The sequence below is a fragment of the Metapseudomonas phytobenefica genome, assembly GCF_043392685.1.
Lineage (GTDB): Bacteria > Pseudomonadota > Gammaproteobacteria > Pseudomonadales > Pseudomonadaceae > Metapseudomonas.
Genome location: NZ_JBHZGM010000005.1, coordinates 57,222 through 168,749, shown reverse-complemented (window position 1 = coordinate 168,749; position 111,528 = coordinate 57,222). Strand labels below are relative to the sequence as shown.

The window sequence follows — 111,528 nt, the reverse complement described above, 5'->3', positions numbered from 1 at the left end:
ACGAAAACGCAGAAACGGGCAAAGCCGTGACAAAACCTTATATAATTCGTGGTTTTTCGTGATACCGAAACCGAGGTCCTCCGTGAGCACCCTGCCCCCCTGCCCCAAATGCAATTCCGAATACACCTACGAAGACGGCGCGATGCTGGTCTGCCCCGAGTGTGCCCATGAATGGTCCGCTGACGCCGCTGCCGAAGCCACCAGCGAAGACAAGGTGATCAAGGATTCGGTCGGCAACGTCCTGCAGGACGGCGACACCATCACCGTGATCAAGGACCTCAAGGTCAAGGGCTCGTCCCTGGTGGTGAAGGTCGGCACCAAAGTGAAGAACATCCGCCTGGTGGACGGCGACCACGACATCGACTGCAAGATCGACGGCATTGGCGCGATGAAGCTGAAGTCGGAATTCGTGCGCAAGGTGTGAACTGCATGCTCAGCGAAAAAACCGGCCTGCGCCGGTTTTTTATTGGGCGCAGTGGGCCAGCTCGCCGGCGAATGCGCCAACCGGTTCGCGAGCAAGCTCGCTCCTGCAATTGAACATTCCTGCCAGGACTGACATGCGGAGGATTTTTCAGTTGTCCTCCATCGTCCCGCCAAGCTAAACAGTCGTTCAACGAGAAACAGGACGCCAGCACAGGAACGACTGATGAGCCCCCACTTCGCCAAGACCTACTACGAAGCCACGGTCGAGCGGACCGCCTACCCGGCGCGCTCGGGCCGCACCGACGCCCAGGTATGCATCCTCGGTGGCGGGCTGGCCGGACTGTCCACCGCCCTGGGGCTGGCCGAACGTGGCATCACCGACGTGGTGGTGCTGGAGTCCCATGAGGTCGGCCACGGCGCCTCGGGACGTAATGGCGGCTTCGTCTTCGGCGGCTACAGCCTGGGCAACGCCGATCTGCTGGCCACCCTGGGCGCCGAGGAAGCGCGCCGCCTGTATCAGCTCACCCTCGATGCGGTCGAGCTGATCCGGCACCGCAGCCGCCACTACGGCATCGACTGCGATCTGGTGGACAGGGGTGTGATCCTCGCCAACTGGTTCAACGACCCCGCGCGCCTGGAAACCCCGCGCCAGCTGATGAAGCAGGCCTACGGGGTGGACTGGGAATACATCCCGCCCGGCGAACTGAAGGAAATGCTCAGGACCGGGCGCTACTTCGGCGGCCTGCTGGAGCGCAACGCCTTCCACTTCCATCCGCTCAAGTACGTCTGTGGCATCGCCCGCACGCTGGCCGGCCTGGGCGTCCGCCTCCACGAACGCTCTCCGGCCCTGGCCATCGAAAAACGCGCCGGCAAATACCTGGTCAGGACCGAAGGCGGCGAGGTGCACGCCGAGCACGTGGTGTTCTCCGGCGGCGGCTATGCACGCGGCCTCCACCGCCCGGTCGAGCGCGCGGTGCTGCCCATCGCCACCTATGTGGTCGCCACCGAGCCTTTGGGCGCGCGCCTGGCAGAAGCCATCGACTGCGAGTCGGCGGTCTACGACACCCGCTTCGCCTTCGACTATTACCGGCCGCTGCGGGACAGCCGGATTCTCTGGGGCGGCCGCATCTCCATCCTCGACCGCAATCCTGAAGCCATCGCCCGGCTGCTCAAGGCCGACCTCGTCTCGGTCTATCCGCAACTGGAAGATGTGGAAATCCAGTACTCCTGGGGAGGATTGATGAGCTATGGCCGCCACCAGATGGCGCAGATCGGGAAGGACGCCGACGGCATCTGGCACGCGGTCGGTTTCGGTGGCCACGGCATGGCGCCGACCACGGTGGCGGGCGAAGTGCTGGCCGATGCCATCGCCAACGCTGCACCGATTCCCGCCGGCTTCAGCCGATTTGGCCTGACCCGCACCTTCGGCCTCGCCGGCCTGCTGGCCGCACAGATGACCTACACCGCCTTCCAGGCCCGCGATGCGTTCGATACGCGAAGGTTGAACCGGTAGTCGCGCAGGGTTGGGGATGATGGGTAGAGCTTGCGAAACCCATCAAACAAAAAGCCCCGGCATTTGCCGGGGCTTTTTCGTTCAACACATCACTCAGCCGTTGCTGGGAAAGGCGAACTGCGCCGCCTCGTGGCTGGCGCGCTGCGGCCAGCGCTGGGTGATGGCCTTGCGGCGGGTGTAGAAGCGCACGCCGTCCGGGCCGTAGGCGTGCAGGTCGCCGAACAGCGAGCGCTTCCAGCCGCCGAAGCTGTGGTAGGCCACCGGCACCGGCAGCGGCACGTTGACGCCGACCATGCCCACTTCGATCTCGTCGCAGAACAGGCGGGCGGCTTCACCGTCGCGGGTGAAGATGCAGGTGCCGTTGCCATATTCGTGCTCGTTGATCAGCTGCATGGCTTCTTCCAGGCTGCCAACGCGGACGATGCAGAGCACCGGGCCGAAGATTTCCTCGCGGTAGATGCGCATGTCGGCGGTGACGTTGTCGAACAGGGTGCCGCCGACGAAGTAGCCGTCTTCATGGCCGGCGACGCGGTAGCCGCGGCCGTCCACCACCAGCTTGGCGCCAGCGGCCACACCGTCGTCGATGTAGCCGACCACCTTGTCGCGGGCGGCGGCGGTGACCAGCGGGCCCATGTCCAGGCCGGTACAGGTGCCGGCGCCGATCTTCAGGCCCTGGATCTGCGGCACGATCTTCTCCACCAGGGCGTCGGCGATCTGGTCGCCCACGCACACGGCCACGGAGATGGCCATGCAGCGCTCGCCGCAGGAACCGTAGGCGGCGCCCATCAGCGCGCTGACGGCGTTGTCGAGGTCGGCGTCGGGCATCAGCACAGCGTGGTTCTTCGCGCCGCCCAGGGCCTGCACGCGCTTGCCGCGCTTGCTGCCTTCGGCATAGATGTACTCGGCGATCGGGGTCGAGCCGACGAAGCTGATGGCTTTGACTTCGGGCGCTTCAATCAGCGCGTCCACCGCTTCCTTGTCGCCGTTGACCACGTTCAGCACACCCTTGGGCAGGCCGGCCTGGTGGAACAGCTCGGCGATCAGCAGGGTGGAGCTCGGGTCGCGCTCGGACGGCTTGAGGATGAAGGTGTTGCCGCAGGCGATGGCCAGCGGGTACATCCACAGCGGCACCATGGCCGGGAAGTTGAACGGGGTGATGCCGGCGACCACGCCCAGCGGCTGGAAGTCGCTCCAGGCGTCGATGTTCGGGCCGACATTGCGGGTGTACTCACCCTTGAGGATTTCCGGGGCAGCGCAGGCGTACTCGACGTTCTCGATACCGCGCTTGAGCTCGCCAGCGGCGTCTTCCAGGGTCTTGCCATGCTCTTCGGCGATCAGCTTGGCAATCACCGCCTCGTTGGCTTCCAGTAGTTGCTTGAAGCGGAACAGCACCTGGGCGCGCTTGGCCGGCGGGGTGTTGCGCCAGGCCGGGAAAGCGGCCTTGGCGGCGTCGATGGCCTGCTGGATGGTGGCGCGGCTGGCCAGGCCGACCTTGCGGTGGGCTTCGCCGGTGGACGGGTTGAACACGTCCGCGGTGCGACCTTGGTCGTCGATGCGTTCGCCGTTGATCAGGTGCGGGATGAGGCTCATGGGTGGGATCTCTTGTAGGGCTTTTGTCTGGTCACTCCGGGGGAAGAGCGTTGCCCCCTCCCCGGCCCTCTCCCTGAAGGGAGAGGGGAAAATCATTTGATTTCGGTTTCGACGAAGACCACTTCGTGGTCGCTGGCGTTGATCACGTTGTGCTCGACGCCAGCCTTGCGGAAGTAGCTCTGGCCGGCCACCAGGGGGGCGTGCTTGTCGCCCTCCGGGGTTTCCAGCAGCAGGGTGCCGTTGGTCATGGGCACCACCACATAGTCGTAACCGTGGCAGTGCCTGCCGGTTTCGGCACCGGGGGCGAAGCGCCACTCGGTGACGATCACCTCGTCGTTGTCCACCTGTACGGTGGGTACGGCTTGCGGGCGCTGACTCATCAGTTCACGCCCTGCAGGGCCTGGCCGACGGCGTCGAACAGGCGGTCGAGTTCTTCCGGCTTGGCGTTGAAGGTCGGGCCGAACTGCAGGGTGTCGCCACCGAAGCGCACGTAGAAGCCAGCCTTCCACAGGGCCATGCCGGCCTCGAACGGGCGGACGATGGCGTCGCCGTCACGCGGGGCGATCTGCAGTGCACCGGCCAGGCCGCAGTTGCGGATGTCGATGACGTGCTTGGCGCCCTTCAGGCCGTGGATGGCCTTCTCGAAGTGCGGTGCCAGTTCGGCGGATTGCTGCACCAGGTTTTCCTTCTCCAGCAGGTCCAGGGCGGCCAGGCCAGCGGCGCAGGCAACCGGGTGCGCGGAGTAGGTGTAACCGTGGGTGAATTCGACCGCGTACTCGGGCGTCGCCTGGTTCATGAAGGTCTGGTAGATCTCGCGGCTGGCGATCACCGCGCCCATGGGGATTGCACCGTTGGTGACCTGCTTGGCCACGTTCATCAGGTCCGGGGTCACGCCGAAGTACTCGGCGCCGGTCATCTTGCCCATGCGGCCGAAGGCGGTGATCACTTCGTCGAAGATCAGCAGGATGTTGTGCTGGTCGCAGATTTCGCGCAGACGCTGCAGGTAGCCGGCCGGCGGCACGATCACGCCAGCGGAACCGGACATCGGCTCGACGATCACGGCGGCGATGTTGGAGGCGTCGTGCAGTTCGATCAGCTTCAGCAGTTCGTTGGCCAGTTCCACGCCGCCGGTTGCCGCCATGCCCTTGGTGAAGGCCAGGCCCGGTTGCAGGGTGTGCGGCAGGTGGTCGACGTCCATCAGCTGGCCGAACATCTTGCGGTTGCCGCCGATGCCGCCCAGCGCGGTGCCGGCGACGTTCACACCGTGGTAGCCACGGGCGCGGCCGATCAGCTTGGTCTTCTGCGGCTGGCCTTTCAGGCGCCAGTAGGCGCGGGCCATCTTGATGGAGGTGTCGGCGCACTCGGAGCCGGAGCCGGTGAAGAACACGTGGTTCAGTTCACCGGGGGTCAGGCTGGCGATCTTCTCGGCCAGCTGGAAGGACAGCGGATGGCCGTACTGGAAGGCCGGGGAGTAGTCGAGGGTGCCGAGCTGCTTGGCCACGGCTTCCTGGATTTCCTTGCGCGAGTGGCCGGCGCCGCAGGTCCATAGGCCGGAGAGGCTGTCGTACACGCGGCGACCCTGGTCGTCGATCAGCCAGCTGCCTTCGGCGGCCACGATCAGGCGCGGGTCGCGCTGGAAGTTGCGGTTGGCGGAAAAAGGCATCCAGTGGGCATCCAGCTTGAGCTGGCTGGCGAGGGAGAGCTGGGCGTTCTGCGGCATGTTCATGTCTGGCCTCGAAAGTGTCTTGTTCTGGGGAACGACGGGCTGCTTGCTGCCGACATTGCCACGGGCATAAAGTCACGAAAATTCAACTTTTCAAATCTTTAGGTTAGAGGCCGCTAAACCATGAGTACCCGCCGTCCCGAGCCGCTGGCGCAAGTAAGCGATTTCGATATCCGCCTGCTGCGCATCTTCCGCAGCGTGGTGGAATGCGGCGGTTTCTCCGCAGCCGAGAGCGTGCTGGGCATCGGCCGTTCGGCCATCAGCCAGCAGATGAGCGACCTGGAACAACGCCTTGGCCTGCGCCTGTGCCAGCGCGGCCGTGCCGGATTCGCCCTGACCGAGGAAGGCCGCGAGGTGTACCAGTCGTCCATGCAGCTGCTGGCGGCGCTGGAAACCTTCCGCACCGAGGTCAACGGCCTGCACCAGCACCTGCGTGGCGAGTTGAACATCGGCCTCACCGACAACCTGGTGACATTGCCGCACATGCGCATCACCCATGCGCTGTCGCGCCTGAAAGAGCGCGGCCCAGACGTGCAGATCAACATCCGCATGACGCCGCCCAGCGAGGTGGAACAGGGCGTGCTCGATGGCCGCCTGCACGTCGGCGTGGTACCGCAGGCCGCCGCCCTCTCCGGACTGGAATACCAGCCCCTGTACAGCGAACGCTCGCTGCTCTACTGCGCCGTGGGTCATCCGCTGTTCTACGTGGACGATGCGCAACTTCGCGACGAGCGCCTGAACCAGCAGGACGCCATCGCCCCCACCTTCCGCCTGCCGGCGGACATCCAGGCGCACTATCAGGTGCTCAACAGCACGGCCAGCGCCTCGGACCGCGAGGGCATGGCCTTCCTCATCCTCACTGGCCGCTACATCGGCTACCTGCCGGATCACTACGCGAGCTTCTGGGTACATCAAGGGCGGCTGCGGGCGCTGAAACCGGCGACGCGCTTCTACGACCTGTCGCTCTCTTCGGTAACCCGCAAGGGCCGCCGGCCACACCTGGTGCTGGAGAGTTTTCTGGAAGCACTGGCCGCAACCAGTTGAGGAGCCGGGTCCTGGATGGATCACGCTTCATCGATCCACCATCGTCGATTGACCCAACCCGGTTGGTGGATGTGCAAAGCGCCATCCACCCTGGCTGCAGAAAAAGCTGACCGGTACATCGGATTTTCTCGCCTCTCAGCTTGTAACGGCGCAGGCAGTGGGTTATCAGTGCAGTCGCCAAGTCCGACAAGAATCAGGAAGCCCATGACCTCACTGGTGCCCGCCCACAGCCCGAACTCTGCCGCCAAGCCCGCCGGCCGCATTCGTCAGAAAAACGAAGAGCTGATCCTCGCCGCCGCGGAGGAGGAGTTCGCCCGCCACGGTTTCAAGGGCACCAGCATGAATACCATCGCCCTGCGCGCCGGGCTGCCCAAGGCCAACCTGCACTACTACTTCAGCAACAAGCTGGGCCTGTACATCGCCGTACTGAGCAACCACCTGGAACTCTGGGACAGCGCCTTCAACACCCTCACCGCCGAAGACGACCCGGCCGAGGCGCTGGCCCGCTACATCCGCGCCAAGATGGAGTTCTCCCGCCGCCACCCGCTGGCCTCGAAGATCTTCGCCATGGAAATCATCAGTGGCGGCAGTTGCCTGGAAGCCCACTTCGGTCAGGACTACCGCGCCTGGTTCAAGGGACGCGCCGCGGTGTTCGAAGCCTGGATCGCCGCCGGCAAGATGGACCCGGTAGACCCGGTTAACCTGATCTTCCTGCTCTGGAGCAGCACCCAGCACTACGCCGACTTCAACAACCAGATCTGCCGCGTCACCGGCCGCAAACGGCTGACCAGGGACGATTTCGAAGCGGCCACGCAGAACCTCATCCAGATCATCCTCAAGGGCTGCGGCCTGACTCCCCCCGCGACTACCTGATGCCATTCACCCTGTCCGCTCCCGCCGAGTACCGCGAAGAGATCAAGAAGAGCCGCTTCATCGCCCATGCCGCGCAGGTGGCCAGCGTCGAAGAAGCGCAGGCGTTCATCGCACGCCGGTCGGAGCCTGGCGCCTCGCACAACTGCTGGGCCTGGAAGCTGGGCAACCAGTACCGTTTCAGTGACGACGGCGAACCCGGCGGCACCGCCGGCCGCCCGATCCTCGCGGCGATCGAAGGCCAGGACTGCGACCAGGTGGCGGTGCTGGTGATCCGCTATTACGGCGGCATCCAGCTCGGCACCGGCGGCCTCGCCCGCGCCTACGGCGGCAGCGCCGCCAAATGCCTGCAAGGTGGCGAGCGTGTGGAGCTGGTGGCCCGCAGCCGCATCAGCTGCCACCCCGGCTTCGCCGAACTGCCCCTGCTCAAGGCGCGCCTGGGCGAGTTCGAGGCACTGGTGGAAAGTGAAGCCTTCGATGCCGAAGGCGCGGAGCTGGTGCTGGCGCTCCCCGAAGTCCGGATCGCCGGGCTGGAGCAGCTGCTGCGGGACATCAGCCGGGGCCGGCTGCAAATAAAGCGGCTCTGAATACCACCCACATTTTCTGTGGAACCCGCTGTGGATAACTCGTGGGTTCTTGCCTGGAACGCCGCAGCGGCGCGGCTTGGCGAGAATTGTTCACTTTTTGCCCGGTACCCGGCTTATCCCCTGCACCATAGATAAGCATCTGATTTGCGGTGCATTCCTCCACGCCCCCATACAGTGCAGCAAGCGCTTGGCAGGCCAGCCGTTGTCCACGTCCAGCGGGGAAAAGATTGTGGATAGGCTTGGGAATATCCGCCGCAGCCCAGCGCTGGCGAGCCTTGCGCAAGACTGATCAAAAAACCAGCAGAACCAGTCAAATGGCGTGCGCCCGTGCGTGGCGAATGAATCCGCCCGAACAGCAGGTAAACTTTCCGCCATACCGCCCGAAGAAGAGACCCCCACCATGCACGAATGGCTGAATGCCCTGCCCAAGGCCGAGCTGCACCTGCACCTGGAGGGTTCGCTGGAACCCGAATTGCTGTTCGCCCTGGCCGAACGCAACAAGGTGGCGCTGCCATGGGCCGATGTGGAAACCCTGCGCAAGGCGTACGCCTTCAACAACCTGCAGGAATTCCTCGACCTCTACTACGCCGGTGCTGACGTACTGCGCACCGAGCAGGACTTCTACGACCTGACCTGGGCCTACCTGGAGCGCTGCAAGGCGCAGAACGTGATCCACACCGAGCCCTTCTTCGACCCGCAGACCCACACCGATCGCGGCATTCCCTTCGAAGTGGTGCTCTCCGGCATCCGCCAGGCCCTGGAAGATGGCCGCGAGCAACTGGGCATCAGCTCCGGACTGATCCTCAGCTTCCTGCGTCACCTGCCCGAAGAAGAGGCGCAGAAAACCCTCGACCAGGCCCTGCCCTTTCGCGACGCCTTCATCGCCGTCGGCCTGGACAGTTCGGAAAAAGGCCATCCGCCGAGCAAGTTCCAGCGGGTGTTCGACCGCGCCCGTGCCGAGGGCTTCCTCACCGTCGCCCATGCCGGCGAGGAAGGCCCGCCGGAATACATCTGGGAAGCCCTGGACCTGCTCAAGATCGAGCGTATCGATCACGGTGTGCGCGCCATCGAGGACGAACGGCTGATGCAGCGCATCATCGACGAGCAGATTCCACTCACCGTCTGCCCGCTGTCCAACATCAAGCTCTGCGTGTTCGAACACATGCGCCAGCACAACATCCTCGAGATGCTGGAGCGCGGCGTGAAGGTCACGGTGAACTCCGACGATCCGGCGTACTTCGGCGGCTATGTCACGGAGAACTTCGCTGCCCTGCACGAGCACCTGGGCATGACCGAAGACCAGGCCAGACGCCTCGCGCAGAACAGTCTGGATGCGCGGCTGATCAAATAAGGCAGCCGCTGAATTCGGGTGCGCTACGTGTGCCGGCTTCGACACCCTGTCGAACCGCTGGTGCGCATGGCGCCCCTACGGGATCGGGCGTTTCCTACGACGAAGGTGCCGCGCGCGGCGTCAGCAACCGCAGGATGCCGCCCAGCAGCACGCCGTAGAGCGGCACGAAGAGCACCAGGCTGATGGCCAGCTTGACGCCGTAGTCCACGGTGGCGATTTCCACCCAGTTCGCCGCCATGAAGGGGTTGTCGCTGCGCCAGAAGGCCACGGAGAAGAAGGCGAAGGTGTCCAGCAGGTTACCGGCGATGGTCGAGGCCGCCGGGGCGATCCACCACTGGCGCATTTTCCGCAGGCGGTCGAAGACCTGGATATCCAGCACCTGGCCCAGCACGTAGGCGAGGAAACTGGCCAGGGAGATGCGGGCGACGAAGAGGTTGAATTCGCCAAGGGCGGCGAAGCCCCGGAAGGCCGCCTCCTGGAACAGCACCGAGACCACATAGGAGGCCAGCAGCGCCGGGACCATGACCCGCGCGATGACCCGGCGCGCAGCCTGCTTGCCCATCAGGCGAACGGTGAGGTCGGTGGCCAGGAAGATGAAGGGAAAACTGAACGCGCCCCAGGTGGTGTGCCAGCCGAACAGGGTGATCGGCAGCTGCACCAGGTAGTTGCTGGCGATGATGATCAGGATGTGGAAGGCGATCAGGCCGGTCAGCGCCGGGCGCCAGACCGTGGGAGAAGCTGCGGGCATGGTGATGTGCATCCTTTTTGCCGATGGGGTGAGGGAACCCATGTCGCGGCCCCCTGGCCGGCGACGGCGCGCATTCTAACTTGACCCGGGAGTCAAGGAAAGACGGATAGCCCTGTGTGCGAATTCATTCGCGAACAAGTTCGCTCCCACAGATCGGTGCGACCCAGAAAATACCGATGAAAAGGGCCGCGATGCGGCCCTTAATCGTGCATCGCCTTGCGCCGCCCCGTCACCATCGACCAGGGCAGGTTCTCGCGCATGCGCAGGCTTTCCACTACCGAGGCGGCAACATGCAGGCAGGCCAGCCAGAACAGGCTGTCGGCCATGAAGACGTGGATATCCCGGGGCAGGTCCTCGCCCCAGAAGTAGTCGACTTCTTCCATCAGGAAGCCGGTGACGCCCAGGCCGGCCATCAGCAGCAGCATGAGGATCATCACCAGGCCGCCCAAGGGCGAGTGGCCCATGCGGTGCATGTGGCCACCTGTCAGCAGCGCCCTGGCGTGGGCCGCCAGGCGCGCCGGTTGCGGCCAGAAGTCCGCCCAGCGCGCAGGCCCGGGGCCGACGAAGCCCCAGACCAGGCGCACCAGCACCACCGCCACGGCGTAATAGCCAAGCCAGCGGTGCCAGCCGTCACCCGCCTCGTTGAGGAAGTAGTCACCGATGAAGGCGGCCACCAGGGACCAGTGGCCGATCCGCACCACCGGGTCCCAGAGGCGAACGGTCTCGGCGCTCACGGTTTAGTCCTCGATCTCCTGCTTGACCACCTTGCCGTCTACCGGGTTGAAGTAGATCTCGACCTTGCGCTTGTCCTTGTCCCAGCCATAGATCTCGTAGCAGTTGCCTTCGGTGACCTTGAACTTCTTGATGTCGTAACCCTGGGCCTTGAGATCGTCCTGGAACTTGGTCTGGTCTTGCCAGGTTGCCTTGTCGGCGCTGGTGCATTCGGTCTTGGCGAAGGTCAGCGGGCTGACAAGGGCCAGGGAAAGTAGGATGAGCTTACGCATGGTATTGACCTCGATTGATACATTGAAATGCACAAGACATTGCAAGGCGTTCTCATTCAGCGCCATGACAATGGAGCCTAGGTCAGGCCCCGATGACTGTCATTCGAGGGCGCCCAACGGTCTCAGCGATGTTCGACAGCGAATTGACCCCGACCTGCGTGTTTGGCCCGGTAGCAAGCTGTATCAGCCTGTTTCAGAAGCTCTGCAGGCTGCGCGTTAGCGCTGTGGATGCAGGCGATGCCGACGCTGGCACCGACGCGGAATTCCTGCCCTTCCCAGGTCAGCGTCAGGCCCTGGATCTGCTGGATGAGCCGCGCCGCCAGTTGTTCCGCCTGGGGCAGCGGGCAACTGCGCAGGATCAGCGCGAACTCGTCGCCACCCAGCCGCGCAAGCTGGTCGCCGGCGCGCACCTGGGCCTGCATCAGCCTGGCGAGCTGGCGCAGCATCTCATCCCCGGCAGCGTGGCCGGCGCTGTCGTTGACCTGCTTGAAGCGGTCCAGGTCGATGAAACAGAGCACGCTGTTGCCGTCGTTCTGCAGTACGTCGCGGCAGCTTTCGGCCAGGGCGTCCTCGAAGGCCGAGCGGTTGAGCAGGCCGGTCAGGGCGTCATGGGTGGCGGCATAGCGCAGGTGCTTCTGCATGGCCCTGGCTTCGCTGACATCGGTGAGCACCAGCACGCTGCCCAGCAGGGTTCCATCGCCCGCACGCATGGGCGCAGCCTGGCCACGCAACGCGATCAGGCCGCCGGCCGGGTGGTGTAACGATGCCAGGCCCTGGAGGCTGGCGGCGCTGCCCTGTTCCAGGCAGTCGCGCACCGGATTGGGCAGCAGGCGGCCATCTTCGCCCTCCAGCAGCAGCACCTGTTCGATGGGCAGGCCCCGGGCCTCGTCGCTGCACCAGCCACTGAGGCGTTCGGCCACCGGGTTGAGGAAGCTGACCCGGCCATCCAGGTCGGTGGTGATGACTGCGTCACCGATGGCATCGAGGGTCACCTGCAGGCGCTCACGCTCGTCGCGCAGGCGCTCGGCGAGCTGGCGCAGTTCGCTGACGTCCCAGTTGGTGCCGACCATGCGCAAGGGCCGACCCTGGGCATCGCGGATCAGGTGGGCGTGGCCCTTGAACACGCGCTGGCTGCCGTCGCCGCGGCGGATCCGGAACTCGATGTCCAGGCGCCGGCTGCCATCCCGGGCCGCCAGCACTTCGCGCTCGGCACGGGTGGCGTCATCCGGGTGCAGGTGGGCGCGCCAGTCGGCGTAATAGAGTTCGTCCCCCGCCGCACGACCATACAGGCGGTACATGCCCTCATCCCAGAGCAGGCGGTCGCTGACCAGGTCCCATTCCCAGACGCCAACGCCGCTGGCCTCGGTGGCCAGCGAGTAACGCCGAGCCAGTGCCGCTTCACGCTCTTCGGCACGCTTGCGACGATCGATGTCTTCGATCTGGGCGATGAAGTACAGCGGTTCCCCATCGTGGTCGCGCACCAGCGACACCGCCAGCAGGCCCCAGATTTCCCGCCCGCCCTTGTGCCGGTAGCGCTTCTCCAGGCGAAAGCTCTGGCGGCGACCGGCGATGACGTCCTGCACCAGTTCCAGATCACCGGCAAGGTCGTCCGGGAGGGTGACGTCCCGGAAGTTCAGCGCCAGGAGTTCTGTTTCTTCATACCCAAGCATTTCGCAGAGCGCGTGGTTGACCCGTTGCCAGCGGCCATCCAGCCCCACCAGGGCCATGCCGATGGCAGAGTGATCCATGGCATCGCGAAAGCGCGTTTCACTGGCCGCCAGTTCGCGGCGACGCTTGCGCAGTTGCTCCACCGACGAGGCCAGCAGCAGGGCCGGCAGTAACGACAGCAGCAGCGGCAGGTAGACCAGCAGGTCGTGCCAGCCCTTCTCCAGCTCCAGCGTTTCGAGCAGGCCGAGGGCGATGATCAGCCCACCGCTCACCGAGGTCAGCGCCACCAGCAGTGCGGTGCTGGCGAAGGTCAGGCGGACTGCCGCGATCATCAGCGGCAAGGACAGGTAGACGAAGGGGAACGGCAACAGCAACAAGACGAAAGGGGTGCCCAGTAGCACCACGCCGCCATACAGCAGCAGTTCGCGCCGGCGCCGCTCGCCGAGGATTTCCCACAAGCCCCGCTGGCGTATCCACACGGCCAGGGGCAGCACCGAAACGGCGCCGAGCATGGCGCCCTCGACCCAATACATCCAGCCACGCTCGAAGGAGCCCGTGCCCTGCCAGGCGAGGATGCTCGCCCCCAGGCTGGCACTGGCCAGCGGCGGCAGCAGGGCGCCGAAGAAGATGAACTGGAGGAAGGCGCCCGGACTTTCGTTCATCCGTAATGCGGCGCCGCTGACCCGCAGCAGGGCGGCCGCAAGCGTGATCTCCAGCAGGTTCGGCAGGACGAAGCCGACCGCTGCGGCAAGGGAACCGCCAAAGGTCAGGTTGGCCAGCACGTCGGCCAGCATCGCCGCCGCCAGCAAGGGCGGCCAGCGGCGCTGGGGCTGGTCCCAGAGCAGCGCCACGGCGAAGGCGTTGGCGTACCAGAGGGTGGCGATGCTACCGGGCTGGCGCGACAGCCAGACGGCCCCCCCCGGCCAGCAGCAGGTAGCCGGAGAACACCAGCAGCAGGGTTGGCAGGAAGCTTCCAGGCTCGCGCAAGCGAGGCATCAGTCGAGTCTCCAACGACTGGGGCCGGGCGCGGGCCCGGCTGGGATCAGACAGGTCGAGATCGGGTCAGCCACGGGAACCTCAATGCGGCCACGGCTTGTCCAGACGATAGCGGAACCTGGGTTACGCGCAATTCGACGTTCAGACGCCAATCTTGCCGCGCCCGGCACTCAACTCCAGGGCGCGCCGACGAGCAGCCTGGCACAGCGCGCCTGGACGAACTCGCGGAGCAGGCGCACCGGCTTGCTGAGCTGGGCGCGGTGGGCGCAGATCAGGTTCAGTGGCGTGGCTTGGCCGAGGTACTGCGGCAGCACCAGCTCCAGGCGTCCGGCGCGGACGTCATCGGCCACATCCAGCCAGGACTTGTAGATGATTCCCTGCCCCGAAAGCGCCCAGCGCCGCACCACATCGGCATCGTCGCAGACGCGGTTGCCGGTCACCGTCACCACCTGCTCGCGCCGGCCATCGCTGACGGTCCAGCGGTCGTGGACACGACCTCCCAGCTGATAAAGCAGGCAGTTGTGGCCGCTGAGCTCTTCGAGGCGGTGCGGACGACCGTGGCGCTCCAGATAAGCCGGCGCGGCACAGAGCACGCGGCGGTTGCCGGGCACCAGGGGCAGCGCCACCAGACTGGAGTCTTCCGGTTCGCCGTAGCGGATGGCGATGTCCACCGCCTGGCGGAACAGGTCGGCGACGCTGTCGCTGAGGTGCAGACGAATGCCCAGGCGCGGATGCTCGCGCTGGAAATCGTCGAGCCAGGGCAACAGCACATTGCGGCCGAAATCCGACGGGGCGGAAAGCTGCAGCATGCCGGCGATGTCCTCGCGGCCACCGGCCAGTTGCCGCTGCCCCTCGGTGAGGCTCTCCAGGGCGCTTCGCGCATGGGCCAGGAACTGCTCGCCTTCCGGGGTCAGGCGCAGGCTGCGGGTGGAGCGCACGAACAGGCGGGTGTCGAGCTGCTGCTCCAGGCGCTTGAGCGCGGCGCTGGCCACGGCGGGCGAGACGTCGCGCTTGCGGGCAGCGGCCGAGAGGCTGCCGTGGTCGGCGGTGCTGACAAACAGGGCGAGATCGTCGAGGCGCAGCATTTTCAAATCTCCATTGAAAGGCCTTCGCTTTCTAGCCGATTTTTCCTGTCTGCGAAATAACCGGACAGGGGCCCATCCCGCCCGGATGCGCAAGACCCGGACAGCCTCGAACAGCAGCGCTGGCTGGAAAAAGCATTTCCCGGTACGACGGCCCCTGACCGGCGAGCAGATGCGCGGGCGAACGGTCTGGTACGCGAGTGCGAAGAGATTAGAATTTTCCTGGTTTTGCCAGCGGTCGGCCGCACCGCATCGACTCTTCTCCACCGGGGTTCAGGATGCATCCCACCCTCGCCCGGCCCGCCATTCTCGCGGGCCTCTACCTGTCATGCGCAGGCGCCTGGCTGCTGGCCTGGGGAACCGGGCCGCTCGGCACCTTCGGACTCATCCTGCTCAGCGCCGTGCTGATCTTCTTCCTCGAACGCCGCCACCGCATGGGGCGCGAGCGCTTGCGCCAGGGGCTGCGGCGTACCAGCCTGCAACTGGAGCAGGCCCAGCGCGACGCCACCCTCGGCAACTGGGAATACGACCGCGGTTTCTCCTGGAGCCCCGGCGCCCAGCGCATCCTCGGCAGCGGAGGCGAAGACAGCGTCGACGGCCTGCTCAATTGCATTCACCCCGCCGACCGCAACGCCGTGCAGCGCGCGCTGGAATCGCTGATTCTTCATGGCGCCGCATTGACGGTAAACGCCCGCCTGAACCGGCCCAGCGACCAACCACCGGTCTGGCTGGCCCTACGCGGTGAAGCCCAGCCCGACGGCCGCGCCTTCGGCACGGTGCAGGACATCAGCGCCCAGAAACGCGACGAAGAAGCCTTGCGCGCCAGCGAACTGCGCTTTCGCCAGCTGTTCGAGCAGACCCCGCGCATCGCCGTGCAGGGCTACGACCGCCAGCGTCGGGTGATCTACTGGAACCGCGCCAGCGAGCAGCTCTACGGCTACTCGGTGGATCAGGCCATGGGCCGCCGCCTGGAAGAACTGATCGTCCCGCCAGCCATGCGCGACCAGGTGATTGCCGACATCAACAACTGGCTGATCGGCGGCACGGCGATCCCCGCCAGCGAGCTGACCCTGCAACGCCGTGACGGCAGCCCGGTGACGGTGTTCTCCAGCCACCTGCTGCTGCGCAACCTGCACAACCAGCTGGAGCTGTACTGCGTGGACATCGACTTCAGCGCCCTGAAGTCCGCGCGGGACGCGCTTCGCCAGAGCGAAAGCCGATACCAGGCGTTGCTGGACAGCCTCGGCCGGCGCGCGGCCGAAGGCCAATCAGGCAGCGGGGAACCGGGCTAGACGCCAGGCGAGTCAGCCCAGGGGCGCCGGGCCGCTGCGGTCGAGGCGCCTTGTCACCAGCGAGCAGGCCACTGCCGCGCAGCCGCACAGGCTGATGACCAGGGCCAGGGGCATGGCGCTGCCATCGTGCAGCCCCCCCACCAGCGCGGCGGCCCCCGCCGCCACGGCAAACTGCAGACAGCCCATCAACGCGGAGGCGCTGCCAGCGTTCTGGCCCTGGCCGGCCATGGCGCAGGCCGAGGCATTGGGCAGGATGCAACCCAGGCTGGCGATGCAGCCGAACAAAGGCAGCAGCAGCGGCCACAGTGCCTCGGTATGCAGGCTGGACACCGCCAGCAATGCCAGCGCGCACGCCAGGTAGAACCCGACCACCCGCCGCATCCAGAAGGCCGGCCCACGATGGCGCAGCAGGAAGGCGTTCACCTGCGCGACGAGGATGAAGCCCGCCGCGTTGGAGCCGAACAGCCAGCCGTAATGTTCCGGCGGCACGCCATAGAGCTGGATGAAGACGAAGGGCGAGCCGGCGATGTAGGCGAACATTCCGGCGATGGCGAAGCCGCCGGTCATGCCATAGGCGAGGAAATGCCGGTCGCCGAACAACCGCCGGTACTGCCCGAGGGCACCATTCAAGGGCGCACGCGGCATGTCGTTGGACAGGGTTTCCGGCAGCCAGGCGGCAAGGCCCAGCAGCACCAGCACGCTGAACAGGGTCAGCCCCCAGAAGATCGATTGCCAGCCGAACAGTTCCAGCAGCAGGCCACCGCCCAGCGGTGCCAGGATCGGCGCCAGCCCCATCACCAGCATCAGTTGCGAGAACGCCTTGGCCGACGCGATCGGGTCGCAGAGGTCGCGCACCACCGCCCGCGACACCACCATCCCGGCGCAACCGCCCAGCGCCTGGACGAAGCGTGCACCGATCAGCCATTCAAGGCTGGGCGCCAGGGCACAGGCCACCGACGCCAGGGTGAAGATGGTCACGCCCAACAGCAGCGGCGGGCGGCGGCCGAAACGGTCCGCCAGCGGGCCATAGATCAGCTGACCGAACGCCAGGCCGATGAAGTAGGACGCAAGGGTCAGCTGCACATGCTCCACATCGGTGACGAACGCCTTCGCCAGGGCGGGGAAGCTGGGCAGGTAGAAGTCGATGGCCATCGGGCCGAAAGCGCTGAGGGCGCCAAGGAGCAGGAGAATGCGGAAGGTCATGGTGATATCGGGCGCCATCCATTGCGGATCAGGCGCCAGATACTAACAGGGGATTTCACTGTTCTGTGGATACAGGTTGGGGCGGGCGGCGCTCCGCGAGCTTGCGAAACCCAACGCAGCGGACTTGCCCGGCTGTGTTGGGCCTCGTTCCTCGGACCAACCTACGGGGCCTTCGCGAATGAATTCGCCCCCACAATTAATTATCTTCAGGCCCCTAGCCCTCGTGGACCTCCTCGGCCTTGGGAGTCTTGGGCGCCTTCCCGCTCTCCAGCCAGTCCGAAGCCTTTTCCACCAGCATGAAGAACATGGGAATGAGGAAGGTCGCCAGCACGGTGGCGGCGAGCATTCCGCCGATCACCCCGGTGCCGATGGAATGGCGGCTGGCCGAGCCCGCGCCGGAGCTGATGGCCAGCGGCACGCAACCGAGGATGAAGGCCAGGGAGGTCATCACGATCGGGCGGAAACGCAGCTTGGCCGCCTCCAGCGCCGCCTGCACCGGTCCCATGCCCTGTTCGCGGCAGAGTACGGCGAACTCGACGATGAGGATGGCGTTCTTCGCCCCGAGGCCGATCAGGGTCACCAGGCCGACCTGGAAGTACACGTCGTTCTGGATGCCCCGCAGCCACACCGCGAGGATGGCGCCGAACACCGCGAAGGGCACCGCGGTGACCACCGCCAGCGGCAGGGTCCAGCGTTCGTACTGGGCGGCAAGGATGAGGAACACCATGATCAGGCCGAAGACGAATGCGGTGCTGCCGGAGCCGTGTGACGCGAGTTCCTGGTAGGCGGAACCGATCCAGCCGAGGCTGTAGTCCTCGCCCAGCACCTCGTTGGCCACCTCCTGCATCGCCTCCAGTGCCTGCCCCGAACTGTAGCCCGGCGCCGGCCCGCCCAGCACCTTGGCCGCCGGGTAGACGTTGAAGCGCGCGTAGGAATCCGGGCCGAGGATGCGTTCCACCCGCACCAGCGAGGACAGCGGCACCAGGTCGTCGGAGGCCGAGCGCACGTAGACCTGGCTGAGGTCATCCGGCTTGCGGCGGAACTCCGGCTCGGACTGCAGGCTCACCTGCCAGGTGCGCCCGTAGAGGGTGAAGTCGTTGACGTAGTAGCTGCCGAAGGTGGATTGCATGGCGGTGAATACATCGTTGATCGCCACCCCCAGGGCACGCGCCTTGGTGCGGTCGAGGTCGATGTAGTACTGCGGCACGTTGGCGTTGAAGGTGGTGTTCACCCCCGCCAGCTCGGGCCGCTTGGCGGCCGCGGCGACGAACTTCTGCACCACGGCTTCCAGCTGCTGCACGGTGCCGCCGCTGCGATCCTGGATATAGGACTCGAAGCCGCCGGTGGTGCTCATGCCGGTGATCGGCGGCGGGTTGAACGACATCACGATGCCGTCCTTCTGCCCGGCGCCCATCTGCATGAAGGTGCGCGTCAGGTTGCGCGCATCAAGTTCCGCCGTGGTGCGCTCGCTCCAGTCCTTCAGCGGCACGAAGGACACCCCGGCGTTGCTGCGGGTACCGAAGGTGAGGATGTCGAAACCGGCGAAGGTGACCACGTCCTGCACCGCCGGGTGCTTCATCAGTTCCTCGGTGACCGCGCTGGTGAGTTCTTCGGTGCGGGTCAGCGACGCCGCTGGCGGCAGGAAGTAGGCGTTGAGCACATAGCCCTGGTCCTCGTCCGGCACCAGCGCGCCGGGCACCCGCCCGAAGAGGATGACCAGCAGTGCGATCATCCCGCCGAACAGCGCCAGGCCAATCAGCGAACGCTTGAGGAAGAACTGCACCCCGGCGCCATAGCCATTGGTCATGCGCTCGAAGAAGCTGTTGAACCAGCGGAACGGCGCCGCCGGCTCTCCATGGGTGGGCTTGAGCATCAGGGCGCAGAGGGCCGGCGACAGGGTCAGCGCGACGATGCCGGAAATCACCACCGATACCGCAATGGTGATCGCGAACTGCTGGTACATCTGCCCCGCCAGGCCGCCGAGGAAGCCCACCGGGATGAACACCGCACAGAGCACCAGCACGATGGCGATGATCGGCCCGGTCACCTCCTCCATGGCCTCGATGGCCGCTTCGCGCGGGCCGATCTTCTTGGTCGACATCACCCGTTCGACGTTCTCGATCACCACGATGGCGTCGTCCACCACGATGCCGATGGCCAGCACCATGCCGAACAGCGTCAGCAGGTTGATGGAGAATCCGAGCATGTACATGCCGGCGAAGGTGCCCACCAGGGACACGGGGATCGCCAGCACCGGGATCAGGGTGGCGCGCCAGTTCTGCAGGAAGATGAACACTACCAGCACCACCAGCAGCAGGGCTTCGAAAAAGGTCTTGATCACTTCCTCGATGGAGACCTGGACGAATTTGGTGGTGTCGTAGGGGATCTTGTAGGCGATGCCCTCGGGGAAGCGCTTGGCCAGCTGCTCCATGGTTGACTTCACCGCATCGGCAGTGTCCAGCGCGTTGGCACCCGGTTGCAGGTAGATGCCGAAGGCGGCGTTCTGCTGGCCGTTGAGGGAGGTCATCAGAGAGTAGTCCTGGGCCCCCAGTTCCACCCGCGCCACATCCTTGAGCAGCAGGCTGGCGCCGGTGGCGTCGGAACGCAGGATGACGCTCTCGAACTCCTTGGGATCGGTGAAACGGCCCTGGGTGGTCACCGTGTAGGTGAAGTCCTGGGGCTGGTTCAAAGGTTGCTGGCCGAAGCTGCCAGCGGCGAACTGGGAGTTCTGCTCGCGGATGGCGTTGACCACGTCGGTCGGGGTGAGGTCGTACTGCGCCAGCTTGTCCGGGCGCAGCCAGATGCGCATGGAGTAATCCTTGGAGCCGAACTGGCTGGCATCGCCGACGCCGGGAATCCGCTTCAGCTCGTCGATCACGTTGATCAGCGCGTAGTTGCTGATGAAGATCGGATCGCGGGAATTGTCCGGCGAATAGAGGGTGACCACCTGGAGGATGTCGGAGGATTTCTTCTCCACCTTCACGCCCTGCCGGCGCACCTCTTCGGGCAGCTTGGCGAGCGCGGCCTGGACCTTGTTGTTGACGTCGATGGTGGCCTGGTCGGGGTCGCGGCCCACCTCGAAGTACACCGTCAGGCTCATGGCGCCGCTGCTGTCGGAGTTGGACAGCTGGTAGATCATGCCCTCCACGCCGTTGATTTCCTGCTCCAGGGGCGCGGCCACGGTTTCCGCGATCACCTGCGAACTGGCGCCGGGGTAGACGGCGCTGACCGACACCTGGGGCGGAAGGATTTCAGGGTACTGGGCGATCGGCAGTGCGCGCATGGCGGCCAGGCCGGCGAGTACGATGACGATGGAGATCACCGCAGCGAAGACGGGTCTGTCGATGAAGAAGCGCGAGATCACGGCGGGCGCTCCTCAAGATTGCTTGGCTGCTTGTTCGGCGTCGGCCTTGCTGGCCTCCACCGCCTTCACCGGCGAGTCGGGGCGTACCTTGGGCAGGCCTTCGACGATCACGCGGTCGCCGGCGGAAACGCCGGACTCGATCACCCAGCGGCCGTCGCGGGTGTCGCCAGTCTTGACCTGGCGCACCCGCGCCATGCCGTCCTTGTCGACCACATAGACGAAGGTGCCGCGTGGCCCCTGGGCCAGGGCGCGTTCGGGCACGGTGATGGCCTGCGGACGGGTGAAGCCCTTCACCAGGACCCGCACGAACATGCCGGGCAGCAGTTTCTGCTCAGGATTGGGCACCACGGCGCGGGCACTGACGGTGCCGGTACCGGTGTTGACGAAGCTGTCGGTGAAGTCCACGCGGCCGGAAAGCGGGTAGGTGGAACCGTCGCCGAACTTGAGGTCAGCGCTCAGCATGCCATCCGGGGGCAGTTCGATCGTGCCTTGCTTCACGCCGTCCCGCAGGCGCTCGGCCTCGGTATCCGGGTAGGCGAAGTTGACGTAGATGGGATCGAGCTGGGTGAGCTGGGTCAGCAGGCTGCCGTTGGGGTCGCCGGCCACGATGAGGCTGCCTTCGGAGCGGGTTTCCTTGCTGGTCATCCCGGAAATGGGCGCTTCCACCGTGGTGTAGTCGAGGTCGATCTGCCGCGCCTTCACCTCGGCCTGGGCGGCTTCGACGTTGGCCTTGCTCTGCTCGAAGTTGGAAATCGCGTTGTCCAGTTCGCTTTCGCTGGCGTAGCCCTTCTTCTGCAGTTCACGGGTACGTTTCAGGTCGCGTTCGGTCTGGCGGTAGCGCGCCTGCTCCTGAGCCAGGGCACCCTTGGCCCGCGCCAGGGCCGCTTCGTAGGTGCGCGGGTCGATGCGGAACAGGATCTCGCCCTGCTTCACCCGGCTGCCTTCGGTGTAGGTGCGCTGCTGGAGAATGCCGCTCACCTGGGCCCGCACTTCCACCTCGCGATATCCCGCAGTGCGCCCGGCGTACTCCAGGACCAGCGGCAACGGCGCGGCACTGGCGGTTTCCACTATCACTTCCGGGGCGGGCGGTGCACCGCCTGGGGCATCGGCGGCCCCCGCTGAGCCAGCAAAACTGGCGCTTGCGACGATTAGTGCAAGGCTGAAGGGAAGGCTGCGAACAAACGGCATAAGCTGTCTCCATACGGTGCCGAACTGGCAAAAGATCGGGCGCGGAGCGCTACATCCACGTTTGTATGCAAGTGATTGTTTACCGCCCAAAATCGGTAAACTCCGCCCCCCAAACAAGAAGCCTAGACAGTATTGGCCCAACTGCTATGCGCAGAACCAAAGAAGAAGCAGAGAAAACCCGCGGGGCGATCCTGATCGCAGCCGAACACCTGTTCCTGGAAAAAGGCGTGGCGCACACCTCCCTCGAGCAGATTGCCCGTGCCGCCGGCGTGACCCGGGGCGCCGTCTACTGGCACTTCCAGAACAAGGCGCATCTGTTCCACGAAATGCTGTCCCAGGTGCGCCTGCCCCAGGAGCAGATGATCGACCGCCTGTGCGACTGCAACGGGCAGGACCCGATGCTGTCGCTACGCGACCTGTACCTGGAGGCCATCGTCAATCTGGCGCGGGACGAGCAGCGCCAGCGGATCTTCAACATCCTGCTGCACCGCTGTGAATTCACCGAGGAATTGCGTGAGGCCGAAGAGCGCCATTACGCCTTCGTCGACCAGTTCATCCAGCTCTGCGAAGCCCTGTTCGCGCGCCCCCTCTGCCGCGAACGCCTGCGCCCGGGCATCACGCCGTTGCAGGCATCGCGGGCGCTGCACGCCCTGATGGTCGGCCTGTTCAGTGACTGGACCCGCGACCCGACGCTGTTCGACCCGCTGACGGATGCCGCCCCCATGGTGAACGCGCTGTTCCGCGGGCTGGTGAAGGATTGGGACTGATCCGGCAGCCCCGACACTCATCCGTGGGAACGAATTCACTCGCGATTGAAATCTCCCACAGGGAGCGGACGTCAGGCCGTCTCGGCCTGATAACCCTCTTCGCGAATCGCCTCCAGCACCTGCTCTTGCGCCAGCCGGCTGGCGACCCGGACTTCACCCGCCGCCAGGTCCACCTGCACTTCGGCAGCCTGGTCGCGGGCCTGCACGGCCTGGGTGATGGCGCGGACGCAATGGCCGCAGGACATGCCTTGAACCTTGAATACCTGCATGGTCGTTCTCCTTGGGAGTGGAAACTGGGGTCAGTCTCATCCTTCCCACCGTGGCAAGGTCAAGAGGCCTTTTTGCCGCCTGCATCCGCACCGACGGGTTCATGCCGCAGAACTAGAATGGTGCTGTCCACCCGCAAGAGATTCCCGCCATGTACGGCTTGCGCCCTGCCCTTCTGGCCCTTCTGGCCGTGCCCTTGCTGGCCCAGGCCCAGCCGCCCGTCGACTACGGTGTGCTGGTCATCTCCCGCGAGCGCATCGAACTGGCCACCGCCTGCGACGTCGGCCTCTACCTGGAAGACCAGTTGGCCGCGCGCCTGGTGCAGGGGCAGATCGTGTCCTTCAACCTGCCGCCGGGACCGGTATCGATCCGCCTCAGCCTGCTCGGACCGGGGAGCTGCAAACCGGGCATCGAACAATTGCGCCAGCAGACCATCACCCTGGGGGCCGGCGAGGTGCGCAAGTACCGTCTCGCGCAGGGCACGGAAGGCCTGTACCTGGTGCCGACCACAGCGGTGCAATGAGCGCTTGACCTTACCCGTGTGTCAAGGTTGATCCTAGTCCGCAGATTAGGAGGATCAGTCCATGACCCAGTCGATTTCCATCGATCTGCCCATCAGCGGAATGACCTGTGCCAGCTGTGCTGGACGGGTCGAACGCGCCCTGGCCAAGGTGCCGGGCGTGCAGACCGCCAGCGTCAACCTGGCCACTGAACAGGCCCGCGTCGAGGCTCCGGGCGACAGCCTGCCGGCCCTGGTGGCGGCCGTCGAGGCGGCGGGCTACCAGGTTCCCGCCCAGCGCCTGGAACTGGCCATCGGCGGCATGACCTGCGCCAGTTGCGCCGGCCGCGTGGAACGCGCGCTGCGCAAGGTGCCTGGCGTGGCGCAGGTGAGCGTGAACCTGGCCAGCGAACGCGCCCATCTGGAGCTGTTCGGCCAGGTGGACAGCGCCGCCCTGATCCGCGCCGTGGAAGGCGCCGGCTACAGCGCCAGCCGGGTGGACGAAACCCGGCCTTCCGTCGACGATGCCGAGGCCCGCCTGAGCCGTGAGCGCTGGGCGGTACTGCTCGCCCTCGCCCTGGCCCTGCCGCTGGTGGTGCCCATGCTGCTGGAATGGTTCGGCGGCCACTGGATGCTGCCGGCCTGGGTCCAGTTCGTCCTGGCGACGCCGGTGCAGTTCATCCTCGGTGCGCGCTTCTATCGCGCCGCCTGGAAGGCGGTGAAGGCCGGCACCGGCAACATGGACCTGCTGGTGGCCATCGGCACCAGCGCCGGCTACGGCCTGAGCCTCTACCAGTGGTGGGCGACGCCACCCGGCCAGATGCCGCACCTGTATTTCGAAGCCTCGGCGGTGGTGATCGCCCTGGTGCTGTTGGGCAAATACCTGGAAAGCCGCGCCAAGCGCCAGACCAGTGCCGCCATCCGCGCCCTGGAGGCCCTGCGACCGGAACGTGCCACCCGCCTGCGTGAAGGCCGCGAGGAAGAAGTCGCCATCGCCGCCCTGCAACTTGGCGACCTGCTGGTGGTCAAGCCCGGCGAGCGCTTCCCGGCCGACGGCGAAGTCAGCGAGGGCCAGAGCCACGCCGATGAAGCCCTGATCAGCGGTGAAAGCCTGCCGGTGCCGAAGCAGCCCGGCGACCGCGTCACCGCCGGCGCGATCAACGGCGAAGGCCGGCTGCTGGTGCGCACCACGGCCCTGGGCGGCGAAACCGTGCTGGCGCGGATCATCCGCCTGGTGGAAGACGCCCAGGCCGCCAAGGCGCCGATCCAGAAACTGGTGGACAAGGTCAGCCAGGTGTTCGTCCCGGCGGTCCTGCTCATCGCCTTCGCCACCCTGGTGGGCTGGCTGCTGGCCGGCGCCGGCATCGAGACCGCGTTGATCAACGCCGTGGCCGTGCTGGTGATCGCCTGCCCCTGCGCCCTGGGCCTGGCCACGCCCACCGCGATCATGGCCGGCACCGGCGTCGCCGCGCGTCACGGCATCCTGATCAAGGACGCCGAAGCCCTGGAAGTCGCCCACGCGGTGCAAGCGGTGGCCTTCGACAAGACCGGCACCCTCACCTCCGGCAGCCCGCGCATCGCCCACCTGATGGCGCGCAATGGCGACGAAGGCGAGCTGCTGCAACTGGCCGGCGCCCTGCAGCGCGGCAGCGAGCACCCGCTGGCCAGGGCGGTGCTGGACGCCTGCGCCGAACGCAACCTCGAAGCCCCCACGGTAGACGCCAGCCAGGCCCTGGCCGGACGCGGCATCCAGGGGCGGGTGAACGGCCGCCTGCTTGCCCTCGGCAACCGTCGCCTGCTGGACGAGCAGCATCTCCCGCCCGGCGACCTGGCCGATCCCGCCAAGGCCTGGGAAGCCGAAGGGCGCACCCTCTCCTGGCTGCTGGAACTGGAACCGGAACGCCGCGTGCTGGGCCTGTTCGCTTTCGGCGATACCCTGAAGGACGGTGCGGCTGACGCCGTGGCAGCCCTGCGCCAGCGCGCCATCCGCAGCCACCTGATCACCGGCGACAACCGCGGCAGCGCGCGGGTAGTGGCAGAGGCGCTGGGCATCGAGTCGGTGCATGCCGAGGTGCTGCCGGCGGACAAGGCCGCCACCGTGGCTGAACTCAAGGCCAATGGCGCCGTGGTCGCCATGGTCGGCGACGGCATCAACGACGCCCCTGCCCTGGCCGCGGCCGACGTCGGCATCGCCATGGGTGGCGGCACGGACGTGGCCATGCACGCGGCCGGCATCACCCTGATGCGCGGCGATCCGCGCCTGGTGCCGGCGGCCCTGGATATCTCCCGGCGCACCTATGCGAAGATCCGCCAGAACCTGTTCTGGGCCTTCATCTACAACCTGATCGGCATTCCCCTGGCCGCCGCCGGCCTGCTCAGCCCCGTGGTGGCGGGCGCGGCCATGGCGCTGTCCAGCGTCAGCGTGGTGAGCAACGCCCTGCTGCTGAAAACCTGGAAGCCGAATGATTGAGTGGCAGCGTGTTTTGTAGGGTGGGCTTCAGCCCACCGAGAAGTCCTTCGTGGGCTGAAGCCCACCCTGCGAGATGATTCGAGGAAACGCCAATGAACATCGGCCAAGCCGCCAAGAAAAGCGGGCTGACCGCGAAGATGATCCGCTACTACGAAGGCATTGGCCTGCTGCCGGAAGCGGGACGCAGCGACAGCGGCTACCGCCAGTACAGCAGCCAGGACCTGCACACCCTGGCCTTCATCAAGCGCTCGCGGGACCTGGGCTTTTCACTGGAGGAAGTGGGCCGGCTGCTGCAGCTCTGGCAGGACCGCCAGCGCGCCAGTGCCGACGTGAAGGCCCTGGCCCGCGACCATATCGAGGCGCTGAACCGCAAGATCGCCGAACTGGCCGGCCTGCGCGACACCCTGCAGGAGCTGGTGGATCACTGCCAGGGCGACCACCGCCCGGACTGCCCGATCCTCAAGGACTTGGCGTCAGGCGGTTGCTGCCACTGAGCACGCGATCGATTGCCGACTTGGGCAACACGGTGATCGCCAGCCCCACGAACACCAGCGCGCAAGCCGCCCAGCCAGCGGCGCTGAGCTGTTCGCCCAGCAACAACCAGCCGGCCAGCAGGCCGGACACGGGCACCGCCAGGGCAAAGGGCGTCACCAGGCTGGCCGGGTAGCGTTGCAGCAGGAAACTCCACAGGCCGAAGCCCACGGTGGTGGCGAGGAAAGCGATGTACACCAGCGCGCCGATGCCCCCCCAGCTCGGATGACTCAGGGCAGTGGCGATGGCCTCAGGGCCTTCGAAGAAGTAGGAAAGCGCCAGCAGGGGAAGCGGCGGGATCAGGCTGACCCAGCAAATCAGCCGCAGCATGTCCGTCGCACCGCTGCGCTTGGTGGCGATGTTCGCGAAGGCCCAGGCCAGCGCCGCGGCAATCACCAGCATGAACGCCAGCAGGCTGTCCCCCAGCGGCCGGCCCAGGCCGATCAACACCAATCCGCAGGCAGCCAGAAGCAGCCCCAGCAGACCACGCCGGCTGGGGCGCTCGCCCAGGAACACGGCGGCGATCAGAACGGTGAAGAACACCTGGCTCTGCAGTACCAGCGACGACAGCCCGGCCGGCATGCCGATGTGCATGCCCACGAAAAGCAGGCCGAACTTCACCACGCCCAGCAGTACGCCGATCTGCACGATGCGCCAGAACGGCGCCGGCATCGGCCCGCGCAGGAACAGCAGGGGCAGCGCCGCAAGGGCGAAGCGCAGGGCGCAGAACAGCAGCGGCGGAAAATCCTCCAGTCCGACCTTGATCACCACGAAGTTGACGCCCCAGATCAGGGTGACCAGCAAGGCCAGGAGAATGTGCGGCAGAGACATGGCGAGTGCTCCGGGAACAGAGCAACACGCTAGCAGCCGGGCGCCAAAATGTATGGATACAGATGCCGCGGAAAATTATGGCGGGCTGTATGGGGCCTTGTGGGGGCGAATTCATTCGCGAATGGCGCGGCACGACGCCCAACGAAAAAGGGCCGCAAGCGCGGCCCTTCTTTCACCCCGAAACCATCAGGCCTGCGACTGCAGGTAGTTCTCCAGGCCGACGCGATCGATCAGGCCAAGCTGCTGTTCCAGCCAGTAGGCGTGATCTTCTTCGGTGTCCTTGAGCTGGGCGACGAGGATGTCGCGGCTCATGTAGTCCTTGTGCTTCTCGCAGAGAGTGATGCCCTTGCTCAGCGCAGCGCGTACTTCGTATTCCAGCTTGAGGTCGGCGCGCAGCATGTCCGGTACGGTGTTGCCGGGATGGATAGGCCGCGGGCGCATGTCCGGGGTGGCTTCGAGGAAGAGGATGCGCTGCAGCAAGGCATCGGCGTGCTGGGTTTCTTCTTCCATCTCGTGGTTGATGCGCTCGAACAGTTTGTTGAAACCCCAGTCCTGATACATCCGCGAATGCAGGAAGTACTGGTCACGGGCAGCCAGTTCGCCGCGCAACAGATCCTTCAGGTACTCCACCACTTCGGCTTGGCCTTGCATCTGTCCATCTCCTGAAAAAACCAATGAGCAAGGATCGTGCGGTGTCCCGGACAGGTCAAGTGCGACTCAGGCGCGCATCCACGGCGGCGTGGGCTCTTCTCGCCCTGCCGGCTCGTCCTGCCCGGCCAGCAGCGCCTGGCGACGGGCTTCTTCGGCCAGGGCGGCCTTGATCTCGCGCATCACCGCATCCAGATCAGCGGCGTCCTCGGGTTCGGCGAACTGGCCGGTGAGCCGGGTCTCCGGGGTCAGACTGCCTTCCTCGTAGCGGGCCCACATCTCCTTGGCGTAGCGGGTGTATTTCAACTCGGGCGCGAACTGCCCGAAGTAGGCGGCCATGTTGCCGACATCACGTTCCAGCATGCGGAAGGCGTGGTTGTTGCCGGCGGCGTCCACCGCCTGGGGCAGGTCGATGATCACCGGGCCGCAGGGATCGAGCAGCACGTTGAACTCGGACAGGTCGCCATGCACGAGGCCGGCGCAGAGCATCTTGACGATCTCGCCGATCATGAAGGCATGGAATTGGCGGGCGTCCTCGGGGGTCAGGTCGACATCGTTCAGGCGCGGGGCGGCATCGCCCTCGCCGTCGCTGACCAGTTCCATCAGCAGCACGCCATCGAGAAAGTCATAAGGCTTGGGCACCCGGACGCCGGCATTGGCCAGGCGGAACAGCGCCGACACCTCAGCGTTCTGCCAGGACTCCTCGCGCTCGCGGCGGCCGTACTTCGAGCCCTTGGCCATGGCGCGGGCGTCACGGCTGTTGCGCACCTTGCGGCCCTCCTGGTACTCGGCGGCCTGGCGGAAGCCGCGCTTGTTGGCCTCCTTGTAGACCTTGGCGCAACGCAGCTCGCTGCCGCAGCGCACGACATACACGGAGGCTTCCTTGCCGCTCATCAGCGGACGCAGGACTTCATCGATCAGGCCATCTTCCAGCAGTGGCTCGAGGCGCTTCGGGGTCTTCATGCAGGTGCAGCAGGTGCCTTCACGGAAGAGGAGGGAATGGGCCGACGTTATACGGCATGCGCGCAGCGGCGGCTATCCACGCAGTGAAAGGCTGCGACGAAGTGCCTCGATCGCATAGCGCACCATGGGCGGCTGCCTGTAGGGGCGATCCCTCGGCTGCATCTATCGGAACAACTCACCGGGCGTCACCCCGAACAGGCCCTTGAATGCGGCGATGAAGGCCGAGGGTGATTCGTAGCCGCTGGCCAGGGCCACTTCGGTGACGCTGACACCGCCCTCCAGGGGCTGCAGGGCGGCCAGCAGGCGCAGGCGTTGCCGCCACTGGCGAAAGCTCAGCCCCGTCTCGCGCTGGAAGGCGCGGGTCAGGGTCTTTTCCGAAGTGTTCAGGCGCGCCGCCCATTCCCCCAGGCTGAGACCAAGGTCAGGCTGCGCCACCAGTTCGCTGCACAACCGCAGCAGGCGGGGCTCGGCCGGCATCGGCAGGGAGAAGCCCGCCTCCGGCAAGGCGCGGAGCTGGTCCAGCAGCACGGCGGCCAGCCGCGCCTCGGCGCAGTCGCCCTCGGGATACTCCACCGGCAGCTCACAGAAGGCCTTGATCAGCTCGCGCGCCAGCGGCGTCACCTCCAGCACCCGGCAATGTTCCGGGGCCCAGGCGCTGGCATCGCGGCGCACATAGAGACTGCGCATCTCGGCGTTCACCGAAGTCGCCACCTCATGCTCCATCCCGGCCGGCACCCACACCGCCCAGTGCGGCGGCGCGTAGTAACTGCCCTCGGCGGTGTGCACGCCGAGCACGCCACTGATGGCGTAGGAAAGCTGCACCCAGTCGTGGCTGTGACGGGCCGTCCAGGAACCGGCGCGCAGGCTTTCCGCACGGGCATAGAGGGGTCGGGGCAATTGCTCGAGCCGGGGAATCTGGCGTTGCAGGTCGACTTGTCCGTTTTGCGACATAGGTTGATCTCATGTCGTTAGACGGTCGGATTCTGCGCCCGCTAGTCTCCGCCCACAAGTTCGCTCGATGCCGGAGGCCCCATGTCAGCACTCAAACCCCTGAAACGCCTGTTCACCGACTGGTTCCTCGGCGGCATGCTGCTGGCAGTGACCCTGGCCTGGCTGTTCCCCGACGTCGGCAAGCACGGCGGCAGCCTGCATGCCGGCAGCCTGATCAACGCCGGGGTGTTCCTGGTGTTCTTCCTCCACGGCATCAACCTGTCCACCGAGCAGATCAGGAAGGGCCTGGGTAACTGGCGCCTGCACGTCATGGTGCAGGTCTTCACCTTCGCCATCTTCCCGCTGTTCTGGCTGGTGGCGAACAAGCTGCTGGGCGGCCAGGTGCCGCCCGCGCTGATGCTGGGGTTCTTCTATCTCTGCGCCCTGCCCTCGACCATTTCCTCGTCCGTGGCCCTGACCGGCAGCGCCGGCGGCAACGTGCCGGCGGCCATCCTCAACGCCAGCCTGTCGAGCCTGCTGGGGGTGTTCCTGACGCCCTGGCTGATCAGCCTGGTGGCCGATGCCAACGGCGGCATCGACCTCGGCCAGACCCTGCTCGACCTCAGCCTGCTGCTGCTCCTGCCGCTGGTACTCGGCCAGGTGCTGCGCCCGCTGTGGGGCAGGTTCTTCGCCCGCTACAAGCGCTACACCGGGATCTTCGACAAGCTGGTGATCCTGCTGCTGGTGTTCGCCTCCTTCAGCGACTCGGTGGCCGGCGGCCTCTGGCAGCAGCAAGGACCGGAAACCCTGATCGTCGCCTTCGTCGGCTGCGCCCTGCTGCTGGCCCTGATGCTCTGGCTGACCACCCGCTCCGCCCGGAGCCTGGGCTTCAACCATGAAGACGAAGTCGCCGCGGTGTTCTGCGCCACCAAGAAGTCCCTGGCCGCCGGCGCGCCGATGGCCGCGATCATCTTCGGCGCCAGCCCGGCGCTGGGCCTGATCCTGCTGCCGATCATGCTTTACCACCAGATGCAGCTGATCGTCTGCGCGGTGATGGCCGAGCGTTATTCCCTGCGCGGCCGGGCCCTGGCGGCCAGCGCCGCCTGATCCCAGCCCTCGCCCCCACAGGGCGGGGGTGGCCCCACTTCCGGGGGTATTCCCCACTCGCAGCCTTGCCCGCCACCAGCGCCCGCGCGCCGGCCTCGCTGCAGAGCGCCCCTGCGTTTCTGGCACGGCGGTTGCTCCGTAGCCGGTGCAACGGCGCCGTACCCAGTTGCAGGCCAGGACGCCGGTATGCGTCCGAATGCACTCGTGCAATAGGGAGGTTCATTCCAATGGCTGACTCCAGACTGCTGTACGCCCCCAGGCTGCTGCCCGAAGCCGCCCTCAAGGGACGAGGGCCGCCCCCGACCGAGCGCAACGAGTCCCCCTGGATCGAGTACGTGGTCGGGCAATGGGTGGTGCTCAAGCGCCGCCGTGCTGCGCCGGCGGAACGGCGCAGCCTGCACGCCATGCGCAGGCATATCGACACCCTGCTGGAACAGGGCTGGAGCATCACCGGCCGGGACCCGGTGCGCCTGGAGCGCCAGCATCAGGTCAAGATCGTTTGGGAGGGTGTGCTGATCGATTGTTGAAATACGAGGCGCGCGCTCGGTTAGCCAGCGGAATGGCGGTGTCTGCCAACCATTCCTTACATGAACGGGCTACGAATTGCTGCGAACCACCGGAGCTTTCGCGCACGAAAAAAAGGGCGGCCCCGACATTGCGGGCCGCCCTAAATCACGGAGTTGCTTACATCAAGTGTCTGCGATGACTTGCAGCCACGGGTATTGGATTACTTTTCGAGGATCGCGGTCACACCTTGCCCACCGGCGGCGCAAATCGAGATGAGCCCGCGCCCCTCGCCCGCCACCGACAGCAACTTGGCGAGGTTGGCGACGATGCGCCCGCCCGTGGCGGCGAAGGGGTGGCCGGCGGCCAGGGAGCTGCCCTTGACGTTCAGCTTTTCGCGGTCGATGGCGCCCAGCGGCTGGTCCAGGCCAAGGCGGGTCTTGCAGTACTCGGCGTCCTCCCAGGCCTTGAGGGTGCAAAGCACCTGGGCGGCGAAAGCTTCGTGAACTTCATAGAAATCGAAATCCTGCAGCGTCAGGCCATTGCGCGCGAGCAGGCGCGGCACCGCATAGGCCGGCGCCATCAGCAATCCCTCCTTGCCGCCGACAAAATCCACCGCCGCCGCTTCGCCATCCCGGAAGTAGGCGAGGATCGGCAACCCGCGCGCCTGGGCCCATTCCTCGCTGGCCAGCAGCACCACCGAGGCGCCATCGGTGAGGGGCGTGGAGTTGGCCGCCGTCAGGGTGCCCTGAGGGCCGCGCTCGAACACCGGCTTCAGGCTCGCCAGCTTCTCCGGGTCGATGTCCGGACGCAGGTTCTGGTCGCGATTCAGGCCCCGGAAGGGGGTCATCAGGTCGTTCTGCCAGCCTTCGGCATAGGCTGCCGCCAGCTTCCGGTGGCTGGCCACGGCGAGCTGGTCCTGCTCATCGCGGGGGATGGCCCAGGTCTGCGCCATCAGCTCGCAGTGCTCGCCCATGGACAGCCCCGTGCGCGGCTCGCCGTTGCGCGGAATGTGCGGCGCCAGATGGCGCGGACGCACCTTCAGCAGGGCCTTGATCTTGTCGCCGGTGGTCTTGCCGCGATTGGCCTCCAGCAGGATCTTGCGCAGTTCCTCATGCACGCCGATGGGCGCATCGGAGGTGGTGTCCACGCCGCCGGCGATGCCGCACTCGATCTGCCCCAGGGCGATCTTGTTGGCCACCAGGATCGCCGCCTCCAGGCCGGTACCGCAGGCCTGCTGGATATCGTAGGCCGGGGTTTCCGGCGCCAGGCGCGAGCCCAGCACGCATTCGCGCGCCAGGTTGAAGTCGCGGGAATGCTTGAGCACCGCACCCGCCGCGAACTCGCCCACGCGCACGCCGTGAAGATTGAAGCGTTCCACCAGGCCCTCGAGGGCGCTGGTCAGCATGTCCTGGTTGCTGGCCGTGGCGTAGACGGTATTGGAGCGGGCGAAGGGGATGCGGTTGCCGCCGACGATGGCGACCCGGCGAAGCTGGGCCATGATGACTCCTTCCAATGAGGGTTTGCAGGTTGCAGTGTCGGCTACAAGACTAGACGCCAGGATTGGCCGACTTGCCGGCCGGCAGGTCAGCGCGGTCAGTGGCGCACAACCTGCCTCTGCGTAGAGTGGGCCCACTTTCGATTGACCAGCAGGAGCGCCATGCCATGAACGACCGTTACCTCGCCTTCGCCAACTCCAACGCCGGCCGGCGCCTGGTTGGCGCCCTCGGCCTGCCGGCGCCGGTGCGCCTGGAGCGCTGGATGGCGGGCCGCGCAAGGCCGGTGGATGGCGCCCTGCTGATCGGCGGTTCCGGCAGCCTGGGTGAGGCCGCCAGCGCCGTGCTGAACCGGCTCACCGACCAGAACTTCGCGGACGCGGAAGACCGCTTCGGCCTGCCACGCTGGACCGCCGAGCAGGGCCCCAGGCTCAAGGCGCTGCTCTTCGATGCCAGCGGCCTGACCCGTTTCGAGCAACTGATCGAGCTGCGCGACTTCTTCCAGCCGGCCCTGAAACACCTGGGCACCTGCCCCAAAGTGGTGGTGCTGGCCCGCGCCCCGGAAGCCATCGAGGACCTGGTAGCCGCCAGCGTGCAGCGATCCCTGGAAGGCTTCACCCGTTCGCTGGCCAAGGAAATCCGCCGCGGCGGCAGCGTCCAGCTTATCTACGTCGGCCAGGGTGCCGAGGACCAGCTGGAAGGCGCACTGCGCTTCTTCCTCTCGCCGAAGAGCGCCTACGTGTCCGCCCAGGTGCTGCGCCTGACGGCCTGTGCCGAAAAGGTGCAGGACTGGACCCGCCCGCTGGCCGGCAAGCGCGCGCTGGTCACCGGCGCCTCCCGGGGCATCGGCGCCGCCATCGCGGAAACCCTGGCCCGCGACGGCGCCGAGGTGATCCTGCTGGACGTGCCCCAGGCAAAAGACGCCCTCGACGGCCTGGCCGCGCGCCTGGGCGGCCGTGGCGTGGCCCTGGACATCACCGCCGAGGACGCCGCCAGCCAACTGGTGGACGCGCTGCCGGAGGGCGTGGACATCCTGGTGCACAACGCCGGCATCACCCGCGACAAGACCCTCGCCAAGATGAGCGACGAGTTCTGGAACTCGGTGATCAACGTCAACCTGCACGCCCCGCAGGTGCTCACCCAGGCCCTGCTGGACGCCGGCAAGCTGCACGACAACGGCCGCGTGGTGCTGATCGCCTCCATCAGCGGCATTGCCGGCAACCTGGGCCAGACCAACTATGCGCTGAGCAAGGCGGGCCTCATCGGTCTTGCGCAAAACTGGGCGCCGCTGCTGGCCAGGCGAGGCATCAGCATCAATGCGGTGGCGCCGGGCTTCATCGAAACCCAGATGACCGCCGCCATCCCCCTCACCCTCCGCGAAGCCGGCCGGCGCATGAACTCCATGAACCAGGGTGGCCTGCCCCAGGACGTGGCCGAAGCCGTCGCCTGGTTCGCCCAACCCGGCTCCGGCGCCCTCACCGGGCAGGTGATGCGGGTGTGCGGCCAGAGCCTGTTGGGGGCTTGAGGCTGGCCATCACGCAATCGGTAGGCCTTGAATTTGTGGGGGCGAATTCATTCGCGAAGGGGCAACGCAGTTGCCCCAATGGGTTTCAGCCCTTGCCCTTCCTGCGGAATTCCACCGGGGTATCCCCCACCCAGCGCTTGAACGCTCGGTAGAAGGTGCTCGGTTCGGAGAATCCGGTGCGCTCGACAATCACTTCGATGCGCTCGTCGGTGTTCAGCAGCAGGTCCTTGGCCAGCCGGCAGCGGTAGTCGGTCACCAGGTCGTTGAAGCGCACGCCGGCCATGGCCAGGCGTTCGCGCAGGCGGCGGGACGGCATGTTCAGGCGCGCGGCCACCTGTTCCAGAGTGACGCCGCCATTGGCCAGCAGTTCGCCGATCAGCTCGCGCACCTGGCGCACCAACTCCAGGCGCTCCACCTCGGCCAGTTGGCGACGGGCCAGGGACTCGTGCATGCGCGGCTGGTCCGGCGCGGCGGAGGGCGAAGGCCGGTCCTGATCTGCAGCATCGAAGCTCAGCGCCACGTCATCGGTCAGATCACGCATCATTTTCAGAGAATTCTTATTATCTGCGAGGCGCGGCCATCTTATGCGGCTTCTTCCTCGCTGCTCAAGGCTGCGATTGGCGGCCCCGGGAGGACCGGCCAGTGTGCGGCGGACGATGCTGGCTATGCTCAATGCCATTCGCCCCAAGGAGATTCCTCATGGCCACCGACTGGCTCGATCTGTCCGCACCGCCCGCCCTCCCCGGCCTGTTCGCCCGCGCCGCCGTACGCCGTGGCACACGCGGTATGACCCTGCCCGAGCAGGGCGTGCGCTGCCAGGTGAGCGTCGACGCCGGACACCTGGCGCGCTACCGCTCCCTCTGCGGTTTCAGCGACAAGGGCCTGCTGCCGGCGACCTACCCGCACATCCTCGCCTTCCCGCTGCAGATGCGCCTGCTCACCGACCCGCGCTTCCCCTTCCCGCTGCTGGGTTTCGTGCACCTGGAAAACCGCATCCGCGTCGTGCGGGCCCTGGGCGGCCTCGGGCCGTTCACCGTCAGTGTGGAAGCGAGCGGCCTGCAGCCCCACGAAAAGGGCGTCAGCTTCAGCCTGATCACCCGCCTGGAAGACCAGCTCGGCCTGGTCTGGGAAGGCGACAGCCGCGTCCTCTTCCGCGGCCTGCGCCTGCCCGGCCAGCCCGAGCCGCGCGCAGCGGTAGAGAGCCTGCCCCTGGAGCACCTGGACCAGTGGTACGCCGACGCCAACATCGGCCGGCGCTACGCGCGGGTGGCCGGCGACTACAACCCCATCCACCTGGCGGCCGCCAGTGCCAGGCTGTTCGGCTTCCGCCGCGCCATCGCCCACGGCCTGTGGAACAAGGCGCGCAGCCTGGCGGCGCTGGAAATCCACCTGCCCGCAGCCGGCTACGAAGTGGAGGTGCGCTTCCAGAAGCCCGTGCTGCTGCCCGCCGAACTCACCCTGCTGGCCAGCGCGCCGGGGCCCTCCGGCCAGTTTGCCCTGCGCGGCCGGCAGGACACCCCGCACATGAGCGGAAGCTGGCGCCCCCTCGGCTGACCCTTGCGTGGCGGTGCAAGCGGCGGGACCATTGGCGGCTCAAGGAGAGCCCCATGAACCTCGACGAAATCACCGCCCGCCTGCACGCCATCCGCGATCACAATGACTGGCGGCAATTCCACAGCCCGAAGAACCTGGCCATGGCCGCCAGCGTGGAAATGGCCGAGCTGGTGGAAATCTTCCAGTGGCTGACCGAAGACCAGTCGCGCCAGCTGCCCCCGGAAAAACTCGCCCACGCCGGCCAGGAAGTGGGCGACATCGTCCTCTACCTCCTGCTGCTGTGTGCCGAACTCGGCCTGGACATGGACGCCGTAGTGCGCGCCAAGCTCGCCGACAGCGAAAGGCGCTTCACATGAGCGACCGGCATTTCGATGAACTGGCGACACGTTTCGCCGAGAAGATCTACGGCGGCGCCAAGGGCGCCATCCGCCTCGCCGTGCTCCAGGCTGACCTGTCGGAAGTCCTCCCCGACCGCCCGTTGCGAGTGCTCGACGTTGGCGCCGGCCTCGGCCACATGGCCCTCTGGCTGGCCGAACGCGGCCACCAGGTGACCCTCGCCGAACCCGCCGAGCCCATGCTCGAAGGCGCCCGCCAGCGCTTTGCCGAGGCTGGCCGCAGCGCCACCTTCATCCAGGCCCCCTGGCAGGAGCTGCTCGGCCGGCTCACCGAGCCCTATGACCTGGTGCTGTGCCACGCCGTGCTGGAATGGCTGGCCGACCCGCACGCCATTCTGCCGGTGCTGCACCAGCTCACCGCCCGGGACGGTTTGCTGTCGCTGGCCTTCTACAACAAGGACGCGCTGATCTACCGCAACCTGCTCAAGGGCCACTTCCGCAAGCTGCGCAAGCACAAGTTCGCCGGCGAAGGGCAGAGCCTGACCCCGCAGCAGCCGCTGGACCCGCGCGACCTGGCGAAACAACTCGACGGCCACTGGCAGGTCGAAAGACAGAGCGGCGTGCGGGTGTTCCACGACTACATGCCCCAGGAGTTCCAGGCCAAGGCCGAACTGGTGGACCTGCTGGAAATGGAGCTCGCCTACCGTCGCCATCCCAGCTACCAGGGACTGGGCCGCTACCTGCACTGGATCTGCCGCCCCCTCTGAGTGGAGGCCCCATGAAACGTCCTGCACTGCCCATACTGCTCACCCTCGCGCTGCTGCTCGGCGCCTGCCAGAGCCCCAACCCGTACAAGGCCGAGTCCCGCCCGCTGCCGCCCGCCCCGCCGGGCGCGGCCAGCACCTTCGACCACAGCGCCTACCCCGCGGCGCCGCGCGACTTTGGCCGCTATCGCAGCTGGACCTGGCTCGACGGCCAGCTGCCCGCCGGCAACAACTGGACAACGCCCGAACAGATGGCCGAGATGATCAATGCCGGCCTCGACCAGCACGGCCTGCGCCAGGCCCACGACCCCGGCCAGGCCGACCTCAAGGTCATCGCCAGCCTGCGCTACGAACGGCGCCTGCGGCAGTACGACGACTACGCCGGCGCCTACTACGGCAGCGGCCCCTGGCACGACCAGTACGGCGCCTGGGCCAGCGTGCCGGTGGTGCGCACCTACGAGGAACAGGTAGCGGTGGTCTACCTGGAGTTTTTCGATGCCCGCGACAACCAGCCGGTGTGGAGCGGCAGCGGCGAGGTGCCCGCTGGCGGCAGCCGTGCGGAGACCATCAACGCATTGCGCCAGGCCGTGAAGGATGCGCTCGACGGCTACCCGCCGAACTGACCCGGCCCGCAATTTCCCCTTGCCGGCCGCCCTGCCTTGCGATTCGATAAAGCTTCCGGCAGAGGAGATTCCGCCATGATCCGCCGCACCTTCCTCCTATCCACCGCCCTGCTCCTGGCGGCCTGCCAGAGCTACAACGTGAACCGCGACTTCGACAGCACCCGTGACTTCAGCGCCTATCGCAGCTGGAGCTGGAAGGAACCGGCCCTGCAATACAGCCCCGATGATCCGCGGATCAAGAGCGACCTCACCGAACAGCGCATCCGAGATGCCGTCGGCCAGCAGCTCGAGCAGCGCGGCCTGCGTCCGGCCACCGATGGCAAGGCCGACCTCAAGGTCCAGTCCTGGCTGATCGTCGATGACCGCCAGCAGCAGACCAGCTACAACTACGGTGGCTACTGGGGCGGCTATTGGGGAGGTTACTGGGGCGGCCCGGCCTATACCGAAACCCGCACCTACAACTACAAGGTCGCCACCATCCAGGTGGACCTGTACGACAGCAAGGACGGCAAGCTGGTCTGGCGCGGCAGTGCCGAACAGATCATGAAAAGCGCGCCACCGAGCCCCGCCGAACGCGAAGCCGCCATCCGCGAAACGGTCGCCAGGGTGATCGAACAATATCCGCCGTATTGAGAACCGCATGACCGCAGCCAATCCCCATCTGCAATACCGCACCGCCATTGCCGAAGACCTGCACGAAGTGGTCCGCTTCCCCCAAGATGCGGACGAACTCTTCTTCGCCTACCCCAAGGCCAGCTGGCCCCTGACCGTCGGCCAGCTGGCCGCTGCCATGGCCGAACGCCGGGGCAGCACCGTCGCCCTGCTGGACGGCAAGGTCGCCGGCTTCGCCAACTTCTACCAGTGGCAGCACGGCGAGTTCTGCGCCCTCGGCAACATGATGGTGGCCTTCTGGGCCCGTGGGCACGGCGTGGCCCAGTTCCTGATCGAAGCCATGGAACGGCAGGCCCGCGAGCAGTACAAGGCCCGGCTGATGAAGGTGTCCTGCTTCAACGCCAACGCCGCTGGCCTGCTGCTCTACACTCGCCTCGGCTACCAGCCGCGCGCCATCGTCGAGCGCCTCTCCCCGGAGGGCCGCCGCATCGCCCTGATCCAGCTGGACAAGCCCCTCACGGACTGAGCCCCACGAGCATCCGCCGCGCCACGGCGACCAACCTGCCCTGAACCGGTCGGCGCTTCCCGACGCCCTGGCCCGCTCCCTCACTAAACTTATCCACAAGGCACCGGCCCACGCCGATGCCGGGTGGGGAGCGGGAGGCTCCTCCTTGTGTGCCGGCACCGCTGGCCTACCAGGAGCGACAGGCCAGTGCCTGGCAGGAGGTGTCCCATGACCATGATCACCCAGTTGCAGAACTGCCTTTCGCAGCACAAGACCCGCTTCGACCTGCTCAGCCACAGAGCCGCCATGACCACCCGCGAAGCCGCCCGCCGCGCCGGCGTTCCGCCCCAGCAGATGGCCAAGCCGGTGATCCTCGACGACTTCCAGGGCCACTGGATGATGGCCGTCGTCCCGGCCTCGCGCCATGTCGACCTGGAAAAGGTCCACAAACTCACCCACCGCCACTGGCGCCTGGTGCGCGAGCGTGACTTCGGCAAACGCTTCGCCGATTGCGAGGTGGGCGCCATCCCCGCCGTCGGCAACCTCTTCGGCCTTGAAACCCTGATCGACCAGTCGCTCACCGAACAGCCGGACATCTACTTCGAATCCGGCCGCCACGACGAACTGGTGCACATGAGCGGCAAGCAGTACATGGCCCTGATGCCAGAGGCGAAACGCGGGAAGCTGTGCGAATAGCCGCATTGCCCGCAGGCACCGGCCTGCCAGGCGGATTCAGGGTGGGCCGGTGCCTTTGCAGGAGCGAGCTCTGCTCGCGACCCCCAGAGGTATCGCCATGCTCGCGGCACGCCGCTCTACCGAATATCCCCACAGAAGATGTCGTAGTTGCCATCCGCCGGGGTCGTACGCAGCACCAGGGAATAGTCCCCCGCGCGGAGCGTCGAGAGGGGAACCGGCGCGGACTTCGACAGCCGCCAGACATCACCCCGGAATTGCTGCTCAGTCGTGAGGGTCCGGTTCAGCTCATAGGCCGGCGCGGTGCCCCTGCGCGCACAGGTTCCCGGGTAGATGAAGGTGTAAAGGCGGACGGGCCTCGACACATAGGGAGGCACGCCGCCTACTACCAGCGAGATAGTGGTTTCATCGCCGCGCGGCGCCAGGGTCGCCTGGGCGATATGCCCGGCGTTCTGCTGCGTCGCCTTCAGCCTCACGCCGAGCACCTCGTCACGGGCGCTGCCGGACGGGCTCGCGCAGCCAACGAAACAGATGGAAATCAGGATCAGAGCCAGAAGCCTTGCTGCGTTCATCGCTGGCCTCCAAGGGGGGAAGCGCCTGTGCAATGGTCAACTTCTGAATATACGCGCGGGATTGGCGACGGCAGCAGCTCCCTACCCAGCGGTCGAGAGGCCGTCCGTGCAGGCCTTCAGACTGGTGCACTCACCCTGTGGGGGCGATTTCAATCGCCAAGCAGACCGCAGGTCTGCCCTTGGGAATCCTGGCCGGGTCCAGCTGCCCTCTCCCCGCAAGCGGGAGAGGGCGCTGTCCGTACGGGCGTTCAGCCCGTGCACTCACCCTGCAGGGGCGAATTCAATCAAGCCAGGAACTCAGGGCTTGTACTGGCTCTGCGCAACGCACCACTTGCTGGCCGGGTCTTTCGACTGGTTGCACGAATTGCGGAACACCACCTGGGCGTGCTTCTGGCAATTGCGGAACTGCGTCGTGCCCTTCTCATTCTTGCTGCACACGGTATCCAGCGCGATGGCGCCGTTTCGCTCCTGCCAGTTCAGGTAGTAGTTCTCACTGTTTGGCTTCTTGGCGGCGGGGGTGGCGGCAAACGAAACGCTTGCCATGAGTACCAGCGCACTACCCAGTGCGAATCGGATGGTCATATCAACTCCTAATAGTCCCGTGCGTATGTGCACCTTCCTGGAGGCGCCTTCTTTTGCAGTGATGCTCTTGCTGTGCCCCGGAGAGCGGATCGACTCCCGAGTGAACTGCTGCGAATAGTGCTGAGCGCCCATGACCGCCGCAAGAGCCCGTCATCCACTTGGTATGACCGTCCGTCGTACAGCCTGCGCGGCAATACGTGCTCCCGCCGGCCGTCCCGGCGAGCGCCGGACGGGCGTTATCCAGCGGGGAAGGGAAAGTGGCGGAAGGCAGTGAGAGTCGAACTCACCCAGGAACGGCTGCCGTCCCCCACCGGGTTTGAAGCCCGGCCACGCCACCGGGCGTGCTTGCCTTCCATGTTGATCTATAAGGCTTTTTCCGTGCCTTCCAGCTGTGCAAGCGGGGAGGTGTCGAAGAACTGTCGAAAATCCTTGGTCGGACCATACAACAAAACATTCTGGAAGTGGCCCGGCACCAAGCTAGCCTAGCGCAGAGTACCCAGGCTCAGGGGAGCAGCTTGCGCGACATTTCAGCGATGATGATCTTTTCGATGCAACGCAACGCCCTCATCTCCCCGGGGAATGCGTGCCTGACCTCGGGTTGCAACCTGGCAAGCTCTTCGTTTTCACGTTGCACCTGGTCAATGAGTTCCTCAGCACCTTTCCGCACTGCCGTCGCCAGCTGGATGACCTGTGATCTCGCCGTGCCCGGTTTAATCGCGAGTATTCCGGCAGCCTCGACAAGCAGATCCAGGCTCATGCGTTCCAAACGATCTTCACCCGCTATTGGCCAGGCCATGGTCACTGCCCCCGGCCAATAGTCCTTGTCGAAAGCCCTTGTGGTCCAGACGGCGGTGCTCAGCAGGTCATAGAAGGGTGCCAACTCCAGCCCCCGGGGGCTCATGAGGAAGCTGAGGTTCTTCAAGTGTGCATCGGTATTACCGACCAAGACGTTGAACGTCAGCCATTGGAAGAGCTGCAGCCTGGCTCTGGCCGGAATGCGGCACATCGCGCTTAACTCTCGCATGCGCTCGACGTTGCCCGCGTGGTACTTGGTCGTCCTATCCAGATTGAGGACCTGGCAGGCGTCCAGGCAGTGAAGCCTTGTCCACCCCGAAGGGGTAAGAGTCCTATCGAACCGCTCGACCAGGTAGACCGGCATCGGGATGTATTTTCGGGTCACGGCTGGAACTGGGAGGCCCACCTTCTTGGCGAGTGTCATTACGAACCACTCGTTGATCACCGAGTGGGCAAAGTCTCCGCTCGGATGATCCGGCTTGATGATGTGCGTCGACGGTTCGTTGCCGCCTGGTTCCAGGAACTGCCCATCCTCAACGCGGAGTGCGACTTTGTGTTGCGCCCCGGCCAGCGACATCCGCTTGAAGGACTGCTCGGCCAATGGAATTTGAGGCATTTTCCGAATGCGCTCGGCCATCGCATCAAACGAGAGCGCCCGCAGCTCACCTGGCTCGGGCACTTGGTCGGGAGGCAGCAAGGTGATAGACCCGGCCGACTCGGCACCAAAGTGCTGCAGCATCCCGAATGCATCTTCAACGCCGACTCCGGCACTTGCGGCAATGAGCTGGCGTTGCCCCTCTTCCGGTAGCAGGTTGTCGAAGAACCACTGAACGGGGCGGTCGCTTGCACCGTCAACGTAGGGTTCCGCCCTCAACGGCAAACTCGGGCTGATGGCGTGGGCATCAGGCTTGTCCAACCAGGCCTGGGTGTAAGTGAAGGTCCATAAGCCGTTGCGCTCGGCCAGCACTCCGACCTGGTCGAAGTTGATCCAGACGTACAGTTGGCGATCCATCAGCGAGCCTTGTCGTTCAGGGACGTTTCAATGGCGTGCAGCAGGCGCTCCAGCTCATCGGACTCGGGATTGATCTTGCCGGAATGAGCCGCTGCAGATTTGTTGAATGCGCGAAGTACCTGGGCACTCGCCGCCCCTGCAATCTCATCGGGAACCTCCACCGACACTTTCATCCCCAGCTCCTGCATGACCTGGAAAAGCAGGCCCCACTGCACGGTTTCGCCGCCGCGCTCGACCTTGCCGAGGAAGTTTTCGCTCACGCCAATAACGCCAGCGGCCACGTCCTGGCGCATATCCATGGCCTTTCGGCAGGCCCGGATGAGGTGGCCCAGGACTTTGGGAGAATCGATTGGCACATTCACTGAAAAATCCACACGCTAATAAGGAAAAAGCGAGCAACGTTGAGCCAGGCTGAAAAATCCACATGATCGCGAGGATTACATCGATCAGAAGTCTTGACCATTAATAATCCTCACGAACGAGAGGATTATAGCCACAGAATAGGCCTGGCTTGAAAAATCCTCACGATTGAGAGGACTCCTACTCGGTGCGGGGAAGAGCGCCGAAGAACTGTCGAAAATCCCTGGTGGGACCGAACTCCAGAACATCCTGGAAGTGGCCTGGCGCTAGGTGCGCATAGCGCATGGTCATGCTCAGTGAAGCGTGACCCAGGATCTTCTGCAGTGACAGGATATTGCCCCCGTTAGCCATGAAGTGCGATGCGAAGGTGTGTCGCAGCACATGGCCCTCAACCATGACGAGCGCCTCCGTCACATCGGCAATGGTGCAAGTCGCTGTATTCCCCGTAGGAGCTGGTGTGCCAGCGAATGACCCCGTTTCGCCAGCAAGCTGGCTCCTACAGGGCTCGCGGACCGTTGGCCGCTCTCTGGCAATCGCTAACCCTTGGCGCAGCGCTGCCCGGCAAGCTGCTCGATCACGTAGCGGCCCCACTGCTCAGCCATCGCCTCGGCGATGCCCGGGTAAGTGCGGCAGAGGTTCTTCCAGGGTTCAGGGCCGGGCGCCATGTAGCGCGAGAGCGGATCGCGCTCATGAACGATACGGGTGGGTTGCAGCTTCGGCAGGTTCTCCAGCCAGAAGTGAATCCGGCTGCGCTCGCCGTGGCCGAACATCCACGGAAAGACAGTCTGGTCCGGCTTGCGGATCTGCGTGGAGATCACCGAAGTTGGCCCTTTCAGGGCCTTGAAGCGAATCGGCGCAGCCAGCAGGCTGCGAACGAAATCCAGCGCCCTGCCCTGCCTGCCGTCCGCGATCTTGGCGGGGAAGTGACGGGCACCGGAAACGGCAAGGTCGATGTACGGCGGGTGGGCGATCAGCAGGTCCCAGCCCAAATCCAGCAATTCGCAGACATCCCCCTGCACGTGTTCGCCTTCGGTTTCCGAGGGCAGCAGGTCGCAGCTCACCGCATGGAAGCCAACGCGGGTCAGGGCATCGCGCACGCGGCCGGAGAACTCGCAGGCCACCAGGGCCCTGGGTTGACGCTCAGACATGGCTCAGGGCTCCCGGTCGAACGGCTCGCCGCAGCCATATGCAACGCGCCAGCACCTCGGCGCGCGGCGCCCAGGCCTGGACTTCCCGCAGCATGAGGCCGACGGGCAGACGCGCCGCCCAATGCCCCTGGATATCCATACGCGGCGCCTGCGCGCGCAGCACAAGAACCGGGACAGAACGCGCGTCGCCTGTCCGCGACGGCACCAGCAGACAGAGCAGGCGCAAGGTTCGGCGGGGGCGAAGCGCCGGTAACAGTCGAATGCGTTGATGGTTCATGCCCTGCGCTCCTTCTCCAGCAATTGCTGGGTCAGAAGCGCCACGTTCACCATCACGTACTTCCCCACCTTGTGCGACGGGATATAGCCGTTGCGAATCCAGCCCCACACCACGTCGTGTTCATCGCTCATCCGTATCCAGTCGGCGAACTCGCGCCAGGGCATCACCGGCGGCGGGCTGAGCAGGTCCTTGAGCGAGAGGGTCGTTCCTTCCACATCCTTGGCCTTTGTTGCACTATGTTGGTCTTTACAGGACTATATTCTGGACTATGTCCATGAATATGTCCGAATAGCGCCACCTGGACTATGTCCAGACAATAGTCCACCAATGACAATATTCGATCAGCATGAGCATCACAGATAGAGCACTCCTATTAATTGAGCGCACCAATCTCAACACGCTGACACGCGCCGGAGAGACGAATTACGACCGCTGGACGAGCATTCGAAGAGGTAAAGCCAGGGTGGGCGCTGAGGAAATAGAAATTCTCGGCAAGGTATTCCCTGCATACCGCTGGTGGCTGAGCACCGGAGAAGTTATGCCAGAGATTGGACAAACCAGCCCCGAATACGACGAAGCCAAGCAAGCGGAATAGTGCAGTAACCGCGCGCCGGGAACGCCTGGGCAAGTAAGCAGGGAGCGCGAAATGAAAGCGGACTGGGATGACGCACCGAACCGCCAGAAGCTGCCAATCGCAGCAGAAGGCTGATCTGGCTGGACTGGTGCCGAACTGGGGCAGATCTACCGCCTGGAATCCGAGAGTTGACTTACCGTGCCAGGGGTAATACCCCTTAATAAGATATCGTTTTGTGAGATCTTATCTAATATAAGATGCTATTAGCTGCATCCTAAATAACCTGCCAAGGTTGTTTAGCGTGCAATTGGTAGTATCTTATCCTTTGTAGGATCTCGCTTGGCGCCACCTTATGAAAGGCTTTTTCCCTGTTCAAAGTACCTCTCTGCTTTACCGTATAGGCCTACTGGTGAAGGAGGCGCGTCTGCGCATGGGGATACGGCAGGCTGACCTTGCAGAGCTGGCTGGAATTTCTCTCCGAACTGTTCGTCACATCGAGGGGGGGAAGGCTGAAGGTGTTTCGTTGCGCGATTTCATGCTCGCGCTGTTTACCGTTGGGATCTCTGACCGGGTTTTCCAAGCGCTGATCGATGACCCTGCGCTTGATCTCAACTCTTTGGAAACCAACACGACCAGGCGCGTAAGGCTGCCGCGCAGCAACGCGGAGGACTTCTAATGTCGCGCGCTTACATCTACATGGAGTGTCCGGAAACGGGTGAGACTGTGACGTTGGGCAGGCTGACCCTTGCTGGTAGCACGGGAACCTTCGTCTATGCGCCGGAGATCGTGGATGCCAAGCGTTGGGTGCCTGATCCGATTCGATATCCGCTCTCCGCTCGCCCCTTTCAGGTACATAAGAATGGGGGCGTTCCCGGGTTCATTGATGATGCGATGCCAGATGGCTGGGGAGAACGACTGCTGCGCCGCATCCGAAAGGGAGAGCTCACTCCGATCCAGCTTCTGCTGTTATCTCCTAACGAAGATCGCGCCGGAAATATCATGGCTGGCGAAGATCGCACACCGAGGCCGGGTATAGGCGAAAGGCCTGTGAAAATGCTTGAAGCCAAAGGGCTCGATCACTTCATGGATGTTTGCGCTGCGATCTATGACAGCCAGCTGAGCGTTGAGCAACTGGAGGCATTAAGAATACGGGATCAGCGCTCAGCTGTTGGTGGCGCCAGGCCCAAGCGCACGTACCGCTTTGATCACAAGCTGATTCTTGCTAAGCCACACGACAAATTTGATCACTACGACCTGCCGAAATTTGAGTATGCCTGCATGACTTTTGCGGCTACCAAGGGGATGAATGTCGCCCGGACTGCACTCCATCACAGTGAAAAAGGCAACACGCTGCTAGTGGAGCGATTTGACCGAAAATGGTCAGAGAATGATGCAAGGTTTCGGCGCATCCCGATGATGAGTGGCATGACTCTTCTCGATGCCGAATGGCAAGCGCAGCGCAACAACGGGTGGATCTACGCGGCGCTCGCCGATGAGTTGTACCGCAGAGGCGCACCGGGTTCTGATAGGCAGGAGCTCTACAGGCGAATGGCCTACAACGCTCTCGTAGGGAACAGTGACGATCATCCTCGCAACCACGCAGTGATCTGGCAGGAAGGGACGTGGCGCCTCTCGCCTATGTATGACGTTCTTCCCGTACTGGGAGAGGGGCCTGCACAGAGGCTGGCGATGGATGTTGGTATCAACGGTACCCTTCTAAGTCGAGCTAACCTGCTTAGCCAGCATAAGCATTTCGCACTAACGGAAGATGAGGCCGCCGGCATATTGGACGAGGTCGCTTCCTGGGAGTCGGAGCTGATGGAACACTATGCAAAGCATTTCGCCGGGGCTGAGCTGGATGCGGCGGTGGATGCAACAAGCAGCGAGAGACTGCTGGCTTAGGGCAGGCGCGAAGGCCCCTCCTGCAATCTTGGTGCTTGCTTTATCGTCGAGCATCGCATTCTTCACAGCTCTGAATAGCCCCAGTTTTGGTCGACACATTTGCACGTCAACTTCTGGCCGGGCATCGCTGGATGCATTCATCCAGACCTATCGAATAAGTGTCGAAAGCCCTTTTTCAGCAATGCCCTCCATAACTCGGGTTCAAGGCTTCGCCACCTGCGCCAGCGCCGAGTCTTCCCTGATCTTGCGCTGGTCGCCGATGCGGCGGGTGAAGCCGATGCGGTCGAAGTATTCCAGTAGCTGGATGCTGCGTTTGCGGCCGATGCCGATGCGGTCGCGCCAGGCGGCGGCCTTGATGGTGCCTTGCTGGTCCTGCAGTTGCCGGGCGTGTTGTACCAGTTGCCGGATGGCCTCGTCCGGGTAGAACAGGTCCTTGACCACCTGGTGCAGCAGGCCGAGGCGGGCGAGTTTGCGTTGCAGCAGGCGCATGGCACCTTCTTCCACGTTGAGTTCGCGGGCAAGGTCGCGGACCCAGGGCGGGTCGAAGTGGCCGGCTTGCAGAAGTGGCCAGACGCGTTGGCGCAGGGCTTCGTCGGCGTCGTTCAGTTGTACGCGGTGATCGGGCAGGTGCAGCCAGGGCCCGCTGGTTTGCACGGCGCCGCTGGCGAGGTGCTGTTCCAGCAGGGCGATGAAGACGGGGCGTTCCAGTTCGGGTAGCGCGTAGCGGCGCAGGCGGTCGCGGTCGGGGCCGAGTTCGTCGGGGAGTTCGGCGTGGAAGCGGGCGAGGCCGGCGAGCAGTTGTTGCCCCAGGGCCTGCCAGCGGGATTGGGCGAACAGGCGCGGGCCCAGCCGCGTGGTGATTTCCACGGCATCGGCGGGCAATGCCCAGCCATTACGCGGGCGATTGAACTGGCGCTCCAGCCGTTGCGGGTCGAGGCCGTTGTCGGCAGTACCAAGCAGGGCTGGCATCGCGCTTTCCAGGCCGTCGCCGCGCAATGCCTGCAACTGGGCGAGGCGTTCCGCTGTGCGGCGGTTACGCGCCGGGGCGAAGGGGTCGAGTACGCAGCCGCCGCCGAGGGTGCGCTGGGCGGACTGGTCGCGCAGCACCAGGCGGTCGCCATGGACCGCATGGGCGGGGGCATTCAGCAGCAGTTGGGCGAGGCCGCTGCGGCCGGGTGCCAGGCTGTTCGCTTCCAGCAGGGCCACGCGGCCGGTGACGTCCTGGGCGCCGAGGTGGACGTGCACCGGGGTCCAGTGGGCCAGGTCGTGGATTTCGCCGGGGAGCAGGCGCAGTTCGATATCCACGCGGGTGGTGGGCGCCAGCAGCGGCTGGGCCAGCAGCCAGTCGCCGCGGTGGATATGTTCCAGGGCCAGGCGTTCGCCGGTGATGTTCAGCGCCACGCGCTGGCCGGCTTCGGCATCCTCTACTTGCAGGTTGCGCGCGTGCAGGCCGCGTACGCGCACGGCGCGGCCGGAGGGGCTGAGCACCAGTTCGTCCCCGACGCTCACCCGCCCGGCAAACGCGGTGCCGGTGACCACCACGCCCGCGCCGGAAACGCTGAAGGCGCGGTCGATGGGCAGGCGGAAGTAGCCGTCGCCGCCGCGCCCGGCGGTGCGTGCGGCCTCAGTCAGCAGTGCCTGGCGCAGCGCGTCGATGCCCCGGCCGCTGAGGCTGTCCACCGGGAAGAGTTCGGCACCGGCCAGCGGCCCCGGCGCCAGTAGCGCGGTGACTTCGGCTCGCACCTGGATGAGGCGGCCGCCATCCACGCGGTCGAGCTTGGTCAGGGCCACCAGGGCGCGGCGGATGCCCAGCAGTTCGGCAATGGCGAGGTGTTCGCGGGTTTGCGGCATCACGCCGTCGTCGGCGGCGACCACCAGCAGCAACAGGTCGATGCCGCAGGCGCCGGCCAGCATGTTGTGGACGAAGCGTTCATGGCCGGGCACGTCGATGAACGCGGTGGGCCGGCCATCGCCCAGGTCGGCGTGGAGATAGCCGAGGTCGATGGTGATGCCGCGTTCGCGCTCGGCCGGGCGGCGGTCGCCCTCCTGCCCGGTCAGAGCCTTGAGGAGCGCCGTCTTGCCGTGGTCGATATGCCCCGCCGTGCCGACTATCACTCAAGCGCCCCCGAGAGCTGCGGCAGCTGGGCGAGGAAGGCCGGCTCGTCGTCGAGCTGGCGCAGGTCGAGCCAGAGGGCGTCGTCATCGAGGCGGCCGATCACCGGAATGGGCAGGCTGCGCAGATTTTCTTCCAGCTGGCGCAGGGCGCGACCACGCAGGCGCCTGGGTTGTTGCGGGCGCAGGCAGAGCGCCGCACTGGGCAGGCGCGCCACCGGCTGGGCACCGCTGCCGATCATGCCGAGGGCCGCTTCTGCCCTCACCTGCCAGGACGCGCCGAGCTGCGCCGCCAGCACTGGTGCCAGGCGCTCGACCTGGGCGCGGATGTCCGCCTGTGGACGGCTGAGCAGGCTCAGTGTGGTCAGGCGTTCGGCGAGGCGCTCCGGATCGCGGTAGAGACCGAGCACCGCTTCGAGGGCGGTGAGGGTCAGCTTGTCGACCCGCAGGGCGCGCTTGAGCGGGTTCTTCTTGATCCGCCCGATCAGTTCCTTGCTGCCGACGATCAGCCCGGCCTGGGGGCCGCCCAGCAGCTTGTCGCCGCTGAAGGTGACGATGTCGGCGCCGTCGCGCAGGGCTTCCTGCACGGTGGGTTCCCTGGGCAGGCCCCAGCGCGTGAGGTCCACCAGGGTGCCGCTGCCGAGGTCTTCCAGCAGCGGCAGTCCGTGGGCGTGGGCGATGGCCGCCAGCTCTGCCGTGGGCACGCTGGCGGTGAAGCCCTGCACGCTGTAGTTGCTGGTGTGCACGCGCATGAGCAGGCCGCAACGCGGGCCGATGGCGGCTTCGTAGTCCCGGGCGTGGGTGCGGTTGGTGGTGCCGACTTCGACGAGTTTCACGCCAGCGCGGGCCATGATGTCGGGGATGCGGAAGGCACCGCCGATTTCGATCAGTTCGCCGCGGGAAATCGCCCCTTCCTTGCGTGCGCCAAGGCTGTTCAGCGCCAGTAGCACGGCGGCGGCATTGTTGTTGACCACGGTGACCGCCTCGGCGCCGGTCAACTCGCGAATCAGGCCGGTGATGAGATCGTCGCGGTCGCCGCGCTTGCCGCTGGCGAGGTCGAATTCCAGGTTCAGCGGGTAACGCGCGGCCTGGGTGATGGCTTCGATGGCCTCATCCGGCAACAGTGCCCGACCGAGGTTGGTGTGCAGCACGGTGCCGGTAAGGTTGAACACCCGCCGTACCCGGCTGGAATGGGCCACGGCGAGGCGTTCCCCGGCGCGGCCGGCCAGCACGGCATCGGTGAGTTCAATGGCGGCGAGACGGCCCAGGCGGGCGGGCTCGCGCAGCTCGTCGAGCAGATCGCGCAGGGTCTTGAGCAGGGCCTCGCGGCCATAACGCTGTTGCAGGGGTGCGCAGGCCGGGCTGCGCAGCAGACGATCGACAGAGGGCAAACGGGCGGCCGACATGGGCATTCCTTAGCACGGGGCGCTCAAATCCTTGTGAAGTCTAGGTGTTTATTCGCCACCTGGTGCCAGGAGAAGGTTCGGCGCGCGACGCAGGTAGCCTTCTTCGCTCATGCGCAGATCAAGATCGAGGCTGGCCAGGTCATCGGCCTGGGCTTCGGCCTCGGCGTCGAACTCCAGGTAGCACTGCTTGAGGTAGCCCTGGCAGCTTGGGCAGGCCTCGGCGCGGATGGGCGCCTCTTCTCCCTTGACGCCTTCGCGGTCGAGAGAAAGATAGGCCAGGTGCTTGCTCTCCTGGCAGTGGCTGCATTTGAGGCGCACGTAATGCCATTCGCAGGAGCACAGGGAGCAGACGAGGTAGCGCAGGCCGTTGTGCTTGCCGCGATGACGGATCATGCCTATGACCGGCGGAGAACCGCAGGCTGGGCAAAGAACCTTGGCCTCGTTCTCGACTATGGCGCCTTCGGGCAGCTCCAGCAGCCAGTGACTGAAGGCCACTTGCAGGGCGGCGCCTATGAAGGGGGCGATGGCGGGCGGCAGCAGGTCGAACTGGCCGCTCAACAGGCCGACGCCCCAGGCCTTGCGCTGGGCCGCATCGGCTGCCTTGAGCTGGCTCAGGGCTGCAGCCACGGCGGCGTTGGCCGGAACCTCGATGCGCGCCAGCAGGACATCGAGAGCGGCGAGCCAGACATCGGCGCGCACCAGGGCTTCGAAGGCAATGGGCGGCATGCCGTGTTCGCGACTGCGGGCCAGGGACTCGGGGGCCGGGCCAGGCAACGGCGGCGGGTTGTCCAGGACCTGTTGCTGGGCATCGCAGAGTGCGGCCACCAACTCCAGGTAGCCGGCCAGCGGATGGTTGTTGGCGAGTTGCCGCAGGCGCCCGGCACGGACGCGGAACAAGCCGCGTTCGGGGAGGTTGAGGAACGGGGGAATGTTGGCTGCGGCCTCGATCTGGCCGGGTTCGAGTATCTGGCCTGACACGCAGAACTCCTTCAGTGGGTTGGCTGTGGGGGCAATTCATTCGCTAAAGGCAGCGTAGTTGCCTCCTGTCGGGTCGTCAGGCAGTCCTGCGGACTGCTTGGCGAATGAATTCGCCCCCACAGGAAAAGCTCAGCGCTTGCCCTCCCCTTTGCCGACTTCCTTGTACCAGGCGCCGTGGTGTTTGCGGGCCCAGGCCTTGCTGACCCAGCCGTGGAGCATGGCGCTGACCGAGCCCTTGACCCAGATGCCGGCGTAGATGTGGACGATGATGCTGAGGATCAGCACCCAGGCGGCGAAGGCATGGAGCAGCGCGGCGAGGCGGATGAGCTCGATGCCGAACAGGTGGCTGAAGTACTGCCGCCAGATCACGACGCCGGTGGCCAGCAGCACCAGCATGCAGAGCAGCAGCACCCAGAAGAGCATCTTCTGCCCGGCGTTGTAGCGGCCCACTTCCGGCAGCCGGTCTTCGCGGTTGTTCACCACGTCCTTCCACTGCTTCAGCCACTGACTGTCGGACTTTTCCCAGCGGTTGTGGCCGGCGAAGCGCATGGCCAGCACCACGAAGAAGAGGAACATGGCCACGCCGAGGAAGGGGTGCAGGATACGTGTCCATGGCCCGCCGCCGAAGAAGTGGGTCAGCCAGAACAGGGACGGGTGAAACAGCGCCAGGCCGGACAGCCCGGCAAGGAAGAAGAGAATGGCCACCGCCCAGTGATTGCTGCGCTCGGCGGGGGTGTAGCGTTGGATGTCTTTGTTCATGTCGGGCTCCAGACGGGGCGGCACTGCCCTCCCCCGGCCCTCTCCCGGAGGGAGAGGGCGTTTGTCTCAACTCGGCGATTTCGGATCGGCCTTCTGCACCGCCGCACTGCCACGGTGCGCCTCGTCTTCTTCCACCTTGTTCGGGCCGACCCGCACGTAGTGGAAAAATCCGAACAGCGCCACCACGCCCATCGCCAGCAGGCCCAGCGGCTTGGTCACGCCTTTCCACAGGCTGACCATGGGGCTGATGGCCGGGTCGTCCGGCAGGCCGGCGTAGAGCGAGGGTTTGTCGGCGTGGTGCAGCACGTACATGACGTGGGTGCCTCCGACGCCCGGCGGGTCATACAGGCCGGCGTTCTCGAAGCCACGGGACTTCAGGTCGACGATGCGTTCGGCGGCATGCTCCTGCATGTCCTCCTTGGTGCCGAAGACGATGGCGCCGGTCGGGCAGGTCTTCACGCAGGCCGGCTCCAGCCCCACGGACACGCGGTCGGAACACAGGGTGCACTTGTAAGCCTTGTGGTCCTTCTGCGAGATGCGCGGGATGTCGAAGGGGCAGCCGGTGATGCAGTAGCCGCAGCCGATGCACTTGTCCTGGTTGAAGTCGACGATGCCGTTGGCGTACTTCACGATGGCGCCGGGGCTCGGGCAGGCCGCGAGGCAGCCCGGCTCGTCGCAGTGCATGCAGCCGTCCTTGCGAATCAGCCATTCCAGCTTGCCGGCCTCGTCCTCGTGCTCGGTAAAACGCATCAGGGTCCAGGTCGTGGCCGAGAGGTCCGCCGGGTTGTCGTAGGTGCCGTGGTTCTGGCCCACCTCGTCACGCAGGTCGTTCCACTCCGAGCACGCCACCTGGCAGGCCTTGCAGCCGATGCACTTGGAGACGTCGATGAGTTTGGCGACTTCGTCCATCTCGCGAACGGACGGCATGGGCGTCGTGGTGGCGGAGCGGGCGATGATGTCTTGTGATGCCATGGCTCAGCTCCTCATGCCTTTTCCACTTTGACCAGGAACGACTTGAACTCCGGTGTCTGCGTATTGCCGTCGCCGACGAAGGGAGTGAGCGTGTTGGTGATGTAGCCGTTGCGCGCCAGGCCGGAGAATCCCCAGTGCAGCGGGATGCCGACCTGGTGCACGGTCCTGCCGTCCACGGTCAGCGGCTTGAGGCGCTTGGTCACCACCGCCACCGCCTTGATGAAGCCGCGGTTGGACGACACCTTGACCCGGTCGCCGGCGGCGATGCCCAGTTCCTTGGCCAGGGCTTCGCTGATCTCGACGAACTGCTCGGGCTGGGTGATAGCGTTCAGCCGGCAGTGCTTGGTCCAGAAGTGGAAGTGCTCGGTGAGGCGGTAGGTGGTCGCCGCGATGGGGAAGTCCGCCGCCTTGCCGAAGGCGTCCCAGTCGGCCTTGAACACCCGCGCCGCCGGGTTGCTGGTGACCTTGGCGTTTTCCGGGTGCAGGAGGTTGCGCCCGATGGGGGTTTCGAAGGGTTCGTAGTGCTCGGGGAAGGGGCCTTCGGCCATCTTGTCGAGGGCGAAGAACCGCGCCACGCCCTCGGGGTTCATGATGAACGGGCTCATGCCTGTTTCCGGCGCGGCGTCGACCTTGAAGTCGGGCACGTCGGTGCCGGTCCAGTTCTTGCCGTTCCACCACACCAGGCGCTTCTTCTCCGGGTTCCACGGCTTGCCGGACGGGTCTGCCGAGGCACGGTTGTAGAGGATGCGCCGGTTGGCCGGCCAGGACCACGCCCAGCCGAGGGTCTGGCCCATGCCGTAGGGGTCGGCGTTGTCGCGGCGGGCCATCTGGTTGCCGGCGGCGGTCCAGCTGCCGCAGAAGATCCAGCAGCCGCTGGCGGTGCTGCCGTCATCCCGCAGCATGGCAAAGCCCGGCAGCTGTTCGCCGGCCTTAAGCAGCACCGCGCCGCTGGCCGGGTCGCTGAGGTCGGCCAGGGCCTTGCCGTTGAACTCGCGGGCCAGCTCGTCGGGGCCGGGTTCGTCCGGGCGCTGATAGTTCCAGTCCAGCCCGAGGATCGGGTCGGGGAAGGCCCCGCCGTCCTTCGCGTAGGCCGTGCGCAGACGATGGTACAGCCCGCCCATGATGGCGATATCGGTGCGGGCCTGGCCGGGCGGTTCGGCGCCCTTCCAGTGCCATTGCAGCACCCGTCCGCTGTTGACCAGCGAGCCGTCCTCTTCGGCGAAGCAGGTGGTGGGCAGGCGGAACACCGTAGTCTGGATGCTGGCGGTGTCGACGTCGTTGAACTCGCCGGCGTTGCGCCAGAACTCGGAGGTCTCGGTGGCCAGCGGGTCCATGATCACCAGGTACTTCAGCTTCGCCAGGCTCTCGGTGACCTTGGCCTTGTTGGGGAAGGAGCCGATGGGGTTGAAGCCCTGGCAGAAGTAGCCGTTCACCTTGCCCTGGTGCATCAGGTCGAAGACCTTCAGCACGTCGTAGCCGGGAATGTCGAGCTTGGGCAGCCAGTCGTAGCACCAGTTGTTCTCGACGGTAGCCGACTTGCCGAACCAGGACTTCATCAGGCTGACGTGGAACTTGCCGTAGTTCTGCCAGTAGGACATCTGCCCCGGCCGCATCGGCTTGCTCGCCCGCTTGTCGATGTAGGCCGCGTAGTCCTGCTCGGCATCCCCCGGCAGGGTCAGGTAGCCCGGCAGCAGGTTGGAAAGCAGGCCGAGGTCGGTCAGGCCCTGGATGTTGGAGTGGCCGCGCAGGGCGTTCATGCCGCCGCCGGGCATGCCGATGTTGCCCAGCAGCAGCTGCGCCATGGCGCCGGTGCGGATCATCTGCGAGCCCACCGAGTGCTGGGTCCAGCCCAGGGCGTACATGACGGTCATGGTCTTGCGCGGGTCCGAGGTCTCGGCGATGAGCCCCCAGACCTGCTCCAGCAGTTCCTTCGGCGTACCGCAGATGCTGCTGACCATGTCCGGCGTGTAGCGGCTGTAGTGCTGCTTCATCAGTTGGAACACGCAGCGCGGGTCCTGCAGGGTCATGTCGACGCGAACGTAGCCATCCTCGCCCTTGGCGTAGCTCCAGGAGGACTTGTCCGGATAGGCGCGCCTGGCCTCGTCGTAGCCGCTGAACAGGCCGTCCTCGAAGGTGAAGCCTTCGTCCACGATGAAGGGCGCGTCGGTGTAGTTGCGCACGTACTCGTGCTGGATCTTGTCGTGGCTGATCAGGTAGTTGATCAGGCCGCCAAGGAAGGCGATATCGGTCCCGGTGCGGATCGGCGCGTAGTAGTCGGCCACGGCGGCCGAACGGGTGAAGCGCGGATCGACCACGATCAGCCGGGCGTTGTTGTGCGCCTTGGCTTCGGTGACCCACTTGAATCCGCAGGGGTGGGCTTCGGCGGCGTTGCCGCCCATGATCAGCACCAGATCGGCATTCTTGATGTCGGTCCAGTGGTTCGTCATGGCTCCACGGCCAAACGTCGGGGCAAGACCTGCCACCGTCGGGCCATGTCAGACACGCGCCTGGTTATCGAACCCCAGCATGCCAAGGGAACGCACCACCTTGTGGGTGATGTAGCCGGCCTCGTTGCTCGATGCGGACGCCGCGAGAAAGCCCGTGGTCAGCCAGCGGTTCACTGTCTGGCCCTTGTCGTTCTTCTCGACGAAGTTGGCGTCGCGGTCAGCCTTCATCAGCTTGGCGATGCGGTCGAGGGCTTCATCCCACTCGATGCGCTTCCACTCACTGGAGCCCGGCTCGCGCACCTCGGGGTACTTCAGGCGGTTGGGGCTGTGGATGAAGTCGAGCAGGCCGGCGCCCTTCGGGCACAGGGTGCCGCGGTTCACCGGGTGATCGGCGTCGCCTTCGATGTGGATGATGTTCTGTGCGACGTTCTTCGCGGCGTCGCCCTGGCTGTACATGATCAGGCCACAGCCGACGGAGCAGTAGGGGCAGGTATTGCGCGTCTCGATGGTGCGCGCCAGTTTGAAGTGGCGTACCTGGTCGGCAAAGGCTTCCGGGGGCGCTACCCCCAGAGCCGCCAGACTGGATCCTCCAAGGCCCACGGCACAGACCTTGAAGAACTGTCGACGGTTCATGTCCATCGTGGTTCTCCCTCATCAGGCAGGCGATGCCCGGCAAATCGCCGGATCTATCCAATCCAAGGGTAGTCAGGTTCGGGGTTAATGCCAGAGGCCTCGTTCGACCTTCCCGCAGCGTCCGCGGCGCCTGGAGCAGAAGAAACGCGCTCGGGCATACTATGCGCCCTTCAATTTCCGGAGTTCGCCATGCCCAAGGCCTGGTGGCTGCTCGCCCTGCCCTTCGTCGCCGGCGCCTTCCTGCCCCTGCAGGCGGGCATCAACGGCCAACTGGCCAAACAGGTTTCCAGCGTCATGAGCGCTGCCCTGGTGTCTTTCCTGGTGGGCACCCTCGCCCTGCTCGCGGTGGTGCTGATTCAGCGCGAACTGCCGACCTTCGAGGCGCTCAAGGGGGTGAGCTGGTGGCAATGGAGCGGCGGCCTGCTGGGAGCGGTGTTCATCGCCACCGCCGCCTTCGTCAGTCCGCGCATTGGCGCGCTGCTGTTCATGACCCTGGTGCTGGCCGGGCAACTGAGCATGGCGCTGATGCTGGACCACTTCGGCTGGGCGGGTTACCGCGAGGCGCCCATCAGCATCGGCAAACTGGCTGGCCTGGCGCTGATCATCGGCGGCGTCTGGCTCATTCGCCGGGGCTGAGCTTGCTGGCGCGCCCCCCCTGTAGGGTGCGCCGCGCGCACCGATGCCTCGCAGTAGAGATGACTCGGTAAGCGGTGCGCATGGCGCACCCCGTAAATCGCGGGCAGCCCGATGGGCTGCCCTTCTCCTGCTTACAACCTGAACCTGCCCATCTGCTGCGCCAGGTCGCCGGCCAGGCGGCTCAGGGTCTGGCATTCCTCACGGCAGCCGCGCACTTCGCTGGCGGTGGCGTGGGCCAGGTCGGCGATGCCCTGGACGTTGCGGTTGATTTCCTCGGTCACCGACGACTGTTCTTCGGTCGCCGCGGCCACCTGGTGGTTCATGTCGCTGATGCGTTCCACCTGATCGGTGATGGCGCCAAGGGAGGTGCCGGTGCGCTGGCTGGCCTCGACGCCCGTGCCGGTGGCGGCCTGACCGGCGTGCATGGACTGCACCGCGGCTTCGGCGCCGTGCTTGAGGCGCTGGATCATCTGCTGGATCTCGTCGGTGGACGACTGGGTGCGGCTGGCCAGGGTGCGCACCTCATCGGCGACCACGGCGAAGCCCCGGCCCATTTCGCCGGCGCGGGCGGCTTCGATGGCTGCGTTCAGCGCCAGCAGGTTAGTCTGTTCGGAGATGCCGCGGATCACCGCCAGCACCTGGTCGATGGACGCCACCTGGCTGGCCAGTTCGCTCACCGCCGAGGCGGCGATGCCGATCTCGTTGGACATCTTCTCGATATGCCCCACCGACTCGCCCACCACCTGGCGCGCTTGCAGGGATTCGTCGCGGGCATTCTGCGAGGCATGGGCGGCAGCGCCGGCGTTGCGAGCGATTTCCTGCACCGTAAGGCCCATCTCGTGCACGGCGGTGGCGACCATGTCGGTCATTTCCTGCTGCTGGCCGGCGCGGGCCGCGGTGTTGTCCACCACCTGGGCCACCTGGCCGACCACCTTGTGCAGGCGCTGGCTGGTGTCCAGCACTTCGCCGATCAGGCTGCGCTGGCTTTCCAGGAAGCGGTTGAAACCACGGGCGAGGTCGCCCAGCTCGTCCGCGCGGCCTTCGTCCAGGCGGCGGGTGAGGTCGCCGCCACCGCCGCCGATTTCCACCAGTGCCGCAGTGACCTGGCGGATCGGCCGCACCAGCCCGCGAGCCAGTAGCACCACCAGCAGCAGGCACAGGGCGAGCACGCCGAAACCGGCGAAGCTGCTGGTGACCATGGCCTTGCGCGCCTCGGCGTAGATTTCCGCTTCCGGCACTTCGCTCACCAGCTGCCAGCCGAGGCTTTCCAGCGGACGGGCCAGGGCGAGGTAATCCTCGCCATCGCGGCTGAAGTGGATGGCCTTGCCGCCGGAAGCCAGCAGCAGGGCGGCGGATTCGGCGCCGAAGACGTCGTCCAGGCGCGCGCTGCCGTTCAGGGAGGCGTCGGGGTGGACCTTGATGTTGCCCTTGCTGTCCATCAGGAACACCCGGCCGCGCTCGCCGAAGCGGAAGTCGCGGATCATCTCGGACATGGATTGCAGGCTGTAGCCCAGGCCGGAGACTCCAAGGGTCTTGCCGTTGCGGCTGATGCGCTGGTTGATGAACAGGGTGGGCAGGCGGGTGCCCTTGTCGATGTCGATTTCCAGCACCCGGTTGCGGTCGCTGTCCACCAGCCGATAGAACCACTGGTTCTCCGGCTGGCTGCGGGAAATGGTCCGCGCCAGGCCCTCGCCCGTGTGGTAGTGGCCGCTGTCCAGCACGGCGATGGAGGTGGTCGTGGCGTTCTGCTGGGCGCGCACGCCTTCGAGGTAGCGGGCGAATGCCTCGGCGCGGGCGGGGTCCTCGCCTTCGGCGAGCCAGTCCTGCACCAGGGCGTTCTCGGCGATGCTGGCGTTGGCGGTGATGGGTGCGGCCAGGGTGCGCTCCAGGGCGTTGCCGATGGCCTCTACGCGAGCAGGCAGGGCTTCATCCAGCAGGAAGCGTTCGGTCAGGCGATTCATCAGCACCGAGTAGATGCCGATGACGATAAGGATGCCGGCGAGCAGGGCCGCGCCCATGCTGAAGATAAGCTGCCACTGAATGCTGCGTTGCCAGAGGCGCATGGCGGTGTCTCCTTGGAGTTCTTGTTGGAGGCAGGACGAAGGGGGCGAAGGATTGTATACAAGTCAATCGACAATTTTCCTGCTCATTGCCAACAACAGCTATCGGCGGCCCATGGCAAAAACTTGAACGCGCGGTCAGTCCGTGACGGTGAACTCCAGACGAGCGGTCTGCCCGGTTTCGTCCAGCACGCTCAGCTGGTGCCGGCCGCTGCGCCGGAATTCCTGATTGAAGCCCTCCTCCGGCGACGTGGCGGTGAGCGGTGCACCATCGAGGAACCACCAGCGCCGACCGCTGCCGCCGAGGGCAGAGAGCTTGAGGCGCAGGGGTTCGGCGCTGCCGGACGGGCGGCGCAGCTGGTCGCCTTCGCGCACACCGACGATGGACAGCGGCGCCGCCGCCGGCGGCAGGTGCGGCGGGCAGACCGGGTCCACCTGTGGCAGACGCGCGGCACGCCGCTCGCGACGCGGCAGCCAGGGTTCCAGGGGCGCCGGCCAGAGCACCAGCTCGCGTGCCTGGGCGCCGTTGCAGCCGGCGGCCACCTGGCGGCCTTCGGCATTCACCCACAGCGGCTGGCGCAAGCCGAGCCCGAGGGGCTGGTCGGCGGCCAGCAGGGTGGGCGGCGTGGTGCCTTCGAGGGTCCAGGCGAAACGCTGGCGGCGGCAGTTGGGGTCGCCCTTGGCCATGGGCTGGCCAAGAGGCCAGCAGATCGCAGCCACGCCGACTTCCGGCGGTTGCGGGTCCGGCGGCTGGGCGATGCCGCGCTGGGCGTCGCGGTTCACCAGCAGGTCGTGCACCTGCAACAGCAGGGGAGCGGCCGAGGCCAGGCCGAACTGACCGGGTACCGGCGTGCCGTCGGGCCGGCCGATCCAGATGCCGATCAGATGACGCGGCCCGACGCCGATGGCCCAGGCATCGCGGAAGCCGTAGCTGGTACCGGTCTTCCAGGCCAGCACCGGGCGCTGGCTCAGGTGGGCGCGCGGGTCGCGGTCCGGGCGCGCCTGGCCGGCCAGGATGCGCCGGATGATCCAGGCGGCGCCGGGCGACAGCAGGCGGCGTTCCCGCAACGCATCCTCGGGCTGCAGGCGCAGACGGGCGACGCGGCCCTGCCGGGCGAAGGCGCTGTAGCCGCTGACCAGTTCCTCCAGCTTGCTGCCGGCGCCACCGAGGATCAGTGCCAGGTTCGGTTCGCTGGCCGCCGGCAGCACCAGCGGCACACCGACATTGCGCAGCTCGCCGGCGAAACGCTTCGGCCCGTAGGCTTCCAGCAACTGCACCGCCGGCAGGTTGAGGGACATGCCCAGCGCCTCGCTGGCGGACACCGGGCCGATGAAGCCGGCGGCGAAGTTGCCGGGGCGATAGTCACCGTAGCGGCGGGGCACGTCCTGCAAAAGGGATTCGGAGTGGATCAGCCCGGCATCCAGGGCCATGCCGTAGAGAAACGGTTTGAGGGTGGAGCCGGGCGAACGCAGCGAGCCGATCATGTCCACATGGCCGAAGCGGCGTTCGTCGGCGATGTCGACCGAGCCCAGGTAAGCGCGCACGGCCATGTTCTGGTGCTCCACCACCAGGATGGCCGCCGAGGTGCGCTCCGGCAGGCGTGCGCGCCAGCCCAGCAGCAGGTCTTCCAGGCGGCGCTGCAGGGCCGCGTCGAGGGTGGTGCGGATCAGCGGCGGGCTGTTGCGAACGTTAAGCCGCCGCGCCAGCAGCGGCGCCAGGCTGGGTTCCTGACGCGGCGCCAGGAGCACCGGCTCTTCCATGGCCTCCTTCACCGCGCCTTCGGGCCAGACGCCGAACTGCGCCAGACGCCGCAGCACCTTGTCCCGCGCGGCCTGGGCACGTTCGGGGTGGCGGTCAGGGCGTAGCCGGCTGGGCGCTTGGGGCAATACGGCCAACAGCGCGGCCTCGGCACGGGTCAGTTGCGCGGGAGGCTTGCCGAGGTAGGCCCAGCTGGCGGCGGCCACGCCCTGCAGGGTGCCGCCAAAGGGTGCGCGATTGAGGTAGAGACCGAGGATCTCGTCCTTGGACAGGTGCCACTCCAGTTGCGCGGTGCGCCAGAGCTGGCGCAACTTGCCGGAGAAGGTGCGCGGGTGCGGATCGAGCAGCCGCGCCACCTGCATCGACAGGGTGCTGCCCCCGGAGAGCACGCGCCCCCCCGTGAGGTTGAGCCAGGCCGCTCGGGCCAGGGCCAGGGGATTCACCCCAGGGTGCTGGTAGAACCAGCGGTCCTCGTAGGTCAGCAGCGCCTCAAGGTAAAAGGGCGACACCTCGTCCTGACTGACCGGATAGCGCCACACGCCGTCGGCATCGGCGAAACGCCACAGCGGCGTGCCGTCCTCGGCCAGCACCACCCGCGCCAGGTCGTCGCCCGGCAGGGGCAAGGGGAACAGGCGATCGGCGCCCCAGAGCAGCGCCAGCAGCAGTAGCGGGATGGCAAGCCAGGGGCGGAGGTGTTTCATAGCAAAACGGACGGCTGCCAAGGATGGGCTCCGGGTTGGCGGGTTCTGGAATGTTCAATCTCATGGCGCCCCCTTGCTTGAGCTGGCACTCCGGCACGAACTCTCGCATTCAGAGGCCTACCGCTTCCAAGCTCGGACGCCAAAACACAGACGCCAAAATAAAGTCATTAATTTCAATAACTTATGCCGATCGTCGGCTTATTCATACCTTAGGTTCCGCAACCTTGCCCGGCACCTTTACTAACCGGCGACGGGCTCGTACATAGAATCAAACTGACATCACCACGGTCACTTTCCGCGGGTCAGCCAAGCGCAAATCAACCCTAGATCTGAATCAGGCAACCCAGCACACGGGCAGTGCATCTTTGCGCCCATCACCAGAGAGAAATGACATGAAGAAAGCAATTTCGAGCATTTCGCAGTTCCCGGTAGCACTGCTGGCCGCTCTGCTGGCGACCTCCAGTCATGCCTTTGAACCCTCCATCCAGATAGTTGAGCCCAATGGCACCCAGTATGTGGCCGGCTTCCCTGCCCTGGTGAACGTGGGCCTCAGCATTTCACTGGTCAACGGGCAAGAAAAATGCCTGACCAACGCGATCAAGTCCCTGAGTGTGGATGCACAGCATGCGGATGACTCCGAACCGACCACTATCCATACCACGCAGGAAAACCCCATCAGCAATGATCCGGTGCTATGCCCCGCGCCCTACAACTTCCAGTGGAGCGTACCCAAGCCCGGCAGCTACAACCTGGTCGTCACAGCAACCCATGGCAATGACGATGGGAGTACCAGCACCGTGGTCGAATTCCTGATGTTGGCCGTGGAGTTCCCAGCGCCACCGGCGGTCGCCAACGCTTACATCAACGGCACTCCGGACTATAAAAGCGCCAGTGGCAAGAAGCGCGGTTGCGTGATTTCGAAGATCGCCGAGAACCATGCCAAGGATTCCAAGTACGGTCCCAAGGGTGGCCCGTACAACGAGCCGGCCATTACCGCTGACGTGAACGAGTACTACGCCAACGGGACCTGCCCGGCCAAGTAACACCGGGCAAAACTTCAATCCCTCGCAGAAGCAGCGTGCATATCCCGCTGCTCCTGCGCCGTTATTTCCCTCTCACCACCAGGTGCTCCGGCGCGTCGCCCAGTGCCTGCCAGTTCGGCCGGTACATGGATTCCACGGTGGGCGGCGGCACGCGGTATTTGCCGGGGGTGACGGCGCGGGCCAGGTAGAGCAGGTGCGTGGTGCCGTACTCGCTGACATCCAGGGCCGCCACGTAGCGGTCGTCGCGGAATTCCTGGTGCTTGATGGCGGCGTTCTGCATGGACTTCTGCCACTCCTTCACCACGCTGCTGGCGTCGTCCAGGCTGGCGGCGCTCTGGGCGAGGTTCTGGTTTTCCAGTTCCAGGCCGGCCGGCAGCAGGTCCACCACCAGGGCGTCGGGCACACGCTCCTTCGCTTCGACGGCCAGGTGCACCAGCACCAGTTCGCCGCTTTCCAGACTGTCGAGGTCGAGGCGCTGGCCATTCACGCCGAGGAACTCGCGGTAGATGGCGAGGTTCTCGCCGCCAGCGCGCGGGGCCGTCAGTGGATAACCGGAGAAGGTCAGCTGCTGGTAGAGCGGCTCGCTGCCGGCGGAGGTGACGCTCAGCGGCTCGCTCAAGAGGGCGCCGTCGAGTTTCAGGCCGGGTTGCTGGTTGTTCAGTTCGCGCGTCTGGCCGCCCGCGTTGAGTTGCGCGCTCCAGTTCGGTTCGGGCTTGCCCATCAGGCCACGGCCCGCCAGGTACAGAGCGTTGCGCTCCTGGGTGGAGAGCCAGCGCTCGCCGGCCACCAGATCGGAGAGATCGAACAGGCGCTGCTCGCGGGTGCCGGCCGCCAGGTCGTTCTCTTCCAGCAGGGCGAGGATCCGCGCCTGGTCGCGCAGCGGGCTGCCGTAGTCGGCCAGCCAGTCGTGGCTGGCGCGCTGGATGCGCAGGCCCAGTTCCAGAGCCTGCTCCGCACGTGGTGCATCGCCCATCAGTTTGAAGGCCACCGCCAGCTGCACCAGCGGCAGGCCCGAGCGGGCATCGGCACGGCGTTCCCACAGGCTGCGCAGCGCGCCCAGCGGCGCCTGCTGGCTACGGGCCAGGACGTAGCCGGCGTAGGCCTGCACGGCGAAGCGGGTGTGGTCGGCGTTCTGGCTGTAGCTGACTTCGATCAGGCTGCGCTCCTGCAGGTAACGCAGCAGGCGCTCGCTGGCCTTCTTCAGGGCCTCCGGCGGCACGGCGAAGCCCTGGTCGCGGGCGCGCAGGAGGAAGTCGGTGACATAGGCGGTCAACCAGTATTCCTCTTCGCTGTCGGCGCTCCACAGGCCGAAGCTGCCGTTGTAGCGCTGCATGCCCAGCAGGCGTTCGATGCCGAGGTCGATGGATTTGCGCCGTGCGTCGTCCGGCTCGCCTTCCAGGCCCAGGCGCTTGAGCGACGCGGCGTCGGCATAGAGGGATGGGTAGAGGCCGCTGGTGGTCTGCTCGGCGCAGCCATAGGGGTAAGCCTTGAGGGCGCGGATCTGTTCGCCGAGGTTCAACGGCGGACGGCTGGACAGCTGCAGCAGGGCCTCGCGGCCATCCGCCTCGAAGGCGTCCAGGGTGCCGGCCGGCAGGCTCCAGGTATCGCCCTTGAGCACCGCGCGGAACTGCCTGAGCTGGGCCGGATAGGCCGGACGCACACCCAGGGTCCATTCGCGGCTGAACGGCGGCAGGTTCTCGCCCGGCAGTTCCAGGCCGTTGACCGTCACCTTGATGCGGCCCTGGCCATAGCCGCCCACCGCGCGCACCGGAATGCGCAGGGTGGTGCGCTGGCCATCCTTGAGCTGGATGGGCGCAGCCTGGCCAGCGGCGCCCTGGGCGAGGTCCAGTTGGCCGCTGCTTTCCAGTTGCACGTCCAGGCGCTGGGACTTGCCGGACAGATTGGTCAGGTCCAGCGCCAGGGTGGTCTGGTCGCCACCGGCGAGGAAGCGCGGCGCGGCCAGTTCCGCCACCAGGGGCGCGGCCACTACGGTCTTCGCCTCGGCCATGCCGTAGCGTTCGTCGGTCCAGGCCTGGGCCATCAGGCGCAGCTCACCATTGAAGTCGGGGATGTCGAGGCTGACCTCGCCCTGCCCCTGCTCGTCCAGGGCCACCGGCGCGCTCTGCAGGGCGACGATGGTGACGCTGGTCTGCGGACGCTTGCCGCCACCGGCCAGCGCGGCGTCGCCACCGAAGGACATGGTCGCGAGGCGACCCTGGCCGGCTTCGATCAGCTGTCCATAGACGTCGAGCTGGTCGGCGCCGTAGCCCTTGCGGCCGAACAGGCTGGCGAAGGGGTCGGGCGTGGCGTAGCGGGTGATATTGAGGATGCCCACGTCCACCGCGGCCACCAGCACGTTCACCGACTTCGGCACGCTGCCATCGGCATTCTTCGCCTGCACCAGGACCTTCAGTGGCTGCCTGGGGCGCATCTTTTCCGGTGCACTGAGGGAAACCGCCAGCTTGCGCGGTGCACGATCGAGCGGCAGGTGCAGCAGGCCCACGGCGCGCTTGGGCGTGACGCTGGCCTTGCGCTCGCCGGGGCGGATCACCAGGGCGCTGACGTAAAGGTCATGGCGCGCCCATTCTCTGGCCACCGGGATATCGAAGCGCTTGCCTTCGGCCGGCACCTCGATGGGTTGCCACCAGAGCGGGCCGTCGGCGGACTCCACCAGCAGGTAGCCGCTGCCAGCGCTGGGCGGGGTGACGGTGACTTTCGCGGTATCGCCGGCGGCATAGCCCGGCTTGTCCAGCGCCAGCTTGACCTGGTCGGGGCGTACCGCGCCGCCTTCGGCGTTGTCCTGCCAGCGGTAGCCAGCCCAGAAGCGCAGGCTGCTGGTGATGCCGGTCTGCGGGTCTTCCACTTCCACGCGGTAGGGGCCCCACTCCACCGGGAAGCTCACCTTGGCGGTGCCGCCGGCGGCCACCTGCACCTGCTCTTCAGAGAGGTTCAGATACTTCTCGTTGTAGTGGTAGGTCCAGCCGTCGCTCTCGGAGAAGTTCCAGTAGTAGTCGCGGCGCTCGCGCACCAGGCGCACCTTGAGGCCGTCGGCGGCCAGTTTGTTGCCGTCGGGGTCGGCCACCAGCAGTTCGAACTCGGCGATGCCGTCGGCATCGGTTTCTTCACCCTCGAACAGCGCGCGCACACCCGGCAGGCGCTCGGCCGGCCAGACCGGCTGCACCAGGCGGCGGGTGATCGGACGGCCGCCGGACTCCTGCAGGCTGGCCTGGAGGATCAGTTGCACGGGCGACTTGGCTTCGGCCCAGCGGGTTTCGATGTTCAGCTCGGCCTTGCCGTCGGCATCCAGCTGGGTCTCGTCCAGTTCGATGTCCTGTTTCAACTCGTCCTCGGTCACCGAGCCGAACTGGTAGCCGGGCAGCGCCTTCACCGCTTCGCGCAGCGGGCGCACGTAGAGCTGGCCGGTCAGGCGGTTGCCGGAGGCCGGCGCGCCGTAGAGGTAACGGCCGCTGACCTGGAAGCGCGCGTTGTCGCCTGGGGCATAGGGCTGATCGCTGCCCTTGAGCTCCAGGGCCATGCGTTCGGGCAGGAAATCTTCCACGAGGAATTCGTAAAGCTGCGGCTTGCCGTCGCCCAGGTCGAAGAGCAGTTGCCAGCGGCCGGTGGGCGCCTCGGCGGCGAGCGGCAGCTGGTACTGGTAGAAACCGCCCTCCCCGGCTTCCCAGACGAAGCGGCGGCTGACCTGTTCGTCTGGGCGGCGCACTTCCACGGTCACCGGCTGGCCGGCCACCGCGCGGCCGTCGGCGTCGCGCAGCAGGGCGTTGAGCAGCACGGTCTCGCCGGGACGGTAGAGGTCACGCGGGCCGAAGACGAAGAACTGCAGGGCATGGCTGGCAGGACCGGCGATGTCGAACTCGGCCAGATCCAGGGCCGGCGCGGACAGGCGCAGCAGGCTGGTCTGCCCGCCCTTGCGAGCGAGCAGCACCTCGGCCTTGGGCGCCAGCGGCAGTTCGGCGTGGCCCTTGCCGTCGGTCTTGCCTTCGGCCAGCACGCGGCCTTCGCCATCCAGCAGTTCCAGGGCGATATCGGCCTGCGCGGCGCCGCCTTCCAGGGCCTGGGTGAAGACGTCCAGGCGATTGCTGTAGCGGTGGGCGGAAAGACCGATGTCGCTCAGGGTGAAGAGGGTCGCCGGGTTGGAATAGGTGTAGCTGCCGGCCTCTTTCATCACGGCGAGGTAGACGCCCGGCTGTTTCATCGGTTCGAGGTTGGCGATGGGCAGCAGCAGGGTCTCGCGGGTATTGCGCGCGGGCTTGAGGTCGAAGCGGCCGGTGTAGACCAGGTCGGCCATTTTCAGCAGCTCGCGGGACTCCCAGACGTCCAGGGTGCCGCGCCTACCCCAGCGGGCAAGGAAGCCCGGCAGGGATTCGGCCTTCACGCGGAAGAAGTCCACATCCACCCTGTCCACGTTCAGCGCGATCACCGGCAGGCCTTCGGCCAGCCGCGTGGGCAGCAGCGAGCCACGGCTGGCGAAGCCGACGGTGGGCTGGAGGTCGCGGGTTTCCAGGCGGGTGACATGCTCGTCGGCCAGCCGCGCGTCATTCACCGCACGCAGGCCGGGGTCGATGGTCAGCACCAGCTTGCGCTTGGGCTCCAGATGGCGCAGGCGCAGCTCCATCAGGTTGTCGGAGAGCTCCCAGGCGCCGTCCACCTTGCCGTCGCGGCTGTCCACCAGGTGCAGCCGCTCGGCGAACGCCTGATCCGGGTCCAGGGGGACGGAGAAGGTCACCGACAGGGCGCTGGCGCCGTCGAGCTGCACTTCGGATACGTCGATCACCTGCATCTCGCGACCGGCGTAGCGCTTGGCCAGGGTGGCGGTGTCGACAGCCGGGCCGGCGGCCTGCTCGGCGACGCTGGCGGGCGACTTGCTCGCCGGCTGATCGGGGGTGGAAGAATCACAGGCGCTGAGCAGGCTCAGCACCAGGGCCAGAAGTAGTCCTTTCTTCGGCATGGCGGGCTCTCGATTGGGAGTGCGTACAAGCCGCGAACTATAGACCAGCCGTGCCCTGCGGTGGCACCCGGATGACGGCAGAAGCAGCGATACAGCTCACGAAACATCGCGCCGCTATACTGCGCGGCCCGACTGGAGCCCTGCATGAGCCTGTTCCTCGATGCCTGGCGGCATGCCCCGACCCACCGCAAGGTCTGGGCGCTGGCCGCGCCGATGATCCTCTCCAACATTTCCGTGCCCCTGGTAGCCCTGGTGGACAGCACGGTGGTGGGCCATCTGCCCCACGCTCACCAGCTGGGCGCGGTGGCGGTGGGCAGCACGCTGTACATGCTGCTGCTCGGCGTGCTGGGCTTCCTGCGCATGGGCACCACCGGCTTCGCCGCCCAGGCCGCTGGCCGCGCCGATGGCGGCGCCCTGCGCCAGGTGCTGCTGCAAGGACTGGGACTGGCACTGGGCCTGGCGCTGTTGCTGGGGCTGCTGGCGGTTCCCTTCAGCGGCCTGGCACTGAGGCTGATGAACCCCTCCGCGGAGCTGGACGCGCTGACCCGCGAGTTCTTCCAGTTGCGCCTGCTCGGTCTGCCGGCGGCCCTGGCCAACTACGCCCTGGTCGGCTGGTTCCTCGGCACGCAGAACGCGCGGGCGCCGCTGGCCATCCTGCTGGGCACCAACCTGACGAACATCGCCCTGGCGCTGTGGTTCGTCCTCGGCCTGGACTGGGGCGTGGCCGGCGCGGCGCGGGCGGCGGTGATCGCCGAATGGAGCGGCGCGTTGATCGGCCTGGCGCTCACCCGTGGAGCGCTGCGCCGTTATCCGGGCCACATCGACTGGCCAGCGCTGCAACGGTGGCGCAGCTGGCGGCCGCTGCTGATGGTGAACCGCGACATCTTCCTCCGTTCCCTGGCGCTGCAACTGGTGTTCTTCCTGCTGACCGTGCAGGGCACCCGACTGGGCGACGCCACCGTGGCGGCCAACGCCCTGCTGCTCAACGGGCTGCTGGTGACCGCCTACGCCCTGGATGGCCTGGCCCATGCCGTGGAAGCGCTGTGCGGGCACGCCATCGGCGCCCGTGACCGCCTGACGCTGCGCCGCTCGCTGCTGGTGGCCGGAGGCTGGTCGCTGCTGGCGAGCCTGGGTTTCGCGCTGTTCTTCGCCGTTGGTGGCGGACTGTTCATCGACCTGCAGAGCGATATCGCGGCCGTTCGCGCGGTGGCCCACAGCTACCTGCCCTACCTCGCGCTGCTGCCGCTGATCGCGGTGTGGAGCTACCTGCTGGACGGCCTGTTCATCGGCGCCACCCGGGCCCGCGAAATGCGCGACGCCATGCTGCTCGCCGTCGTCCTTAGCCTGCCGCTGGGTTGGGGTCTACAGTTTCTCGGCAATCACGGGCTCTGGCTGGCCTTCCTCGCCTTCATGGCAATACGCGGGGTCAGCCTCGGTGCACTGGCCTGGCGCCTGCACCGCCGCGACGCCTGGTTCGCCGCACCATAACGACAACGAAAACCTGCTGACCTGAAGGAGTTTCCATGGGACAAGCCGTCGCCGCCTATCTGCATTTCCTCTCGATCTTCGTGCTCTTCGCTCTGCTGACCCTGGAGCATCGCCTGTTCAAGCTGCCGCTGGACCTGGACCGCGCGCGCAGCCTGGTGCGCATCGACATCGCCTACGGCCTGGCCGCCGGCGTGGTGCTGCTCACCGGTCTGGCGCGGGTGTTCTGGTACGGCAAGGGGCTGGATTACTACCTGGGCAACTCGATGTTCCACGCCAAGATGGGGCTGTTCGTGTTGATCGCCCTGCTCTCCGGCTTCCCCACTTTCGTCTTCCTCAACTGGCGCAATGCGCTGAAGGCCGGCCAGGTGCCGCAGATCAGCCCCGGCAAGGCCAGGGCGGTGATCATGGTGATCCGCCTGGAACTGCTGTTGGCGCTGCTGATGCCGCTGTTCGCGGTGCTGATGGCGCGGGGCTACGGGGTGATCGCCAACTGAAGCCAGGGCGGGCACCGCAACAACGCTCAATCGCCGGTGCGCGCAGCGCACCCTACAGAACGACGTCCGGGAAGGGCTCGGGGGCGAACACCGGGTTGAAGGACAGGCGCTCCCGGGCCTGCCGGAGTGCGGCGTTCACGGCCTCTTCGCCATCGGCCAGCCCCTGCAGGTGGAGGTATTCCACATGGTGCAGGCCGATGATCCCGAGCACATGGCGCAGGTAGGGAGAGAGGAAATCCATCTGCTTGGCCTTGGCGCCCAGGTAATGGCCACCCGAACTCAGGACCACGAAGGTCGGCCGATCTTCCAGCAGGCCGACGCGCTGGCCGTTGTGGATTTCGAAGGTGCGGCGGATGCGCACCACGTAGTCCAGCCAGAGTTTCAGCGCCGCCGGCACCATGTAGTTGTGCATGGGCGTGGAAATGATCAGGTAGTGGCTGCGCTCCAGCTCGCCGATCAGCTGTTCGGACAGGGCGAAGTGTTCGTCCGCGCGATCCGCATGCCCCACCACCGCGCCAGCATATTCGGCACAGATCGGCGGCAAGGGTTCGCGCACGAGATTGCGCACTATCACTTCGGCCTTGGGATGGATGCGCCGGGCCATTTCCCGAGCCAGCTGACCACCGGGCGAGGCCAGATCGTTGGGGCTGCATTCGAGCAACAGGACGCGCGGCATGGTGAGACTCCAGGGGAATGTGAAGGCTGGCGGAAATGAAAGCGCCGAACGGGGGATTTTGCCAGGGGTTTTGTCGGCCCCGGCCGCAGAGGTCGCAGGGTAGCGCCACGCCCGCAAGGGCCAATTGCCCAGCCCTGCACCAGCCTGCGAGGCGTTCTCGCCCATGAAAAAGCCCGGCACTTGGCCGGGCCCCATGCACCGCGCGGTCAGGACGACAGGTAGGACGAGCGGGTCAGCCCCAGGCGCAGGGCGTCGATGAACTGGGTGCGCTCGCGTGCGCTCAGCTTGGCGCTGGCCACCTTGTCACGGTAGTGCGCCATCAGCTCCTCGGGGGACAGGTGCACGTAGCGCAGCATGTCTTCGATGGTGTCGTGGGTTTCGATGCCCGCGTGGTACACGCTGCCGTCGTCATGCTGGTAGACGTTCACCGAGTCGGTGTCGCCGAACAGGTTGTGCATGTCGCCGAGGATTTCCTGGTAGGCGCCCACCAGGAAAACGCCCAGCAGGTAGTCCTCGCCTTCACGCACTTCGTGCACCGGCATGCTGGTTTCGATGCTCTGCTCGTCGACGTACTGGTTGATCTTGCCGTCGGAGTCGCAGGTCAGGTCCTGCAGCACGGCGCGGCGCAGGGGTTCTTCGTTCAGGCGGTGCAGCGGGATGATCGGCAGGACCTGGCCGATGGCCCAGGTGTCCGGCAGGCTCTGGAATACGGAGAAGTTGCAGATGTACTTCTCCGCCAGCTTGTCGTTCAGCTCGTCGAACACCTGGCGGTGGGAGCGCTGGCGTACCTTCAGCTGGTTGTGCAGACGGCGGCAGATGGCGAAGTAGGTCTGCTCGGCCAGGGCCTTCTGGGCCAGGCTCAGCTTGCCTTCGGCGTACTGGGCAGCGGCGTCGCTCATGTAGTGGGTCGCGCGCCAGTAGGTCTCGGTGACCATCTCGGTGTCGGTCGGGCCCAGCAGCTCGGCCAGCCAGCGGACGATCTCCGGCTGTTCTTCCAGGTTGGCGAACTTCGGCACCTCGTCGTTGTGACGCTCGACGTCGGTCACCTGCATCACCAGCACGGCGTGGTGCGCGGTCATGGCACGACCGCTCTCGGAGAAGATGTGCGGGTGCGGCAGGCCCTGGGCGTCGCAGAACTCCTTGAGCATGCCCACCACCACACCGGCGTAGTCGTCCATGTCGTAGTTGATGGAGCTGGCGTTGCGCGAGTGGGTGCCGTCGTAGTCGACGCCCAAGCCGCCGCCGACGTCAATGTGGTCCACCGGCAGGCCGAGGTTGCGCAGTTCGGCGTAATAGCGGATGGCTTCCTTGAAGCCGTGCTGGTAGTCGGACAGGTTGGCGATCTGCGAGCCCATGTGGAAGTGCAGCAGACGCACACCCTGGTCCAGGCCGGCCTTGCGGAAGCGCTCGACCACCGAGAGGATCTGCGCGGCGGACAGGCCGAACTTGGATTTCTCGCCACCGGTATCGGCCCACTTGGACGAGGCCAGGGACGACAGGCGCACGCGCAGGCCCACCTGGGGCGCGACCTTGAGCTCGGCGGCGACGTCGATGACGTACTCCACCTCGGCTTCCTTCTCGATGACGATGAAGACGTTGTGGCCGAGCTTCTGGCCCATCAGCGCCAGGCGGATGAACTCGCGGTCCTTGTAGCCGTTGCAGACGATGGTGCCGCCCTTCGGCGCCAGGGCCAGCACGGCCAGCAACTCGGGCTTGGAGCCGGCTTCCAGGCCGATGGAGACGTTCTGGGTGGCGATGATGTTCTCCACCACCGCTTCCTGCTGGTTGACCTTGATCGGGTACAGGGCGGTGTAGCGGCTCTGGTATTCCAGGCGTTCGATGCTGGCATCGAAGGCTCCGGTCAGCTGGCGCACGCGGTCCTGCAGGATGTCGGGGAAACGCACCAGCAGCGGCAGGGACAGGCCGGCGCCGCGCAGGTCGTCGATGAGGTCGAAGAAATCCACCGGCGCGCTGCCGGCACCACGCGGACGCACTTCGACGCGGCCCGCCTCATTGATTGCGAAATAGCCGGCCCCCCAATGGCGAATGCCATAGACACTGCGGCTGTCGGCCACGGTCCAGCTGGTGCCATCGTCCTTGCGAGTGCGTCGTGCAGACATCGGTTTCCCCCTATGGGATAGAAAAGGGCCATGCCCGCCGGATCGTGCCGGGCGGGCGCGGACAGATTGATTCAGTCGTGTGACGTTGGGTGTTGACCGTGGCAATGACGGTCAGTTTAGAAAGCCGTGGCTCAGCCGCCGGATTTCTTGGCCTTGAAGCCGCGCTTGGCGAGCTCTTCAAGCAGCAGGTCCACGTGGTCGCCCTGGATCTCGATCACGCCGTCCTTCAAGGCTCCACCGGTTCCGCAACGACGCTTGAGCGCGCTGGCCAGTTCCTTGAGCTCGTCACCGGCCAGCGGCACGCCGGCGATGGTGGTGACGGTCTTGCCGCCACGGCCCTTGGATTCACGACGCACGCGGGCAATGCCATCGCCAGCAGGCACGCTGGCTTGCTTGCAGATGCAGGCATCGATGGGCTGGCGGCAATCCGGGCAGTGCCGGCCGCTGTCGGTGGAGTACACCAGGCCGCCGAGGGCAGCAAAGGACGAAGCTTTCTTGACCACCGGTTTTCCTCGTAGGGGTCAGGATAGCGACTGGTCGGCGGGGGCCGACCGCGAAGCCCCACTCTGGCAGGGGCAGCGCTGCCTGGCCGGGAGGCCAGGGTTGAAAGGCGGCGCAATTTATCAGCTATTGCGCCGAATGCTAAGTACGAAAATGCGCCATTGATCGACAGATTGGCGACCTCGTGCAGCATCCCGCACGAAAGGGTCCGGGATATTGCACAAACCCGCGCCGGGTGCGGGTTTGGAGGGGAAAAAGGCGTATTTCATTGTGGGGGCGATTTCAATCGCTGAGGGTTGCGCAGCGACCCCAATGGCCGGTGAGGGCAACCCTGCGGGCTGCTTAGCGAATGAATTCGCCCCCACATCGCTCCCACAACCTAATGCGTGGCGAGGTAGAGCTTCAGCGCCTTGAGGGAATCGGGGCAGCAGGGTTCGACGGCCAGCGCCTCGTCCAGGCTCATGAAGCGCGCTTCCATCACTTCTTCCGGCTGCAGTTTCAGCGGCGCGTCGGACACGGCGGAGAACACCGAGCCCCAGAGACGGTTGCCCGGCTCGTCGAAATAGAAGCGGCCATGTTCGCGCAGGGGCACCCCGCCGATACCGAGTTCCTCTTCCAGTTCGCGGGCAGCGGATTCAGCGTAGCCCTCGCCTTCCTGCACCATGCCGCCCGCGGCCACGTCCCAGTAGCCCGGGTACAGCGCCTTGCTCAGGGTGCGGCGATGCACGCAGAGCTGGCCGGCGGAATTGAACAGCAGGATGAAGCTGCCCCGGGAGATCAGCCCGCGCTCGCGCAGTTCGGCGCGGGGCAGGCCGCCGAGGGGGCGGTCCTGCTCATCGACCCAGGCCACCCGCTCGGCATCCGAGGCGGCGCGATGGGCCGCCTCGCGTTCGTCGATGGCCATCAGCCCTGCTCCATCAGCTGGCGCAGGTCAATCACGGCGGCGTTGGCGCGGGAGATGTAGTTGGCCATCACCAGCGAGTGGTTGGCCAGCACGCCGTAGCCGCTGCCGTTGAGGACCATCGGGCTCCACAGCGGCTCCTGGGCGGCCTCCAGTTCACGGATGATCTGGCGCACGCTGATGGCGGCGTTCTTCTTCGCCAGCACATCGGCGAAGTCGACTTCGATGGCGCGCAGGATGTGGGACAGCGCCCAGGCCTGGCCACGGGCTTCATAGAAGACGTTGTCGATCTGCAGCCAGGGGGTCTCGACGACCTCTTCGCTCACTTCCGGCACCTTGCCCGAGGCGGCGGCGGTTTCCGGGCTGATATCGGTATTCAGGCGCACGCGGCCAACGCTGGCGGACAGGCGCTGGGACAGCGAGCCCAGGCGGGTGGCAACGTCGCCCAGCCAGTTGTTCAGGTTGTCGGCGCGGCCATAGAACTGGGCATTGGGCTGGTTCGGGTTGGCCAGGCGGGCCAGGTAGCGGTCCAGCGAACGGATGCCTTCGCGGTACTCGGACTCGGAGGCCGGCAGCGCCCAGCTCTTGTTGTCGAAGTTGAAGCGCGGTTCGGCCTTGGCCAGGTCCGGGTCTTCGGTGGATTGCGACTGGGAGCGGGCGAAATCCTTGCGCAGGGCGCGGGACAGGTCACGCACCTGGACCAGCACGCCGTATTCCCAGCTCGGCATGTTGTCCAGCCAGAGGCCGGGCGGGGCCAGGTCGTTGGAAACGTAGCCGCCGCTCTTGTCCAGCAGGGTCTGGGCGACGGTCTTCAGGGTTTCCACGGTGGTATAGCCATTGACCATCTGGCGGCCGGCACGGTCGGCGGCGGCCTGGGCGTTCTGCTCTACCGGGAAGAGGTCGGGCTCGCGGCTCCAGTACCAGCCCACCACCACGCAGGCGATCAGGTAGATCACCAGCAGGCTGCCAAGGGCGCGACTCATCCACATGCCACCGAGGTAGCTGCGCACATCGTCAACCGAATCATCGACGCGCTCACGCGCATCGCCCATACGCTTCTTCCAGTCCAGCATGGCAGTGTCCTTCGAATTTCGATCAGCAAGGGAAGGTTCGACCACGGTCCTTCGCAGTGGTTGTGGCCGAGTCCAGCACTATAAGGGATGAGCGGGCGCAGCGCAGTGGCCGAGAGGCGCCCCCTCAACCGGCACGGGCAGGCTTTCGCCCCGGATGTCGCCTTGCTGGCGGTATTTTTCTGACGAATCGCACGACTTCAGGACAGATTGCACTGGCGTACCTTTTCCCGGCTGATAGCATGGCGCCATCATTTTGACCGTCCTCCAGGCGACTCCCCGGCCATGACCGAGCACGAAGACCCCAGCCGCGACCGACTCAAGCATCACTTCGCCCAGCGGGTGATCAACCAGGCGCGGCACGTGCTGGAAATCTGGCAGCGTCTGCAACGCAGGGAGTGGGGCCCGGCCTGCATGACCGAACTGGCCGAGGCCAGCCTGTGCCTGCAGCGTTACGCAGAGCGTTTCGAGCAGCCCGAGCACTCCCGCCTGGCGGAGGGGATCAGCAATTGCCTGCGCGGCGTCGAGGACAATCGCGGCCGGCTGTCCAGCGACCTGATCACCGAACTCAGTCTGCTGATGCAGCGACTGGCGCGCACCGGCCTGCGCCACGGCGACCAGTTCGAGCAGACCTTCCTGCCGCCCCTGCGCAAGCCGGTGTACCTGGCGATGCAGCGCAATGAACGCGCCGAGCGCCTGACCCGGCAACTGGAGTTCTTCGGCCTCAACGCCCAGTACTGCGAGAGCGCCAATGCCTTCCGCGCGGCTTTGGCCGAGCGGCATCCGGCGGCCATCGTGCTGGAAGTGGATTTTTCCGGACCGGGCCAGGGCCTGGAGCTGGCCCGCGAAGCCCAGCAAGGGCTGGAGCAGAAGCTGCCGATCATCTTCTTCAGCCATGAAGAGGCCAGCGCCCCGACCCGCCTGGCCGCCGTGCGCGCTGGCGGCCAGGAATTCTTCACCGGTACCCTGGATGCCTCCAGCCTGCTGGAGAAGCTGGAAACCCTCGCCCGCACCGCCCACTACGACCCGTTCAAGGTGCTGATCGTCGACGACTCCCGCGCCCAGGCCAGTCATACCGAGCAGGTCCTCAACTCCGCCGGCATCGTCACTCGCATCATCACCGAACCGGTGCAGACCCTGCTGGCCCTGGCCGATTTCCAACCAGACCTGATCATCCTCGACATGTACATGCCCGACTGCCTGGGTACCGAACTGGCCAAGGTGATCCGCCAGCACGAGCGCTATGTCAGCGTGCCGATCATTTATCTCTCGGCCGAGGACGACCTGAACAAGCAGCTCGATGCAATGAGCGAAGGCGGCGACGACTTCCTCACCAAGCCGATCAAGCCGCGCCACCTGATCGCCACGGTGCGCACCCGCGCCAAGCGTGCGCGTAGCCTCAAGGCACGCATGGTGCGCGACAGCCTCACCGGCCTGTTCAACCACACCCACACCCTGCAGCTGCTGGAAGACGCCGGGGCCCGCGCACGCCGGGAAGGCAAGCCACTGTGCTTCGCGATGCTCGACATCGACCACTTCAAGAAGGTCAACGACACCTACGGCCACCCCATGGGCGACCGGGTGATCAAGAGCCTGGCGCTGTTCCTCAAGCAGCGGCTGCGCAAGACCGACCACATCGGTCGTTACGGCGGCGAGGAATTCGCCGTGGTCCTGCCTGATACCGACCTGGACGCCGCGCATCGGGTCCTGGAGGAAATCCGCCGCCGTTTCGCCGAGATCCGCTACCCCGCGCAGCCCAGCGACCTGAGCTGTACCTTCAGTTGCGGCATCGCCCAGCTGCGGGACGATCAGGACATCAACCAGCTGTCCAGGCAGGCGGACGAAGCGCTCTACCGCGCCAAGCACGGCGGCCGCAACCGGGTCGAGCAACACCTGGACTGAGCGCCGCCAGCCAGGGTAAGCGCCTGCTGCAACCGGGCGGTGAACTGCATATGCCGGTACAGACCTGCCGCGTGTGACCGTTTGTCGCGCCTCGCTCGCGAAACAAACGGCCCGAGGCTTTCGCGAGCAGGCTCGCCCCTGCGCTCGGACGCCCGACCTTTCACGCCGACGACAAAACCGCTTACAGCCCGGAGCCTGCAGGAAGGCGCCGAGGTCCGTTATGATGCAGGCATTTTCTGTTCAAGAGACCTCCATGCGCCGCCTGCTGAGCCTGATCCTGTTGCTGGTGGCCCTGCCCGTCACCGCAGGGCTGCTGGATAACCGCCCGAACCCGACCCTGGGCGCTGCCCTCAATAACAGCGCCGATTTCCTGCCCGTGCGCGAGGCCTTCCGCCTCAGCCTGGTAGAAAGCACGCCCAGCCTGGTGAAACTGCGTTTCACCAACGCCGAGGGCTATTACCTCTACCGCCATCGCTTCCAGTTCCGCGCCGAACCCGCCGACAGCGGCCTGGGCCAGCCGGTGCTGCCCGCCGGCAAGCCCAAGACCGACGAATACTTCGGCGATGTCGAGGTGTATTACGGCGTAACCGACGTCGACCTGCCGCTGGACCCGGCGCGCAAGGCGCCCACCGAGCTGCGGGTGACCTACCAGGGTTGCGCCGACAAGGGCCTGTGCTATCCACCGGAAACCGAAGTGATCAAGCTCGCCGCCGGCGCCTCGGACAGCGGTGGCGACGATATCGGCAGCGGCGCCACCGGCAAGGCCTGGAGCTGGCATGAACTGGCGCTGTTCTTCCTCGCCGGCCTGGGCCTGACCTTCACCCCCTGCGTGCTGCCCATGCTGCCGATCCTTTCCGGCGTGGTGCTGCGCGGCCAGGCGGGCGGCGGCCGGGGGCTGGTACTGTCGCTGGCCTACGTGCTGCCGATGGCCGCCTGCTTCGCGCTATTGGGTGCGCTGATGGGCGTGTTCGGCGCCGAGCTCAATCTCCAGGCGCGGCTGCAATCCCCCTGGGTGCTGGTGCCCTTCGCCGGCTTCTTCACCCTCTTCGCACTGGCCATGTTCGGTCTCTACGAACTGCGCCTGCCGCGCTTCATCAGCGGACCGCTGGACACTCTTGCCAGCAGCACCCGGGGCGGCTCGATCTGGAGCGCGGCCCTGCTCGGCGTGGTCTCCAGCCTGCTGGTATCCCCCTGCGTTTCCGCACCGCTGGCCGGCGCCCTGCTCTATATAAGCGCCAGCGGCGATGCCCTGGGCGGCGGCCTGAAGCTCTTCGCCCTGGGCCTGGGCATGGGCGCCCCCCTGGTGCTCTTCGCCACTGGCGGTGGTGCACTGCTGCCCAGGGCCGGCCAGTGGATGGTCGCTGTGCGCAACGCCTTCGGCGTGCTGCTGCTGGCGGTGGCCGTATGGATGCTCGAACGTGTCCTGCCCGGCCCCTTGGCCCTTGGCCTCTGGGGCCTGCTTGCCGGCGGCGTGGCGCTGTTCCTCGGCGCCCTGGAATTCACCCCCAAGGCCCCGCGCGAACGCCTCGCGCAATTGGGCGGCCTGGTCCTGCTGGTGTACGCGGTGGCCGCCTGGGCCGGTGCCCTGCAGGGTGAATCGGACCCGTTGCGCCCGCTGGGCCGCACGCACCTGGTTGGTGCACCGTCCGCTGCCCCGGTCAGCGGGGAATGGCAAACCATCAAGACGCCGGCGGAACTCAGCGGCGCCCTGACCGCCGCCAGGAGCTCTGGCCAACCCCTGCTGCTGGACTGGTATGCCGACTGGTGCATTAGTTGCAAGGTCATCGAGCGTGAAGTCCTAATCGCCCCGGAGGTGACCTCGCAGCTCGACGGCTACCGCCTGATCCGTTTCGACATGACCGAGAGCAACGCGGATCAACGCGCCCTACTCGATCGCTACAAGCTGTTCGGACCACCGGCCATCCTGTTCTTCGACGGCAAGGGTGACGAATTGACCGAACTGCGTGTCGTAGGTGAAGTCGATGCCAAGGCCTTCGCCGCTCGTCTGCAACAGGCGAACGCATCGCGCTGAGCATGTAACGTCATATATTTGCCGTAAACACCGGGCATCTTGTCGGCTACTGCCGATAACTGGACAGCCTTTCCGGCTATCCGGCATAGTGCCGCCTGGCCTCCAACAAGGAACAATCAGCATGGCCACCCTGCTCGTCCTGCATGGCCCCAACCTCAACCTGCTGGGCACCCGCGAACCCGACAAATACGGGGCTACCACCCTGGCCGAGATCAACCAGGACCTGGAGCGCCGCGCCCGCGAGGCCGGTCATCACCTGATGCACCTGCAGAGCAATGCCGAGTACGAACTGATCGACCGGATTCATGCGGCCCGTGGTGAAGGAGTGGACTTCATCATCATCAATCCTGCTGCTTTCACGCACACAAGTGTCGCCTTACGTGACGCGATGCTCGCAGTGAGCATCCCATTCATCGAAGTGCACCTGTCCAACGTGCACAAACGAGAACCTTTCCGCCATCACTCCTACTTTTCCGACGTTGCCGTGGGAGTGATCTGCGGTCTGGGTGCCACCGGCTACCGCCTGGCCCTGGACGCGGCCCTGGAACACCTTGAACGCCCCTGACCTCACCCTTGGGAGTTGATGATTAATGGATATCCGTAAAGTCAAGAAACTGATCGAACTGCTGGAAGAGTCCGGTATCGACGAACTGGAGATCCGCGAGGGCGAAGAGTCCGTGCGCATCAGCCGTCACAGCAACAAGGCCTTCGCCGCCGCCCCGGTCTACGCCGCCGCCCCCGCGCCGGCTGCCGCCCCGGTCGCTGCCGCCCCGGCCGCCGCTGAAGCCGCTGCCCCCACAGCGCCGAAGCTGAACGGCAATGTCGTGCGTTCGCCGATGGTCGGCACCTTCTACCGCTCGCCGTCCCCGACCGCCCCGTCCTTCGTGGAAGTCGGCCAGAGCGTGAAGAAAGGCGACATCCTCTGCATCGTCGAAGCCATGAAGATGATGAACCACATCGAGGCCGAGACCAGCGGCGTGATCGAATCCATCCTGGTGGAAAACGGTCAGCCGGTTGAGTACGACCAGCCGCTGTTCACCATCGTTTGAACCGCGGAGAGCCTGCGATGTTGGAAAAAGTCCTGATCGCCAACCGTGGCGAGATCGCCCTGCGCATCCTGCGCGCCTGCAAGGAGCTGGGCATCAAGACGGTGGCGGTGCACTCCACGGCCGACCGTGAGCTGATGCACCTGTCCCTGGCCGACGAGACCGTCTGCATCGGCCCGGCTTCGGCCGCCCAGTCCTACCTGAGCATCCCGGCGATCATCAGCGCCGCCGAACTGACCGGCGCTACCGCGATCCACCCGGGCTACGGCTTCCTCGCCGAGAACGCCGACTTCGCCGAACAGGTGGAGAAATCCGGCTTCGCCTTCATCGGTCCGAAAGCCGACACCATTCGCCTGATGGGCGACAAGGTTTCCGCCAAGGACGCCATGAAGCGTGCCGGCGTACCGACCGTGCCGGGCTCCGACGGCCCGCTGCCGGAAGACGAGGAAACTGCCCTGGCCATCGCCCGTGAAGTGGGCTATCCGGTGATCATCAAGGCCGCCGGTGGCGGTGGTGGTCGCGGCATGCGCGTAGTCTTCGAGGAAGAAGAACTGATCAAGGCGGCCAAGCTGACCCGCACCGAAGCCGGTGCAGCGTTCGGCAACTCCATGGTCTACCTGGAGAAGTTCCTCACCAACCCGCGTCACGTCGAAGTCCAGGTTCTGTCCGACGGCCAGGGTAACGCCATCCACCTGGGCGACCGCGACTGCTCCCTGCAGCGCCGTCACCAGAAGGTGCTGGAAGAAGCCCCCGCTCCGGACATCGACGAGAAGGCCCGCGCCGAAGTGCTGGACCGCTGCGTCCAGGCCTGCATCGAGATCGGCTACCGTGGCGCCGGCACCTTCGAGTTCCTTTACGAGAACGGCCGCTTCTACTTCATCGAGATGAACACTCGCGTGCAGGTGGAGCACCCGGTTACCGAAATGGTCACCGGCATCGACATCGTCAAGGAGATGCTCAGCATTGCCGCCGGCAACAAGCTGTCGATCAGGCAGGAAGACGTGGTCATCCGCGGCCATGCGCTGGAATGCCGGATCAACGCCGAAGACCCGGACAACTTCATGCCCTGCCCCGGCAAGGTGAACTACTTCCACGCTCCGGGTGGCAACGGCGTTCGCGTCGATTCGCACCTGTACAGCGGCTACGCGGTTCCGCCGAACTACGACTCGCTGATCGGCAAGCTGATCACCTACGGCAAGGACCGTGACGAAGCCATGGCGCGCATGCGCAATGCGCTGGACGAGATCGTCGTCGACGGGATCAAGACCAACATCCCGCTGCACCGCGACCTCACTCGCGACAAGGGTTTCTGCAAGGGTGGGATCAACATCCACTACCTGGAAAAGAAACTCGGCATGGACAAGCACTGACGCTGCAAGCTGCAAGCTGCAAGCAGTATCATGCGAAGCCCAAGGGGGAGCGGCAGTGCCGCTCCCTCGTTTTTTTCCTGCAGCTTGAAGCTTGCCGCTTGAAGCTGCTCCCGAAGGGAGCTTCCCCATGCCCTGGTTACAAGTTCGTCTCGCCATCACCCCGGAACAGGCGGCTACCTACGAAGACGCCCTGCTGGAAGTCGGTGCCGTCTCGGTAACCTTCATGGACGCCGAAGATCAGCCGATCTTCGAGCCGGACCTGGGCACCACGCCGCTGTGGTCCCACACTCACCTGCTCGCCCTGTTCGAAGCCGATACCGACGAAGCCGCCCTGGTGGCGCACCTGGAACTGCTGACCGGCGGCGCGCTGCCGGAACACCAGATCGAACGCATCGAGGACCAGGACTGGGAACGCAGCTGGATGGACAACTTCCAGCCCATGCGCTTCGGCCGCCGCCTGTGGATCGTGCCGAGCTGGCACGAGGCCCCCGAGCCGGACGCGGTGAACCTGTTGCTGGACCCGGGCCTGGCCTTTGGCACCGGCACCCACCCGACCACCGCCCTCTGCCTGGAATGGCTGGACGGCCAGGAACTGGACGGCTGCGAGGTGCTGGATTTCGGCTGCGGTTCGGGCATCCTCGCCATCGCCGCGCTACTCCTGGGCGCGCGCCAGGCGGTCGGCACCGATATCGACCCGCAGGCGCTGGAGGCCTCCCGCGACAACGCCACGCGCAATGGCATCGACCCGGCGCGCTTCCCGGTCTACCTCCCCGCCGACCTGCCTGCCAAACCCGCCGAAGTGGTGGTGGCGAACATCCTTGCCGGCCCGCTGGTTTCGCTGGCCCCGCAGATCACCAGCCTGGTGGCTCCCGGCGGAAGGCTGGCGCTGTCCGGCATCCTTGCCGAGCAGGCCGAGGAAGTGCGCGCCGCCTACGCCGACGCCTTCGATCTCGACCCCACCGCGGAGAAGGACGGCTGGGTCCGCATCAGTGGCGTGCGCCGCTGAAAGCCAGCAGATCGAGTAAAATAGCCTTTCGTTTCGACCGGATCGCCGCATGACCGACAGCTTCGTCACCCAGTGCCCGCATTGCCAGACCAGTTTCCGCGTCAGCCGCGCCCAGTTGGCGGTGGCCCACGGTGCCGTGCGCTGCGGTGCCTGCCTGCATGTGTTCAATGCGGCGCAACAGCTGTTGGCAAGCAAGGGCCAGGCGGCCGTTCCGGTATCTCCTCCCCCCAAGGCGCCCGCCGCCGCCGCCGCACCAGCCCCCAGGCCGGTGGCGCCGCAGGCAGCGGTAGCGCCCGAAGTCCCGGTCCCCAGTGTCGCCACCGTGCTCAAGCCGCCGGTTGCACCACAGGCCGCACCACCGGCCCAGCCGGCCGGCGAGCCCCTGTGGATCCACGACGACCTGGATCTGGACAGCCTCGACCTGGACGAAGAACTGGCCAAGCTTGAGCAGGAAGAGCAGCGCCTGTCCCGCGACCTGCTTGGCCCGGGCGCACCGGCGCGCAAAGAGGCACAAGCGGAGCCACAGCATGATGAAGGCTGGGCCGAGGCCCTGCTGGACGCCGAGGAACCCGCGCCGTCCATGACCGCCGATGCTGATGCGGAGCCGGAACCCGACTTCGAACTGCGCGCCGAGCCCATTGCCGAGCCGGTCAGCCGCACCCCGGCCGAACCGCCCAGGCCCACCCCGGCGCCACGCACCGAACCGCACCTGTCCATGGACCTGGTGGAAGACGAACCGGGCCCGGACTTCAGTCTGGGTTCCGCCCGCGACGACGAGCCCGATGACCTGCACGACGACTTCGACGACGAGCAGGACGAACCACAGCTCGCCGAGCAGGCAGGCCCGCAGCATCAGCGCAGCGAGCCCGGCCTGCGCGACGACGGCCTGCTCGCGCTCAGCGACGAGCCGCTGCAACTGGACTGGCAGGAACGCAAGCGCCCCTGGGGCCGCTGGATCGGCTGGACGCTGCTGAACCTGGTCGCCGCCCTAGCCCTGGCCGGCCAGTACATCTGGTACCACTTCGACGAACTGGCCCGGCAGGACCAGTACCGCCCCTGGTTCCAGCAGATCTGCCCGGAAATCGGCTGCCAGCTGCCCTCGAAGGTGGACGTCAACCTGATCAAGAGCAGCAACCTCGTGGTGCGCAGCCACCCCGAGTTCTCCGGCGCCCTGGTGGTCGATGCCATCCTCTACAACCGCGCGGCCTTCTCCCAGCCGTTCCCGCTGCTGGAACTGCGCTTCGCCGACATCAAGGGCCAGCTGCTGGCCAGTCGCCGCTTCAAGCCGGGCGAATACCTCTCCGGCGAGCTGGCCGGGCAGACGGAAATGCCGCCGCAAACCCCCATTCACATCAGCCTGGACATCCTCGACCCGGGCACCAAGGCCGTGAACTACAGCCTCAGCTTCCACTCCCCGGAATGAGCCGAAAGCGCCGGATTACGGCGCTTCCAGCCCACTACTAACTCCCGGTGATAAGCATGGGGCTGTTCAGAATTTGTTCAAAACAGCCTTTATCCAGTCATCGAGAGCGGGTATCATGCCCACCCTTTTTCGAACTCCCTCAGGGTCCGCGCAGGACGTCGGCGAGCACTGGCCAAGCCAGGCGCAGCCCGCTTCCGTACGGACCCTGGCAGTCAACAGAGCACAGGCCCCAAACAGGGAAGACCCATGTCGGCGGTTAGCATTGGCCCTTACGCCTTGCCCAATCAGGTGATCCTCGCCCCCATGGCGGGTGTGACCGACCGGCCGTTCCGCCAGCTTTGCCGCCGCCTCGGCGCCGGCCTGGTGGTATCGGAGATGGTCACCAGCGACGTGCGCCTGTGGAACAGCCGCAAGTCGCGGCTGCGCCTGCTCCACGAGGGGGATCCGGAGCCCCGTTCCGTCCAGATAGCCGGCGGCGATCCGGCAATGCTGGCGGAAGCGGCCAGGGCCAATGTCGAGCTCGGTGCACAGATCATCGACATCAACATGGGCTGCCCGGCGAAGAAGGTCTGTAACAAGGCCGCCGGCTCGGCGCTGATGAAGGACGAGGCCCTGGTGGCCGACATCCTCGACGCCGTGGTCAAGGCCGTCGACGTGCCCGTCACCCTGAAGATCCGTACCGGTTGGGACCGATCGAACAGGAACGGCATCACGGTGGCGAAGATCGCCGAACAGGCCGGTATCCAGGCCCTGGCCGTGCATGGCCGGACCCGCGCCGACCTGTACACCGGCGAAGCCGAGTACGACACCATCGCAGCGATCAAGCAGGCGGTGTCCATTCCGGTCTTCGCCAACGGCGATATCGACTCGCCACAGAAAGCCAGGCAGGTCCTCGACGCCACCGGCGCCGATGCCCTGCTGATCGGTCGAGCGGCCCAGGGGCGCCCCTGGATCTTCCGCGAGATCGCGCATCACCTGGCGACCGGTGAACTTCTGCCGGCGCCGGATCTGATCGAGGTGGAACGGATACTGCTGGAGCATCTGGCCGCATTGCACGCCTTCTATGGCGACGAGATGGGCGTTCGCATCGCCCGCAAGCATGTCGGCTGGTATCTGGCAACCCTGCCCGGCGCCAGGGAGTTTCGCGCCAAGTTCAATCGTTTGGAGTCCACGGACGCGCAGTGCGCCAACGTTCGGGAGTTCTTCGCCGAGCGTCACAACGAAGGGGAAAAGGCCGCATGACGACGATGACCGAGAATTTTTTTGATGGGGCAACACCCGTGATCGACAACGCCAACCTGAAACAGCACCTGACGGCACCGACCGCGGAGGGCCAGACCCTGCGTGGCAGTGTCGAGAAGGCACTGCACAACTATTTCGCCCATCTTGAGGGCGCCGCCGTCACGGACGTGTACAACCTGGTGCTTTCCGAAGTGGAAGCGCCGCTGCTGGAAACCGTGATGAACTACGTCAAGGGCAACCAGACCAAGGCTTCGGAAATGCTCGGCCTCAACCGGGGCACGCTGCGCAAGAAGCTCAAGCAATACGACCTGCTCTGAAGGGCGGAAGCTGGAAGCCGGAAGCCTGAAGCGGGACGAACCCCGACGTTCAAGCTTCCGGCTTCCAGTTTCAGGCCCGTCCGCCAAATCCTCTCCCACTCGAATGGTTCCGAAATGACCGACCAGACCACCCGCCTTCCCGTTCGCCGTGCCCTGATCAGCGTCTCCGACAAGACCGGCATCGTCGATTTCGCCCGTGAGCTGGCTGCCCTTGGCGTGGAGATCCTCTCCACCGGCGGCACCTACAAGCTGCTCAAGGACAACGGCGTCGCCGCCGTGGAAGTTGCCGACTACACCGGCTTCCCGGAAATGATGGACGGCCGCGTAAAGACCCTGCACCCGAAGATCCACGGTGGCATCCTCGGTCGCCGCGACCTCGACGGCGCGGTGATGGAACAGCACGGCATCAAGCCGATCGACCTGGTCGCGGTCAACCTCTATCCCTTCGAGGCCACCGTCGCCAAACCTGACTGCGACCTGCCCACCGCCATCGAAAACATCGATATCGGCGGCCCGACCATGGTTCGCAGCGCGGCGAAGAACCACAAGGACGTCGCCATCGTGGTCAACGCCAGCGACTACGCCGGCGTCCTCGAAAGCCTGAAGGCCGGCGGCCTGACCTACGCCCAGCGTTTCGACCTGGCCCTCAAGGCGTTCGAGCACACCTCCGCCTACGACGGCATGATCGCCAACTACCTGGGCACCATCGACCAGACCCGCGACACCCTGTCCACCGAAGGCCGTGGCGCCTTCCCGCGCACCTTCAACAGCCAGTTCATCAAAGCCCAGGAGATGCGCTACGGCGAGAACCCGCACCAGAGCGCCGCGTTCTACGTGGAAGCGAAGAAGGGCGAGGCCAGCGTCTCCACCGCCATTCAGCTGCAAGGCAAGGAACTCTCCTTCAACAACGTGGCCGACACCGACGCCGCGCTGGAATGCGTGAAGAGCTTCGTCAAGCCGGCCTGCGTCATCGTCAAGCACGCCAACCCCTGCGGCGTGGCCGTGGTGCCGGAGAACGAAGGCGGCATCCGCAAGGCCTACGACCTGGCCTATGCCACCGACACAGAATCCGCGTTCGGCGGCATCATCGCCTTCAACCGCGAGCTGGACGGTGAAACCGCCAAGGCCATCGTCGATCGCCAGTTCGTCGAAGTGATCATCGCCCCGAAAATCTCCGCTGCCGCCCGTGAAGTGGTCGCCGCCAAGGCCAACGTTCGCCTGCTGGAATGCGGTGAGTGGCCGGCCGAGCGCGCTGCTGGCTGGGACTTCAAGCGCGTCAACGGCGGCCTGCTGGTACAGAGCCGCGACATCGGCATGATCAAGGCAGAAGATCTGAAGATCGTCACCCAGCGCGCCCCGAGCGAGCAGGAAATCCACGACCTGATCTTCGCCTGGAAAGTGGCCAAGTTCGTCAAGTCCAACGCCATCGTCTACGCCAAGAACCGCCAGACCGTCGGTGTTGGCGCCGGCCAGATGAGCCGCGTGAACTCCGCCCGCATCGCCGCCATCAAGGCCGAGCATGCCGGCCTCGAGGTGAAGGGCGCGGTCATGGCTTCCGACGCCTTCTTCCCCTTCCGTGACGGCATCGACAACGCGGCCAAGGCCGGCATCACCGCCGTGATCCAGCCGGGCGGTTCCATGCGTGACAACGAAGTCATCGCCGCCGCCGACGAGGCTGGAATCGCAATGGTGTTCACCGGTATGCGCCACTTCAGGCATTAACAGCAGGGCTGCAGGCTGCAAGCTGCAGGCTGCAGGCAACAGCGTTTCTGCTCTTGCCTGTAGCCTGTAGCCTGAGGCCTGAGGCTCTCTCCGCAGGAGAGATTTATGAACGTACTCATCATCGGCAGCGGCGGTCGCGAACACGCCCTGGCCTGGAAAGTGGCCCAGGACCCACGCGTCGAGAAGGTCTTCGTCGCTCCGGGCAACGCCGGCACCGCGCTCGAGGCCAAGTGCGAGAACGTCGCCATCGACGTGCTGGCCCTGGAGCAACTGGCCGACTTCGCCGAGAAGAACGTCCAGCTCACCATCGTCGGCCCGGAAGCGCCGCTGGTGAAAGGCGTGGTCGACCTGTTCCGCACCCGTGGCCTGGCCATCTTCGGCCCCACCGCCGGCGCCGCCCAGCTGGAAGGCTCCAAGGCCTTCACCAAGGACTTCCTGGCCCGCCACAAGATTCCCACCGCCGCCTACCAGAACTTCACCGAGGTGGAGCCGGCCCTGGCCTACCTGAAAGAGAAAGGCGCGCCCATTGTCATCAAGGCCGACGGCCTGGCCGCGGGCAAGGGCGTGATCGTCGCCATGACTCTCGAGGAAGCCGAAGCCGCCGTGCGCGACATGCTCGCCGGCAACGCCTTCGGTGACGCCGGTTCCCGCGTGGTAATCGAAGAGTTCCTCGACGGCGAGGAAGCCAGCTTCATCGTCATGGTCGACGGCCAGAACGTGCTGCCCATGGCCACCAGCCAGGACCACAAGCGCGTCGGCGACGGCGATACCGGCCCGAACACCGGCGGCATGGGTGCCTACTCCCCCGCTCCGGTAGTGACCCCGGACGTGCACAAGCGCGTGATGGAAGAAGTCATCTACCCGACCGTGCGCGGCATGGCCGAGGAAGGTAACGTCTACACCGGCTTCCTCTACGCCGGCCTGATGATCGACAAGAGCGGCGCGCCCAAGGTCATCGAGTTCAACTGCCGCTTCGGCGACCCGGAAACCCAGCCGATCATGGTGCGCCTGGAAAGCTCCCTGGTCCTCTTGGTCGAGGCCGCCCTGGCCAGGGCCCTGGACAAGGTCGAAGCCACCTGGGACCCGCGCCCCACCGTAGGCGTGGTGCTGGCCGCCGACGGCTACCCGGGCGACTACGCCAAGGGTGACGTGATCGAGGGCCTGGACGACGCCGCGGCCCTGGACGGCAAGGTGTTCCACGCCGGCACCGCGCAGAAGGACGGCCAGATCGTCACTGCCGGCGGTCGCGTGCTCTGCGCCACCGCCATCGGCGCCAGCGTGTCCGACGCGCAGCAGCAGGCCTATCGCCTGGCGGAGAAGATCCGCTGGAACGGCTGCTTCTACCGCAAGGACATCGGCTACCGGGCCATTGCCCGGGAACGCGGCGAAGGGTAAGAAGTCAGAGTACTCACCAGGGCGGCCAGATGGCCGCCTTGGTCATGTTCCGCCCGAGAAGGCCTTGTCTATAATCCGGCCACTCACCCACGAAGGGACTTCGACCGTGCTCCGGCTCAGGACTGCCACAGGATTGATCGCCAGCCTGATACTGGCCCTGATTCATCTGCTGCCCGCCCAGGCGGCCGAAGAGCGGCAATGGAGCATGCTGCTCGATCCCGGCGCCAACCTTCAGCTGCAGGAGATCCGCACCCAGCAGGCCCTCTCCCAGTTCACCCCGATCGAACTCGACCAGCTCTACACCCCCGGCGGCGGCAGCGCCCTGTGGCTGCACTACCAGCTTCCGCCCGTCCAGAACGAGCAATTGCTGCGGGTCTTCGCCCCCTACCTGGCCTACCTCGACCTTTACGTCCTCAAGGGCGACGAACTGGTGGCCCATACCCGCACCGGCAGCCGCCTGCCCTTCAGCGAACGCCCGCTGCCCAGCCGTGATTTCCTCCTGCCCCTGCCCGTCCGGCAGGAGCCCTTGGACCTTTACCTGCGCATGGCCTCGGAACACGCCCTGCGCCCCACCGTGACGCTGCAAGCCGCCGCCCTGATGGCCGCCGACGACACCCGTCCGCTGCTCTTCGGCCTGCTGCTGGGCGGCCTCGCCATGCTGGTCTTCTACAACCTGATGCGCTACGCGTACTCACGCGCTGGCGTCAGCCTCTGGCTCGCTGCCGCACAGGGCAGCCTGATCGTCACCGGCGTCAGCCTGCTGGGCATCAGCTCGCCCTGGCTGGGCGACTGGCAGAGCGCACAGCCGCAGATCGCCAACCTGGCCATGCTGACCGCCATGGTCTGCACCCTCGCCTTCACCCTCAGCTTCTTCCACAAGGTCTGCCCGAGCACGCCGCTCACCGGCCTGCTGCTGGGCGAGATCGTGCTGATCGCGCTGACCGCCATCCTCCTGCTGATCATCACCGAGCTGCAGTTCAACCAGCTGGTCTACGTGCTGGCCGCCATCGCCAGCCTCAGCATGTTCGCCCTCGCCATCGACCACTGGCGCCATGGCTATCGCCCGGCGCGGCTGTTCAGCCTGGCCCTGGGGGTGTTCTGCGTCGCCATCCTCGGCGCCCTGCCGGCGCTGTTCGGCTACTGGCAGATGCAGTCCGACTGGCTTGCCTACGCCCTGCTGGCGATTTCCACCATCAGCGGCGTGTTCCTCAGCATGGCCCTGAGCGAACGCCAGCAGCGCCTCCAGCACGAAGCCTTCAGCGCCAGCCGCGCCTTGGCCGCCAGCTCCGCCGAACTCAAGGCCAAGGGTGAATTCCTCGCCAAGATCAGCCACGAGATCCGCACCCCGATGAACGGCGTGCTGGGCATGACCGAGCTGCTCCTGGGCACCCCGCTGTCGGCCAAGCAGCGCGACTACGTGCAGACCATCCACAGCTCCGGCAACGAACTGCTCACCCTGATCAACGAGATCCTCGACATCTCCAAGCTGGAGTCCGGCCAGATCGAGCTGGACGACGTGCAGTTCGACCTCAACGCCCTGGTCGACGATTGCCTCGACATCTTCCGCGCCAAGGCCGAGCAGCAACGGGTCGAGCTCATCAGCTTCATGCAGCCCCAGGTGCCCCGCGTCGTCAGCGGCGACCCCACGCGCCTGCGGCAGGTTCTCCTCAGCCTGCTGGACAACGCCTTCAAGCAGACCGACGAAGGCGAAATCCTCCTGGTGGTGGCCCTGGACAACAGCACCCCGCAACCGCGCCTGCGCTTTGCCGTACAGGACAGCGGCCGGCCCCTGGACGCCAGCGAGCGCGCGGCACTGCTCAACGCCGAACTGCAGAGCAGCGATTTCCTCGCCTCCTCCAAGCTCGGTGGCCGCCTGGGCCTGGTCATCGCCCGCCAGCTCGTGCGCCTGATGAGCGGCGAATTCGGCATCCAGAGCGGTTCCGGCCAGGGCAGCACGCTCTGGCTGACCCTGCCGCTGGACGCCCAGCACCTGATTCGCCCCACCGCCGACCTCGACAGCCCGCTGGAAGGCGCGCGCCTGCTGGTGGTCGACGACAACGACACCTGCCGCAAGGTACTGGTGCAGCAGTGCAGCGCCTGGGGCCTGCAGGTCAGCGCCGTGCCCTCCGGCAAGGAGGCCCTGGCCCTGCTGCGCACCAAGGCGCACCTCAAGGAGTATTTCGACGTGGTCCTGCTGGACCAGGACATGCCCGGCATGACCGGCATGCAGCTGGCGGCCAAGATCAAGGAAGACCCCAGCCTCAGCCACGACATCCTGATCATCATGCTCACCGGCATCAGCAACGCGCCGAGCAAGATCATTGCGCGCAACGCAGGTATCAAGCGCATCCTCGCCAAGCCGGTGGCCGGCTATACACTGAAGGCCACGCTGGCCGACGAACTCAACCAGCGCAAGGAGGGGGGCGCCATCTCCCTGCCGGGCTCGCAGGTCAGCCAGCCGCTGCATGTACCCAGTGACTTCCGCATCCTGGTGGCCGAGGACAACAGCATTTCCACGAAGGTGATTCGCGGCATGCTGAGCAAGCTCAACCTCGAGCCGGATACCGCCAGCAACGGCGAGGAAGCCCTGAGCGCCATGAAGAACCAGCACTACGACCTGGTGCTGATGGACTGCGAGATGCCGGTGCTGGACGGTTTCACCGCCACCGAGATGCTGCGCCACTGGGAAAACCTGGAACAGCGCCCGCGCACCCCGGTGGTCGCCCTGACCGCCCACATCCTCAGCGAACACAAGGAACGCGCCCGCCTCGCCGGCATGGACGGGCACATGGCCAAACCGGTGGAACTCTCGCAACTGCGCGAGCTGATCGAGTACTGGGTGGCCGAAAAGGAAATGCGCGACCGCCACGCGATGCACAGCTGACGACGCCCCAGCCTTGCTGGTGGGCTGAAGCCCACCCTTGCACTGAACAGGAGTAATACCTGTGGGGGCGATTTCAATCGCTATGCGGACCGCAGGTTCGCCCTTCAGATCCCGCTATGGGCGGCTTCGCCGCCCATAGCGAATAGATTCACCCCCACAACGGACTGCTGGCCGGACCCGCTACCCCCACCTCACCGCAAAGATCGGCGGCAAATGCCCCGCCGCCAGCACCCAACTGTCCCCCTGGTCCCCGGACACCCACAGGTGCCCGGTGGTGGAGCCCATCGCCAGGCACTGCCCGCTGCCGTCCACGTCCAGCCCGTGGCGATACACCAGGTCATAACAGAGCTGCTGCGGCAGCCCCTGTTCCAGGACCTCGAAATGCCTGCCGCCATCACGGGTGCGGGTGACCCGCAGGCGCTGGTCGACGGGCACCCGGCATTCATCCTTCACCGCCGGCACGAACCAGGCGCAGTCCGGGTCGGACGGGTGCACCGCCACCGCGAAGCCGAAGGTGGACGGCCCGGCCTGCTCGATCTCCCGCCAGTTCAGCCCGCGATCGGAACTGACGAAGATGCCGCTGTGATGCTGCACCCAGAGCCGCTCCGGGTCCGCCGGGCAGGCCACCATGCGGTGCGGGTCCTGGATGTCCGGGTCCTCGGCGCGCTCCGGCGGCATGTAGGCGGCGCGCATGCCACGGGTGCGGTGGTTCCAGCTGGCGCCTTCGTCCTCGCTGTGCCAGATGCCGCCGCAGGACACCGCCAGGGTCAGGTGCCGGCTGTTGCGCGGGTCGACGCAGATGGAGTGGATACCCGGCTGGTCGTAGCCGCCACCGAACCAGTTGGCCCGCTCCGGGCGCTGCCAGAGGCTGTCCACCAGTTCCCAGGAACTGCCCCGGTCACGGGACTTGAACAGGCCACCAGGAATGGTGCCGGCCCAGAGCACGCCGGGCTGGTCGGCGCCTCCCGCCTCCAGGCACCAGATCATCTCCACCGAGGGCCCATCTTCGCCCTCCGCTGCCGGGGGAAAAGCCGGAGCGGCCACTTCCGTCCAGTTCTGCCCGGCGTCCGCCGAGCGCCACAGCTTGGGGCCGAAATGGCCCAGGTGCAGGGCGGCATAGAGGTGGCCATCGCGGGGGTCGGCCAGCAGCATGCTCACGGGTTCGCCCAGGAAGTCCTGGCGCGCCAGGCGCCAGCCGTCGCCTTCGGGCTCGAAACACAGCAGCCCCTTGCGGGTTGCCACGTGGATGCATCGGCTCATGCTGATTCTCCTTGTACCGGCTCAACCGCCGGACAACGCCTGGACCACGAAGATGTCGCTGGCCGGCCCCACCGGGTCGCTGAGGCGGCGACGGTCGCTGACTTGCTGGGCGTCGACGAAGATCGCCACATGGCGGCGCAGGCGGCCCTGGTCATCCAGCAGGTAGCTGCGCAGGCGCGGATTGGCGACGAAGGCGGCTTCCAGCGCCTCGGCCACGGTAAGCGCCGTGACATCCAGTTCGGGGACATCGAGGTGACGTTGCAGGTTGGGAGTGAAGCTCAAGTGCGCCATCAACGGCTCCCTGCGCGACGAAACGACCCGGTGCAGTCAGGTTAGTAGACTGCCCTCGTGCGGTTATAGTTGTGCGCCCAATGGCAGGGCAGCCTCTACACTGATGAGCGGCCCTGCAGTCACGAACGGATGCCCCTCGATGCTCGAAAGTCTTTCCAGCCTGTATCTGAAGATGCTGGTGCTCTATAGCCCCTTCTTCGTGCTCTCCTGCTTCATTTCCCTCACCCGCGGCCACACGGTGAGGGAACGCAAGAAACTCGCCTGGAAAGTCGCCCTCGGCACCCTGGTGGCCAGCGCCCTGCTCTACCTGTTCGGCCAGGCCATCTTCAATGTCTTCGGCATCACCATCGATGCCTTCCGCATCGGCGCCGGCACCGTTCTGTTCATCTCCGCCCTCGGCATGGCCCAGGGCAACTCGGCGGTGCAGGCGGACAACGTGCAGCAGGACGTCACCATCGTGCCGCTGACCATCCCGCTGACCGTCGGCCCCGGCACCATCGGCGCCATGCTGGTGATGGGCGCCGGGCACGTGCACTGGGAGGACAAGCTCACCGCGCTGTTCGCCATTGCCATCGCCGCCGCCACCGTGGGCGCCATCCTCTACCTCTCCGACCGCATCGAACGCATCCTCGGCGACCAGGGCCTGCAGATCGTCAGCCGCCTGATGGGCCTGTTCGTCTGCGCCCTCGCCGCGCAGATCATCTTCACCGGGGTGAAGAACTACCTGGTGCCCTAGCAGGGTGGGACGGGCAGCGTTCCGCCAGAAGCGTGATCCCCACTGCATCGAACCCTCGCACGGCCTGAGCTGCGCTCGCTACGACCTTGAACGACGTCCTGGAGACCGGAAACATGAACATTCGTGATGCGGCAGAAGCCGACCTTCCCGGCATCCTCGCCATCTACAACGACGCCGTGGAGAACACCACGGCGATCTGGAACGAAACCCTGGTGGACCTGGCCAACCGCCGTGCCTGGCTGGCCGAGCGCAACGCCGCCGGCTTTCCGGTGCTGGTGGCGGTGAACGATGCCGGCCAGGTGCTCGGCTACGCGAGCTACGGCACCTGGCGCACCATCGAGGGCTTCCGCCATACCGTTGAACATTCGGTATACGTGAGTGGCGACCAGCGCGGCCAGGGCCTCGGTCCGGCACTGATGCAGGCGCTGATCGAGCGCGCCCGCCAGGCCGGCCTGCACGTGATGGTCGCCGCCATCGAGCGCGAGAACACCGCCTCCATCCGCCTCCACGAGCGTCTCGGCTTCGTCACCACCGGGCAGATGCCCCAGGTGGGCCGCAAGTTCGGTCGCTGGCTGGACCTGACCTTCATGCAGCTGATTCTGGAGTGACGCGGTGCTGCCGATAGCGCAGCGGTATTGCCTGTTCTGAGACCGGGTGATTCGCCTGACGGAAACTCCGGCTTGAGTCACAACGACAAAAAGACCGGAATTTGGCCCAAATTTCTGGAGCCGAATTCATGCAAAGCGTACTTGCCAATGTTGCTGTCAGCGTTTCCGAGCTGAAGAAAAATCCCTCGGCCGTGGTGTCCGGCGCCAAAGGTGCGCCTGTAGCCGTTCTCAACCACAACAAGGTCATGGCCTACATGGTCCCGGCTGAAACCTTCGAAGCACTGATGGAATACCTGGACGATCAGGCGCTGGCCGAAATCGTCCGCAGCCGTGCCCACGAAAAGGGAGTGAAAGTCAGCCTCGATGACCTATGAACTGGAGTTCCTGCCTTCGGCGCTGAAGGAATGGCGCAAGCTCGGCGATACCATCGGGCAGCAATTCAAAAAGAAGCTGAAAGAGCGGTTGCAACGGCCGCGGATCCAGGCGATGCACTTCACGGGATGCCCGACTGCTTCAAGATCAAACTCCGCACCGCCGGTTGCCGACTGGTGTACCGGGTCGAAGACCAACGCATTACCGTGGTGGTGATCGGAGTCGGCAAGCGCGAGGGTGGTGCAGTCTACGACAAGGCCCAAAGTCGTTTGTAACCCTGCAAGGCGCTTGCCTCAACGCAACTGACTATCCTTGCTCCCCCGCCGGTTGTACCCGGCAAAGGCGGCGCTTTCCTTGTCATGTTCGGTCTGGCAGGCGACGCACAGGCGCACGCCGGGGATGGCCTTGCGGCGGGCTTCGGGGATGGGGGCGTCGCACTCTTCGCAGTGCGTCAGGCTTTCGCCTTTTGGCAGCTGGCTGCGTGCGCGCTGAATGGCGTCTTCGATGGTGCTGTCGATCTGTTCCTGGACGGCGCCGTCGCCGGCCCAACCACTGGCCATGCTGACCTCCCACATGCCTTTAGGGTGCTGCCCGAGTTATGGGGTCAGCCGGTGGACTTTTGCAAGTGTGGGGGTCGGCTGGCGACAAGTGGAGGTCGCGCCCTGATGGGCGAGCGCCCTATTCCTTCACGTTCATGAATTCCTCGGCCCAGACGATGTAGTCCTCGGGCAAGGTGTACTTGTGAGTCAGTTCGGTGGCGCTGAGCTCGGTGCCGGTGGCGACCTGGCGCTGCTCGCGCAGGCAGTCGTAGGTGGCCTTGATGGCGGCGAAGTAGGCAGCGTGGCCGTTGACCACGATACGCACGCCGAGACGGGCGAGGCGTTCGTTGTCGCGCAGCTTGGGGTTGCCGTAGGTGACCAGCATCAGCGGCACGTTCAGGTGCTCGGCGATCGCCTCCAGGTGCTCGAAGTCGGCCACGCCGACCATGCAGATGCCGTCGGCGCCGGCGGCCTCGTAGGCCTTGGTACGCAGGATGACTTCGTCGACGCTGAGCACGCCGGCGTTGGTCCGGGCGATGATGGCGAGCTCCGGATCGACGCGCGCTTCCAGGGCCGCGCGGATCTTGCCGACGCCTTCTTCCACCGGGATCAGGTCGGTGGACTTGCGGCCGAACTGCGCCGGCAACAGGGTGTCCTCGATAGTCAACGCGGCGATGCCGGCGCGCTCCAGTTCGACCACGGTGCGCATGACGTTGAGGGCATTGCCGTAGCCGTGGTCGGCGTCGGCAATTACCGGCAGGCGCGAAACGCGGCCAATGCGGGTGGCCTGCTCGACGAATTCGCTCAAGGTAATCAGGGCGAAGTCGGGCGCGGCCAGCACTTGCAGGGAAGCGACCGAACCGCCGAGGATGCCGACTTCGAAACCGAGGTCAGCGGCGATTCGGGCGGACATGGGGTCGAACACCGAAGCGGTGTGGAAGCAGGAATCCGAGTTCAGCAGCGCACGAAAGGCCGTGCGCAACTCATGATGGGAAGCTCTACGCATAAAGGCACCAAAGATCAGAGGGGGTCAGGATCAAGCCGGCTCCGTAACTCTGGAGTCGACGCCCCCGTTTTTCCATTGTCAGACTGCGCCCATTCTAACGGATCAGCCTTTCAATCCGCTTACCGGCTTGTCCGCCCATGCCGGGCTCGCCACACTGGCGCCCCCTTCCTCCGAGACACCCGCGTGCTGGCACTCACCGCCTATCTGGGCCTGTTCCTCTCCGCCTTCGGCGCCGCCACCCTGCTGCCCCTGCAATCGGAAGCGGTGCTGGTCGGGCTGCTGCTGGCCAAGGCCCATCCGGTATGGGCGCTGGTGGCCGTGGCGACTTTCGGCAATGTGCTGGGCTCACTGCTGAACTGGCTGCTGGGACGCTACGTAGAGCATTTCCGCGAACGCCGCTGGTTCCCGGTGAAACCCGCGCAGATGCAGCGGGCGCAGGTCTTCTACCACCGCTACGGACGCTGGTCGCTGCTGCTGGCCTGGATGCCGGTGATCGGCGATCCGCTGACCCTGGTGGCCGGGGTAATGCGCGAGTCCTTCTGGGTGTTCCTGGCCCTGGTGACCCTGGCCAAGGCGGGACGTTACCTGGCGCTGGCGGCGCTGACCCTGGGCTGGGGCGGGCTTGCGTAGGCCTCGCTTTTTTCCGCTAGGTAGGTCAGCGCAGCGAAGCCCAACACTTCGCCTCACCAAGCCCACTCGTCGGGCCTCGCACAGCTCGGACCGACCTGCGGGAAGGTCGCGTATTGTGTTTCGGGATACTGCCCGAGCGGCGGCGGGCTCGATGAGCGCCTACGCTTTCCGGGTCGCAGACTGGAGGCCATCTCATGAGAAAGTTCGCCCTGCTCATTGCCTTCTTCGTCCTGGTGCTCGGTACCACCGCTGCCGTCGCCCACCACGGCTGGAGTTCCTACGATGCGGACAAGACCCTGACCATCGAAACGCCGGTCAAGACGCTCTCCTACCGCAATCCCCACGCCCACATCACCATCGACTACGAGGGCCGCGAGTGGCACGTGGTGCTGGCACCGATCAGCCGCATGGAGTCCCGCGGGCTGCCGGAGAAAGACCTGGTGCCGGGCACGACGGTGACGGTGGTCGGCTACCCGAGCAAGGATGGCTCGGCGGAAATGCGCGCCGAACGCCTGATCGTCGATGGGCGCACGGTGGAGCTGCGCTGAGGCGATGGAGTTCATCCTGCCCTGGACCGAACGCCTGGAGACTTCGCCCTTCGGCGCGCTGATGCGCGAATCCTCGCTGTTCTACCCGACGGCCAACCTGCTGCACCTGTTCGGGCTGGTGATGCTGCTGGGCTCCATGCTGTTGCTCGACCTGCGTCTGCTCGGACTGGCACGCGAGGTGCCGCTGCCGGAGGCTTCGCGCCGCCTGACGCCCATCGGCATCGCCGGGCTACTGCTCCTGCTGGCCACCGGATTCTGCCTGTTCGCCGCCGACGCCGGCCCCCTTACGGGCAACTGGCTGCTGCAGCTCAAGCTGGCTCTGGTCGGGGTCGGAATCGCCAACGCACTGCTGTTCCGCACCTGCTGGGCAAGGCGGCTGGCCGACTGGGACCGGCGGCCGCCCCTTGCGGGACGGCTGCAGGTGGCGTTGTCGATCCTGATCTGGTGCGGGGTGATGTCGGCCGGTCGCTTGCTGGCCTACGTCTGAAGCCCGACCCGCAAGGCAGCAGGGGTGATCCGTTCTTCTTCAGGCATGGGCCCATGAAAGCCCTGCGCACGACGAACTGTGCCGGACAACCTCATCACGCTCGCGTAAACTGCGCGGCCGTTTTTTTCCGGAACACCCGCGACATGAGCAACGTCCTCCCCGCCCAGGCCCTGGGCATCGACTTCGGAACCTCCAACTCCACCGTCGGCTGGTGGCGCCCGGACGTGGAGCCGCTGATCGCCCTGGAGGACGACAAGTTCACCCTGCCTTCGGTGGTCTTCTTCAACACCGAGGAACGCCGCCCGGCCTATGGCCGCCAGGCGCTGCACGAGTACCTGGACGGCTACGAAGGCCGCCTGATGCGCTCGCTCAAGAGCCTGCTGGGCTCGCCGCTGCTCAAGAGCGAAACCACAGTGCTGGGCAGCGCCCTGCCCTTCAAGGACCTGCTCGGCCTGTTCATCGGCCAGCTCAAGCAGCGCGCCGAAGCCGCCGCCGGCCGCGAGTTCGAGCAGGTGGTGCTGGGCCGCCCGGTGTACTTCGTGGACGACGACACGGAAGCCGACCAGGAAGCCCAGAACACCCTGGTGGCCGTGGCGCAGAAGCTCGGTTTCAAGGACGTGTCCTTCCAGTTCGAACCCATCGCCGCGGCCTTCGACTACGAGCGCGGCATCCAGCGCGAGGAGCTGGTGCTGATCGTCGACATCGGTGGCGGTACCTCGGACTTCTCCCTGGTGCGCCTGTCGCCCGGGCGCCGTGAAGTGGCCGAGCGCCAGGACGACATCCTCGCCACCGGCGGCGTGCACATCGGCGGTACCGACTTCGACAAGCAGCTAAGCCTGCAGGGCGTGATGCCGCTGTTCGGCTACGGCAGCCGGATGAAGAGCGACGCGCTGATGCCCACCAGCTTCCACCTGAACCTGGCCACCTGGCACACCATCAACGCCGTGTACGCCCAGAAGTCGCAACTGGCGCTGAAGAACATGCGCTACGACATCGTCGACACCACCGGCATCGACCGCCTGTTCAGCCTGATCGAGCAACGCGCCGGCCACTGGCTGGCCATGCAGGTGGAAGACAGCAAGATCGAACTGACCCAGGCGCAGAGCCGCCGCATCGACCTGGCGCGCGTCGAGCCGGGGCTGGACGTGGAGCTGACCCGCGCATTGTTCGAGAACGCCATCGACGACCTGCTGGTGCGTATCCGCGCCAGTGTCGATGCGCTGCTGACCCAGGCCGGCGTGCGCGCCGACCAGGTCGACACCCTGTTCTTCACCGGCGGCTCCAGCGGCATCCCGGCGTTGCGCCAGAGCGTCGCGGCCATGTTGCCCAACGCCCGCCAGGTGGAAGGCAACCTGTTCGGCAGCATCGGCAGCGGCCTGGCCATCGAGGCGAAGAAGCGCTACGGCTGACCGTTCATCGGCAAACCTGCGCTCCCCCGCTGGTCGGCGCCGACCAGCGGTCTAGGCTCAATCCCATCGCGGGGCCCTCCCGCGCCACTTAGGGACGATCTGCCATGAGCAAGCATCCGCTGATCCTGGGTTGCGCCCTGGCCGCCGTGGCCGGATGCGCCAGCAAGATGGAAAACCCCACCGACTACTACACCTACCGCAACCAGCCGCTGGTCAAGCAGGTGGATGAGGGCATGACGGAAACCCAGGTGCGCAACATCGGCGGGCCGCCTTCATCGTCGGTTCGCCGCAAGGTCCACGCGGGTATCTGCAACAACTACATCCTCAACCAGGACGGCCACCAGCAGGCCTACCACGTCAGTTTCGACGGCAGTGGCCGGGTGGAGGAAAAGGGCTTCATGACTTGCGAGCAGCGCGAGCAGGTCGAACGCGAGAAGGCGCAGAAGAAGGTCGAGCACGGCGGCGGTTACTGACCGGGATTCCCCATAGGAGCGACCTCACTCGCGAGCAGAGCTCGCTCCTACAAAATAGTGCGGCCACCACGCATTCAACCCGGAAGCCGCGCCAGTAGCGGTTTCCAGCCCCGCCAACCGGCAGATCGCCAGCTACTGGCGCAATGCCGTCCATCGCCTGCTCCGTTTCGCGAGGATCTCGGGCGAACTCTCCCCACCCTCCGGTGTTCCAAGCGCAGTGTTTCAACTGCGTTAACCCACGAGGACCCATGATGTACAAGCAAGCGCTTGTCATGGCTTGTGCCCTGGCATCGATGGCGGGCTGCGCCAGCAAGTTAGAAAACCCGACGGACTACATCACCTTCCGTAACCAGCCTCTGGTGGCGAATGTCGAGCCCGGGATGAGCCGGCAGCAGGTGCTGATCATCGGCGGCCGCCCCTCCTCCGTCGTCCAGCGCAGCGTGCACCCGGGTTCCTGCAACAACTACATCCTCAACGAAGAAGGCCACCAGCAGCCTTACCACATCAGCTTCGACAGCACGGGCCGGGTTCGCCACAAGGGTTTCATGACCTGCGGCCAGCGCGAGCAGGTGGAGCGCGACCAGCTCTAAGTCGAAAACCTTAACGACGCATCAGCCAATCTGCTAAGGCTTGCGCATCTGCTGCAGCAACGGCGCGCAGGCATTGCCCTCCTCACCGCCGGCTGCCGGCGCCACCAGAGCCAGCAAGGCCGCCGCCGGTGCCACCGCTACCCCCAGCGCCAGCATCCCCGCCCCACGTACCACCAGCGGCACCGTCTGCACCCCGGCCTGGGGATGCTTGAAGGTTCCGCGCACATAGAGCGGTGAACGCAGGGAAAACAGCCGCACCCCCTTGGACTCCGGCGTGACACTGAGGTCCAGCCGTTCGTTGCGGAAGTTGGCATAGCCGTCGATCTGCACCAGCGCATTCTCGGTATCGAAGACGAACAGCCGCGGCGTCATCAGTCCGTCCTTCAGGCCCAGGTCCGCCGCCGCGCAGTTGATCTTCACTTCCTCGTCGCCGAACAGCCTGCCCACCACGTAGTTGCCGACGTTGAGTCCGGCGATCTCCATCAGGTTGCGGCTGATGGTGCCGTCATTGACCAGCATCTGCAGGTTGCCGTTGGCGGTCGCCAGCAGGGCCGCCACGGAATTGCCGGTGCCGGACAGGTCCGCCGTACCGTTCAGCTCGCCCAGGCTGTTGCGCATGGCCTGGACCTTGGGAAACAGCTCCTTGAGCTTGAAGTGGCGCGCCTTGAGCTGGGCCCTGCCGGTCAGCGGCGCGCGGCGCCCATCCAGGCGGATGACCGCGTCCAGGTCGCCGCCGGCCACGCCGAAGCGCAGGGGTTCCAGGCTGAGCCGCCCATCGTCGAGCAAGACATGGGTGGTGAGATCGGTGACCGGCAGTTTCTCGCTGTGCTGGATGCGCTTGCCGGTGAATCGGACGTCGGCGTCCATCGCCCGCCAGCGCTCGGTGCGGAAGGCTTCCACCGGCAGCACCTTGTCCGCCGGTTGCCGGGTGGCGACGCCACGGGCCTGCTGGCCGGCCCGGGAGTCGGCGCCGATAAGCGGCGCCAAGTCGGCAAAATGCAGCTGCTCGGAGGTCAGGGTGCCGGAAAGCTTCGGCCGGGGCTGGCTGGCGACATAGGTGAGGTCGCCATGGATATCGCTGCCGCCGATGCGGCCGTTGAAGCCCTGGTAGTGGAACGTCGCCCCATCGGGCTCGTTCAGGCTGGCCAGCAGCCGGCCATCGGTGGAATAGGCCGGGGTCTCCGGCAGGGTGACGCCGGTAAGGGGGTAGAGCTGCGCCAGGCTCTTGCCGGACAGCTGCAAGCGCAGGTCCAGGGCGCCCAGCTCACGCGGGTCGGTCAGGGTGCCGAGCAGCGCAATGTGGGTGCCGCCGGCCCTGATCTCGGCCTGCAGCGGAAACGGCAGGTCGGCATTCTGCAGCGCCAGCAGGCCGCCCACCTTGCCCTTGCCGACCAGCGGCTGCCCCTTGTAGCTGCCCTTGGCCTGCCAGCCGAAGGCGTAATCCTGGGCGGTGCGCGCCTTGGGCATGGCGCCCTTGGCCGGCAGCAGTTCGCTGAACGGGATCGGCTTGCCGAGGGGGTCGATGAGCAGGTCCAGGCGGGTGCCGGTCTGGGCGTCATCCACCTGCACCTGGCCCTTGTCGAAACCCAGGGTGCCGATGTCCAGGGTCCAGCCGGAGGGTTGTTGCGCCTCGTCTTCCGGCTTGGCCGGAAGCTCGAAGGTCCAATTGTTGCGGCCGTCGGCCAGACGGCGGACGCTGACCCGCGGGCCGCCCAGATCGATGCGCGGAATGCTCAGCCGCTGCCAGAGCAGAGGCAGCGGGGCGATGCGGAATTCCACCCGCTCGAGACTGACGAAATCGCCGCCTTTGGCCCATTCCGGGTTGCCCAGGCGCAAATTCTCAGCAGCGAAGTGCGGCCAGGGCACCAGCGCGCGCCAGCCACCCTCGCCTTCCTCCCGTTGCCAGATGACGCGAAGGTCGCCCTCGATGGCGAATTCACGTCCCAGTTCGGCGGACGCCCGCTCGTTGAGCACAGGCTTGATGCGGTTCCAGTCGAAGGTAGCGACCAGCACCAGCAGGGCCACCAACAGCAGCGCCAGTGCCAGGACCGTCCTGGCCAGGATGCGAAGACCTCGTGTCATGCATTTCTCCCCTTTATCCACGACAACCCCTGGGAGGCTGCGTGCAGTCCATGCCTTATCGACCCGTGAACACGCCGGGATGCTCCACCCAATGACTTGAAATGCATGGCCGGAGCCCCGCCAAACCGCCATGAAAATACCGCAAGTTCTTGATTATAAAGACTTCCCAACACCATCAATGGCGTTGATGTTCGCTATCGGCAGTGATCACTTTTTAATCACCCCCCCATCCGTAACATGGGCCCCGTAGCCAGTTTCCAGCCCCCATCGAGGAGCCCACGATCATGAAAACCCAAGCCTTCGCCGCCCTGTTCATCGCCGCCCTGAGCACCAGCGTCTTCGCCCTGCCGTCCGATAACCAACCGGTACTGGGCGAGTCGAAGCAAGGCGCCACCCTCCAGGTCATCGATCCGATTGCTGCCGAAGGTAGTTTCATGATCCTGGACCGCGTCGCCGAAGGCGGTGCCGACCGCACCGGCGCCAACCGTATCGCCGAAGGTGGCGCTGACCGCACCGGGGCCAACCGTATCGCCGAAGGTGGCGCTGACCGCACCGGCGCCAACCGTATCGCCGAAGGTGGCGCTGACCGCACCGGGGCCAACCGCATCGTCTGATTGCGGACCGCAAAACCTCAATGCCCGGCAGATGCCGGGCATTGTGCTTTCTGCAGGGGGGAATTCATTGGCTATGTCCGGGTTGGCGCCGGCGGTGCTGAAGGGGGCGCCCCTGCACCAGACCACTTGGACTCCGCGCCAACCGACACTTCCCTCTCCCCCCAGCCCCTCTCCCAGAGGGAGAGGGGGGACTTGCGGACCTACAAGGGCGCGGTCTTTCGCGAAATCACGCCAGGCGGTACTTCCAGATGCGCTTGATCACACTGCCGAACTGCACCGACAGCCGCCCGCTGTTGTAGACCTGCCCGTAGCGCGCAGCGATCTCCCTCACTACCTTGGCCATCTCGGCATAGCGCCGCGCCGGCAGGTCGGGGAACAGGTGGTGTTCGATCTGGTGGCTGAGGTTGCCGGTGAGGATGTGGAACAGCGGCCCGCCTTCCAGGTTGCTGGAGCCCCGCAGCTGACGCAGGTACCAGTGGCCGCGGCTCTCCCCCTCCAGCACCTCGGGCGGGAATACCGCCGCACGCTCGGTGAAGTGGCCGCAGAAGATCACGGTGAAGGTCCAGAGGTTGCGGATCAGGTTGGCCAGCAGGTTGCCCGCCAGCACCGCCATCACGCTGCTGCCCACCAGCAGCGCCAACACCGGGAAGGCCAGGTAGTCCTTGGCCCACTGGCGCAGCAGCTTGGCATTGAACTGGCGCAGGCGCGGGCGCAGCTCATCGCGGCTCATGCGGCCCTTGAAGTACTGGTCCAGGCGCAGGTACTGCACCGCCACCGCATACTGGAACAGCGCCGCCTGCAACGTCACCCACAGGGGTTGCCAGCGGTAGAAGGGCTTCCAGCGTTGTTCGGGGAATAGCCGCACCACGCCGTAGCCGACGTCGTCATCCTTGCCCAGAACGTTGGTGTAGCTGTGGTGGATGTGGTTATGGGTATGCCGCCAGAAGTCGGAGGGGCCGGCGATATCCCACTCGTAGCGGGTGCCGCGCAGCTCGGGGTCGTTCATCCAGTCGTACTGGCCGTGCATGACGTTGTGGCCCAGCTCCATGTTTTCGAGGATCTTGCCCAGTCCGAGCAGGGCCACGCCCAGCAGCCAGGTGGGCGGGAACCAGCCGAGCAGCAATAGCGCACGGCCGCTCCAGCAACAGAGCCGCACGGCGGTACGGATACGGCGGATGTAGCGGGCGTCTGCCTCGCCCAGGTCATCCAGGGTGCGCTGGCGCAGGGCGTCCAGCTCGGCGCCGAAAGCATCGAGTTCGGCAGGGGTGAGTTCGCGGTCGAATCGCATCGCAGGTCCTAGAGTTCCAGTTCCACATCGCCCACCGGCGCACTGACGCAGAGGCGGATCGGCAATCCCGGCCCGTGGGTCATGGCGCCGGTGCGCAGGTCGCGCACGCTGCCGGCCAGCAACTGGCAGGTGCAGCCGGTGCAGATGCCCTGGCGGCAGCCGTGGGGCGGTCGCAGGCCGTGGGCTTCAGCCTGTTCCAGCAGGTTGGCGGCGCTGTTGCCAGGTAGTTCTCGATGGGAGCGAGCAAAGCGCAGGCGTACCGCCTCCCCTGCTTCGGCGGTCGCGGCCGGTGCCGTGAACGCCTCCCATTGCAGGCGTCCGTCACGCGGCTCGGCCTGCCACCAGTCACGCACGCGGGCAACGAAGCCGTGGGGGCCGCAGGCCAGCAGGCTGTGCGCCGGCAGCCCGGCCAGGTGAGCCGCCTGGAAGCGCCCGGTCAGCTCACCGGCCGCCGGCGCCTCGCCGCTGATGGCCCAGCGCACCTGCAGGTTGGGATGCCGCGCCATCAGCGCCTGCAGTTCCTCGCTGAAGGCACGCTGGGCGCGGTGGCGCACGTAGTGCAACAGGGTCACCGGCGCGTCGAAGCCACGGGCCAGGGCCTGGCGCAGCAGGCCGAGCAAGGGCGTGATGCCGCTACCGGCGGCCAGCAGCAGCACCGAGGATGCCTCCTCTGGCCAGTCCAGATCGCCCTGGGCCGGCTCCAGCTCCAGCACGGAGCCGACTGCCACCCGGTCCAGCAGCCAGTTGGACAGCCGCCCTTGCGGCTGGCGCTTGACCGCCAGTTCGAGACGCCCGTCCTCCTGCACGCCCAGCAGGCTGTAGCTGCGGCCCTGGCGCACGCCATCCAGCTCCAGGTAGAGGCGTACGTGCTGGCCGGGGCGCCAGCCACGGGCATTGGCATTGGTGCGCAGACCGAGGGCGAGCATGTCCTCGGCCACCCAGCGGCGGGATTCGACGCGGGCGAACACGCGATTGAGCCGCAGGACGGGATGGACGAGGCGCAGCAGGCAGTCCAGGTCGGCTTCCTGCAGCCAGCCGCCGCCGGCCAGCGCGCGCAAGGGGCCCAGCGCGGGGCCGATTCGGCGCGCCAGGGAGAGAGGTACGAGGGGCATAACAAGACTCTGGTGAACAGTTGTGCACTAGGCTGCCGAATATGGGAATTACAGTCAACAGTTGTTCACTGAACCGGGTTCGACTCCCGCGAAGTCCATTTGCTAGAGTGCGCCGCACATTCGCCAACGGCCGCACTCCATGACCCAACGCTCGGAACAGAAGCAGCAGACCCGCCACGCCCTGATGGATGCCGCGCGCCTCCTGATGGATAGCGGCCGTGGCTTCGGCAGCCTGAGCCTGCGGGAAGTGGCGCGCAACGCCGGCATCGTGCCCACCGGCTTCTACCGCCACTTCCACGACATGGATGAGCTGGGCCTGGCCCTGGTCGAGGAGGTGGGCGAAACCTTCCGCGCCACCATCCGCAAGGTGCGCCAGAACGAGTTCGAGCTGGGCGGCATCATCGAAGCCTCGGTGCGCATCTTCCTTGACGCGGTGCTCGCCAACCGGGGCCAGTTCCTCTTCCTCGCCCGCGAGCAGTACGGCGGCTCGCAGCCGGTGCGCCAGGCCATCGCCGCCCTGCGCCAGCGCATCACCGACGACCTGGCCGCCGACCTCAAACTGATCAACCGCATGCCGCAACTGGACGACGAAGGGGTCGACCTGGTGGCCGACCTGGTGGTGAAAACCGTATTCGCCACCCTCCCCGAGCTGATCGACCCGCCGGCGGACAACCTGCCGCCGCACCTCCTCCCCGCCGCCAAGATCACCCAGCAACTGCGCTTCATCATGATCGGCGGCAAACACTGGCTGGGACCGGGCAAGCCGAAAGACTGAGCGGGGCGCCAGCCTCCGCGCACCACAGGCAGGCACGGCTGCATTGGGCGTCATTCCTCGGACCAACCTACGGGACCTTCGCGTCATTGCAACGCGCTCCCCATCCCGAACAGCTTCCCCTCGCCTCACCGCCACGTCTTTGTCATAGTCCCCGCGTTTGATTCGGCACGCCTGTCCACGTCTTACGGATAAGAACAACATGAAGCGCTTCGCCCGATTCTTTCTCACGCCCGTCTTCCTCGTCGTCGCCAGCCTGCTCGCGCTGGCCCTGACCAGCCGCCCGGCGGAACGGCCCGGCGTGCTCGCCAGCTTCGGCGACCAGCCGCTGGTCATCGCCCATCGCGGCGGACGCGGCCTCTGGCCGGAAAACACCCTGTTCGCCTTCGAACGCGCCACCGCCCTCAAGGTGGACATGCTGGAAATGGACGTGCGCCGCACCCGCGACGGCCATCTGGTGGTGCTGCACGACGCACAGGTGGACCGCACCACCAATGGCAGCGGCGAGGTGGCCGACCTGACCCTTGCCCAGGTGCAGGCCCTGGATGCCGGCTACCGCTGGAGCGCCGATGGCGGCGAAAGCCATCCCTATCGTGGCCAGGGCATCCGCATCCCCAGCTTCGAAGAAGTGCTGGAACGCTTCCCGGAACAGGCCAAGGTGGTGGAGATCAAGGTGCCCGACGCCGGGCTGGAAGAGCAGCTGTGCGCCTTGCTGGGCAAGCACGAACAGCGTGAACGGGTGCTGGTGGGAAGTTTCTACGAGCGCAGCCTGAAGCGCTTCCGCGAAGTCTGCCCCGGCGTCGCCACCTCGGCCAGTCCAACTTCAGTGCGCCTGCTGGTGGCGCTGAACTGGGTCGGCCTGGGCAGGCTGGTCAGCCCGTCCTACCAGGCCCTGCAGATTCCCGAGCGCAGCGGCGGCCTGCTGGTGGCCACCGACAGTCTGGTGAAGACCGCCCGGCAACGTGGCCTGGCGGTCCAGATGTGGACCATCAACGAGCAACCGGCCATGCGCCATCTGCTGGACATGGGGGCCAATGGCCTGATTACCGATTACCCGGATCGCGCCCTGCAGCTGCTCGGGCGCTCCACCCGCATCACTTCGTTGAGCGATTGACCGCGAAGCCCGCCCAGGTCTGGCTCACCGGCATCAGCTCCAGGCTGTTGATGTTGATGTGGGCCGGCTGGCTCATGATCCAGAAGATGGTTTCGGCGATGTCTTCCGGCTGGATGGCTTCGGCGCCGGCGTAGGTGGCGTCGTACTTGGCCTGGTCACCCGCGAAGCGCACCAGGGAAAACTCGCTCTCGCACAGCCCCGGCTCGAGGTTGGTGACCCGCACGCCAGTGCCCACCAGGTCGTTGCGCAGGCTCAGGGAAAACTGCCCGACGAAGGCCTTGGTGGCGCCATACACGTGGCTGCCGGGATAGGGCCAGTTGCCGGCCACCGACCCCAGGTTGACGATGCTCGCGCCACGGCCGTGGGCGATCAGGCGCGGCAGCAGCAGGCGGGTGCTGTACATCAGGCCCTTGACGTTGGTGTCGACCATGGTGTCCCAGTCATCCAGGTCGCACTTGGGCGCGGGGTCGGCGCCGAGCGCCAGGCCGGCGTTGTTGATCAGGCCACGAATCTTCTCGTACCCGGCCGGCAGGCCGGCGATGGCGGCTTCCATGGCTTTGCGGTCACGCACATCCAGTTCCAGGGTGAGCACGTCGGTCTGGGCAGAGAGCTCATCCTTGAGGGCTTGCAGACGCGCGGCGCGGCGGCCCGTCAGCACCAGCGACCAGCCGGCCTGGGCGAAGCGCCGGGCGCAGGCTTCGCCGAAACCCGAGGTGGCGCCGGTGATGAATACGGTGGAAGTCATGCAGTTCTCCTTGTGCTGGGGCACGGGCCCGTTGCGAATAGACCGGCATAGGTTACGCCATCCACAGACGCGAACTCCTGGCGAAAAAATCGCCAGCATCATACAGCCCGCGCCGCAACTGCAGCGCAGCGATTGTTCCCAAGTTTATCCACAGCTTTTCGCACAATTGCCGGGGACAACTCCGGGCATCGGTGCAGACGCCTTGCGGGCCCTATAACCCACTGTTCATGTAGGAAAAATCAGGCGTGATCAAAATTTGAACGCCCGCTGCCGCCCTGCGGGAACCGGGCGATCCGGGCAGGTATCACCAAGTTATCCACAAGGTGCTTCACAGAGATTGTGGGCAGAGGCCTGTCACCCAACGCTGTGGGGGCGATTTCAATCGCTATGCAGACCAAGGTCTGCCATTCGACCTCGCACTCAGGCAGCTGCGCTGCCTTTGGCGAATGAATTCGCCCCCACAAGAAAGGAACCGACCTAGTCACCCGTGACGGACAGCAGCACCTGCGCCGCGATCAGGTCTTCAAGGGCATACCCCACGGACTTGAACAGGGTGATCTCGCTGTTGGTTTGGCGATGGCCACGGCCATGCAGCAGGTCGGCGAGTTCGAAATGGATGCTCTGCTCGGTGATGGCGCCCTCGGCGATGGCGAAGAGCAGGTCGCCCGCCTCCTCCAGGGCACCGGCACGGGTGTCGACCACCACCCGCGAGCGGGCCACGGCGGCGCTGTCGGTCTCCCGCATGCTGGGCAGGAAGGCGCCCACCAGGTCGAGGTGGGTCCCCGGCCGCAGCCAGTCGCCGAGAATCAGCGGCGAGGTGGAGGTGGTGACGCAACTGATGCAGTCGGCCTGCTGGGCGCAGGTCTGCAGGTCGGGCGCTACATGCACGGGATAGCCTTCGGCGGCCAGCTTGCTCACCAGCTCGGCGGCCTTTTCCGGGTGGCGCCCCCAGATATCCACACGCTCGTACTGCCGCACCACGCAATGGGCGCGGACCATGTGCGCGGCCAGGGTGCCGGTGCCCACCACCAGCAGGCGGCTGGCGTCGTGGCGCACCAGTGCGCTGGCGGCCAGGGCGGAGGTACAGGCGGTGCGCCGGGCGGTGAGTTCGGAAGCCTCCAGCACCGCCAGGGGCTTGCCGGTGGCATCGTCGAACAGGGTGAACAGCGCGGCGACCGAGGGCAGGCCCTTCTCGCTGTTGCGGGGGAACACGGTGACCAGCTTCACGCCGATGCCCTGTCCTGTCTGCCAGACCGGCATACACAGCAGCGAGGCGTCTTGCGGCAGGGCATGACTGGCACGCACCGGAGCCTCGGCCGGATTGGCCAGGCCATGGCGCAGGGCTTCGATCAGTTGTGGATAAGACAGGGCCGCAGCGACGTCGGCGTTGGTGAAAAAGCGCAGGGTTTGCATCGTGGACTCCCTGGTGAATCTGGGGTGAACAGTCAGCCCTCTCCTCCGGCCCCTCTCCCTTCCGGAGAGGGGGGGACGCTCAGGGAAAGGTTGAAAGCGGCGGGTCAGTGCCCGCCGAGGTAGGCGTTGCGGACTTCCTGGTTGCCCAGCAGCTCCTCGCCCGTACCGCTCATGCGGATCTCCCCGGTGACCATCACGTAGGCGCGGTCGGAGAGCTTGAGCGCGTGGTTGGCGTTCTGCTCCACGAGGAAGATGGTCATGCCGGTCTGGGCCAGTTCCTTGAGGGTCTGGAAGATCTGCTTGACCACGATGGGCGCCAGGCCCAGGGAGGGTTCGTCGAGCAGCAGCAGCTTGGGCCGGCTCATCAGCGCGCGGGCGATGGCGAGCATCTGCTGCTCGCCGCCGGACATGGTCATGGCGCGCTGGTTACGCCGTTCCTTCAGGCGCGGGAAGAGATCGAACATGCGCTGCATGTCTTCGTCCGCGTGGTCCATGCCGACGGGGATGGTGCCCATCAGCAGGTTCTCTTCCACGCTCATGTCGGGGAACACGCGGCGTCCTTCCGGCGACTGGGCGACGCCGTTGGACGCGACATAGTGCGCCGACTTGTGGGTGATGTTGGTGCCGCTGTAGACGATGGCGCCGCCGGCCGCGCGCGGCTGGCCGAAGATGGACATCAGCAGGGTGGACTTGCCCGCGCCGTTGGCGCCGATCAGGCTCACCGTCTCGCCTTCGTTGATGTGCAGGCTGACCTTCCTCAGCGCCTGGATCGGGCCGTAGAAGACGTCGACATCCTTGAACTCCAGGAGGGGGGCGCTCATGCCACTTCCTCCTCTTCCGCGCCCAGGTAGGCGGCGATCACCTTGGGATCGTGGCGGATATCGTGGGGCGTGCCCTCGGCAATCACTTCGCCGTGGTCCAGCACCACGATGTGGTCGGAAATGCTCATCACCATACCCATGTCGTGTTCGATCAGCAGAACGGTCTGGTCGTGTTCGTCGCGCAGCTTGCGGATGATCCGGCTGAGCGCTTCGGTCTCGGCCGGGTTGAGGCCGGCGGCGGGTTCGTCAAGGCAGATCAGCTGCGGCCGCGTGCACATGGCGCGGGCGATCTCCAGGCGGCGCTGCTGGCCGTAGGAGAGTTCGCCGGCCAGGCGGTTGGCGCAGTCCACCAGGTCCACCACTTCCAGCCAGTAGAAGGCGTGGTTCAGCGCGTCATCCTCGGACTTGCGGAAGCCCGGGGTATTGAACACGCCGGCCAGCAGGTTGCGGTTGACCCACATGTGCTGGGCCACCAGCAGGTTTTCCACCACCGACATTTCCTTGAACAGGCGGATGTTCTGGAAGGTGCGCGCCAGGCCCGCGCGGTTCACCAGGTGGGTGCCGCCGAACATCTTGTAGTGCAGGCGGCTGGCGAACTGCGCCGGGTTGACGAAGTCGGTCGGGTGGAAGGGCTCGCCCAGCACCTTGATGATGTCCGTGGTGGTGCCACGGGTGTTGAGGTGGATGCGCCCGCCGGTGGCCTTGTAGAAGCCGGTCAGGCAGTTGAATACGGTGGTCTTGCCGGCACCGTTGGGGCCGATCAGTGCGGAGATCGAGCCGCGCTTGATCTTCAGGCTGACGTCGTTGAGCGCCTTGATGCCCCCGAAGTGCATCATCAGGTGCTCGACGCTGAGGATGTTTTGGTCGCTCATGGGGCTACTCCTTTACGCGGGGTGAAGCCGACACGGCTGATACGGATCAGCCCGCGCGGGCGCCAGATCATCATCACCACCATGAGCACGCCGAACAGCAGCACACGGTAGTCGGCGAAGGTGCGCAGCAGCTCCGGCGCGACGGTGAGGACGAAGGCGGCGATCACCACCCCGACAGTGGAACCCATGCCTCCGAGCACGACGATGGCGAGGATCAGCGCCGACTCGAAGAAGGTGAAGGACGAGGGGTTGACGAAGCCCTGGTAGCTGGCGAAGAACACCCCGGCCAGCCCCGCGGTGGAGGCGCCCAGCATGAACGCCGAGAGCTTCACCAGCACGTGGTTCAGGCCCATGGCGCGGCAGGCGATCTCATCCTCGCGCAGCGCTTCCCAGGCGCGGCCGACCGGCATGCGGGTCAGGCGGTGCTTGATGTAGAGCACCAGCAGCACCGTCAGGAACAGCACCACGTAGATGAACAGGAACTTCAGGTTGGGGTTGTAGGCGATGCCGAAGAACTCGTGGAACGGCACCCCGCCATCCTTCGCCCGGCGGCCGAACTCCAGGCCGAGGAAGGTCGGCGACGGTACCGACATGCCGTTCGGGCCGCCGGTGAAGCTGAGCCAGTTGTTCAGCACCAGGCGGATGATCTCGCCGAAGCCCAAGGTCACGATGGCCAGGTAGTCTCCGTGCATGCGCAGCACCGGGAAGCCCAGCAGCGCGCCGGCCAGGGCGGCCAGCAGGGCGGCCAGCGGTAGCACGCTCCAGAAGCCCAGGCCCAGGTGCTCGTAGCCGAGCGCCAGGCCATAGGCACCAATGGCGTAGAAGGCCACGTAGCCGAGGTCGAGCAGGCCGGCCAGGCCGACCACTATGTTCAGGCCCAGGCCCAGCAGCACGTAGATCAGGCCGAGGATGACCACGGTGAGCAGGTACTTGCTGGCGAAGAACGGGAAGATCACCGCGGCGACGATCAGCAGCGGAATGATCCAGCGCAGCCGGCTCTTGTAGTCGGGGGCGCGCACGTGCACGCCGGAGCCGGTGCTGTCGAAGCGCTGCATCAGCACTTCGCCGCGCGGCGTCTGCAGGTAGAGGCTGAGCAGGAGGCGGCCGAGCATGACGACAGCCATCATCACGCCAACGCGCTTGAACTCCAGGTTGAAACTGTAGCCATCGAGCACCACGCCCATGATGGGGCC

The 111,528-nt window shown here is 66.0% G+C and carries 102 protein-coding genes, 1 tRNA gene and 3 pseudogenes (1 of these 106 cut by a window edge); 53 read left to right on the top strand and 53 right to left on the bottom strand.

Annotated features, from left to right (window positions below; all coding sequences use genetic code 11):
* The first annotated feature begins 82 nt into the window (after window positions 1-82).
* Window positions 83-424, top strand: a complete 342-nt coding sequence (locus tag ACFW0B_RS06820; RefSeq protein WP_449147176.1) for a zinc ribbon domain-containing protein YjdM — start codon at window positions 83-85, stop codon at window positions 422-424.
* Between the two features lie 222 nt (window positions 425-646).
* Window positions 647-1,936 (top strand): NAD(P)/FAD-dependent oxidoreductase, encoded by a 1,290-nt coding sequence (locus ACFW0B_RS06815; protein WP_449147175.1) that lies wholly within the window; start codon window positions 647-649, stop codon window positions 1,934-1,936.
* A gap of 93 nt (window positions 1,937-2,029) precedes the next feature.
* Here ACFW0B_RS06815 and ACFW0B_RS06810 read toward each other — a convergent pair whose 3' ends face one another.
* From ACFW0B_RS06810 to aptA, 3 genes are all read right to left on the bottom strand, one after another.
* A complete protein-coding gene (locus tag ACFW0B_RS06810) occupies window positions 2,030-3,526 on the bottom strand; it encodes a CoA-acylating methylmalonate-semialdehyde dehydrogenase (RefSeq protein ID WP_449147174.1) in 1,497 nt (498 codons plus the stop codon).
* A 92-nt stretch (window positions 3,527-3,618) separates the two neighbouring features.
* Window positions 3,619-3,906 (bottom strand): cupin domain-containing protein, encoded by a 288-nt coding sequence (locus tag ACFW0B_RS06805; protein WP_375741240.1) that lies wholly within the window; start codon window positions 3,904-3,906, stop codon window positions 3,619-3,621.
* Window positions 3,906-5,252, bottom strand: coding sequence for an omega-aminotransferase AptA (gene aptA, locus ACFW0B_RS06800; protein WP_449147173.1), 1,347 nt, complete (start codon window positions 5,250-5,252; stop codon window positions 3,906-3,908). The genes ACFW0B_RS06805 and aptA overlap by 1 nt, the downstream gene beginning before the upstream one ends.
* A gap of 120 nt (window positions 5,253-5,372) precedes the next feature.
* On the opposite strand from aptA, the gene ACFW0B_RS06795 reads away from it, so the two are divergent.
* From ACFW0B_RS06795 to ACFW0B_RS06780, 4 genes are all read left to right on the top strand, one after another.
* On the top strand, window positions 5,373-6,293 hold the full coding sequence (locus ACFW0B_RS06795; RefSeq protein ID WP_449147172.1) for a LysR family transcriptional regulator: 921 nt from the start codon (window positions 5,373-5,375) through the stop codon (window positions 6,291-6,293).
* Between the two features lie 204 nt (window positions 6,294-6,497).
* Window positions 6,498-7,166: a TetR/AcrR family transcriptional regulator gene (locus ACFW0B_RS06790; protein WP_449147171.1), complete on the top strand. Its 669-nt coding sequence runs from the start codon at window positions 6,498-6,500 to the stop codon at window positions 7,164-7,166.
* Window positions 7,166-7,750, top strand: a complete 585-nt coding sequence (locus ACFW0B_RS06785; protein ID WP_449147170.1) for an IMPACT family protein — start codon at window positions 7,166-7,168, stop codon at window positions 7,748-7,750. Before ACFW0B_RS06790 ends, ACFW0B_RS06785 begins: the two co-directional genes overlap by 1 nt.
* Window positions 7,751-8,150: 400 nt before the next feature.
* Window positions 8,151-9,101 (top strand): adenosine deaminase, encoded by a 951-nt coding sequence (locus ACFW0B_RS06780; RefSeq protein ID WP_449147169.1) that lies wholly within the window; start codon window positions 8,151-8,153, stop codon window positions 9,099-9,101.
* Window positions 9,102-9,195: 94 nt separating this feature from the next.
* Here ACFW0B_RS06780 and ACFW0B_RS06775 read toward each other — a convergent pair whose 3' ends face one another.
* The 5 genes from ACFW0B_RS06775 to ACFW0B_RS06755 all read right to left on the bottom strand — a co-directional run bounded on the left by ACFW0B_RS06775 (window position 9,196) and on the right by ACFW0B_RS06755 (window position 14,602).
* Window positions 9,196-9,849 (bottom strand): 7-cyano-7-deazaguanine/7-aminomethyl-7-deazaguanine transporter, encoded by a 654-nt coding sequence (locus ACFW0B_RS06775; protein WP_449147168.1) that lies wholly within the window; start codon window positions 9,847-9,849, stop codon window positions 9,196-9,198.
* 200 nt (window positions 9,850-10,049) lie between these two features.
* Entirely contained in the window at window positions 10,050-10,583 is a 534-nt protein-coding gene (locus ACFW0B_RS06770; protein WP_449147167.1) for a cytochrome b/b6 domain-containing protein, read from the bottom strand.
* 3 nt (window positions 10,584-10,586) lie between these two features.
* On the bottom strand, window positions 10,587-10,853 hold the full coding sequence (locus tag ACFW0B_RS06765) for a PepSY domain-containing protein (RefSeq protein WP_449147166.1): 267 nt from the start codon (window positions 10,851-10,853) through the stop codon (window positions 10,587-10,589).
* Window positions 10,854-10,975: 122 nt separating this feature from the next.
* Complete coding sequence (locus tag ACFW0B_RS06760) at window positions 10,976-13,372, bottom strand: PAS domain S-box protein (RefSeq protein ID WP_449147165.1); 2,397 nt, start codon at window positions 13,370-13,372, stop codon at window positions 10,976-10,978.
* 315 nt (window positions 13,373-13,687) lie between these two features.
* Window positions 13,688-14,602 (bottom strand): LysR family transcriptional regulator, encoded by a 915-nt coding sequence (locus tag ACFW0B_RS06755; RefSeq protein WP_449147164.1) that lies wholly within the window; start codon window positions 14,600-14,602, stop codon window positions 13,688-13,690.
* A 275-nt stretch (window positions 14,603-14,877) separates the two neighbouring features.
* Between ACFW0B_RS06755 and ACFW0B_RS06750 the strand changes: the two genes are divergently transcribed.
* Window positions 14,878-15,891: a PAS domain-containing protein gene (locus ACFW0B_RS06750; protein WP_449147163.1), complete on the top strand. Its 1,014-nt coding sequence runs from the start codon at window positions 14,878-14,880 to the stop codon at window positions 15,889-15,891.
* Between the two features lie 12 nt (window positions 15,892-15,903).
* Here ACFW0B_RS06750 and ACFW0B_RS06745 read toward each other — a convergent pair whose 3' ends face one another.
* From ACFW0B_RS06745 to ACFW0B_RS06735, 3 genes are all read right to left on the bottom strand, one after another.
* Window positions 15,904-17,094, bottom strand: coding sequence for a multidrug effflux MFS transporter (locus ACFW0B_RS06745; RefSeq protein ID WP_449147162.1), 1,191 nt, complete (start codon window positions 17,092-17,094; stop codon window positions 15,904-15,906).
* Window positions 17,095-17,308: 214 nt separating this feature from the next.
* Window positions 17,309-20,458, bottom strand: a complete 3,150-nt coding sequence (locus ACFW0B_RS06740; protein ID WP_449147161.1) for an efflux RND transporter permease subunit — start codon at window positions 20,456-20,458, stop codon at window positions 17,309-17,311.
* A gap of 12 nt (window positions 20,459-20,470) precedes the next feature.
* Window positions 20,471-21,646, bottom strand: coding sequence for an efflux RND transporter periplasmic adaptor subunit (locus tag ACFW0B_RS06735; protein ID WP_449147160.1), 1,176 nt, complete (start codon window positions 21,644-21,646; stop codon window positions 20,471-20,473).
* Window positions 21,647-21,792: 146 nt separating this feature from the next.
* Between ACFW0B_RS06735 and ACFW0B_RS06730 the strand changes: the two genes are divergently transcribed.
* Window positions 21,793-22,413 (top strand): TetR family transcriptional regulator, encoded by a 621-nt coding sequence (locus ACFW0B_RS06730; protein WP_449147159.1) that lies wholly within the window; start codon window positions 21,793-21,795, stop codon window positions 22,411-22,413.
* Between the two features lie 71 nt (window positions 22,414-22,484).
* Here the strand turns inward: ACFW0B_RS06730 and ACFW0B_RS06725 are convergent, their stop codons facing one another.
* The gene (locus ACFW0B_RS06725) at window positions 22,485-22,682 is read right to left on the bottom strand and encodes a heavy-metal-associated domain-containing protein (protein ID WP_449147158.1); all 198 of its coding nucleotides are present in this window, start codon (window positions 22,680-22,682) and stop codon (window positions 22,485-22,487) included.
* A 149-nt stretch (window positions 22,683-22,831) separates the two neighbouring features.
* Between ACFW0B_RS06725 and ACFW0B_RS06720 the strand changes: the two genes are divergently transcribed.
* The 3 genes from ACFW0B_RS06720 (at window position 22,832) to cueR (ending at window position 26,143) form a co-directional block, all read left to right on the top strand.
* Window positions 22,832-23,203, top strand: coding sequence for a hypothetical protein (locus ACFW0B_RS06720; protein WP_449147157.1), 372 nt, complete (start codon window positions 22,832-22,834; stop codon window positions 23,201-23,203).
* A gap of 61 nt (window positions 23,204-23,264) precedes the next feature.
* The gene (locus ACFW0B_RS06715; RefSeq protein ID WP_449147156.1) at window positions 23,265-25,649 is read left to right on the top strand and encodes a heavy metal translocating P-type ATPase; all 2,385 of its coding nucleotides are present in this window, start codon (window positions 23,265-23,267) and stop codon (window positions 25,647-25,649) included.
* 92 nt (window positions 25,650-25,741) lie between these two features.
* Window positions 25,742-26,143, top strand: coding sequence for a Cu(I)-responsive transcriptional regulator (gene cueR / locus ACFW0B_RS06710; RefSeq protein WP_449147155.1), 402 nt, complete (start codon window positions 25,742-25,744; stop codon window positions 26,141-26,143).
* On the opposite strand, the gene ACFW0B_RS06705 is transcribed toward cueR, so the two are convergent.
* The 4 genes from ACFW0B_RS06705 to ACFW0B_RS06690 form a co-directional block, all read right to left on the bottom strand.
* Window positions 26,109-27,011 carry an EamA family transporter gene (locus tag ACFW0B_RS06705; RefSeq protein ID WP_449147154.1) on the bottom strand — a complete coding sequence of 301 codons (903 nt, stop codon included), beginning with the start codon at window positions 27,009-27,011 and terminating at the stop codon, window positions 26,109-26,111. The genes cueR and ACFW0B_RS06705 overlap by 35 nt on opposite strands.
* A gap of 186 nt (window positions 27,012-27,197) precedes the next feature.
* Complete coding sequence (gene bfr, locus ACFW0B_RS06700) at window positions 27,198-27,662, bottom strand: bacterioferritin (RefSeq protein WP_449147153.1); 465 nt, start codon at window positions 27,660-27,662, stop codon at window positions 27,198-27,200.
* Window positions 27,663-27,728: 66 nt separating this feature from the next.
* On the bottom strand, window positions 27,729-28,622 hold the full coding sequence (locus ACFW0B_RS06695; RefSeq protein WP_449147152.1) for a PA4780 family RIO1-like protein kinase: 894 nt from the start codon (window positions 28,620-28,622) through the stop codon (window positions 27,729-27,731).
* A 162-nt stretch (window positions 28,623-28,784) separates the two neighbouring features.
* Window positions 28,785-29,573 (bottom strand): AraC family transcriptional regulator, encoded by a 789-nt coding sequence (locus ACFW0B_RS06690; RefSeq protein WP_449147151.1) that lies wholly within the window; start codon window positions 29,571-29,573, stop codon window positions 28,785-28,787.
* 81 nt (window positions 29,574-29,654) lie between these two features.
* Here ACFW0B_RS06690 and ACFW0B_RS06685 point away from each other — a divergent pair, with 81 nt between their 5' ends.
* Window positions 29,655-30,659 (top strand): bile acid:sodium symporter family protein, encoded by a 1,005-nt coding sequence (locus ACFW0B_RS06685; RefSeq protein ID WP_449147150.1) that lies wholly within the window; start codon window positions 29,655-29,657, stop codon window positions 30,657-30,659.
* A 227-nt stretch (window positions 30,660-30,886) separates the two neighbouring features.
* Complete coding sequence (locus ACFW0B_RS06680; protein WP_449147149.1) at window positions 30,887-31,186, top strand: hypothetical protein; 300 nt, start codon at window positions 30,887-30,889, stop codon at window positions 31,184-31,186.
* A gap of 200 nt (window positions 31,187-31,386) precedes the next feature.
* Here the strand turns inward: ACFW0B_RS06680 and ACFW0B_RS06675 are convergent, their stop codons facing one another.
* Complete coding sequence (locus tag ACFW0B_RS06675) at window positions 31,387-32,664, bottom strand: acetyl-CoA C-acetyltransferase (RefSeq protein WP_449147148.1); 1,278 nt, start codon at window positions 32,662-32,664, stop codon at window positions 31,387-31,389.
* A gap of 164 nt (window positions 32,665-32,828) precedes the next feature.
* On the opposite strand from ACFW0B_RS06675, the gene ACFW0B_RS06670 reads away from it, so the two are divergent.
* The gene (locus ACFW0B_RS06670) at window positions 32,829-34,184 is read left to right on the top strand and encodes a 3-oxoacyl-ACP reductase (RefSeq protein WP_449147147.1); all 1,356 of its coding nucleotides are present in this window, start codon (window positions 32,829-32,831) and stop codon (window positions 34,182-34,184) included.
* Window positions 34,185-34,269: 85 nt separating this feature from the next.
* Here ACFW0B_RS06670 and ACFW0B_RS06665 read toward each other — a convergent pair.
* Window positions 34,270-34,701: pseudogene (locus tag ACFW0B_RS06665) on the bottom strand (helix-turn-helix domain-containing protein); the annotation flags it as partial.
* Window positions 34,702-34,883: 182 nt separating this feature from the next.
* Here ACFW0B_RS06665 and ACFW0B_RS06660 point away from each other — a divergent pair.
* The 7 genes from ACFW0B_RS06660 (at window position 34,884) to ACFW0B_RS06630 (ending at window position 39,273) form a co-directional block, all read left to right on the top strand.
* Entirely contained in the window at window positions 34,884-35,738 is an 855-nt protein-coding gene (locus tag ACFW0B_RS06660) for a MaoC family dehydratase (protein WP_449147146.1), read from the top strand.
* A 53-nt stretch (window positions 35,739-35,791) separates the two neighbouring features.
* Entirely contained in the window at window positions 35,792-36,094 is a 303-nt protein-coding gene (locus ACFW0B_RS06655; protein WP_226282769.1) for a MazG-like family protein, read from the top strand.
* Entirely contained in the window at window positions 36,091-36,840 is a 750-nt protein-coding gene (locus ACFW0B_RS06650; RefSeq protein WP_449147145.1) for a methyltransferase domain-containing protein, read from the top strand. The genes ACFW0B_RS06655 and ACFW0B_RS06650 overlap by 4 nt, the downstream gene beginning before the upstream one ends.
* Window positions 36,841-36,851: 11 nt before the next feature.
* Window positions 36,852-37,460: a DUF4136 domain-containing protein gene (locus ACFW0B_RS06645; protein WP_449147144.1), complete on the top strand. Its 609-nt coding sequence runs from the start codon at window positions 36,852-36,854 to the stop codon at window positions 37,458-37,460.
* Window positions 37,461-37,535: 75 nt separating this feature from the next.
* Window positions 37,536-38,093 (top strand): DUF4136 domain-containing protein, encoded by a 558-nt coding sequence (locus tag ACFW0B_RS06640; protein ID WP_449147143.1) that lies wholly within the window; start codon window positions 37,536-37,538, stop codon window positions 38,091-38,093.
* Between the two features lie 7 nt (window positions 38,094-38,100).
* Window positions 38,101-38,598, top strand: a complete 498-nt coding sequence (locus ACFW0B_RS06635) for a GNAT family N-acetyltransferase (RefSeq protein WP_449147142.1) — start codon at window positions 38,101-38,103, stop codon at window positions 38,596-38,598.
* A gap of 207 nt (window positions 38,599-38,805) precedes the next feature.
* On the top strand, window positions 38,806-39,273 hold the full coding sequence (locus ACFW0B_RS06630; RefSeq protein WP_449147141.1) for an aminoacyl-tRNA deacylase: 468 nt from the start codon (window positions 38,806-38,808) through the stop codon (window positions 39,271-39,273).
* Between the two features lie 116 nt (window positions 39,274-39,389).
* Here ACFW0B_RS06630 and ACFW0B_RS06625 read toward each other — a convergent pair whose 3' ends face one another.
* From ACFW0B_RS06625 to ACFW0B_RS06585, 9 genes and pseudogenes are all read right to left on the bottom strand, one after another.
* Window positions 39,390-39,842, bottom strand: a complete 453-nt coding sequence (locus ACFW0B_RS06625; protein WP_449147140.1) for a hypothetical protein — start codon at window positions 39,840-39,842, stop codon at window positions 39,390-39,392.
* Between the two features lie 297 nt (window positions 39,843-40,139).
* Complete coding sequence (locus ACFW0B_RS06620; protein ID WP_449147139.1) at window positions 40,140-40,424, bottom strand: hypothetical protein; 285 nt, start codon at window positions 40,422-40,424, stop codon at window positions 40,140-40,142.
* A 258-nt stretch (window positions 40,425-40,682) separates the two neighbouring features.
* Window positions 40,683-40,778: transfer RNA gene (locus tag ACFW0B_RS06615), tRNA-Sec, on the bottom strand.
* Window positions 40,779-40,926: 148 nt separating this feature from the next.
* Window positions 40,927-42,231 carry a HipA domain-containing protein gene (locus tag ACFW0B_RS06610; RefSeq protein ID WP_449147138.1) on the bottom strand — a complete coding sequence of 435 codons (1,305 nt, stop codon included), beginning with the start codon at window positions 42,229-42,231 and terminating at the stop codon, window positions 40,927-40,929.
* A complete protein-coding gene (locus tag ACFW0B_RS06605; RefSeq protein WP_449147137.1) occupies window positions 42,231-42,530 on the bottom strand; it encodes a transcriptional regulator in 300 nt (99 codons plus the stop codon). Before ACFW0B_RS06605 ends, ACFW0B_RS06610 begins: the two co-directional genes overlap by 1 nt.
* 241 nt (window positions 42,531-42,771) lie before the next feature.
* Window positions 42,772-42,975, bottom strand: a pseudogene (locus ACFW0B_RS06600) (tyrosine-type recombinase/integrase); the annotation flags it as partial.
* Between the two features lie 152 nt (window positions 42,976-43,127).
* Complete coding sequence (locus tag ACFW0B_RS06595) at window positions 43,128-43,739, bottom strand: DNA cytosine methyltransferase (RefSeq protein ID WP_449147136.1); 612 nt, start codon at window positions 43,737-43,739, stop codon at window positions 43,128-43,130.
* On the bottom strand, window positions 43,732-44,016 hold the full coding sequence (locus ACFW0B_RS06590) for a hypothetical protein (RefSeq protein WP_459251691.1): 285 nt from the start codon (window positions 44,014-44,016) through the stop codon (window positions 43,732-43,734). The genes ACFW0B_RS06595 and ACFW0B_RS06590 overlap by 8 nt, the downstream gene beginning before the upstream one ends.
* The gene (locus tag ACFW0B_RS06585) at window positions 44,013-44,231 is read right to left on the bottom strand and encodes a DNA-binding protein (protein WP_459251690.1); all 219 of its coding nucleotides are present in this window, start codon (window positions 44,229-44,231) and stop codon (window positions 44,013-44,015) included. The genes ACFW0B_RS06590 and ACFW0B_RS06585 overlap by 4 nt, the downstream gene beginning before the upstream one ends.
* Before the next feature lie 131 nt (window positions 44,232-44,362).
* On the opposite strand from ACFW0B_RS06585, the gene ACFW0B_RS06580 reads away from it, so the two are divergent.
* From ACFW0B_RS06580 to ACFW0B_RS06570, 3 genes are all read left to right on the top strand, one after another.
* Window positions 44,363-44,611: a DNA-binding protein gene (locus ACFW0B_RS06580; RefSeq protein WP_449147135.1), complete on the top strand. Its 249-nt coding sequence runs from the start codon at window positions 44,363-44,365 to the stop codon at window positions 44,609-44,611.
* Between the two features lie 331 nt (window positions 44,612-44,942).
* Window positions 44,943-45,266 carry a helix-turn-helix domain-containing protein gene (locus ACFW0B_RS06575; protein ID WP_449147134.1) on the top strand — a complete coding sequence of 108 codons (324 nt, stop codon included), beginning with the start codon at window positions 44,943-44,945 and terminating at the stop codon, window positions 45,264-45,266.
* Window positions 45,266-46,492 carry a type II toxin-antitoxin system HipA family toxin gene (locus tag ACFW0B_RS06570; protein WP_449147133.1) on the top strand — a complete coding sequence of 409 codons (1,227 nt, stop codon included), beginning with the start codon at window positions 45,266-45,268 and terminating at the stop codon, window positions 46,490-46,492. The genes ACFW0B_RS06575 and ACFW0B_RS06570 overlap by 1 nt, the downstream gene beginning before the upstream one ends.
* A gap of 201 nt (window positions 46,493-46,693) precedes the next feature.
* Here ACFW0B_RS06570 and selB read toward each other — a convergent pair whose 3' ends face one another.
* The 6 genes from selB to fdnG form a co-directional block, all read right to left on the bottom strand.
* Window positions 46,694-48,607 carry a selenocysteine-specific translation elongation factor gene (gene selB, locus ACFW0B_RS06565; RefSeq protein WP_449147132.1) on the bottom strand — a complete coding sequence of 638 codons (1,914 nt, stop codon included), beginning with the start codon at window positions 48,605-48,607 and terminating at the stop codon, window positions 46,694-46,696.
* Window positions 48,604-50,010 (bottom strand): L-seryl-tRNA(Sec) selenium transferase, encoded by a 1,407-nt coding sequence (gene selA, locus ACFW0B_RS06560; RefSeq protein WP_449147131.1) that lies wholly within the window; start codon window positions 50,008-50,010, stop codon window positions 48,604-48,606. Before selA ends, selB begins: the two co-directional genes overlap by 4 nt.
* A 48-nt stretch (window positions 50,011-50,058) precedes the next feature.
* Window positions 50,059-50,988: a formate dehydrogenase accessory protein FdhE gene (fdhE, locus tag ACFW0B_RS06555; RefSeq protein WP_449147130.1), complete on the bottom strand. Its 930-nt coding sequence runs from the start codon at window positions 50,986-50,988 to the stop codon at window positions 50,059-50,061.
* Between the two features lie 129 nt (window positions 50,989-51,117).
* Window positions 51,118-51,747, bottom strand: a complete 630-nt coding sequence (locus tag ACFW0B_RS06550; RefSeq protein ID WP_449147129.1) for a formate dehydrogenase subunit gamma — start codon at window positions 51,745-51,747, stop codon at window positions 51,118-51,120.
* Window positions 51,748-51,813: 66 nt separating this feature from the next.
* Complete coding sequence (gene fdxH, locus ACFW0B_RS06545; RefSeq protein ID WP_449147128.1) at window positions 51,814-52,719, bottom strand: formate dehydrogenase subunit beta; 906 nt, start codon at window positions 52,717-52,719, stop codon at window positions 51,814-51,816.
* An 11-nt stretch (window positions 52,720-52,730) separates the two neighbouring features.
* Window positions 52,731-55,805 (bottom strand): formate dehydrogenase-N subunit alpha, encoded by a 3,075-nt coding sequence (gene fdnG, locus ACFW0B_RS06540; protein WP_449147127.1) that lies wholly within the window; start codon window positions 55,803-55,805, stop codon window positions 52,731-52,733.
* Between the two features lie 183 nt (window positions 55,806-55,988).
* Between fdnG and ACFW0B_RS06535 the strand changes: the two genes are divergently transcribed.
* On the top strand, window positions 55,989-56,435 hold the full coding sequence (locus ACFW0B_RS06535; protein WP_449147126.1) for a DMT family transporter: 447 nt from the start codon (window positions 55,989-55,991) through the stop codon (window positions 56,433-56,435).
* A gap of 131 nt (window positions 56,436-56,566) precedes the next feature.
* Here the strand turns inward: ACFW0B_RS06535 and ACFW0B_RS25970 are convergent, their stop codons facing one another.
* Both ACFW0B_RS25970 and pbpC read right to left on the bottom strand, forming a co-directional pair.
* Window positions 56,567-58,498, bottom strand: a complete 1,932-nt coding sequence (locus ACFW0B_RS25970) for a methyl-accepting chemotaxis protein (RefSeq protein WP_459251689.1) — start codon at window positions 58,496-58,498, stop codon at window positions 56,567-56,569.
* A 135-nt stretch (window positions 58,499-58,633) separates the two neighbouring features.
* On the bottom strand, window positions 58,634-60,955 hold the full coding sequence (gene pbpC, locus ACFW0B_RS06520; protein WP_449147125.1) for a peptidoglycan glycosyltransferase PbpC: 2,322 nt from the start codon (window positions 60,953-60,955) through the stop codon (window positions 58,634-58,636).
* 392 nt (window positions 60,956-61,347) lie between these two features.
* Here pbpC and ACFW0B_RS06515 point away from each other — a divergent pair, with 392 nt between their 5' ends.
* Window positions 61,348-61,998, top strand: a complete 651-nt coding sequence (locus ACFW0B_RS06515) for a hypothetical protein (protein WP_449147124.1) — start codon at window positions 61,348-61,350, stop codon at window positions 61,996-61,998.
* A gap of 61 nt (window positions 61,999-62,059) precedes the next feature.
* Here the strand turns inward: ACFW0B_RS06515 and ACFW0B_RS06510 are convergent, their stop codons facing one another.
* Complete coding sequence (locus tag ACFW0B_RS06510; protein WP_449147123.1) at window positions 62,060-66,964, bottom strand: alpha-2-macroglobulin family protein; 4,905 nt, start codon at window positions 66,962-66,964, stop codon at window positions 62,060-62,062.
* 144 nt (window positions 66,965-67,108) lie between these two features.
* Here ACFW0B_RS06510 and ACFW0B_RS06505 point away from each other — a divergent pair, with 144 nt between their 5' ends.
* Window positions 67,109-68,452, top strand: coding sequence for an MATE family efflux transporter (locus ACFW0B_RS06505; RefSeq protein WP_449147122.1), 1,344 nt, complete (start codon window positions 67,109-67,111; stop codon window positions 68,450-68,452).
* Window positions 68,453-68,487: 35 nt separating this feature from the next.
* Entirely contained in the window at window positions 68,488-68,946 is a 459-nt protein-coding gene (locus tag ACFW0B_RS06500) for a DUF2214 family protein (RefSeq protein WP_449147121.1), read from the top strand.
* Between the two features lie 52 nt (window positions 68,947-68,998).
* Here the strand turns inward: ACFW0B_RS06500 and ACFW0B_RS06495 are convergent, their stop codons facing one another.
* The 5 genes from ACFW0B_RS06495 to ACFW0B_RS06475 form a co-directional block, all read right to left on the bottom strand.
* Complete coding sequence (locus ACFW0B_RS06495; protein WP_449147120.1) at window positions 68,999-69,622, bottom strand: FMN-dependent NADH-azoreductase; 624 nt, start codon at window positions 69,620-69,622, stop codon at window positions 68,999-69,001.
* Window positions 69,623-69,828: 206 nt separating this feature from the next.
* Window positions 69,829-71,742 carry an arginine decarboxylase gene (gene speA / locus ACFW0B_RS06490; protein ID WP_449147119.1) on the bottom strand — a complete coding sequence of 638 codons (1,914 nt, stop codon included), beginning with the start codon at window positions 71,740-71,742 and terminating at the stop codon, window positions 69,829-69,831.
* A gap of 131 nt (window positions 71,743-71,873) precedes the next feature.
* Window positions 71,874-72,245 carry a translation initiation factor Sui1 gene (locus ACFW0B_RS06485; RefSeq protein WP_449147118.1) on the bottom strand — a complete coding sequence of 124 codons (372 nt, stop codon included), beginning with the start codon at window positions 72,243-72,245 and terminating at the stop codon, window positions 71,874-71,876.
* Between the two features lie 377 nt (window positions 72,246-72,622).
* Complete coding sequence (locus tag ACFW0B_RS06480) at window positions 72,623-73,147, bottom strand: NUDIX hydrolase (protein WP_449147117.1); 525 nt, start codon at window positions 73,145-73,147, stop codon at window positions 72,623-72,625.
* Window positions 73,147-74,217, bottom strand: coding sequence for a DUF2333 family protein (locus ACFW0B_RS06475; protein WP_449147116.1), 1,071 nt, complete (start codon window positions 74,215-74,217; stop codon window positions 73,147-73,149). Before ACFW0B_RS06475 ends, ACFW0B_RS06480 begins: the two co-directional genes overlap by 1 nt.
* A 282-nt stretch (window positions 74,218-74,499) precedes the next feature.
* Here ACFW0B_RS06475 and ACFW0B_RS06470 point away from each other — a divergent pair, with 282 nt between their 5' ends.
* The 12 genes from ACFW0B_RS06470 to ACFW0B_RS06415 all read left to right on the top strand — a co-directional run bounded on the left by ACFW0B_RS06470 (window position 74,500) and on the right by ACFW0B_RS06415 (window position 90,553).
* Window positions 74,500-76,116 (top strand): diguanylate cyclase, encoded by a 1,617-nt coding sequence (locus ACFW0B_RS06470; RefSeq protein WP_449147115.1) that lies wholly within the window; start codon window positions 74,500-74,502, stop codon window positions 76,114-76,116.
* Between the two features lie 253 nt (window positions 76,117-76,369).
* Window positions 76,370-78,148 carry a protein-disulfide reductase DsbD gene (locus ACFW0B_RS06465; protein ID WP_449147114.1) on the top strand — a complete coding sequence of 593 codons (1,779 nt, stop codon included), beginning with the start codon at window positions 76,370-76,372 and terminating at the stop codon, window positions 78,146-78,148.
* A 121-nt stretch (window positions 78,149-78,269) separates the two neighbouring features.
* Window positions 78,270-78,713, top strand: a complete 444-nt coding sequence (aroQ, locus tag ACFW0B_RS06460; RefSeq protein WP_449147113.1) for a type II 3-dehydroquinate dehydratase — start codon at window positions 78,270-78,272, stop codon at window positions 78,711-78,713.
* A gap of 25 nt (window positions 78,714-78,738) precedes the next feature.
* On the top strand, window positions 78,739-79,197 hold the full coding sequence (gene accB, locus ACFW0B_RS06455) for an acetyl-CoA carboxylase biotin carboxyl carrier protein (RefSeq protein WP_449147112.1): 459 nt from the start codon (window positions 78,739-78,741) through the stop codon (window positions 79,195-79,197).
* A 17-nt stretch (window positions 79,198-79,214) separates the two neighbouring features.
* Entirely contained in the window at window positions 79,215-80,564 is a 1,350-nt protein-coding gene (gene accC / locus ACFW0B_RS06450) for an acetyl-CoA carboxylase biotin carboxylase subunit (protein ID WP_449147111.1), read from the top strand.
* A 127-nt stretch (window positions 80,565-80,691) separates the two neighbouring features.
* Window positions 80,692-81,570, top strand: a complete 879-nt coding sequence (prmA, locus tag ACFW0B_RS06445; protein WP_449147110.1) for a 50S ribosomal protein L11 methyltransferase — start codon at window positions 80,692-80,694, stop codon at window positions 81,568-81,570.
* 49 nt (window positions 81,571-81,619) lie between these two features.
* Window positions 81,620-82,993 carry a DUF3426 domain-containing protein gene (locus ACFW0B_RS06440; protein WP_449147109.1) on the top strand — a complete coding sequence of 458 codons (1,374 nt, stop codon included), beginning with the start codon at window positions 81,620-81,622 and terminating at the stop codon, window positions 82,991-82,993.
* A gap of 246 nt (window positions 82,994-83,239) precedes the next feature.
* A complete protein-coding gene (gene dusB, locus ACFW0B_RS06435; RefSeq protein ID WP_449147108.1) occupies window positions 83,240-84,235 on the top strand; it encodes a tRNA dihydrouridine synthase DusB in 996 nt (331 codons plus the stop codon).
* Window positions 84,232-84,552 carry a DNA-binding transcriptional regulator Fis gene (gene fis, locus ACFW0B_RS06430; RefSeq protein ID WP_449147107.1) on the top strand — a complete coding sequence of 107 codons (321 nt, stop codon included), beginning with the start codon at window positions 84,232-84,234 and terminating at the stop codon, window positions 84,550-84,552. The genes dusB and fis overlap by 4 nt, the downstream gene beginning before the upstream one ends.
* Window positions 84,553-84,666: 114 nt before the next feature.
* Window positions 84,667-86,274 carry a bifunctional phosphoribosylaminoimidazolecarboxamide formyltransferase/IMP cyclohydrolase gene (gene purH, locus ACFW0B_RS06425; RefSeq protein ID WP_449147106.1) on the top strand — a complete coding sequence of 536 codons (1,608 nt, stop codon included), beginning with the start codon at window positions 84,667-84,669 and terminating at the stop codon, window positions 86,272-86,274.
* A gap of 105 nt (window positions 86,275-86,379) precedes the next feature.
* Entirely contained in the window at window positions 86,380-87,669 is a 1,290-nt protein-coding gene (purD, locus tag ACFW0B_RS06420; RefSeq protein ID WP_449147105.1) for a phosphoribosylamine--glycine ligase, read from the top strand.
* Between the two features lie 106 nt (window positions 87,670-87,775).
* Window positions 87,776-90,553, top strand: coding sequence for a hybrid sensor histidine kinase/response regulator (locus ACFW0B_RS06415; protein WP_459251688.1), 2,778 nt, complete (start codon window positions 87,776-87,778; stop codon window positions 90,551-90,553).
* A gap of 180 nt (window positions 90,554-90,733) precedes the next feature.
* Here the strand turns inward: ACFW0B_RS06415 and ACFW0B_RS06410 are convergent, their stop codons facing one another.
* Entirely contained in the window at window positions 90,734-91,813 is a 1,080-nt protein-coding gene (locus tag ACFW0B_RS06410) for a WD40/YVTN/BNR-like repeat-containing protein (RefSeq protein ID WP_449147103.1), read from the bottom strand.
* 21 nt (window positions 91,814-91,834) lie between these two features.
* A complete protein-coding gene (locus ACFW0B_RS06405; RefSeq protein ID WP_449147102.1) occupies window positions 91,835-92,104 on the bottom strand; it encodes a ubiquitin family protein in 270 nt (89 codons plus the stop codon).
* Window positions 92,105-92,243: 139 nt separating this feature from the next.
* Between ACFW0B_RS06405 and ACFW0B_RS06400 the strand changes: the two genes are divergently transcribed.
* The 4 genes and pseudogenes from ACFW0B_RS06400 to ACFW0B_RS06385 all read left to right on the top strand — a co-directional run bounded on the left by ACFW0B_RS06400 (window position 92,244) and on the right by ACFW0B_RS06385 (window position 94,095).
* Entirely contained in the window at window positions 92,244-92,840 is a 597-nt protein-coding gene (locus ACFW0B_RS06400) for a MarC family protein (RefSeq protein WP_449147101.1), read from the top strand.
* A gap of 113 nt (window positions 92,841-92,953) precedes the next feature.
* The gene (locus ACFW0B_RS06395) at window positions 92,954-93,448 is read left to right on the top strand and encodes a GNAT family N-acetyltransferase (protein ID WP_449147100.1); all 495 of its coding nucleotides are present in this window, start codon (window positions 92,954-92,956) and stop codon (window positions 93,446-93,448) included.
* A 128-nt stretch (window positions 93,449-93,576) separates the two neighbouring features.
* Window positions 93,577-93,822 (top strand): type II toxin-antitoxin system Phd/YefM family antitoxin, encoded by a 246-nt coding sequence (locus ACFW0B_RS06390; protein WP_179062377.1) that lies wholly within the window; start codon window positions 93,577-93,579, stop codon window positions 93,820-93,822.
* A gap of 52 nt (window positions 93,823-93,874) precedes the next feature.
* A pseudogene (locus ACFW0B_RS06385) lies at window positions 93,875-94,095 on the top strand (type II toxin-antitoxin system RelE family toxin).
* Between the two features lie 18 nt (window positions 94,096-94,113).
* Here the strand turns inward: ACFW0B_RS06385 and ACFW0B_RS06380 are convergent.
* Both ACFW0B_RS06380 and ACFW0B_RS06375 read right to left on the bottom strand, forming a co-directional pair.
* The gene (locus ACFW0B_RS06380; protein WP_449147099.1) at window positions 94,114-94,380 is read right to left on the bottom strand and encodes a DksA/TraR family C4-type zinc finger protein; all 267 of its coding nucleotides are present in this window, start codon (window positions 94,378-94,380) and stop codon (window positions 94,114-94,116) included.
* 118 nt (window positions 94,381-94,498) lie between these two features.
* Window positions 94,499-95,365, bottom strand: coding sequence for an isocitrate lyase/PEP mutase family protein (locus ACFW0B_RS06375; protein ID WP_449147098.1), 867 nt, complete (start codon window positions 95,363-95,365; stop codon window positions 94,499-94,501).
* Between the two features lie 183 nt (window positions 95,366-95,548).
* Between ACFW0B_RS06375 and ACFW0B_RS06370 the strand changes: the two genes are divergently transcribed.
* The 6 genes from ACFW0B_RS06370 (at window position 95,549) to osmE (ACFW0B_RS06345) (ending at window position 99,502) form a co-directional block, all read left to right on the top strand.
* Window positions 95,549-95,995 carry a YqaA family protein gene (locus ACFW0B_RS06370; protein WP_449147097.1) on the top strand — a complete coding sequence of 149 codons (447 nt, stop codon included), beginning with the start codon at window positions 95,549-95,551 and terminating at the stop codon, window positions 95,993-95,995.
* A 194-nt stretch (window positions 95,996-96,189) separates the two neighbouring features.
* Complete coding sequence (locus ACFW0B_RS06365; protein ID WP_449147096.1) at window positions 96,190-96,543, top strand: DUF6152 family protein; 354 nt, start codon at window positions 96,190-96,192, stop codon at window positions 96,541-96,543.
* A 4-nt stretch (window positions 96,544-96,547) separates the two neighbouring features.
* Window positions 96,548-97,030, top strand: a complete 483-nt coding sequence (locus ACFW0B_RS06360; RefSeq protein ID WP_449147095.1) for a DUF6644 family protein — start codon at window positions 96,548-96,550, stop codon at window positions 97,028-97,030.
* A 143-nt stretch (window positions 97,031-97,173) separates the two neighbouring features.
* Window positions 97,174-98,439 carry an Hsp70 family protein gene (locus ACFW0B_RS06355; RefSeq protein ID WP_449147094.1) on the top strand — a complete coding sequence of 422 codons (1,266 nt, stop codon included), beginning with the start codon at window positions 97,174-97,176 and terminating at the stop codon, window positions 98,437-98,439.
* Window positions 98,440-98,543: 104 nt separating this feature from the next.
* Entirely contained in the window at window positions 98,544-98,912 is a 369-nt protein-coding gene (gene osmE / locus ACFW0B_RS06350; RefSeq protein ID WP_449147093.1) for an osmotically-inducible lipoprotein OsmE, read from the top strand.
* Between the two features lie 251 nt (window positions 98,913-99,163).
* A complete protein-coding gene (gene osmE / locus ACFW0B_RS06345) occupies window positions 99,164-99,502 on the top strand; it encodes an osmotically-inducible lipoprotein OsmE (protein WP_449147219.1) in 339 nt (112 codons plus the stop codon).
* Window positions 99,503-99,535: 33 nt separating this feature from the next.
* Here the strand turns inward: osmE (ACFW0B_RS06345) and ACFW0B_RS06340 are convergent, their stop codons facing one another.
* A complete protein-coding gene (locus ACFW0B_RS06340; RefSeq protein ID WP_449147092.1) occupies window positions 99,536-101,584 on the bottom strand; it encodes an AsmA family protein in 2,049 nt (682 codons plus the stop codon).
* Window positions 101,585-101,868: 284 nt separating this feature from the next.
* Here ACFW0B_RS06340 and ACFW0B_RS06335 point away from each other — a divergent pair, with 284 nt between their 5' ends.
* The gene (locus ACFW0B_RS06335) at window positions 101,869-102,198 is read left to right on the top strand and encodes a phage infection protein (RefSeq protein WP_449147091.1); all 330 of its coding nucleotides are present in this window, start codon (window positions 101,869-101,871) and stop codon (window positions 102,196-102,198) included.
* A 226-nt stretch (window positions 102,199-102,424) separates the two neighbouring features.
* On the opposite strand, the gene ACFW0B_RS06330 is transcribed toward ACFW0B_RS06335, so the two are convergent.
* A complete protein-coding gene (locus ACFW0B_RS06330; RefSeq protein WP_449147090.1) occupies window positions 102,425-103,486 on the bottom strand; it encodes a fatty acid desaturase family protein in 1,062 nt (353 codons plus the stop codon).
* An 8-nt stretch (window positions 103,487-103,494) separates the two neighbouring features.
* Window positions 103,495-104,598: a ferredoxin reductase gene (locus ACFW0B_RS06325; RefSeq protein WP_449147089.1), complete on the bottom strand. Its 1,104-nt coding sequence runs from the start codon at window positions 104,596-104,598 to the stop codon at window positions 103,495-103,497.
* Between the two features lie 139 nt (window positions 104,599-104,737).
* Between ACFW0B_RS06325 and fabR the strand changes: the two genes are divergently transcribed.
* Window positions 104,738-105,373, top strand: a complete 636-nt coding sequence (fabR, locus tag ACFW0B_RS06320; protein WP_449147088.1) for an HTH-type transcriptional repressor FabR — start codon at window positions 104,738-104,740, stop codon at window positions 105,371-105,373.
* A 199-nt stretch (window positions 105,374-105,572) separates the two neighbouring features.
* Window positions 105,573-106,484: a glycerophosphodiester phosphodiesterase gene (locus ACFW0B_RS06315; protein WP_449147087.1), complete on the top strand. Its 912-nt coding sequence runs from the start codon at window positions 105,573-105,575 to the stop codon at window positions 106,482-106,484.
* Here the strand turns inward: ACFW0B_RS06315 and ACFW0B_RS06310 are convergent.
* The 5 genes from ACFW0B_RS06310 to livM form a co-directional block, all read right to left on the bottom strand.
* Complete coding sequence (locus ACFW0B_RS06310) at window positions 106,465-107,229, bottom strand: SDR family oxidoreductase (RefSeq protein ID WP_449147086.1); 765 nt, start codon at window positions 107,227-107,229, stop codon at window positions 106,465-106,467. The genes ACFW0B_RS06315 and ACFW0B_RS06310 overlap by 20 nt on opposite strands.
* Window positions 107,230-107,706: 477 nt before the next feature.
* The gene (lhpI, locus tag ACFW0B_RS06305; protein WP_449147085.1) at window positions 107,707-108,642 is read right to left on the bottom strand and encodes a bifunctional Delta(1)-pyrroline-2-carboxylate/Delta(1)-piperideine-2-carboxylate reductase; all 936 of its coding nucleotides are present in this window, start codon (window positions 108,640-108,642) and stop codon (window positions 107,707-107,709) included.
* A gap of 104 nt (window positions 108,643-108,746) precedes the next feature.
* Window positions 108,747-109,463, bottom strand: a complete 717-nt coding sequence (locus ACFW0B_RS06300; protein ID WP_449147084.1) for an ABC transporter ATP-binding protein — start codon at window positions 109,461-109,463, stop codon at window positions 108,747-108,749.
* Window positions 109,460-110,335 carry an ABC transporter ATP-binding protein gene (locus ACFW0B_RS06295; protein WP_449147083.1) on the bottom strand — a complete coding sequence of 292 codons (876 nt, stop codon included), beginning with the start codon at window positions 110,333-110,335 and terminating at the stop codon, window positions 109,460-109,462. Before ACFW0B_RS06295 ends, ACFW0B_RS06300 begins: the two co-directional genes overlap by 4 nt.
* A protein-coding gene (gene livM / locus ACFW0B_RS06290; RefSeq protein ID WP_449147082.1) for a high-affinity branched-chain amino acid ABC transporter permease LivM crosses the window boundary here: on the bottom strand, window positions 110,332-111,528 show its 3' portion. Its footprint extends 90 nt past the window's final position; only the last 1,197 of its 1,287 coding nucleotides appear in the window; its start codon lies off the right edge, out of view — the gene reads right to left on this strand; it ends in the stop codon at window positions 110,332-110,334. The genes ACFW0B_RS06295 and livM overlap by 4 nt, the downstream gene beginning before the upstream one ends.

Excerpts from the sequence above, each read along its gene's own strand:
- ACFW0B_RS06815 (WP_449147175.1), top strand. The coding sequence starts at position 647 with ATGAGCCCCCACTTCGCCAAGACCTACTACGAAGCCACGGTCGAGCGG.
- ACFW0B_RS06810 (WP_449147174.1), bottom strand. The coding sequence starts at position 3,526 with ATGAGCCTCATCCCGCACCTGATCAACGGCGAACGCATCGACGACCAA.
- ACFW0B_RS06805 (WP_375741240.1), bottom strand. The coding sequence starts at position 3,906 with ATGAGTCAGCGCCCGCAAGCCGTACCCACCGTACAGGTGGACAACGAC.
- aptA (WP_449147173.1), bottom strand. The coding sequence starts at position 5,252 with ATGAACATGCCGCAGAACGCCCAGCTCTCCCTCGCCAGCCAGCTCAAG.
- ACFW0B_RS06795 (WP_449147172.1), top strand. The coding sequence starts at position 5,373 with ATGAGTACCCGCCGTCCCGAGCCGCTGGCGCAAGTAAGCGATTTCGAT.
- ACFW0B_RS06790 (WP_449147171.1), top strand. The coding sequence starts at position 6,498 with ATGACCTCACTGGTGCCCGCCCACAGCCCGAACTCTGCCGCCAAGCCC.
- ACFW0B_RS06785 (WP_449147170.1), top strand. The coding sequence starts at position 7,166 with ATGCCATTCACCCTGTCCGCTCCCGCCGAGTACCGCGAAGAGATCAAG.
- ACFW0B_RS06780 (WP_449147169.1), top strand. The coding sequence starts at position 8,151 with ATGCACGAATGGCTGAATGCCCTGCCCAAGGCCGAGCTGCACCTGCAC.
- ACFW0B_RS06775 (WP_449147168.1), bottom strand. The coding sequence starts at position 9,849 with ATGCCCGCAGCTTCTCCCACGGTCTGGCGCCCGGCGCTGACCGGCCTG.
- ACFW0B_RS06765 (WP_449147166.1), bottom strand. The coding sequence starts at position 10,853 with ATGCGTAAGCTCATCCTACTTTCCCTGGCCCTTGTCAGCCCGCTGACC.
- ACFW0B_RS06755 (WP_449147164.1), bottom strand. The coding sequence starts at position 14,602 with ATGCTGCGCCTCGACGATCTCGCCCTGTTTGTCAGCACCGCCGACCAC.
- ACFW0B_RS06750 (WP_449147163.1), top strand. The coding sequence starts at position 14,878 with ATGCATCCCACCCTCGCCCGGCCCGCCATTCTCGCGGGCCTCTACCTG.
- ACFW0B_RS06745 (WP_449147162.1), bottom strand. The coding sequence starts at position 17,094 with ATGACCTTCCGCATTCTCCTGCTCCTTGGCGCCCTCAGCGCTTTCGGC.
- ACFW0B_RS06735 (WP_449147160.1), bottom strand. The coding sequence starts at position 21,646 with ATGCCGTTTGTTCGCAGCCTTCCCTTCAGCCTTGCACTAATCGTCGCA.
- ACFW0B_RS06730 (WP_449147159.1), top strand. The coding sequence starts at position 21,793 with ATGCGCAGAACCAAAGAAGAAGCAGAGAAAACCCGCGGGGCGATCCTG.
- ACFW0B_RS06725 (WP_449147158.1), bottom strand. The coding sequence starts at position 22,682 with ATGCAGGTATTCAAGGTTCAAGGCATGTCCTGCGGCCATTGCGTCCGC.
- ACFW0B_RS06720 (WP_449147157.1), top strand. The coding sequence starts at position 22,832 with ATGTACGGCTTGCGCCCTGCCCTTCTGGCCCTTCTGGCCGTGCCCTTG.
- ACFW0B_RS06715 (WP_449147156.1), top strand. The coding sequence starts at position 23,265 with ATGACCCAGTCGATTTCCATCGATCTGCCCATCAGCGGAATGACCTGT.
- cueR (WP_449147155.1), top strand. The coding sequence starts at position 25,742 with ATGAACATCGGCCAAGCCGCCAAGAAAAGCGGGCTGACCGCGAAGATG.
- ACFW0B_RS06705 (WP_449147154.1), bottom strand. The coding sequence starts at position 27,011 with ATGTCTCTGCCGCACATTCTCCTGGCCTTGCTGGTCACCCTGATCTGG.
- bfr (WP_449147153.1), bottom strand. The coding sequence starts at position 27,662 with ATGCAAGGCCAAGCCGAAGTGGTGGAGTACCTGAAGGATCTGTTGCGC.
- ACFW0B_RS06695 (WP_449147152.1), bottom strand. The coding sequence starts at position 28,622 with ATGAAGACCCCGAAGCGCCTCGAGCCACTGCTGGAAGATGGCCTGATC.
- ACFW0B_RS06690 (WP_449147151.1), bottom strand. The coding sequence starts at position 29,573 with ATGTCGCAAAACGGACAAGTCGACCTGCAACGCCAGATTCCCCGGCTC.
- ACFW0B_RS06685 (WP_449147150.1), top strand. The coding sequence starts at position 29,655 with ATGTCAGCACTCAAACCCCTGAAACGCCTGTTCACCGACTGGTTCCTC.
- ACFW0B_RS06680 (WP_449147149.1), top strand. The coding sequence starts at position 30,887 with ATGGCTGACTCCAGACTGCTGTACGCCCCCAGGCTGCTGCCCGAAGCC.
- ACFW0B_RS06675 (WP_449147148.1), bottom strand. The coding sequence starts at position 32,664 with ATGGCCCAGCTTCGCCGGGTCGCCATCGTCGGCGGCAACCGCATCCCC.
- ACFW0B_RS06670 (WP_449147147.1), top strand. The coding sequence starts at position 32,829 with ATGAACGACCGTTACCTCGCCTTCGCCAACTCCAACGCCGGCCGGCGC.
- ACFW0B_RS06660 (WP_449147146.1), top strand. The coding sequence starts at position 34,884 with ATGGCCACCGACTGGCTCGATCTGTCCGCACCGCCCGCCCTCCCCGGC.
- ACFW0B_RS06655 (WP_226282769.1), top strand. The coding sequence starts at position 35,792 with ATGAACCTCGACGAAATCACCGCCCGCCTGCACGCCATCCGCGATCAC.
- ACFW0B_RS06650 (WP_449147145.1), top strand. The coding sequence starts at position 36,091 with ATGAGCGACCGGCATTTCGATGAACTGGCGACACGTTTCGCCGAGAAG.
- ACFW0B_RS06645 (WP_449147144.1), top strand. The coding sequence starts at position 36,852 with ATGAAACGTCCTGCACTGCCCATACTGCTCACCCTCGCGCTGCTGCTC.
- ACFW0B_RS06640 (WP_449147143.1), top strand. The coding sequence starts at position 37,536 with ATGATCCGCCGCACCTTCCTCCTATCCACCGCCCTGCTCCTGGCGGCC.
- ACFW0B_RS06635 (WP_449147142.1), top strand. The coding sequence starts at position 38,101 with ATGACCGCAGCCAATCCCCATCTGCAATACCGCACCGCCATTGCCGAA.
- ACFW0B_RS06630 (WP_449147141.1), top strand. The coding sequence starts at position 38,806 with ATGACCATGATCACCCAGTTGCAGAACTGCCTTTCGCAGCACAAGACC.
- ACFW0B_RS06625 (WP_449147140.1), bottom strand. The coding sequence starts at position 39,842 with ATGAACGCAGCAAGGCTTCTGGCTCTGATCCTGATTTCCATCTGTTTC.
- ACFW0B_RS06620 (WP_449147139.1), bottom strand. The coding sequence starts at position 40,424 with ATGACCATCCGATTCGCACTGGGTAGTGCGCTGGTACTCATGGCAAGC.
- ACFW0B_RS06610 (WP_449147138.1), bottom strand. The coding sequence starts at position 42,231 with ATGGATCGCCAACTGTACGTCTGGATCAACTTCGACCAGGTCGGAGTG.
- ACFW0B_RS06605 (WP_449147137.1), bottom strand. The coding sequence starts at position 42,530 with ATGGATATGCGCCAGGACGTGGCCGCTGGCGTTATTGGCGTGAGCGAA.
- ACFW0B_RS06595 (WP_449147136.1), bottom strand. The coding sequence starts at position 43,739 with ATGTCTGAGCGTCAACCCAGGGCCCTGGTGGCCTGCGAGTTCTCCGGC.
- ACFW0B_RS06590 (WP_459251691.1), bottom strand. The coding sequence starts at position 44,016 with ATGAACCATCAACGCATTCGACTGTTACCGGCGCTTCGCCCCCGCCGA.
- ACFW0B_RS06580 (WP_449147135.1), top strand. The coding sequence starts at position 44,363 with ATGAGCATCACAGATAGAGCACTCCTATTAATTGAGCGCACCAATCTC.
- ACFW0B_RS06575 (WP_449147134.1), top strand. The coding sequence starts at position 44,943 with ATGAAAGGCTTTTTCCCTGTTCAAAGTACCTCTCTGCTTTACCGTATA.
- ACFW0B_RS06570 (WP_449147133.1), top strand. The coding sequence starts at position 45,266 with ATGTCGCGCGCTTACATCTACATGGAGTGTCCGGAAACGGGTGAGACT.
- selA (WP_449147131.1), bottom strand. The coding sequence starts at position 50,010 with ATGTCGGCCGCCCGTTTGCCCTCTGTCGATCGTCTGCTGCGCAGCCCG.
- ACFW0B_RS06550 (WP_449147129.1), bottom strand. The coding sequence starts at position 51,747 with ATGAACAAAGACATCCAACGCTACACCCCCGCCGAGCGCAGCAATCAC.
- fdxH (WP_449147128.1), bottom strand. The coding sequence starts at position 52,719 with ATGGCATCACAAGACATCATCGCCCGCTCCGCCACCACGACGCCCATG.
- ACFW0B_RS06535 (WP_449147126.1), top strand. The coding sequence starts at position 55,989 with ATGCCCAAGGCCTGGTGGCTGCTCGCCCTGCCCTTCGTCGCCGGCGCC.
- ACFW0B_RS25970 (WP_459251689.1), bottom strand. The coding sequence starts at position 58,498 with ATGCGCCTCTGGCAACGCAGCATTCAGTGGCAGCTTATCTTCAGCATG.
- pbpC (WP_449147125.1), bottom strand. The coding sequence starts at position 60,955 with ATGAAACACCTCCGCCCCTGGCTTGCCATCCCGCTACTGCTGCTGGCG.
- ACFW0B_RS06515 (WP_449147124.1), top strand. The coding sequence starts at position 61,348 with ATGAAGAAAGCAATTTCGAGCATTTCGCAGTTCCCGGTAGCACTGCTG.
- ACFW0B_RS06510 (WP_449147123.1), bottom strand. The coding sequence starts at position 66,964 with ATGCCGAAGAAAGGACTACTTCTGGCCCTGGTGCTGAGCCTGCTCAGC.
- ACFW0B_RS06505 (WP_449147122.1), top strand. The coding sequence starts at position 67,109 with ATGAGCCTGTTCCTCGATGCCTGGCGGCATGCCCCGACCCACCGCAAG.
- ACFW0B_RS06500 (WP_449147121.1), top strand. The coding sequence starts at position 68,488 with ATGGGACAAGCCGTCGCCGCCTATCTGCATTTCCTCTCGATCTTCGTG.
- ACFW0B_RS06495 (WP_449147120.1), bottom strand. The coding sequence starts at position 69,622 with ATGCCGCGCGTCCTGTTGCTCGAATGCAGCCCCAACGATCTGGCCTCG.
- speA (WP_449147119.1), bottom strand. The coding sequence starts at position 71,742 with ATGTCTGCACGACGCACTCGCAAGGACGATGGCACCAGCTGGACCGTG.
- ACFW0B_RS06480 (WP_449147117.1), bottom strand. The coding sequence starts at position 73,147 with ATGGCCATCGACGAACGCGAGGCGGCCCATCGCGCCGCCTCGGATGCC.
- ACFW0B_RS06475 (WP_449147116.1), bottom strand. The coding sequence starts at position 74,217 with ATGCTGGACTGGAAGAAGCGTATGGGCGATGCGCGTGAGCGCGTCGAT.
- ACFW0B_RS06470 (WP_449147115.1), top strand. The coding sequence starts at position 74,500 with ATGACCGAGCACGAAGACCCCAGCCGCGACCGACTCAAGCATCACTTC.
- ACFW0B_RS06465 (WP_449147114.1), top strand. The coding sequence starts at position 76,370 with ATGCGCCGCCTGCTGAGCCTGATCCTGTTGCTGGTGGCCCTGCCCGTC.
- aroQ (WP_449147113.1), top strand. The coding sequence starts at position 78,270 with ATGGCCACCCTGCTCGTCCTGCATGGCCCCAACCTCAACCTGCTGGGC.
- accB (WP_449147112.1), top strand. The coding sequence starts at position 78,739 with ATGGATATCCGTAAAGTCAAGAAACTGATCGAACTGCTGGAAGAGTCC.
- accC (WP_449147111.1), top strand. The coding sequence starts at position 79,215 with ATGTTGGAAAAAGTCCTGATCGCCAACCGTGGCGAGATCGCCCTGCGC.
- prmA (WP_449147110.1), top strand. The coding sequence starts at position 80,692 with ATGCCCTGGTTACAAGTTCGTCTCGCCATCACCCCGGAACAGGCGGCT.
- ACFW0B_RS06440 (WP_449147109.1), top strand. The coding sequence starts at position 81,620 with ATGACCGACAGCTTCGTCACCCAGTGCCCGCATTGCCAGACCAGTTTC.
- dusB (WP_449147108.1), top strand. The coding sequence starts at position 83,240 with ATGTCGGCGGTTAGCATTGGCCCTTACGCCTTGCCCAATCAGGTGATC.
- fis (WP_449147107.1), top strand. The coding sequence starts at position 84,232 with ATGACGACGATGACCGAGAATTTTTTTGATGGGGCAACACCCGTGATC.
- purH (WP_449147106.1), top strand. The coding sequence starts at position 84,667 with ATGACCGACCAGACCACCCGCCTTCCCGTTCGCCGTGCCCTGATCAGC.
- purD (WP_449147105.1), top strand. The coding sequence starts at position 86,380 with ATGAACGTACTCATCATCGGCAGCGGCGGTCGCGAACACGCCCTGGCC.
- ACFW0B_RS06410 (WP_449147103.1), bottom strand. The coding sequence starts at position 91,813 with ATGAGCCGATGCATCCACGTGGCAACCCGCAAGGGGCTGCTGTGTTTC.
- ACFW0B_RS06405 (WP_449147102.1), bottom strand. The coding sequence starts at position 92,104 with ATGGCGCACTTGAGCTTCACTCCCAACCTGCAACGTCACCTCGATGTC.
- ACFW0B_RS06400 (WP_449147101.1), top strand. The coding sequence starts at position 92,244 with ATGCTCGAAAGTCTTTCCAGCCTGTATCTGAAGATGCTGGTGCTCTAT.
- ACFW0B_RS06395 (WP_449147100.1), top strand. The coding sequence starts at position 92,954 with ATGAACATTCGTGATGCGGCAGAAGCCGACCTTCCCGGCATCCTCGCC.
- ACFW0B_RS06390 (WP_179062377.1), top strand. The coding sequence starts at position 93,577 with ATGCAAAGCGTACTTGCCAATGTTGCTGTCAGCGTTTCCGAGCTGAAG.
- ACFW0B_RS06380 (WP_449147099.1), bottom strand. The coding sequence starts at position 94,380 with ATGGCCAGTGGTTGGGCCGGCGACGGCGCCGTCCAGGAACAGATCGAC.
- ACFW0B_RS06375 (WP_449147098.1), bottom strand. The coding sequence starts at position 95,365 with ATGCGTAGAGCTTCCCATCATGAGTTGCGCACGGCCTTTCGTGCGCTG.
- ACFW0B_RS06365 (WP_449147096.1), top strand. The coding sequence starts at position 96,190 with ATGAGAAAGTTCGCCCTGCTCATTGCCTTCTTCGTCCTGGTGCTCGGT.
- ACFW0B_RS06360 (WP_449147095.1), top strand. The coding sequence starts at position 96,548 with ATGGAGTTCATCCTGCCCTGGACCGAACGCCTGGAGACTTCGCCCTTC.
- ACFW0B_RS06355 (WP_449147094.1), top strand. The coding sequence starts at position 97,174 with ATGAGCAACGTCCTCCCCGCCCAGGCCCTGGGCATCGACTTCGGAACC.
- osmE (WP_449147093.1), top strand. The coding sequence starts at position 98,544 with ATGAGCAAGCATCCGCTGATCCTGGGTTGCGCCCTGGCCGCCGTGGCC.
- osmE (WP_449147219.1), top strand. The coding sequence starts at position 99,164 with ATGTACAAGCAAGCGCTTGTCATGGCTTGTGCCCTGGCATCGATGGCG.
- ACFW0B_RS06340 (WP_449147092.1), bottom strand. The coding sequence starts at position 101,584 with ATGACACGAGGTCTTCGCATCCTGGCCAGGACGGTCCTGGCACTGGCG.
- ACFW0B_RS06335 (WP_449147091.1), top strand. The coding sequence starts at position 101,869 with ATGAAAACCCAAGCCTTCGCCGCCCTGTTCATCGCCGCCCTGAGCACC.
- ACFW0B_RS06330 (WP_449147090.1), bottom strand. The coding sequence starts at position 103,486 with ATGCGATTCGACCGCGAACTCACCCCTGCCGAACTCGATGCTTTCGGC.
- ACFW0B_RS06325 (WP_449147089.1), bottom strand. The coding sequence starts at position 104,598 with ATGCCCCTCGTACCTCTCTCCCTGGCGCGCCGAATCGGCCCCGCGCTG.
- fabR (WP_449147088.1), top strand. The coding sequence starts at position 104,738 with ATGACCCAACGCTCGGAACAGAAGCAGCAGACCCGCCACGCCCTGATG.
- ACFW0B_RS06315 (WP_449147087.1), top strand. The coding sequence starts at position 105,573 with ATGAAGCGCTTCGCCCGATTCTTTCTCACGCCCGTCTTCCTCGTCGTC.
- ACFW0B_RS06310 (WP_449147086.1), bottom strand. The coding sequence starts at position 107,229 with ATGACTTCCACCGTATTCATCACCGGCGCCACCTCGGGTTTCGGCGAA.
- lhpI (WP_449147085.1), bottom strand. The coding sequence starts at position 108,642 with ATGCAAACCCTGCGCTTTTTCACCAACGCCGACGTCGCTGCGGCCCTG.
- ACFW0B_RS06300 (WP_449147084.1), bottom strand. The coding sequence starts at position 109,463 with ATGAGCGCCCCCCTCCTGGAGTTCAAGGATGTCGACGTCTTCTACGGC.
- ACFW0B_RS06295 (WP_449147083.1), bottom strand. The coding sequence starts at position 110,335 with ATGAGCGACCAAAACATCCTCAGCGTCGAGCACCTGATGATGCACTTC.